Origin of the sequence: Roseovarius indicus (genome assembly GCF_008728195.1) — a bacterium.
GTDB classification, from domain to species: Bacteria; Pseudomonadota; Alphaproteobacteria; order Rhodobacterales; family Rhodobacteraceae; genus Roseovarius; species Roseovarius indicus.
On sequence record NZ_CP031598.1, the window covers coordinates 5144447 to 5256141 of the forward strand.

Sequence of the window (111695 nt, forward strand, 5' to 3'; positions counted from 1 at the left end):
GCACGAGGGTCTTTGCCGTCGCACTCATGCCGTGCGCGTCCCGAAAAGGCCCTGTGGGCGGAAGACCAGCACGAGACCCACCAGAAGCGTGGCGAGGATCTTGGCCAGCGTGGGCGAGAAGAAGACCGAGATGATGCCGTCGGACAGCCCGATGAAGATGGCGGCCACGACGGTGCCGGGCAGGCTGCCCAGCCCGCCGATGATGACGACGATGAAGCTAAGGAGCAGTGGGTCGGCCCCCATAAGGTAATGCGCCTGCTGGATCGGCACGATCAACACGGCGGCCAAGGCCGCCAGCGCCGCGCCGATGCCGAAGACCAGCGCATAGACCCGCTCGACCGGGATGCCGAAGGCCAGCGCCATGTCACGGTCGGCCTGCGTGGCCCGCATCAGCAGGCCGATCCGCGTGCGCGCCATCATCAGCCAGACGCCGACCAGCACCACCGCCGCGGCACCGATCACGGCCAGCTTGTAGGATGTCGTCGACAGGCCCCAAGGGAAGTAGAATTCGAACCCTTCCTCGCCCCATTCGAACCACGGCAGCGCGATGCGCTGGTTGAATGGCGCCTCGACGGGCCGCGCCTCGGGGCCATAGGTCATGAGGGTCAGTTGCTGGATGATATACAAGAGGCCGATCGTGGCGACGATGGTCCGCTCGGGGTCGTAGTCCAACCGCTTGAGGATGGTCATGTCGGCCGCCGCCGCGATGGCGCCCACGAAAAGCGGGGCGACAACCAAAGCCGCCACGAAGCCCAGCGCCGGATGCCCGCCCATGGAATGCGCCACGTACCAGGCGATCACCGCGCCCAGCATGAAGAATTCGCCATGCGCGATGTTGACGACCCGCATGACCCCGAAGACAAGGCTTAGCCCCACGGCCGTCAGCGCAAGCACCGCCGCCGTGACCGCGCCTTCGAGCGAGGCCAGAAGAATGTAGGGACCCAGTTCCATGTTGCGCCAAGGATTGCCCTCCCGTTCGGCCGAGGGCAAGCGAAATGGCAGGCGAATTACTGGCGCAGGGCGGGAAGGCCTATTCCGGTGGCTTCAAAGCCGCCATCGACGGCGATCACCTGCCCCGTGACATAGCTGGCGCCGGGCGAACAGAGGAAGGTGATGACGCTGGCGATCTCGTCTTCCGAGCCGTAGCGGTTCAGCGGGATCGCATCGTGATAGGCGTCGATGATCGCCTGGCTGTGCACCGCCATCGCCAGCTTGGTGCGCACCGGGCCGGGGCAGACGCAGTTGGCGCGAATGCCCTTTTCGCCCAATTCCACGGCCTGTTGCTGCGTCAGCGCCATGACGCCCGCCTTCGACGTGCCATAAGCCACCCTGAGGGTCGAAGCGCGCAAGCCCGAGATCGAGGCGATGTTGACGATGGCGCCCTTGGCAGCGGCAAGCGCGGGCGTCAGCGCCTGCGTCATCAGGAAGACACCGTCGAGATTGGTTTCCATCACCGTGCGCCAGCGGTCGAAGCCCGTCTCGGCGATGGGCCCGAAATCGGCGACGCCGGCATTGTTGATCAGGGCATCGACGCTTTCGCAGGTGTCCTCCACATGGCGCGCCATCGCCGCAACCTGATCGGGCTTCGAGACGTCGCACACCACCGGGTCGACATCTGTCAGTTTGCCGGCCTCCTCCATCAAGACCGGCGCGTCGCGATCGATCATGACGACGCGCCAGCCCTGCTCCAGAAACTGCTTGGTTGCGGCCAGCCCGATCCCCCGTGCCGCGCCCGTGACGATGGCGGTTTTCATCCCTGTCTCCTCCCGTACAGATGCCGGCACACGCTAGCGCCGGGGTGCTTGAGCGCAAGGTCATAATCCCGCAGGGTGGCCGGGAACAGGAGGCACGACATGGACGGATCGGTGAACGAGATGATCGGCTGGCGGCAGGACTTTCACCGCCATCCCGAACTGGAATTCGACCTGCCGCGCACCAGCGCCCGCGTGGCCGAGCTGCTGGAAAGCTTCGGGCTGGAGGTGCATCGCGGCATCGGGCAATGCGGCGTCGTGGGCGTGCTTCAACGCGGCAACGGGCCGAGGAGCATCGGCATCCGCGCTGATATGGACGCGCTGCCGATCGACGAGACGAACGGGGTCGCCCACCGCTCGGAGACGCCGGGCAAGATGCATGCCTGCGGCCATGACGGGCATATGGCGATGGCGCTTGGCGCGGCAAAGCAACTGGCGGAAAACGGGGCGTTCTCGGGCCGGGCGGTGTTCATCTTCCAGCCGAACGAGGAACACGGCCACGGCGCGCGGGCGATGATCGACGACGGGCTGTTCGACCGCTTCCCGGTCGACCGGGTCTACGGGCTGCACAACATGCCGGGGCTGCCGCTGGGCCACGTGGCGACGCGGGCCGGGCCGATCACGGCGAGCGAAGCGCTGTTCGAGATCGTCATCGCGGCGCGCGGCGGGCATGCGGCGCTGCCGCATATGGGCGTGGATGCGATCACCGTGGGGGCCGAGGTGGTGGGTGCCTTGCAGACCATCGTGTCGCGCAAGCTCGATCCGGCGATGAACGGCGTCGTCTCGGTCACCGGGTTCGAGACGGACGGGGCGCGCAACGTGCTGCCGGGCCGGGCATGGCTGACCGGCGATTGCCGGGCGCTGACGCCGGAGGTGAACGACCGGATCGAGACGTCGATGCGGCGGATCGTCGATGGCATCTGCGCCGCGCACGAGGTGGGGGCGACCGTGGGCTACGAGACGATCTTCCCCCCGACGATCAATGACGCGGACGCGGTCAAGGCCGCCGCGCGGGCGGCGGACGGCGTGGCGGACAAGGTCGATGCCGACTGCGCGCCAAAGCTGTTCTCGGAGGATTTCGCCCATATGGCGGGCGCCGTGCCGGGGGCGTTCCTGTTGCTGGGCAACGGCACCGAAGGCAGCCATGCGCGGCCACTGCACTCAGCGGATTACGACTTCAACGACGCGGCTTTGGAGACAGGCCGGGCGCTTTGGGTTGCGCTGGTGGAGCAGGAATTGCGGGCGGACTAGGGGCTCTGCCCCCAACGTTGTAACCCTTCAGGTTCCAACGCCTCCCCCGGGATACTTGCGGCCAGAAGAAGCATGGGGTCGGGCTTCATCTTGCCGGAAATACTCCCGCCGGAGGCGTCCCGAAGGTGCCGCCGGCGGGACGCTTTTTACATGGAGTCGATCATCTCGGCCTGGCGCACGATGCCCTCGGCCTGTTTGATCGAGGCAATGTCGACAAGGCGACCCTTGTAGGTGGTGGCGCCTTCGCCGCGGGCCTTGGCATCTTCCATCGCCTGAAGGATTTCCCGCGCCTCCTGAACCGCCTCGTCAGAGGGGGTGAAGATCTCGTTGGCAAGCGCGATCTGCTTGGGATGGATGGCCCATTTGCCGACCATTCCCAGCGTGGCGACGCGGCGGGCCTGGGCGCGGAAGCCCTCGTCGTCGGAAAAGTCGCCGAAGGGCCCGTCGACCGGCAGCACGCCGTGGGTGCGGCAGGCGGCGACGATGGCGGTGGTGGCCCAGTGCCACGGGTCGGCCCAGTAGTTCTGGCCCTCGTGCAACATATAGTAGTTGGCCTGCGTGCCGCCGATACCCGTCGTCGACATGCCCATCGAGGCCGCGAAATCGGCCGCGCCGAGGCTCATGGCAACCAGCCGGGGCGAGGCCGCGGCGATTTCCTCGACATGGGCGATGCCGGCGGCGGATTCGATAATCACCTCGAATTTAAGGGCTTTCTTGCGGTCCTTCGCCTTCTCGACGGCGGTCACCAAGGCGTCGACGGCATAGATATCGGCGGCGCAGCCCACCTTGGGGATCATGATCTGGTCGAGCCGCTCGCCGGCCTGTTCCAGAAGGTCGACCACGTCGCGGTACCACCAGCCCGTGTCGAGCCCGTTGATGCGCACCGAAAGGGTCTTGTTGCCCCAGTCGACCTCGTTGATGGCCTTGATGGTGTTGGCGCGGGCGGCGTCCTTGTCGGTGGGGGCGACGGAATCCTCGAGGTCGATATTGATCACGTCGGCGGCCGAAGAGGCCATCTTTTCAAAGAGTTTGACGTTCGAGCCCGGGCCGAAGAGCTGGCAGCGGTTGGGGCGGGAAACCGGGGCGGGTTGCAGGCGGAAGCTCATGGTGGCACCTCGTGAAGGGTTCGGAAATTGCGTCAGCTTTGGCGCAACCGGTATAAAATTGCCGGCGTGATCGCAACCATTTTGCGGGTGCAGAAAAGGCGGGGCGCGGGAAACCCGGGCCGAATCAGGGTTAAGCCCATGAAAACAAGGGAAACGGCGCATCGGTTTCACGTCGGTATAACGTCGGTATTACGTCGGTGTTCGGCACCGCGTGACCCCGGGTTCATGTGGCGGGCGGTGCATTAACGGGCAAGATGTGGATTTCGCCCTCCCTGCCCCGCCCACGTCGCCGGTCTTCGGCCGTGGTCATTGCGGATCGGCGGCAGACGCGCTACATGCGACTTGCGGCGCAAGATTCATGCGACCGGCCGGCGCGTCGCCGGCCACGGAGTTCACCAGATGTCGAAGCCTTCGAAACTGCCGACCCTCGGCGGCGATCCGACCCGCCTTGAATCGATCATGGACAAGACATCCCGGGCCGCCCGGGACATTGTCGACGAACAGAATGCCGAGCGCGACCGCAAGACCGAGCGCCTGCGCGAGGCGCGGCGCCAGAGGCAGGCGGACGCCACGTACGACCCCGAGATCCGGGCGCCGGAGACCGCGCTTGACGATGCCGAGGCGGACCCGGACGGGAAAGACTGAGCGAAGACCCTGCCCTGCCCCACGCGGCCGGGCCGGCCAATCACGTCATCCTCCAACGGAAAGGTATCCCCGTGAGACCTTCAGACTGGACCCGCACGCTCGCGCAGTACCGCGAGCCCTTCCCCCCGCGCAGCCTTTTCGAACTGGCTGTCACGCTTCTGCCCTTCCTCGGCCTCTGGGCGCTGGCCTGGTGGGCGCACACCATCAGCCCCTGGCTGTCGCTGCCGCTGGCGATCGTCAACGCCGCCTTTCTCGTGCGGCTGTTCATGATCCAGCACGATTGCGGCCACGGCGCCTTTTTCAAGGATCGCCGGCTGGGCGACTGGGTCGGGCGCGGCATCGGCGTACTGACGCTGACCCCCTATGACGTGTGGCGGCGGACCCATGCGATTCACCATGCCTCGACCGGAAACCTGGACCGGCGGGGCGTGGGCGACATGCCGACGCTGACGGTGCGCGAATACCGCGAGAAGGGCTGGCTGGGCCGGGCCGGCTATCGGCTGGTGCGCAACCCCGTCTTCCTGTTCGGGGTCGTGCCGTTCTACAGCTTCTTCCTTCAGAACCGGGTGCCCGCCGGGCTGATGCGCTCTGGCTGGCGGTACTGGTTCAGCGCGATGGGCACGAACCTGGCCATCGCCGGGATCGTCGCGCTGATCGCCTGGCTGGGCGGGGCCGACGTGCTGTTGCTGATCTACCTGCCGACGACGCTGCTGGCGGCGATGGCGGGGATGTGGCTGTTCTACATCCAGCACCAGTTCGAAGAGACGCTCTGGGACCGCGAGGAAGACTGGAACATCCAGGACGCGGCCCTGCATGGCAGCTCGTACTATGACCTGCCGGGCGTGCTGCGCTGGCTGACCGCGAATATCGGCGTGCATCACGTGCACCACATGGCGAGCCGCATTCCCTTCTACCGGCTGAGCGAGGTGCTGCGGGATCACGATATCCTGGCGCAGATGAAGCGGCTGACGATCCGCGACAGCATCCGCTGTGCCGGGCTGCACCTGTGGGACGAGAAGAGCCGGCGGCTGGTGTCGTTCTCGCGGGCGCGGGCGGTCTAGGGCGCCGGGTGCGGCCCGACCGCGGGTGGACAATCTGACCAGGGGTGGGTCGGCACCCACCCCACGTTTCAGGGCGGACACGCCTGGGCTTGCCTTGCTTTCGGGCCCGGGATCGGTGGTGCGTGCTGACCATGCAACTCAAAACGACGCGAAGTATGTCGGAAATGGTCGCGCGGGCCCTGTACGCCCCGTGACAGAGCGGGGGCATGAGACGCGCCCTGATCGACAACTGGGCCCTTTTCCTGGGCATGCTGTTCCTGATGGTGGGGAACGGGCTTCTGGTGACGTTGCTGACCGTGCGGGGCAACACGCTCGGGTTTTCCGAGCTGGAGATCGCCATCATGCAGGCTTGCTACCCGCTGGGCGCGCTGGCAGGTACCGTTCTGACGCCGAGGCTGATCGAGAAGGTCGGACATATCCGGGTGTTCTCGGCGCTGGCCTCGATGGTGTCGGTGGCGGCGATTGCGCACCTGCTGACCAGTGACCCGGTCAGCTGGGGGCTGATGCGGCTTCTGGCGGGGGCGTGTTTTCCCGGGCTCTACGTGATCACCGAAAGCTGGCTCAACGCCAAGACCGAGAACCGGATCCGGGCACAGGTGCTGTCGGTCTATTTCATCATCCAGTCGGCGGGCCCGGCGCTGGGTACCGCGATGGTCGCCCTGCCCGACCCCAAGGGCAACCTGCTGTTCGGGGTGAGCTCGATCCTGCTGTCGGTGGCGATCGTGCCGCTGCTTTTGTCGAACAACCGCGCGCCCGACTATACCGCCCCCGACCGGATGCCGGTCAGGCGGCTTTACAAGGTCTCGCCCATGGCGGTGCTGGGGATCGTCATCATGGGCGCGGGCGTGGTGGCGTGGTTCATCTCGCTGCCGCTCTACGCGCTGCAGAACGGGTTTTCCGAGGCGCAGGCCTCGTTCGCGCTGGTGGTGGCTATGGTGGCGGCGGCGGTGTCGCAATATCCGCTGGGCTGGATCTCGGACCAGACCGACCGGCGCTACGTGGTGATCGGCATGGCGGCGGTGTCGGTGGTGGCGGCGCTGTGGATGACGGTGGATGCGCGGCCGATGTCGATCCTGGTGGGCTTCGCGGTGATCGGGGCGGTGACGCTGCCGGTCTATTCCATCCTCGCCGCGCATGCCAACGACCAGCTCAGCCCCGGGCAGGTGGTGCCGGCAGCCGGAACGATGGCGTTCCTGTTGCAGTTCGGGCAGGTGTTCGGAATGCTGATCGGGCCCAACACGCTGCGGCTGTTCGATGGCCGCGGGCTGCCGCTGATGCTGGCGGTGGTGGGCACGGTCGTGGTGCTGATCGCGGTCACGCGGCGGGTGCGGTCGGACGCGCCGGAAGAGACCGGCGAGGTCCGGCCCACGGGCGTCATCGGCATCGCCCAGCCCGGCATGCTGCAGGCCGAGGTTTATGCCGAGGACGAGGCGGGGCCAGAGCCGAAAAGCGATGAATCTTCGCACAGTTAGGCATAAGTTCGAACAATCTTGCGCTGAATTCTGGATACATTGCCAATTCAAAGAGGACATCGCGGCGGTTTCGTTGGAAACTGCGCGAAATCTGATTCCCGTGGGGCCACGCCCCCGGACCGACAAGGAGACGCGCGATGATCGAGACCCCGTACCTGCTTTTCCTGGGCGATGCGCCCGACATGCTGGCCGCCAAGGTGGCCATCGGCATCCGTGACTGGCGCCCCGAACACGCGGTCGGCCAGTTCCGGCTGGAAGGCTGCGGCGCCGATCTCGGCCTGACCGACATGACGCTGGCCGAGGCCAAGGACGCCGGGGCCAAGACGCTGGTCATCGGCGTGGCGAACCGTGGCGGGGTGATCTCGAAGGAATGGAAGAAGGTGCTGGTGACGGCGCTGGAGGAAGGCTTCGACCTGGCGTCGGGGCTGCACAACCTGCTGCGCGACGAGCCCGACCTGGTGGCCGTGGCCGAGGCGACCGGCCGCACTCTGCACGACGTGCGGGTTCCGTCCGTCAAGTACCCCATCGCCGACGGCAAGAAGCGGAAGGGCAAGCGCTGCCTCGCCGTGGGCACCGACTGTTCGGTGGGCAAAATGTACACCGCCATGGCGATGGAGCGCGAGATGCAGGAGCGCGGCATGAAGGCCACGTTCCGCGCGACCGGCCAGACCGGCATCCTGATCACCGGCGACGGCGTGCCGCTCGACGCGGTGATCGCCGACTTCATGGCCGGTTCGGTCGAGTACCTGACACCGGACAATGACGACGACCACTGGGACCTGATCGAGGGTCAGGGCTCGCTCTTCCATGTCAGCTATTCCGGCGTGACCATGGCGCTGGTGCATGGCGGACAGCCCGACGCGCTGATCCTGTGCCACGAGCCCACCCGGGCGCATATGCGCGGCCTGCCCGAATACCAGCTGCCCAGCCTGCAGCAGCTGCGCGACACCGCCCTGCCGCTGGCCCGGGTCGCCAACGCCGCCTGCCAGGTGGTGGGCGTGTCGGTGAACACCCAGCACATGGGCGAGGACGAGGCGAAGGCCTATCTTGCGAAGGTCGAGGAAGAAATGGGCCTGCCCGCGACCGACCCGTACCGTTTCGGCTCGGGCAAGCTGGTGGACGCGCTGGCCGCGATCTGATCTGAACCGTCGCGCCGGTGGCGCCTTCGGGATGCCTCCGGCGGGAGTATTTTTGGCAAGATGAAGGGGCGCGATGTGCAGATTTCCGTGACGCGCGACGTATTCAAGCTGGCGCAGGTGTTCACCATCAGCCGCGGCTCGCGCACCGAGGCGCAGGTGCTGACGGTGCGGATCACCCAGGACGGCGTGACGGGCTGGGGCGAATGCGTGCCCTATGCCCGCTATGACGAGACGCTCGACAGCGTGACCGCCGAGATCGAGGGGCTGCCGGTCGAGATCGACCGCGAGGCGCTGTACGACCTGCTGCCGGCGGGCGCGGCCCGCAATGCCGTGGATTGCGCCCTTTGGGATCTCGAGGCGAAACAGGCCGGGGTGCGCGCATGGGAGCTGGCCGGGCTCACCGCCCCGGGGCCGGAGATCACCGCCTACACCCTGTCGCTGGACGAGCCCGAGAAGATGCAGGCGCAGGCCGCGAAGAACGCACACCGCCCGCTTCTGAAGATCAAGCTGGGCACGCCCGACGACATGCCGCGCCTCGAGGCCGTGCGCGCCGGCGCGCCGAAATCGAAGATCATCGTCGACGCCAACGAGGGCTGGAGCGCCGAGGTCTATGCCGACCTCGCCCCGCACCTGGTGCGGCTGGGCGTGGCGCTGGTGGAACAGCCGGTGCCCGCGGCCGAGGATGACGCCCTGCTCGGCATGGAACGCCCCGTGCCGGTCTGTGCCGACGAAAGCTGTCACGACCGGGCGAGCCTGCCCGGGCTGAAAGACAAGTACGACGTGATCAACATCAAGCTCGACAAGACCGGCGGGCTGACCGAGGCGCTGGCGCTGCGCCAGGCCGCGCGGGCCGAGGGCTATGACATCATGGTCGGCTGCATGATCGGGTCGAGCCTTGCCATGGCGCCCGCCGTTCTGGTGGCGCAGGGCGCGACGGTCACCGACCTTGACGGCCCGCTTCTGCTGGCGGAAGACCGCGACAAACCACTGACATTCGACGAAGCCGGGGTGCATCCGCCATCGGCCGCACTATGGGGATAAGAGCATGCGCACAGTCTACGTGAACGGAGAATACCTGCCCGAAAACGAAGCCAAGGTATCGGTCTTCGACCGGGCCTTCCTGATGGCCGACGGGGTGTACGAGGTGACCAGCGTGCTGGGCGGCAAGCTCATCGATTTCGACGGGCACCTCGCCCGGCTGGAACGCTCGCTCAACGAGCTCGACATGCAGAAGCCCGAGGCCTTCGACGACCTGCTCGAGATCCATCGCGAGCTGGTGCGCGTGAACGAGATCACCGACGGGCTTGTCTACCTTCAGGTCACCCGCGGCGGCGCCGCCGACCGCGACTTCGCCTTTCCCGACCCCGACGAGGTGAAGCCGACGCTGGTGCTGTTCACCCAGGCCAAGCCCGGCCTCGCCGACAGCCCGGCCGCCAAGAAGGGCATGAAGGTCATCAGCATCGAGGATATCCGCTGGGGCCGCCGCGACATCAAGACGACGCAGCTTCTCTACCCGTCGATGGGCAAGATGATGGCCAAGAAGGCCGGTTGCGACGACGCGTGGATGATCGAGGACGGCAAGGTGACCGAGGGCACCAGCAACAACGCCTATATCGTCAAGGGCAACAAGATCATCACCCGCGAGCTGTCGACCGACATCCTGCACGGGATCACCCGCGCCGCGGTGCTGCGGTTCGCCCGCGAGGCGCAGATGGAGGTCGAGGAGCGGTCGTTCACCATCGACGAGGCGAAAGAGGCCGACGAGGCATTCATCACCTCGGCCAGCACCTTCGTCATGCCGGTGGTCGAGATCGACGGTGCGACGCTGGGCGAGGGTGTGCCGGGCAAGGTGGCAACGCGGCTGCGCGAGATCTACCTCGACGAAAGCCTGAAAGCCGCGATCTGAGTTACGGCCGCATCGCCTGAAACGCGAGCGATGCGGTCACCCCCTGCAGCCCGTTGCGCAGATCGAGCTCGGTTTCGAGCTCCATGCTGACCACCTGGGCGATCTTCATGCCAAGCCCGGAATTGGGCGTCGCCAGGTCGACGGGCATGCCCACGCCGGTATCGGAGCAGGTGAGCGTGACGGTGCCGGCCTCGTCGGCGGCAAGATCGACCTTCACCTCGCCCGCCCGTCCATCGGGGAAGCCGTGCTTGAAGGAATTGGCGACGAATTCGTTGAGGAAGGTGCCCACCGCCACCGCCTGTTGCGGCGAGACCATGACCGGCGCGGTTTCGGCCCGAAGCGCGACACCGGGCGGGGCAAACCCCGAGAGCTGATCGCAGACCCGCTCGACAAAGGCACCGAGGTCGACGGCCTCGTGTTCGTCGGTATGGTAAAGCTGTTCGTGCAGCAGGGTCAGTGCGTCGATCCGGGTGGTGAGCATCGACAGCGCCAGTTTCGCGTCGCTCGAGGAAAACGCCCGGCTTTGCAGGTTGGCGAAGGAAGACAGCGATTGCAGCGAGTTCTTGACCCTGTGATCGACCTCGCGCCGCAGGATATCGGCCGAGCGCAGCGCCTTGCGCACCTCGAGCAGCGCCATCACCTGCCGGGCGAGCACGCGCAGCGTGTCGCGCTGAAGGGCGGTGAGACGGCGAGGCTCGTAATCGAGCACGCAAAGCGTGCCCAGCGGCAGGCCGTCCTCGGTGCGCAGCAGGGCCCCGGCATAGAAGCGCAGCCCAGGGTCGCCACAGCAAAGCGGGTTGTCCTGCATCCGCGTGTCTTCCAGCGTGTCGTGGATCTCGACGAAATCCTCCTCGAGAATGACATGGGCACAGATCGAGGTTTCGATCGGCGTCTCGCGCACGCCAAGCCCGGTTTCCGCCTTGAACCACTGCCGCTCGGCATCGATGAAATTGACCACCGAAATGGCCGTGCCGCAGGTGGCGGCGGCCAGCTTGACGATCTCGTCGAAATCGCGTTCCGGGTCGGTATCGAGCACCTCGAAGGAATGCAGGGCATCGAGCCGGGCATGCTGGTTCGGATGAGGTCGGGCTTCCATCGGTGTCTCCGGTACGTGACAGCGCTCTGCCACCTAGTCAGTCTTCCGGGCGGGTGCAAGCCGCGCCGGTGACGTGGACAGGTCTACAATGCGGCTTACAAAACCATGCAAGCCGGCTGTCACACAACGCTTTTGCGACCGGTCGCAGCGCATGAGCGGCCTCGTTCGCGTCGATTGGCGGAAGAGTGGGCGCGGCAGGCGGCCCTGGCGGCAAGCCGGCCTGTCTTCGCGCCCGGCCGGTGTGCCATCCGGCTCTCCGCCCGCCGTTCCCGACAAGACGGCCGCCAAGGCTTGCCACCCCCGCCCCCCTTTGCTTTAACCGGTCCGGCAACCCGCCCGGGAGGAAACCCATGGTCGATATCGCGACCCGTGTCTGGAACCACAAATGGAAGATCGACCCGATCGTGCGGTCGCTCATCGACACGGATTTCTACAAGCTGCTGATGTGCCAGTCGGTCTTCCGCAACAAGCCCGACACGCAGGTCACCTTCTCGCTGATCAACCGCTCGACCGACATCAAGCTGGCCGAGCTGGTGGACGAGGGCGAGCTGCGCGAACAGCTCGACCATATCCGCTCGCTCTCGCTCACCCGCGGCGAAAGCACATGGCTCCGCGGCAACACCTTCTATGGCAAGCGCCAGATGTTCACGCCGGCCTTCATGGAGTGGTTCGAGAACCTGAAGCTGCCCCCCTACCAGCTCGAGAAGCGTGACGGCCAGTACGAGCTCACCTTCGAAGGCTCATGGCCCGAGGTGATGCTCTGGGAAATTCCGGCGCTGGCGGTGCTGATGGAACTCCGCGGCCGGGCGGTGCTGCATGACATGCGCCGCTTCGAGCTTCAGGTGCTCTATGCCCGCGCCATGACCAAGCTGTGGGAGAAGGTCGAACGCCTCCGCGACGTGCCCGGCCTGCGCATCGCCGATTTCGGCACCCGCCGCCGCCACTCCTTCCTCTGGCAGGACTGGTGCGTGCGCGCCATGACCGAGGGGCTGGGCGAGAAATTCGTCGGCACCTCCAACTGCCTGATCGCCAAGAACCGCGACCTCGAGGCGATCGGCACCAACGCCCACGAGTTGCCGATGGTCTACGCCGCGCTGGCCGATTCAGACGAAGACCTCGCCCGCGCCCCCTATGACGTGCTCTCAGACTGGCACGAGGAACACGACGGCAACCTCCGCATCATCCTCCCCGACACCTACGGCACCAAGGGTTTCCTCGACCGCGCCCCCGACTGGCTCGCGGGCTGGACAGGCATCCGCGTCGACAGCGGCGACCCGGCCACCGCCGCCGAAACCGCCATCGACTGGTGGACATCCCGCGGCGAGGACCCGACGAAAAAGATGGTGATCTTCTCCGACGGGCTCGACACCGACAAGATTATCGACCTCCACACCCAGTTCGCCGGCCGCTGCCGCCCCTCCTTCGGCTGGGGCACTCTGCTGACGAACGACTTCCGCGGCCTGACCCCGGATGACCGCCTCGCCCCCTTCTCGCTGGTGTGCAAGGCCGTCTCGGCCAATGGCCGGCCCACGGTCAAGCTCTCCGACAACCCCAACAAGGCGATGGGGCCGGACAGCGAAATCGCCCGCTACAAGAAGGTCTTCGAGGTCGGCAAACAGGAGGCGCTGGAGGTCGTGGTGTGACAGGCTTTGTCTGCCTCACCTTCGACGACCTCTTCGCCGGAAGCTGGCACGCCGCCCGGCCGATCTTCGACGAGTTCGGCGCCCGCGCCACCTTCTGCGTCTGCAACCTGCACAACGCCAAGCCCCGGCAGGTGAAGAAACTTCGCGCCCTGCAGGAAGACGGCCACGAGATCGCCTTCCACTCCCGCACCCACCCGAAACTCGGGCCATACCTTCGAAAGCACGGCCTCGCCCACTGGCTCGAGCACGAAATCGACGCCGGGGTGGCCGAACACCGCGCCTTGGGCTTCCCCGCCCAAAGCTTCGCCAGCCCCTTCCACGCCTTCACCGAGGAAACCCTCGCCGAAACCGCCAAACGCTTCCGCATCACCCGCGCCGCGGGGCCGAAAAACCTCTCCGAACGCGATATCCCTTCGCGCATCTACCACCACCCCGGGCCGCATAACGCGGTCGACTGCCTGGGCTTATGCGACTTCCAACACCGCGCCTTCCCGGGATGGGAGTGGCAAGCCCGCCTCCTCGACCAGATCGCCTCGTCCGGAGGCACCGCCGTCTTCGCCGGCCACGACATAAGGGCGCCCGGCAAAGGCTCGCAGTTCTTCTCGACACCGGAGGATTTGCGACGGTTTCTGGGAGCGGTTGTTGAGAGGGGGGTGGGGTTTAGGACGTTGGGGGAGGTGGGAAACTTACATTGATCACGTTACTCGACTATTCCCACCAGCTTCCTTCGAATTCGACTTAGCGTTGCGTTTCTTTCTGCAGCTGCTTCGTGATTCCAGTGCTCTTTCACGAAGTTCGTGAGAACTCGATTGTAACCTAGGCCAACCTTCGACTTTGAACCACTTTCCGGTAGAAGCGCTTGTTTCACAGGTCTGTTGCGTGATCTTTGCGAAATCTGGAGAAGGTACTCCTTTGGATCGAGAACACTGTCTTCGGCGTTGCGGTTAATAAGCCTAGGATCGATCCTAAGATAAGATGCCAGCCCATCGACGTCAGCGAGCAACCAAGATTCGGCTTCACGCTTCGCAATTGAGAAAACAAAGCACTCGTTTATGGGCTCGGAAATTCTCGCACTGCTAAACATATCTTGGCGCAGTTCCACCTCACAATTGCATCGGTCAAGATCCACCAAAACAAAAACATACTCATATCTTGCAAGTTGGTGAAATTCTGACAGTCGCTTAGCAATGTGCCCGATTCCGCCCTGCCTCGCTCCAATCTCCAAGGGCTCATACTCACCCAAAATATCCGCTAGTAGCCTCTTTAGTATCGCCCTGCCGAGTTCGTCTTCGCTACAAAGGTACATTACAGATCAAGCGTAAGCTGCAACGCTTTGTTTGCTTTCCTAACGACCGGCAGCACGACCTCCCCAGGCGACAATCCCACTGACAGCGCATTATTCTCCTGCTCAGAAGTCTTTCGCAGTTGCGAACCTTCATCAGACGGGATCACAAGCAACAAACTGTCGCTATTAATGCCAGGGTTTGAGAGAAGAGCTTCACTGTGGGTAGTCAAAATGATCTGGCGCTTCGTTTTCTGTGATTTCACTATCCTCGAAAACAACTCAGGCAGTTGCCGAACGACATCTTCGTTCAGTGACAACTCTGGTTCTTCAAGAAGTAAGGGTCCCCCTCCGCTTTCCTGCATCAACCAAAGTAGAGCAATTATTCTAAGCGTTCCGTCTGAAAACTGATCTTCGCGCTGCTTAGCCCCCCTGGGCCGGTGGTGTTTGAAACGCATTTCTAAATGAGGTTGACCGGTTATCTCGTCTTTGACGAATTGAAGATCCTCCAGTTGGGGAACTACTGCCTGAAGGGCTTTTTCGACGCGTCTAAGGCGGGCGTCTCGGGTTCTGGCCTGAGTACGAGCAATCCGAAACAAAAATTCTTGGCCAAAAGGATCATCTTCGAGGACACGGCCACCAATTTGATCTCCAAATTTGAGCAACTGTGGCACTAAGTGCACATAGGAGACAGATCCAAGAAACGAGGCAAGATCTCGAAATTCAGCGTTGGCACTTGCTTGCTCCAGACTCGTCTCCCTGAGCAGAAATGAGTCTTGCTTATCCTTTTTGTCCGGGCGTTCGAGTAGGATGCTTTCTCCGCCACTACTGTTAGTTCTCTTTACAGTCTCTCGCACAACCTGCGGCTCGCGATGACCACTACCCGGCAAATTGAATGCTATCTCATAGGACCATTTAGCTGATAGTTCGTCGTCGGCTATTTGTAGCGCTACTACCACCTCAGTGTCTTTGCGCGCGTGCAGACACCGAATCTTCTTAATCCCACCGCGGCTCTCTATTGCCTGTTGAAGACCACCCCCTCTGGTCTTAGCCAAATCTCGCACAAACCGAATTGCTTCGAGTAAATTGGATTTGCCTGCTGCGTTTGCACCCAGGACATACACCACGTCGGCGAGCTCGCCGACGTCGGCTTCCCTGAAGTTCATCCAGTTCTTTAGGTATATTCTCGAAATCCGCATCGCCATAGCATGTTATTATTCTTAGATTTGCAGTGAAAGGTTCAATGGGTCCATTGGCATTTTACTCACAAGATTGATGCTTCTGCGTTGGAAAAGAAAAACGCATCATTCCCATCGCCCAATCAATCCTCCCCGTCCACGCGCCCCCGCAACGCCTTCACCTCCCCGCGCACCTTCTTCGCCTTCAGCCGCCGCTTCTTCGAGCCCAGCGACGGCTTCGTGGGGATGCGCCGTTTCGGCTTCTCGCAGGCCTTCTTCACCAGCTCCGCCAGCCGCTCGCGGGCGATCTCTCGGTTCCTCGCCTGGCTGCGCGTCTCCTCCACCTGGATCAGCACCGCGCCCTCCTTCGTCCAGCGCCGGCCGGCCAGCCGCTTGAGCCGCCGTTTCACCGGGTCGGGCAGGTTGGGCGAGCGCTCGGCCTCGAAGCGCAGTTCGACCGCCGTCGACACCTTGTTGACGTTCTGCCCGCCGGGGCCGCCCGAGCGGGTGAACTGCTCGGTCAGTTCCCAGTCCTCGATGGTGATCTGGTTGGTGATGCGCAGCATGGGAACCTCTTGGTGTCGGGCCCTGGCACCGACGCGATACCGACAAAATACCGACGTGATACCGACGTTGGACATGGCCAAATTCAAAAGGGCCGCCCCGGTAGGAAGCGGCCCTCTAGAGTTTAAGGAGGCGGTGCGGTTAGGCGCACCAATCCGGGGGCGTCGTCCGCCCAGGGGCTGCCCTAGACGAGACCCTCCCGAACTGTTCCGTCACCTCTCTCCAATACCTCTATAGACACTGGATCACCTCCTTTCAAACTGTTGCGGTTATCCACAGGTTGGCACAGATTTTCGCTTTGTCAAAACAAAATCATGTGGCCCGGTGCATGAGTGACCGCACGATGATGCGAAATGGCACTAAAGTAAGCAAAGCCAGCGCCAGCTTCACCATCCAGTCCGCCAGCGCCAGCGACATCCAGAGCGGCACGGCGGGCCCCACCCCCAGCAGCGGCAGGATCTCGTTGGCCCAGCTCACGTCGTTGCCGGGCTCCAGCACGGCGAGGCTGGCGGAAAAGGCGATGGTGAAGAACAGCGCGGTGTCCACCGTGCTGCCGATCAGCGACGACACCATCGGCGCCCGCCACCAGGCCCCCTCACGCAGCCGGTTGAAGACAGCGATATCAAGCAGTTGCGCCGTCAGGAACGCGACGGCCGAGCCCAGCGCGATGCGCAGCGTCACCAGCGGACCGAACTCGCCCGAAATCTGCGTGCCGATGAAGGAACAGGCCAGCCCGACGACGAACCCCGCGAACACCACCCGCCGCGCGGCGTCGCGCCCATAAACCCGGTTCATCACGTCGGTGACGAGGAAGGCCAGCGGATAGGTGAACGCCCCCCATGTCAGCCACTGGCCGAAGAGGAACTGCACCAGGATGTTCGAGGCCACGACGATCGCGGCCATGGCCAGGATGCCGGGAAGCAGATGATGTTTCATGGCGGCGGACGGTCCTTGAATGACGCCCCTGGCGGGGGACTGGCCGCGCTTACAGCCTGCCCCGCGCCATGGCAAGGCCCGCACCTACTCCGACGTCAGCACCGAAACGCACTGGTTCGGAAGGTCGGCCATGGTCAGCTCGCGCCGCGGCTTGGGCGGCGGGGCGTCCGGGTCGGGCGGCGGCGGGTTGAGGATGTTGTTCACCCATTGCTGCGCATCCGCACATCCATCGCCCGGCGGCGGCGGCGCCTGGTTCTGACAGTTCTTCGCCCCGCGCGGACAGCTCAGCCGCACATGGAAATGATAGTGATGCCCGTACCACGGCCGGATCTTCCGCAGGTAGGACCGGTCGCCGGTCTCTTCCTTGCACATCCGCACCTTGGCGCCGGGAAAGACGAAGATCCGCGCGGTGCGCGGGTCCTGGGCGGCGGCCTTGATCACCTCGTGATGCTGGCGGGTCCAGTTGTCGTTGGTATAGGCCCCGTTCGCCCGCCGGAGCGAGATCGACGACAGGCTTTCGCGCTCCGCCCTCGTGAGGTTCAGCCGCTTGGGCGGCAACATCCAGATATCGATGTCGAGCCCCATCTGGTGGCTCCGGTGCCCGGTCAGCATCGGCCCGCCGCGCGGCTGGCTGATATCGCCGACATACAGGCCCGCCCAGCCCGGCTGCTGCGCCGCCTTGGCCGACAGTTTCTTGATGAAATCAATCGCCTCCGGGTGGCCCCAGTTGCGGTTGCGCGACAGGCGCATCGCCTGCCAGGTGGGCCCGGTTTCGGGAAGCTGCACACCGCCCGCCACACAGCCCTTGGAATAGCTGCCGAAAGGCGTCGACGCCTGCTGCGAGCCCTGCGGCTTCGCCCCGAAAAGCTTCTTGGCCTCGACGCCCCGCATCGCCGCCGGGATGCTCTGGGTCGAGACGATCGGCTCTGACCCGGCATAGTCCTGCGGCGCCGAGCCGCCGCAGCCGGCAAGCCCGAGGATGAGCGCAATCAGTTTGACGTGACGGACCATGTATCCCTGTCCCCTTCTGCTTTCACCCAGCGTAGCAGGACGAGGCCGATCAGGAAAAGGAGAATTACCGGCGAGACGCCGATCCGCGCACTGCCGCTCAGCGTGGTGACAAGGCCGATGAGCGCGGGCGCCATGAAGGCCGTCGCACGGCCTGAGAGGCCATAAAGCCCGAAGCTTTCGGTGGGCGCGGCGGGGTCGGTGTGGCGCACCATCAACGACCGGCTCGACGCCTGCAACGTGCCGCCCAGGCCGCCGATCAGCACGCCGCAGCCGAAGAACACCATGTCGGGCAGGGCCGAGCCTTCGGCCAGCGGCATCCCGAAGAACTGCGTCCGATCCATGCCCACCACGGTGAAGCAGACCAGCATCAGCCCGAGGATCGCCACGATGATCACGGGCTTGGGCCCGAAGGCCCGGTCGAACCGGCCGCCGACCCAGCTGAACGCTGCCGCCGAAATGGCGCCGACGATGCCGAAGATGCCGACCGAGACGATGCTCCAGTTCAGCACCAAGATCGCGTAGGTGCCCCCGAACCCGTAAAGCCCGTTCAGCGCGTCGCGGTAGAACATCGACGAGCCGAGATAGACCGACAGGCTGACCCGTTTCTTCAGCCCCACAATGGATTTCTTCAGCAGCCGCAACGCATCGCCTACGCCGCGCCCCTTGCGGGCCGGGCCGGTATCGCGCACCCACAGGAAATAGGGGATCATGAAGACCGCGAACCAGACCGCCGTGAAGGGCCCGACGAAGCGCGTGCCCTCGCGCGCGTCCGGGTCAAGACCCAGCGCCGGGTCGAGGCCCAGAAGCGTCTTGCCACCATCGTCGAAGAACAGCGTCAGCATGATCGCCAGCGCCACGATCCCGCCCAGGTAGCCAAAGGCGAAACCGGAGCCCGAGATCGCCCCCGTCTCTTCCTGCGGGGCGAGCGAGGGAAGCTGCGAGTTCACGAAGATCAGCGCGTATTCCGCCCCGATGAAGCCAACGCCGAAACAGGACAGCGCCCAGAGCATGTTCGACCCGTCCGGCTGGGTCCACCAGATGCCGGCGGCGCCCACCACGTACATCGCCGAGAACGCCAGGATCCACGGAAGCCGCCGCCCGGCGGTATCGGCCAGCGCGCCGATGATCGGTGCGCCGAACCCGATGATCAGCCCCGTCACCGTCAGGCACATCGACCACAGGCTTTGCGCCCGGGCATCCGCCGCCTCTTCGACAAGGCCCGCGTTCATGAAGTATTCCGACGCCACCGAGGCGAAGAACGGCCCGAAGACGAAGGTCACCAGCAACGTGTGATACGGCTGGCTGGCCCAGTCGAAAAAGTACCAGCCCCAGATGCGTTTGCGACGCGACGGTTCCGCCATGAAATCCCCCCGACCCTTGCGCGCGATAAGACAGGCTCGGGCGGCGGCTTTCAAGTCAATCCTGCATCGGCGGCCACGGGCGCACGGTGTCGGCGTCGATCCAGGCCTTCACCCACTCGGGCGCGGGCGGCGACACCTCGTCGACGCCCAGCTCGCGGATCACCTGCGCGGGCGGCACGATCCCGTTCTTGCCGGTCACCGCCGAGCGATAGACGATATGGCTCGTGCACTCGCCCTTCCTGTTCCACATCGACTGCTCGATATAGAAGAACTTGTCGTCCCAATATGCCCCGCGCGAGTGCATCTCGACCGTCTGGAACGTTCTGACCCGGCGGCGATAGCGCACGCTGGCCCCCGCCATGGTCAGGCCCCAGCGCTTGCGCTTGAGCACATCGACAAGCCCCACGCGATAGGCCATCGGGATGCGGCCGAGATCATACAGCGTCAGCGTGCGGCCGTTGTTCAGCTCCATCCAGATGTCGATATCCCACGGCAGGCACATGTGATGCGACACATGCGTGTCGAATATCGTAAGGCGTGGCGCCTTGCGGTATTTCCAAATCTGCCAGAACATCCGGATGAACGGGTACATGGGCCTTGGCCTCCTGCGCTTTTGGCACCGACCTCTGCCCGCCGCACCCCTGCGTCAACCGGAACCTCGCGTCAGACTTGCGATTCAGGGGCGGCCCGCTTAGGTGTTGATCGATTGCATTCAAGGAAGGTGCCGATGACGTCGATTATTCAGATCCTGTTTCTGCTGCTGGATATCCTGTGGTTCTTCATCATCGCCCACGTGATCATGAGCTGGCTGATCAGTTTCCAGGTTCTGAACCTGCACCAACAGCTCGTCGCCCAGATCTGGGACATGCTCAATCGCATCCTCGAGCCGATCTACCGGCCGATCCGCAAGATCCTTCCGCCGATGTCGGGCATCGACCTCGCCCCGCTGGTGGCGCTGATCGGAGTGTATGCGATCCGGATCATCCTGGCGAACAACGCGGCGGCGTTTTACTGAGCCGGGACTTGTTTACCGAATCTTAGTGTGAAAAGGTTCTGCCTAAGAGCAGACCAATAAAATTCTACGGGCCTTTTCATGCACAGCGCTGCCACGCTTCTGCACGATGTCTTCGGATTCCAGACCTTCCGGCCGGGGCAGGAAGAGATCGTTCACACCGTCGCCGAGGGCCAGAACACGCTGGCCATCATGCCCACGGGGGGCGGTAAATCCCTGTGCTACCAACTGCCTGCGCTTTTGCGCGAGGGCGTCACCGTCGTCATCTCCCCCCTTATCGCGCTGATGCGTGACCAGGTGCGTGCATTGCGCGCCGCGGGGGTCGAGGCCGGGGCGCTCACCTCCGGCAATACCGAGGAGGAAACCCGCGCCGTGTGGGAGGCGCTGGAGGAAGGCCGCCTCAAGCTCCTCTACATCGCGCCCGAACGCCTCGCCGCCGGCTCCTCGATGGGGATGCTCCGCCGCATCGGCGTTTCCCTCATCGCGGTCGACGAGGCCCACTGCGTCTCGCAATGGGGCCACGATTTCCGCCCCGATTACCTCCGCATCGGTGAACTCCGCCGCGCCCTCGACGTGCCGCTGGCCGCCTTCACCGCCACTGCCGATGCCGAGACGCAGGACGAGATCGTTCAGAAGCTCTTCGACGGCCAGACGCCCCAGACCTTCCTGCGCGGCTTCGACCGGCCCAACATCCACCTCGCCTTCGCCGAGAAGGACCGACCGCGACAGCAGGTCACCGCCTTCGTCGCCGCCCGCAAGGGGCAGTCGGGCATCGTCTATTGCGGCACCCGCGCCAAGACCGAAACGCTGGCCAGGGCCCTGCGCGACGATGGACACAACGCCTGCCATTACCACGGCGGGATGGACGCGGAAGACCGCCGCCATGTCGAACACCGCTTCAGCACCGAGGACGGGCTCATCGTCGTCGCCACCGTCGCCTTCGGCATGGGAGTCGACAAACCCGATATCCGCTGGGTCGTCCATGCCGATCTGCCCAAATCCATCGAAGCCTATTACCAGGAAATCGGCCGCGCCGGCCGCGATGGCGCGCCGGCCGAAAACCTCACGCTGTTCGGCGCTGACGACATCCGTCTCCGCCGAAGCCAGATCGACGAAGGCCTCGCCCCGCCCGAACGCCGCCTCGCCGACCACGCCCGCCTCAACGCGCTGCTTGGTCTGGCAGAGGCGCTGGAATGCCGCCGCACCACCCTGCTTGGCTATTTCGGCGAAGAGGCACAAGGCTGCGGCAATTGCGACCTCTGCGACCGCCCGCCCGAAACCTTCGACGCCACCGAAGCCGTGCAAAAGGCTCTCTCCGCCGCGCTGCGCACCGGGGAATATTTCGGCGCCGGCCACCTGATCGACGTGCTGACGGGGAACGAAACCGAAAAGGTTCGCGCCCGCGGCCATGACGACCTGCCCACCTTCGGCGTCGGCCGCGATATCGACCGCCGCGGCTGGCAGGCGATCTTCCGGCAGATGATGGGCCACGACCTCGTGCGCCCCGACCCCGAACGCCACGGCGCGCTGCGCATCACCGAGGCCGCGCACCCCGTCCTGCGCGGCGAACAGGCCATCACCCTCCGCCGCGACACGATGCAGAAGACCCCCCGCCGCCCCGCCGCCAAGGCGCTGGTGTCCGAGGAGGATGCGCCGCTGCTGTCCGCCCTCAAGGCCAAGCGCCGCGCACTGGCCGAGGCGGCGAAAATGCCCGCCTATATCGTCTTCAACGACCGCACGCTCATCGAGATGGCCGAACGCCGCCCGCAGAGCATGGACGACATGGCCCGCATCAGCGGCGTCGGCGCCAAGAAGCTCGAACAATACGGCGCCGCCTTTCTCGAGGTGATCCGGGGCGAGGCCGAGGCCATGCACCCGACCCGCCGCAAACTCGCCGGGCGCGAGGCGGGCGAGCTTTACGACCGCCTTCTCGCCGTGCAGGCCGATCTGGCCCGTGGCGAAACCGGCACCGACAAGCCGCTCAGCTGCTCCTCCTCGCTTCTGGCACGCGTCGCCTCGGCCCGGCCCGGCACGTTGCAGGACATGGCCCGCCTGCTGGGCGAGAAACGATCCGACCGTTTCGGCGCGGCGTTTCTGGACGTTCTGCAAATGGCGGACTAAGTCACCGGCAACGGATATTCACCTGGGGGACAAACATGCTGGTGGTGCTCTCGCCCGCAAAGAAGCTCGACATGTCGGAGGTGGACACCACCGCCACCGACCCGCAATTCGCAGACGACGCCAAGGCGCTCGCCAAGACGGCCCGTGGCCTGACGCAGAAAGACCTGCAAAAGCTCATGGGCATCAGCGAAAACCTCGCCAAGCTCAACGCCGACCGGTTCAAGGCTTTCGGCACGATGGAGAGCAAGCCCGCTGCGCTGGCCTTTGCCGGTGACACCTATACCGGGCTCGAGGCCGCCTCGCTGGACCCAGAGGAAATGGACTATGCCCAGGATCACCTGCGCATCCTTTCCGGCCTTTACGGCCTCCTCCGCCCTCGCGACGCCATCGAGCCCTACCGCCTCGAAATGGGCAGCCGCCTGAAAACCCGGCGCGGCAAGTCGCTTTACGATTACTGGGGCGACCGCATCGCCAAGGCCCTCAACGAACAGGCCGAGACCCTCGGCACCGACACGCTGGTGAACTGCGCCAGCCAGGAGTATTTCGGCGCCGTCAAACCCGACGCACTGAACCTCCGCGTCATCACCCCGGTCTTCATGGAGGAAAAGCCCGACGGCCCCAAGGTCGTCAGCTTCTTCGCCAAGCAGGCGCGCGGCGCCATGGCCCGCTTCATCGTCCAGAACCGGCTGACCGATCCCGACAGCCTGACCGATTTCGACACCGGCGGCTACCGCCACCGCCCCGACCTGACGGAGCCGGACAAGCCCGCCTTCGTCCGCCCTCAGGACGCCGCCTGAACTCCGGCCGCCGGCGGGCGCACCCCCGCCGGGCAGGCCGCAACGATCTCCTTTGAAATGGCGTCCTTGCTCAGGGGCTTGGTCAGGTAGCGGTCAAGCCCGGCGGCGAGGATCTCGGCCTCGTCTCCGCCCATGGCATGGGCCGTCATCGCCACGATCGGCACGTGCCGGCCGGTGCCCACCTCGGCCTCGCGAATGCACCGCGTGGCGGCTTCCCGTCCATTTCCGGCATGGAAATGTCCATGAATATCAAATCCGGGGCGAAATTCCGGAAAATCGCCACCGCCTCTGCCCCGTTCTCGGCAAAGCGCAGGTCGATATCCAGCGCCGCCACCATCTTGGAAAAGACCAGCCGGTTGGTCTTGTTGTCCTCCGCGGCCAGCACGCGCATCGCCCGGCCCGCGCCACCGCCGGGCCGGAGCCCGGCCGCAAACCCGCGCATCGCCGCGAAGAAATCGCTCCGCCGCAAGGGTGTGGGCAGCACGCCCTGCACGTGCCGCCGCCCCGGGTCCTGCTCCGCCACGGCCGGGTCGGCACTCATCACCAGCACCGGAAGCTGCATGCCCGTCGCCCGCATCGCCTCGGCCAGTTCGAGCCCGTCCATCTCGGGCATCGTGTGCGCCGTCATCACCAGGTCCACGGCGCGGGGCAGAAGCGCCAGCGCCTCTGCCCCGCTTGCCGCGCTCACCACCGACAGCCCGAGCGCCGCCATCTGCCGCGACAGGACGGCCCGCCGCACATCCTGCGGATCGACGACCAGCACCGTGCGCAGCCCGTCCGGCAAGCGCACGTCGTCCGCCTCCAGCGTCTCGGCGGCGGGCAGGTTGATCTTGAATCCGAAGGTCGAGCCGACGCCTTCCCGGGAGTCGACCCAGATCCGCCCGCCCATCATCCCGATCAGCTGTTTCGAAATCGCCAGCCCCAGCCCCGAGCCCTCGAACTTGCGGTTCCGCGCCTCGTCGACCTGGTTGAACTCTCCGAAGATGTGCTTCGCCTTGTCCTCGGGGATGCCGATGCCGGTATCCTCGATACTGACATGCAGCTCGGTCACGCCGGCCCCCTGCACCCCCGTCGCCCGCACGATCACATAGCCCGCCTCGGTGAACTTCACCGCGTTGCCGATCAGGTTGGTCAGAACCTGCCTGATCCGCCCCGGGTCGCCCACGAAGCGACCGGGCAGGAACATGTCATACTCCACCAGCAGCTCGACTCCCTTGTCGCGACAGTTCACCTGCATCAGCGTGACCAGTTCGTAGATGCACCGCTCGAGATCGAACGGCTCTTCGTGCAGGTCAAGCTTGCCCGCCTCGATCTTGGAATAATCCAGCACGTCGTTGATGATCACCAGAAGCGCCTCGCCCGAGCTCTTGATCGTGTCCGCGAAGAGGCGCTGCTCGTCGTTCAGCGCGGTGTCGATCAACAGCTCCGACATGCCGACGATCCCGTTCATCGGCGTCCTGATCTCGTGGCTCATATTGGCCAGGAAGGACGACTTCGCCTTGCTCGCCGCCTCGGCCGCCCGCTGCGCCGCCTTCAGCTGCTCCTCGTAGCGCACCGTCTCGGTGATGTTGAGCGCAAGGCTCACCACGTCGCCGCCATGCCCGCGCTGGTCGATCAGCTTGATGGACTCGCCGTTCCATAGCCGTATGACCACTGGTTCAGGGTCCGGGCTCTGCCACCGGTCTAGCATCGCCTCGCGCCACTCCACCGGCCGCCGGTCGCCGATATCGACAATCCCCTCTTCCGTCGCGATCTGCAGGATCTCGACATAGGCAATGCCCGGCTGCACCTCCTCCAGCCCCTCGAACACCGACAGCCACGCCTTGTTCGCCGCGATCATACGGCCATCCACGTCGAAAAAGGCGAACCCGTCCTGGATCGTCTGGATCGAATGCCACAACCGCCGCTCGGCGATCTGGATCTTCTGGTTGGCGGCGCTCAGGTCGGATTTCACCCGCGCATTCTCGTCGCGCACGGTCTGAACTTCGGCGCGGGTCTCGAAAATCTCCTCGGTCAACGCCAGCGCGTGCCGCCCCAGCTTGCGGTTCGCGGCATGCAGCTCGGCCTGTTTCTGCTCCAGCAGCCGCTCGGCCGCCAGCCTTGCACGGCGTTCTTCGGCCAGTTTGTTGGCAAGGCTCATCGCCCGATCTCCGCAAGCCCACGTTCAGGTGTGGCCTTCACAATCCGTTACCCGCGTAAACAACGCGTTAACCCTTGGCCGCCGAAGCGTTGGAATCGTTGTGAAATGAGAATGCTCGTGGCACGATACGCCAACTTTGGTCGGGAGGGCCCCATGCTCCGTTTCATTTCATCAGTCATTCTCTTCGGTCTCATCGCCATTCAGGCCACAGCCCAGGGCACCGTTCCCGAACGGCGAGAGGTCATCACCCTCGACACCGATTTCTACGGCGCCGACCTGCAGCCGCTTTTCGACACCACGCGCACGGCCTGCCGCACCGCCTGTTTCGCCGATGCCGATTGCCGGGCCTACACGTTCAACTCCCGCTCCAACGCCTGTTTCCCGAAAAGCGCGGTGCAAGACACGCAAGCGTATGAAGGCGCGGTCTCGGCCCGCATCCTGAACACCGAGGCCGCCGTTCTGTCGCAGGAAGACGCCCGAACCGAAGACCTCGGCTTCCTCTCGCAGGGCGACTTCAACAACGCCCGCGACCAGGCCATCGGCCTCTCCTGGCGCCACCCGGGCGGCCAATACGAGACACCCGCCATGCTCTCGGCCGCGCAACAGCGGCTCTCCGACAACGATTTCCTCAATGCCATGCGCTGGACAGGCGCCATCGTCGCCGCCACCGACGCGCCCGACCAATGGGTCGAATACGCCCGCCTCTCGCTGCTGATCCAGACCGACAAGACTTCGGAACAGCGCCAGAACGCCACCCGCGCCTTCGAGGCCTCGGTCAACGCCTACCTGCGCGCACAGGCCGATCCGGTGCGTATCAACGCGCTTCTCACCATGGCCCCGGCGCTGGAAAAGATCGGCCGCGGGCGCGACATGGTTCATGCGCTGCGGCTTGCCGAAAGCATCCAGCCGCGTGACGATGTGCTGTCAGAGCTGGAAAGCGCCGTGGCCAAGTACGGCTTCCGCATCACCGAGCATCGCTCCGACAACGAAAGCGCCAGCCCGCGCATCTGCGCCGAATTCTCCGAAGACCTGATCCAGGCCGGCACCGATTACACGCCTTACGTCCGCCTGCCCGATGCCGGGCTTGTGGTGCAGGCCGAGGAGCGCCAGCTTTGCATCGACGGTGTTCAGCACGGCGAGCGCTACCGCGTCACCTTCCGCAAGGGCCTGCCCGCCGCCAGCGGCGAGGAGCTTCTGAAAGACGTCGAGATCACGCTCTATGTCCGCGACCGCTCGCCCAAGGTGGCCTTCCCGGGTCGCAACTACGTGCTGCCCAAGGCCGCCGACACCGCGCTGCCGCTGGAAACCGTCAACCTTGACGAGGTCGACCTGATCCTCCGCCGGGTCAGCGACCGCAATCTCCTGCGCGCCATCCAGGACGATTATTTCGCCCGACCGCTCAGCTATTACGCCGATCGCCGGTTCTCGGACGATATTGCCGAGGACATCTGGCAAGGCACTGGCGAGGTGCAGAACGAGCTGAACCAGACGATGACCACCCGCCTTCCCATGGGCGAGGTGCTCGCCGATCAGCCGCCGGGCATCTACACGTTGACCGCCCGCGTGCCGGGCGTTGACCTCTACGACGATGCCGGGGCGACCCAATGGTTCGTCCTGACCGATCTCGGGCTTACGACTTTGAAAGGCACCGACGGCCTGCACGTCTTCGTGCGCGGTCTCAGCGATGCGGCTGCCGAGGAAGGCGTCACCCTCACCCTCCTCTCCCGCAGCAACCGCGAGTTGGGCACGCTGCAAACCGATGCAAACGGCCACGCCCTCTTCGCCCCCGGCCTGACTCGCGGCACCGATGGCGCGGCCCCCGCGATGGTGCTGGCGAAACAGGGCGAGGATGACCTCGCCTTTCTCTCCCTGACCGACCCGGCCTTCGACCTCTCCGACCGTGGTGTCGAGGGGCGGCAGCCCGCCCCGCCGGTCGACGTGTTCCTCGCCACCGATCGCGGCGCCTATCGCGCGGGCGAGGTGATCCATGCCACCGCGCTCGCCCGCGACAGCGGCGCGGAAGCTGTGCAGGGCCTGCCCCTCACCGCCATCCTCAAGCGCCCCGACGGCGTGGAATATTCCCGCCACCTCTCGGCCGAGGATTCCGCCGGCGGCCATGTCTTCACCATGCCCGTTTCGCAATCCGCCCCGCGCGGCGCCTGGACCCTCGACATCAAGGCCGACCCCGACGCCGAAACGCTCGCCAGCCAGACCATCCTCGTCGAGGATTTCCTGCCCGAGCGTATCGACTTCACCCTCTCCCTGCCCGAGGGCGAGATCCGCCCCGGCGACAAGCCTTCCCTCACCATCGACGCCAAGTACCTCTTCGGCGCCCCCGGTGCGGGCCTCAAGTCGAACGGCACCGTCACCCTGCGGCCCAAACGGTCGCTCGAGGCGTTCCCCGGCTACGAATTCGGCCGCCATGACGAACAGGTCAACGCCCGCTCCGGCTATATCGACGGCGGCACCACCGGCCCCGACGGCATCCTCGTCACCCCCGTCGAGATGCCCGAAACCTCCGTCACCGACCGCCCGTTCGAGGCGTCCGTGCGCATCTCCGTCCGCGAAGGCTCGGGCCGCCCGGTCGAGCGCGAAACCAAGCGCATGCTCGCCCCCGCCGGCCCGATGATCGGCCTCAAGCCCGCCTTCGACGGCGTCGTCGCCGAAGGCACCGACGCCAGTTTCCAGGTCATCTCGCTGGGCGCCGACCTCTCGCCCACGCCGATGCAGGTGACATGGACGATGAACCGCGTCGAAACCCGCTACCAATGGTACCAGGACTACGGCTCGTGGAACTGGGAACCGGTCACCACCCGCAGCCGCGTCGCCACCGGCGAGGCCACGCTGGGCGGCGACCCGGTCACCGTCTCCGCCCCCGTCGAATGGGGCCAGTACGAGCTGGTCGTGGAACGGACAGACGGCACCTACGTCGCCGCCTCCTCCGACTTCTACGCCGGCTGGTACGCACCCGCCGACGCCTCCAGCACGCCCGACACGCTGGAACTGTCCCTCGACCAGCCCGGCTACCGCTCGGGTGACACGGCCCAACTCCGCATCGTGCCCCGCTATGCCGGCACGGCCCTCATCACCGTCATGTCGAACCACGTGATCGACATGCAGGCGGTCGAAGTCACCGAGGGCGAGAACACCATCCCCCTTCCCGTGACCGACGAATGGGGCGCCGGCGCCTATGTCACGGCCCAGGTCATCCGCCCGATGAACGTCGCCGCCGGCCACAACCCGGCCCGCTCCCTCGGCCTGTCCTATGCCAAGATCGAACCGGGCGACCGCCAGCTTGACGTCTCCATCGACGCGCCCGACATGTCCGACCCGCGCGGCCCGCTCGACGTCACCGTGAACGTCGACGGCATCGGCGACGGCGACACCGCCTACGTCACCCTCGCGGCGGTCGACCTCGGCATCCTCAACCTCACCGGCTTCGAAAGCCCCGACCCCTCCGGTCATTACTTCGGCCAGCGCCGCCTCGGCGTCGAGATCCGCGACCTCTATGGGCGCCTGATCGACGGCATGAACGGCGCCCAGGGGCAGGTCCGCTCCGGCGGCGACGCCTCGAACAGCCAGTTCGACTCGCCCCCGCCGCAGGACGAGCTTGTCGCCTATTTCTCCGGCCCCCTCACCATCGGCCCGGATGGCACGGCACAGGCCACGTTCGACATCCCCGATTTCAACGGCACCGTCCGCCTGATGGCGGTGGCATGGTCCCCCCGCGCCGTGGGGCAGGCCGAGCGTGACGTCATCGTCCGCGACCCGGTCGTCGTCACCGCCTCGCTGCCCCGATTCCTGGCCCCCGGCGACCAGAGCCGCCTTCTGCTGGAGATCGTCCATGCCGACGGGCCCGCGGGCCGCATGGGCCTCGACGTCACCGCCGATGGGCTGACGCTGGGCGATGCCATCCCCTCCGGCTTCGACCTCGCCGAAGGCGAAAAAGCCACCTTCCGCCTGCCGGTCACGGCCGGCGAGGTGGGCGATTACGACCTCCGCGTCGCCCTCACCACGCCCGACGGCCAGCAACTGACCAAGTCGCTGAAACTCGGCGTCCGCTCCAACGACCCCGAGATTGCCGAAACCCGCCGCCTCTCCCTCGCGCCCGGCAACAGCTTCACCCTCAATGAGGATGTCTTCGCCGAGCTCAAACCCGGCACAGGCAGCGCCATCCTCTCCGCCGGCCCATTGGCGAAGATGAACGCCCCGCAACTCCTGACTGCGCTCGACCGCTACCCCTATGGCTGCACCGAGCAGGTCACGTCACAGGCCATGCCGCTCCTCTATTTCAACGCGGTGGCCGAGGCGCTGGGGTTGGGCGAGCAGGACCGCATCGACACCCGCATCGAGCAATCCGTCACCCGCGTCCTTGCCCGCCAGTCCACCGGCGGCGGCTTCGGCCTCTGGTACCCGGACTCGGGCGATTTCTGGCTCGACGCCTATGTCACCGACTTCCTCTCCCGCGCCAAATCGAAAGGGCATGACGTGCCGCAACAGGCCTTCGCCATGGCGATGGACAACCTGCGCAACCGCGTCAACTACGCCCCCGATTTCGACGAGGGCGGCGAAGACGTGGCCTATGCACTCATGGTCCTCGCCCGCGAAGGCGCGGCGCGCATGGGCGATTTGCGCTACTACGCCGACGTGAAATCCGAGGCCTTCGCAACCCCGCTGGCCCTGGCCCAGCTCGGCTCGGCGCTGGCCTCCTACGGCGACCAGACCCGCGCCGACCGCATGTTCGCCCTCGCCGTGCGCCGCGTCGTGGGCCAGTCGGGCGACGAGGGCCATGTCTGGCGGGCCGATTACGGCACCCGCCTGCGCGACCGCGCGGGCCTGCTGGCGCTGGCCGTCGAGGCAGGCAGCAACGTGGTCGACGCCTCGGCCCTGGCCGACACCCTGTCCGACGTCGGCCCCAACATGTCGACCCAGGAACAGGCCTGGACCCTTCTGGCCACGCAGGCCCTGATCGACGATCCGTCGCTCGCCGGCCTCACCCTCAACGGCGAACCGGTCTCGGGCCCGCTGGTGCAGAAGGTGAGCGCCGAGATGTTCACCGATCAGACCATCGCCAACACCGGCGACCGCCCCGTCGACATCACGCTCACCACCATCGGCGTGCCCACCGTCGCGCCCGAGCCCGGCGGCTACGGCTATGCCATCGAGCGCCGCTATTACGACCTCGACGGCAACGCCGTCACCCTCGACAGCGTCGAAACCGGCACCCGCCTCGTCACCGTCATCAAGGTCACGCCCTTCGAGAAGGGCGAAGCCCGCCTGATGGTCGACGACCCGCTGCCCGCCGGCCTCGAGATCGACAACCCCAACCTGCTGCGCTCGGGCGATATCCGCGCGCTCGACTGGCTCAACCCCGCCAGCGCACGCTACACCGAGTTCCGCTCCGACCGGTTCCTCGCCGCGGTCGACTGGCGTTCGGACAAGCCGTTCGAGCTGGCCTATATCGTCCGCGCGGTCTCTCCGGGCCGCTACCACCACCCGGCGGTCTCGGTCGAGGACATGTACCGCCCGCAATACCGGGCGCATTCCGCCACCGGGCAGATGCGCGTGACCGAGTGACGGAACGCGTCGTCGCCACCGCCCACTGGCGCGCCCTCGACCGCGCCGGAGAGGACAAGTGCCGCCTCAGCCACGCCGCTCACGGCTGGCTGCTGGTGGGTCACGCCCGGTTCCGCGACGAGGGCGGCTTTGCGGCGCTCGACTACGTGGTGCGCTGCGACGAACAATGGCACACGCTCAGCGCCGATATCGCGGGGGTCCATGACGACCGCGAGGTGCGGCTGCATGCGCTGCGCGACAACGGCAGCTGGCTGCTGAACGAGGCCGAGCAGCCCGGCCTCGACGGCGTGGCCGATATCGACCTGTCCTTCACGCCGGCCACCAACCTCATGCCGCTGCGCCGCCTGCTCGAAGGGCGCGACACCTCGCTTCAAACCTCCGCGGCCTGGCTGCGCTACCCCGAGCCCGCCCTCACCCGGCTCGACCAGACCTACGCCCGCACCGGCCAGCCCGACGTTATGTCCTACTTCGCGGATCAGACCGACTTCGCCACCCAGCTAAGTTTCGATCAGACCGGCTTCGTCACCCTCTACCCCGAGCTTTGGGAAGGCGAGGTCACCCATGAGGGCTGACCGCCTCCTCCTTGCGCTCGCGCTCGTGCTTTTTACCGCAGGCTTGGGCCGTGACACGTTCGACCGCTGGGTCGATGCCACCCAACTGCCCGTGCTGGTCACCGAAACCTCGACCGAAATGCGCGACCGCAACGGCGACCTCCTTCGCCTCTACACCGTGGAAGACGGCCGCTGGCGCCTGTCGGTCGGCCCCGATGCCGTCGACCGCCGCTATATCGACATGCTCATCGGCTACGAGGACAAGCGTTTCTTCCAGCACGCCGGCGTCGACCCCCGCGCCATACTCCGCGCGGTGGGGCAGGCGCTCTGGCACGGCGAGGTTGTCTCCGGCGGCTCCACCCTTACCATGCAGGCCGCCCGCCTGCTCGAAGACAGCGGCACCGGCCAGCTTTCCGGCAAGCTCCGCCAGATCCGCGTGGCCCTCGCCCTCGAACGGCGGCTTTCCAAGGACCGCATCCTCCAGATCTACCTCACCCGCGCACCCTTCGGCGGCAACCTCGAAGGCGTGCGCGCGGCGACGCTGGCCTATTTCGGCAAGGAACCGAAACGCCTGACAGCAGCCGAGGCCGCCCTCCTCGTGGCCCTTCCCCAATCACCCGAGGCCCGCCGCCCCGACCGCAACCGCCAAGCCGCCGGCGACGCCCGCGACCGCGTTCTCGAACGGCTCGGTGGCGCCGACATCCTCTCCGAAAGCGAGATCACAGCCGCCTATTCCGAACCCGTCCCCTTCGCCCGCAAACCCTTCCCGGCCCTCGCCCCCCACCTCACCGACCTTGCGCTCGCGGAAAGCCCCGTCGCCCCGCGCCACACGCTCACCCTCGACCGCACCCTGCAACAAAGCGTGGAATCCCTCGCCAAGGACAGCCTGCGCACCCTGCCCGAAGGTGTCTCCGTCGCCCTCGTCATCGCCGACCACCGCTCGGGCGAGATCCTCGCCTCCGTCGGCTCCGCCAGCTACGCCTCGGGCGACGGGCGGCAAGGCTATGTCGACATGACCCGCGCCCTGCGCTCGCCCGGCTCGACCCTGAAGCCGCTGGTCTACGCCATGGGCTTCGACCGTGGCCTCGCCCACCCCCAGACGCTCATCAACGACCGCCCCGTCGCCTTCGGCAGCTACGCCCCGCAGAACTTCGACGGCGCCTTCCGGGGCGAGCTTTCCGTCACCGACGCCCTGCGCCAGTCGCTCAACATCCCCGTCATCCTGCTTTTGAACGAGATCGGGCCCGCGCACCTCATGGACGCCCTGCGCAAATCCGGGCTCGCCCCCGAACTCCCCGGCGATCAGCCCGGCCTCGCCGTCGCCCTGGGCGGTGTCGGCGTCACCCTCACCGACCTTGTCCAACTCTACGCCATGCTCGCCAACGAGGGCCGAACCCGCCCTCTCCACTGGCACGACAGCCCGCCGACAACGCCCATCCACAACGTCATCAGCCGCTCCGCCGCATGGCAGGTCGGCGACATCCTCGCAGGCCTCACGCCGCCCCCCGGCGCACCGCGCGGGCGCATCGCCTACAAGACCGGCACCTCCTATGGCCATCGCGACGCATGGGCGGTGGGCTTCGACGGCGCACATGTCGCCGGCGTCTGGATCGGCCGTGCCGATGGCACGCCGGTGCCCGGCGCCTTCGGCGGCGACCTCGCGGCGCCCATCCTTTTCGAAGCCTTCCAGCGCCTCAAGCCCGAGGCCGACCCCCTGCCGCCGCCCCCGCCCGAAACCCTCATCGTCTCGACGGCCGAACTCCCCCAGCCCCTCAAGCGCTTCACCGGGCGCGAGGCCGTCTTCCGCCCCGACGAGGACGCGCCCAAGCTGGTCTTCCCGCCCTCCGGTGCGCGCCTGCCGGTCGACGGCATCGGCCTTGCCGTTAAGCTCCGCGATGGCACGCCGCCCTTCACCTGGATGGCCAACGGCGCCGCCGTCCTCACCGGCATCCACCGACGCGATACCGTGCTGAACGGGCTGTCGCGGGGCTACTCCACCCTCTCGGTGATCGACGCCGAGGGCCGCGCCGACAGGGTCACTGTCTGGATAGACTAGGAAACGGGCTGGGCAATCAACGCTCCATACGATCACGTATGGCGCTTATCCCTCGCCACCCCACAAGGCCCACATCGCGAACATCGGCTTGTCCGCCGTCCGCATCGCGTGGGTAATCCCCGGCTCGTTGTAAAGCGACCCGCCGACCCCCGGCGTGAACCAGCCGCTGTCCCCATGCCGGAACTCGCCCTCGCTCATCACCAGATAGGTTTCCTCCGGCGGGTGGGTGTGATCGGGGTAGCGCACGTGCGGCGCCAGCAGCGACACGCCCAGCCACACGTCGGAGCGCCGCTCAATGCCACCGGGGCCGACGATCATCGCGTTGGCATGGCCCTCGTTGATGTTCTCGCTCGCCGTCGACATGTCGCCACCGCGGGTCCGCCATTCCAGACGCGGCTCCAGCTGTCCGAACGCCTCGGCCACCTGCCGCAGGTCGGGCGCCTCGAACCGCTCCGGCGCGGCCACTTCGGCAAGCAGGGCACAGACCGGCAGCCGGCCACCGTCTTTCTTCGCCATCTCACCGGGCTCGGCCAGCGCGGCCCTGATCCTGGCCAACGACGCCTGCGCCTCCGGGTCCACCGCGTGCGCCTCGAACGCGTCGAGGCTGGCATCGAGAAAGCTCTGCAAATCATCCGGGCGGGCGGTCATGGCTGTCTCCTGAAGCTGGTCGCAAACGCGCTCAACCTTGGATGAAACCGACCCGGGGTCAATGCCTAAACCCCGCGCACCCCGTTCAGCGTCAGGTCGGCCACGACCCTCGCGTAATCCTCGCGCGCCTCGGGGCCGGCGCCGCTGTTCCACATGTAATACCAGTTCAGCATCCCGAAGACCGACATCGTCACCGAGCGCAGCTTGGCGCTGTCATCGCCCAACGCCTCGGGCGCGACGCCCTTCAGCACGTCGCCCACATAGACGACCATCTCGCGCTGATAGCCCCGCAGCACCGTTTGCTCCTCCGGCGGCAGACGGCCCACGCCATTCACCTGAACCCGGTGCTCGTAATCCGAGCCCTGGTAGGCCAGCAGGATTTCCCGCACCAGGGCGCGGACCCGCTCCTCCGGCGCCATCCCCTCAAGCTCGATGCTGCAGATCCGGTCACGCAGCCGCCGCAGGTAGGTCTCCAGGATATCGTATAGGATCGCGTCCTTGCCGTCGTAGTAGTGGTAGATATTCGCCTTCGAGATCCCGCAATCGCGCGCCAGCTGGGTCATCGACGCGCGGTCGAACCCCTCGGTCGCGAATACCTTCGCGGCCGAGGCCAGGATCTGCGCCCGCTTTTCGTCGTGGTCCTTGGCGATCGTCCGGGCCAAGCCTTACTCCTTCGCCCTGTTGTCGATCACGCGCTGCGCCTTGCCCTGCGAGCGGGCGACCTCGCCCGGGTCGCCGACGATGACTTCGGCCGACACGCCCACCACATCCTTGATGTGCTTGGTCAGCATCCGGGCCGAGGCGGTCTTGCTCGCCTCGTCGGCCGCCTTCGGGTCGGCCTCGACAAACACCCGCATCGCATCCATCCGGCCCGCCTTGTAAAGCTCGATCTGGAAATGCGGCGCAAGCCCGCCGGTCGCCATCACCTGCTCCTCGATCTGCGTCGGGAAGACGTTGACGCCGCGCAGAATGATCATGTCATCCGACCGGCCGGTGATCTTCTCCATCCGCCGCATGCTGCGCGCGGTGCCGGGCAGCAGGCGGGTCAGGTCGCGCGTCCGGTAGCGGATCATCGGCAGCCCTTCCTTTGTCAGCGTGGTGAAGACCAGCTCGCCCATCTCGCCATCCTCGACCACCTCGCCCGTCTCGGGGTTGATGATCTCGGGGAAGAAATGATCCTCCCAGATATGCAGCCCGTCCTTGGTCTCGACGCACTCGTTCGCCACGCCGGGCCCCATGATCTCGGACAGCCCGTAGATATCCACGGCGTGCATGTCGAACGCCTCTTCCACCTCCGACCGCATCGCGTTGGTCCACGGCTCGGCACCGAAAATCCCCACCTCCAGCGAGCTTTCCCGCGGGTCGAGCCCCGCCTTGTGGAACTGCTCGAGAATGTTGAGCATGTAGGATGGCGTCACCATGATCGTCTTCGGCTTGAAATCGTCGATCAGCGTCACCTGCCGCTCGGTCATCCCGCCCGACACCGGCACCACCGTGCAGCCCAGCCGCTCGGCCCCGTAATGGGCGCCAAGCCCGCCGGTGAACAGGCCATAGCCATAGGCCACATGCACGATATCCCCGGGCCGCGTACCGCTCGCCCGCATCGACCGGGCCACCATGTCGGCCCACATGTCGATATCGTTCTGCGTATAGCCCACCACCGTGGGCTTGCCCGTCGTGCCGGAAGAGGCGTGCACCCGCACGATCTGATCGCGCGGTACGGCGAACAGGCCGAACGGGTAATGATCCCGCAGGTCGGTCTTGTAGGTGAACGGAAACTTGGCTAGGTCGCTCAGCGACTTGAGGTCATCCGGATGCACCCCGGCCGCGTCGAACCGCTCACGATACATCGGCACGTTCTCATAGGCATGCCGCAGCGACCATTTCAGCCGGTCAAGCTGCAGGCTCCGGATCTCGTCGATCGAGGCGATCTCGATCGGGTCGAGGCTCGATTTCTCCGGTGTCAGGTCCTTCATCGCGTCCTCCCTCGCGTCATTCGTCGAACAGGGTGCCGGCAATCGTCCGGGACAGGCCCCGGAACGAAGCGATCTTGCGGCCATCCTGGTTGGTCACGGTCACGTCGTAGATGCCGCTGCGGCCCGACAGGTCGGTCTCCTCCGCCACGGCCGTCAGCACGTCGCCCTCCTTGCCGGGGGCGAGGTAGCTGATGATGTTGTGCTGGGCGACGGTCGACTGGTTGCGGCTGTTGCAGGCAAAGGCAAAGGCGCTGTCGGCCAGCGAGAACGTCACCCCGCCGTGACAACTGCCATGCCCGTTGCAATGCTCGGGCGCCACGGTCATCCGCAGCACCGCGCGGCCCTCGTCCACCTCGACGATTTCCATCCCGAACCACTGGCTGGCCCGGTCATCCTTCCACATGGCCTCGGCCGATTTTTGGGCCCGTTCCTTCGGCGTCATGCTCATTTCCCCTTGAAGACCGGCGCGCGCTTGCCAAGGAAGGCCGCAACCCCCTCGGCATAATCCGCGCTCTCACCACAGCGTTTCATCGCGACCGCTTCCCGCTCCAGATGCTCGTCGAGCGAGTTGGTCGCCGCCTCCTGGATGCACGCCTTGGTTTCGGCAAAGCCCAGCGTCGGCCCTTCGGCGAACCGCGCGGCATAGCCTCGCGCCTCTTCCATCAACTGGTCATCGGGCAGCGCCTTCCAGATCAGCCCCCAATCCTCGGCCTTCTGCGCGGTGATCGGCTCAGCCGTCAGCGCCAGCCCCTTCGCCCGCGCCTCGCCAATCAGGTGCGGCAGGTTCCAGCTTCCGCCCGTATCGGGGATCAGCCCGACCTTGGCGAAAGACTGGATGAACTTCGCACTCTCGGCGGCCAGCACGAAATCACACGCCAGCGTCAAGTTGGCCCCGGCCCCCGCGGCCACGCCATTGACGGCACAGATCACCGGGCATTCCAGCGACCGGATCATCCGCACCAGCGGCGCCCACAGCTCGCGCACCGTCTTGCCCAGGTCCGGCGGCCCGTCCATCTTCGACGGGTCGCGATCGCCAAGATCCTGGCCCGCGCAGAAACCCCGGCCCGCACCGGTCAGAAGAACGGCCCGCTTGCCGTCATCCTTTGCCTTGGCCAGGGCGGCATAGAGCGCCTTGTGCATCTCCTCGGTGAAACTGTTCATCCGGTCCGGCCGGTTAAGGGTAATCTCGACCCAGCCTCCGTGATCCTCCACCAGAATCGTATCGCTCATGCCGCTGCCTCCCCGCGCGTGTTTCAAATCGCATCTTGCATAAACCGTCCGGTCGGTCAATAAATAAACGACCGTCGAATCCGACGCCTCGCACCTGGAAGGAAGGACCGCCCGGATGAGCCTCATGAACGTCAAAAGCTACGCCGCCGGACAGTGGATCGCGCCCGACGATACCGCGCGCGAGATCGAAAGCGCCATCACCGGCCACGTCATTGCCCGCGCCGGCACCAAGGGCATCGACGCGCAGGCCATGCTCGACCACGCCCGCACCATCGGCGGTCCCAACCTGCGCAAGCTCACCTTCCACGATCGCGCCCGCATGCTCAAGGCGCTGGCCCAGCACCTGACCGAGAACAAGCAGGCGCTCTACGATATCTCCTACAACACCGGCGCCACCAAGCGCGACCATGCCTTCGACATCGACGGCGGCATCGGCACCACCTTCGTCTTCGCCTCCAAGGGCCGCCGCGAAATGCCCGACGGGCACGTGCTCTCCGACGGCGACCTCGAACAACTCTCCCGCTCGGGCAGCTTCCTGGGCCAGCATATCTGCACGCCCCTGCTCGGCGCGGCCGTCCACATCAACGCCTTCAACTTCCCCGTCTGGGGGATGCTGGAAAAGCTGGCGCCGACGCTCCTCGCCGGCATGCCCGCCATCGTCAAACCCGCCACGGCCACCTGCTATGTCACCGAGGCCTGCGTGCGCCTGATGCTCGAGGCCGACATCCTGCCCGAGGGCGCGCTGCAGCTCGTCTCGGGTAGCATCGGCGACATGCTCGACCGGCTCGACTGCCAGGACGTGGTCAGCTTCACAGGCTCCGCCGCCACCGCCACCAAGCTGCGCAGCAATCCCAACCTCGTGCAGAACTCCACCCGCTTCATGGCCGAGCAGGACAGCCTCAACGCCTCCATCCTCGGCCCCGACGCCGAGCCGGGCACGCCCGAATTCGACCTTTTCATCAAGGAGGCGGCAACCGAGATCACCACCAAGGCGGGTCAGAAATGCACCGCCACCCGCCGCATCCTCGCCCCCGAAGACCATGTCGACGCGGTGATCGAGGCGCTCTCCGAGAGGCTTTCCAAAGCCACCGTCGGCGACCCGCGGCTCGAAGATACCCGCATGGGCGCCCTCGTCTCGGCCGATCAGAAACGTGACGTGCTCGAGAAGCTCGACATCCTCGGCACCGAGGCCAAGCGCGTCTTCGGCGCGCCCGACGACTTCCTCATCAACGGCGACGATGCCCAGACCGGGGCCTTCCTGCCGCCGATGCTCTACCACTGCACCGACCCCGACAACGCCCAACGCATCCACGATACCGAAGCCTTCGGCCCGGTCTCGACCATCATGGGCTACCGCGACATCGGCCATGCGGTCGAACTGGCAAATCGCGGCGGTGGCTCCCTCGTCACGTCGCTGATCACCCATGACCCGGCCACCGCGCGCGAGCTCACGCTCGGCACCGCCGCCTTCCACGGTCGCCTCTACATCAACGACCGCACGTCGATGAAGGAAAGCACCGGCCACGGCGCGCCCATGCCGCACATGGTGCATGGCGGCCCCGGTCGCGCCGGAGGCGGCGAGGAACTCGGCGGCATCCGCGGCGTGAAACACTACATGCAGCGCACCGCCATCCAGGGCTCGCCCGACATGCTGAGCGCCATCACCGGCAAATGGGTGCCCGGCGCCGAGACCCACGAACGCCCGGCCCACCCCTTCACCCGCAAGTTCACCGAGCTTGCCATCGGCGACACGCTCCACACCCAATCCCGCACCGTCACGCTGGAAGATATCGAGACCTTCGCCCATTTCACCGGTGACACCTTCTATGCCCACATGGATGACGAGGCGGCCAAGCGGAACCCCTTCTTCCCCGGCCGCGTGGCGCATGGCTACCTGCTCATCTCCTTCGCCGCCGGCCTCTTCGTCGAGCCGAACGAGGGGCCCGTGCTCGCCAATACCGGCCTCGACAACCTGCGCTTCATGAAACCCGTCTCGGCGGGCGATGCCATCAAGGTGCAGCTGATCGTCAAGGCCAAGACACCCAGAACCCCCGATTACGGCGAGGTGCGCTGGCATGTCACCCTGACCAACCAGGATGACGAGAAGGTCGCGGAATACGAACTGCTCACCATGAACGCCACTTGAGGCCGCATCGGCGCCTGCATATACTGGCTATATGCAAGCGTCTGAGACGGAACGAAAAATCCAACGGCTCGCCGACTGTGGCCCGCTCAAGGCCTGGTCGGTGATCGTGTCCGTGCTGGGCGACTTCTGTGTCGCCCGGCATGACAGCATTTCGGGCCGCGATCTCAACGCCCTGATCGAGCGCATCGGGCTCACCGCGCCCACCATGCGCGTGGCCCTCCACCGCCTGAAACGCGACGGCTGGATCCAGACCGAGAAGAAGGGCCGCGACGCCGCCTACCGCCTCTCGGCCATGGGCTGGCGCGAAACCCAGGCCGTGCGCGACCGGATCTATGCGGCCGGCCAACCCTCCACCGGCCCGGCGCAGATGATCCTCGCACCGCCCAGCGTGACCGCCGCCGATTTCACCGCCGTCCTGCCGAAAACCGCCGCCCACGTGGCCCCGCGCACCGCCATCCTCGCCGGCACCGCCAAGGGCCTGCCGTCAGATTACTGGGTCACGCCGCTCAACCCCGGCAAGGCGCCGGAATGGGTGGCCGACGCCATAGCCGCGCCGGAACTCCGGCAGGATTACGACCGCCTCAGCGAGGCGGTCGCCGCCATCCTCACCAGCACCCCGCCGCAGGATACGCTGTCGCTCAGCGCGATCCGCGTTCTGACGCTGCACCACTGGCGGCGCCTGCGCCTGCGCCACGACGACCTGCCCGACATCCTGCTCGGCGACGACTGGGAAGGCGCCCGCGCCCGCCACATCGTCATGACCGCGCTCGACCGCTTCCCCCGCCCGGCGCCGGGCGACCTCGCGGCCTAGGCCAAACTCGGCAGCCAAAGCACGATCCACGGGAACGCCACCAGAAGCGCGATCGTCATCGCATCCGCGATAAAGAACGGCGTCACCCCCTTGAACACGTCCTGCACGCTCAGGTCAGGCCGCACACCGGCGACAACGAAACAGTTCAGCCCGATCGGCGGCGTGATAAGACAGAACTCCGCCATCTTCACCACCAGTATCCCGAACCAGATCGCGCACATCGTGCCGTTCATGCCAAAGGCGCTGTCGGCCGCCGACACCATCTCGCCCCCGTTAAGCGCCATCACCGCCGGGTAGACCACCGGCAGCGTCAGCAACAGCATCCCGATCGCGTCCATGAACATCCCCAGCACCGCATAGGCCAGCAGGATGCAGATCAGGATCAGCATCGGCGACATCTCGAGCGAGGTGATCCAGTCGGCAAACGCCCCCGGTAGGTCGGCAAAGCCAAGGAACCGCACGTAGATCAGCACGCCCCAGATGATGGTGAAGATCATCACCGTCAGCTTCGCGGTCTCGATCAGCGCTGATTTCAGCTCCTTCCACCGCATCCCCCGGTAGAGCGCCATCAGGAAGACGATGAACGCCCCCACCGCGCCGCCCTCGGTCGGCGTACCCCAGGCATCGCCGAACGGGTTGTAGACGAAGAAGATGATGATCACGACCACCGCCACGATCGGCAGCGCCGGCGGCAGCGAGGCGAACCGCTCGCGCCACGTGTACCCGGTGACCGGCGGGCCGACCGACTTGAAGATGACGGCGATACCGACGATCAGAACCGCATAGATCACCGCCGAGAACGCCCCGGGAATGAACCCCGCCAGCAACAGCTTGCCCACGTCCTGCTCGACGATGATCGCGTAGATCACCAGGATCGCCGACGGCGGGATAAGGCTTGCCAGCGTGCCGCCCGCCGCAACCACACCCGCGGCAAAGGGCTTGTTGTACCCGATCTTCAGCATTTCGGGGATGGCGATCCTTGCAAACACCGCCGCCGTGGCAACCGAAGCGCCCGACACCGCGGCGAACCCCGCGGTCGCGAAGACCGTCGACACCGCCAGCCCGCCCGGCAGCCACGCGATCCACCGCTTCGCCGCCTCGAACATCGCCCGCGTCAACCCGGCGTAATAGGCCAGATAGCCGATCAGGATGAAGGTCGGGATCAGGCTCAGCGCATGGGCCGACACCTTCGAATGGGGCACCTGTCCGGCCGTCTTCACAGCCACCGTCAGCGCCCAGGTGAAATCCTCGCCGCCGAAATCCTTCTTCGACCAGAAGATCACGATCAGCCCGACGAACCCGGCCATGCCCGCGGCAAAGGCCACGCGCATCCCCAGCACCACCATCACCAGCATGCCGCCGGTAACCCAAAGCCCGATTTCAATGGAATCCATCAGTCGCGCCCCTCAAGCTGGTCGGCCTCGCTCGCCGCCTGTTCCGCGACCGACTGGATCAGCGGCACCGCCACCGGCCGCTCCAGCCCCAGCACGAAAGCCCGCCCATAGGCCCATATCTGGATCAGCAGGCGCAGGCAGAGCACCGAGAATGCCACCGGCACCAATATCTTCGAGGGCCACACCGGCAGCCCGATATCGATCGTGCTGTCCCGGCTCCACAGCGGGCGCGAGAAATCGAAACTTCGGTCGAAATGCGCCCAGCTTCCCCAGATCAGCCCCACGATCAGCAACAGGATCAGGATCACCGACAAAAGCTCCGCCGCCCAGAGCGCGCGGCCCTTCAGCTGCCCGATCACGATATCCATGCGGATATGCCCGCCATCGCGCTGCACATAGGCGATGCCCATGAAGGCAATCAAAGGCATCAGCATCTCGATCCAGTCGACATACCCCGCCATCGGCGAGCCGAAAAACTTCCGCCCGCCCACCGAATAGGCCGCCAGGAACATCAGCGAAAACACCGCCAGCCCGCTCAGAAGCGCGAAGACCCGTTCCAGTTTTACAAGCTGCTTGTCCAGCCGGCTGAGCAGGCTGCCATCTTCCAGTACCGTCGAAGCACCGGCCATGATTGTCTCCCCGTCCCGGTTGATCCGGAATCGTATGGGCCGCCCGGGTCTCGCCCGGGCGGCCTCTCAGTCGATCAGTTCGACGCCTTCGCTTCTTCCAGCGTCGAGCTCACGAGGTCATACAGCTCCTGCCCCGGCAGGCCCTGGCCTTCCATGTCCTCGATCCATTGCGCACGGATCGGGTCCGCGGCCTTCTCGCGGAACGCGGCCAGCTCCTCGTCGGAAATGGTCACCTTCTCGACGCCCTTCTCCTCGAGCACCTCGTCCCAGCGCTTCAGAAGCTCGCCATAGTTGGCCAGGTAATGGTCGATCGCCTCCGGCACCGAGCTGTCGAGCGCCTCGCGCTCGGCATCCGACAGCGATTCATACGCGTCGATGTTCACCACCACCGGGCAGTTCACCGTCCCGGGGTTGAGGTTCGCCGTCCACCAGTCGGCCTGGTTGATCGTGCCGAAGGAAAGATGCGCGTGCTGGGCAAAGGCCACGGTGTCAACGACACCCGATTCCATCGCCTGGTAGGCCTCCGTCGCGGTCACCGAGGTCGGCACGGCCCCCACGGCCTCGAACGCCTCGCCAAGCCCGCCGGTCGCCCGCACGCGCATGCCTTCGAAATCCTCAAGCGAATCGCGCGGCTCGCCGGTGCCCACGATGTTGTATTGCGGCATGGGCGAGGTCATCAGCAGCTTGGCATTCCACTGCGCCATCTCGTCCTGCACGGCGGGGTGGTCATACACCGCGTGGCTCACCGCCACTTCCTGGTCGAGGTTCTCGACGCCGAGGAACGGCAGCTCCAGCACCGTGATCAACCGGTTCTTGTCGGGGTGATAGCCGGCACAGAACTGCGCCATCTCGAAGGCGCCGATGGAAATCCCGTCAAGGTTCTCGCGGTTCTTCGACAGACCGCCATAGCTCACGTTCATGGTGAACTCGCCATCGGTCTTCTCGGCCACCAGCTCGGCCAGCTTCTCCACGTGCTCGGTAAAGGCGCGGCGCTTGCCCCAGACCGACACGTTCCATTCCGTCGCCATGGCTTCGCTGGCGAATACCAGCCCAAGCGCGGTCGTCAGACCAAGTCCGAAAATCTTCTGCATGGTGTCTCCTCCCAAAAGACGAATTTTGTTTTTGTGTTTGTCAGCATAAAGACCACACGCCACATGCCAACCTGAAATTCACCCCTTTCGGCCTCACCTCACATGCGCGGCAAAATCCCGGCGCAGCCGCGCCAGCTTGGGGTCGATATAGCGGGTGCAGAACGGCCCACCCGCCTGTTTTTCATGGTAATTCCGGAAGGGCTCGGCCGACGCCCGAAATGCCCCGAGCGACAGAACCCGTGTTACCAGCGGCCGCTCGAACCCGGCCTGCAACCGGCCCAGCGTGGCGCGCACGGCCTCGCCCTGCGCCTCGTCCACCACGTAGACGGCGCTGCGGTACTTCCCGCGCATGGAATGATTGCTCGTGCTGGCATGGGTCCGCAGATGCGCCTCGATCAGAACCTCGCGGTCAATCTCGTCCGGGTCGAAGCCCAGCCTCACCGCCTCCGACCAGCCATCGTCGGGCGGCTTCGACCGGATAAAGCCCTGCTCCACCCGGCCGACACCTTTCAGCGCGGCAAAGACGGCCTCGGTGCACCAGTGGCACCCGCCGCCAAAGCCGATCGTCTCGACCGCCAGGGCCTATTCCGCCGCGGCCCGCCGGGGCAGTACCCAGTCGGCGCGCGGGAAATGGCAGGTATAGCCATTCGGGATCCGCTCCAGGTAATCCTGGTGCTCGGGCTCGGCTTCCCAGAAATCGCCCACCGGCTCGACCTCGGTGACCACCTTGCCGGGCCAGATGCCGCTCGCCTCGACATCGGCGATGGTGTCCAGCGCCACCTGCTGCTGCATCGCGTCGACATAGTAGATCGCCGAGCGATACGACATGCCCACGTCATTCCCCTGCCGGTTCAGCGTGGTCGGGTCGTGGATCTGGAAGAAGAATTCCAGCAGCTCGCGATAGGTGATCTTTTCGGGGTCGTAGATGATCTCGATCCCCTCGGCATGGGTGCCATGGTTGCGATAGGTGGCATTGGGCACGTCACCCCCGGTATATCCCACGCGGGTGCTCTTCACTCCGGGAAGCTTGCGGATCAGATCCTGCATGCCCCAGAAACAGCCGCCTGCCAGAACGGCGCGTTGATCAGACATCTATACGTCCTCCACTTGGTTCAGGTAATCGCCATAGCCCTCGGCCTCCATGTCGTCGCGATGGATGAACCGCAGGGCGGCGGAGTTGATGCAGTAGCGCAGCCCGCCCCGGTCGCGCGGCCCGTCGTTGAAGACATGGCCCAGGTGGCTGTCGCCATGTTTCGACCGCACCTCGACGCGCACCATGCCAAGGCTCTCGTCCCGATGCTCGGTCACATAGGCGGGCACGATCGGCTTGGTGAAGCTCGGCCACCCGCAGCCCGACTCGAACTTGTCCGACGAGGCGAACAACGGCTCGCCCGACACGACGTCGACATAGATGCCCGGCTGCTTGTGGTCATTGTACTCGCCGGTGAACGGTCGCTCCGTCCCGGCCCGCTGGGTAATGCGGAATTGCTCGGGCGTCAGCTTGTCGATCGCGTCCTTCGACCTTTGGTACTCCATCCGGCGGCTTCCCTTCTTTCTGCGTTCCCTGGCGCATCACATGGCGCCTTCGCGTACAAATGCAAAGACACACTCACCAACTTGTCAAATCAAGTCTCGCGACAAACGGGCGTCCCGGCCCGGAAACCGCGCCAAAACCCGGCGCCACCGCGGGCCGCCTCACTTGAACCGGCCGCCCCGCTGCAGCACCTCGATCTCGTAGCCATCCGGGTCGGCGACGAAGAAGAACTTCGCCACAAGCTCGCCGTCGGGGGCAAACTCCACCATCTTGCGGGGGTTCAGCCCCTCGGCCTCGAACCGGGCATGCTCCGCCGCGAGGTCTTCCACCAGCACGGCCAGATGCCCATAGCCATCGCCCAGGTCATAGGGCTCCGTCCGGCCCTTGTTGACCGTCAGCTCCACCTCGAACGGGCTTTCACCGTTGCTGAGGTAAACAAGCGTGAAATTCTCGAAATCCAGCCGATCCGCGATCTCGAGCCCGAAGGCCCGCCGATAGAAGTCAATCGACCGCGCCTCGTCGAGCACACGGATCATGCTGTGAATGGCCTTGGCCATATGCGTCCTCCGAACCTGAATTGCTTCCGGCAGGCTATCAGCCGGCACGCAGACGGGCTAGGCACACCCTTCCCGATCAAACCCATCACTCCGGACGAGGCCGAAAATCCATCTGATGCTGTCCAGGGAAGTTTGGTGGAGCCTAGGGGGATCGAACCCCTGACCTCTTGCATGCCATGCAAGCGCTCTCCCAGCTGAGCTAAGGCCCCAAACCTGTCCGGCCCCTCGGGGCCGCCAATTGCCGCTATCTAGGCAAAGCGCCGGGCGGGATCAAGTGGAAAATCCCGCCCTCGCGCCATCAGTTATCGTTGTCTTCGTCCGACACGTCCGCGATGTCGTCGAGCGAGACGTTATCGTCGTCGTCGTCGTCATCCAGAACGTCATCGCCCAGATCGACATCGACGTCGTCATCATCATCCAGCACGTCCGAATCCGAGTCCTTGCTGCTGGATTGCATTTTCTTCGTTTCCGCGTCTTCCGCATCGGCGGTGATCGACCGGCTCTTGCCGGTTTCCATTTCCACCACTTCGCCGGTATACGGGCTGACGATCGGGTTCTTGTTCAGGTCGTAGAACCGCTTGCCGGTGGTCGGGCAGACGCGCTTTACGCCCCATTCTTCATTGGGCATGGGTGATCCCTCTTGAATCTCTCTGGTCTTGCAGACAATCCGCGCCACCTGCCATAAGTCCGGTGAGGTGTCAAAGGCTTTGCACCGGCCTGCGCGAAAAGCTGGTATCGAGGGCATATGGGCCATCACGTTCTTCCCGGCAACCCCCCGGTTGCCCTGATTCTGCGCCGCTCCGCCCGCGCCCGGCGGATTTCGCTGCGCGTGTCGGGCATTGACGGGCGGGTCACGTTGACCCTGCCCCGCGGCGTGGCCGAGCGGCAGGCCCTGCAATTCGCCGAGGAAAAGGCCGACTGGCTGCGCAAACAACTGAGCCAAAGGCCCGACGACGTGCTCGTTGGCCTCGGCGCCGAGCTGCCCGTGGGCGGTCACCCGATGCGAATCGTCTCCGGCTCCGGCCGCGCGGTGCGTGCCGAGGAGGGCACGCTGCACGTTCCCGGCACGCCCGAGGCCGTGCCCGCCCGCCTGCGCGCCTGGCTCAAGGCCCGCGCCCGCGACCGGCTGGCCGAGGCCTCCGACCGTTACGCCGACGCGCTCGGCCGCCGCTACACCCGCCTCACCCTGCGCGACACCCGCTCGCGCTGGGGGTCGTGCTCGCACAATGGCGGGCTGATGTATTCCTGGCGCCTGATCCTCGCCCCCGACGACGTGCTCGACTATGTCGCCGCGCACGAGGTCGCGCACCTGGCGGAAATGAACCACTCCCGCGCGTTCTGGGATATCGTCGATCGGCTCAAGCCCGGCTATGACGGCCCCCGCCGCTGGCTGCGCGACAATGGCTCGTCGCTCCACCGCTACCGCTTTGACGATTGACGACGGCCCGTTCGTGATCACAAATACCGACATGTTGATCACACCGCGCACCGAACCGGCCCCGAGCTCTGCCCATGACCGTGTCTATCGCGGCCTGCGCACCCGCATCATGCATGGCGAACTGCCGCCCGGCCACGCCCTCACCCTGCGGGGGCTCGCCGCCGAATACGATGTCTCGATGACCCCGGCGCGCGAAGCCATCCGCCGCCTCTCCGCCGAAGGCGCGCTCACCGTCTCCAGCTCCGGCCGCGTCACCACGCCCGAGCTTGGCAACGAACGCATCGAGGAGCTGGCCGCCCTGCGCGCCCTGATCGAGGTGGAGCTTGCCAGCCGCGCCCTGCCCCGCGCCCATATCGCCCTGATCGACCGGCTGCAGTCGATCAACGGCCACATCGCCGAGATGACCGCCCGGCACGATGCCGTTGGCTACATCCGCCGCAACCTCGAGTTTCACCGCACCCTCTACCTGCGCGCCCAGGCCCCGGCGATGCTGGCCATGGCCGAAACCGTCTGGCTGCAACTCGGCCCCACCATGCGCGCCCTCTACGGCAAGCTTCAGCGCAAGGATCCGCCCCATTACCACCGCCTCATCATCTCGGCCCTCAAGGCCGGCGACGAACCGGGCCTGCGCCTCGCCGTGCGCTCGGACGTCACCCAAGGGCTCAAGATGCTGCTGGCCTGATGGCGGACCTGTCGGAACTCCTCATCGCGCTCGGCCTGCTGTTCCTCGCCGGGCTCGCCGCCGACCAGATCGGCGGCCGCACGCGCCTGCCGCGGGTCACCTTGCTGCTGGCCTGCGGGCTGCTCGTCGGCGCGCCCGGCCTTGACCTCCTGCCGCCTTCGGCCACGGCGCTCTACGAAGGGCTGTCGATCACCGCGCTGACCATGGTCGCCTTCATCCTCGGCAACGCCCTGACGCTGGAAAACCTGCGCAAGCACGGCCGCGCCATCCTTTCCGTGTCGCTGATGATCGTGATCGTGACCATGGCGGTGGTCTCCTCCGGCCTCTGGCTTCTCGGCCTGCCCGCCCCGGCGGCCCTGCTGCTCGGCGCCATCGCCACGGCCACCGACCCGGCGGCCACGCAGGACGCCATCCGCCAGTCCGGCCACGACGGCCCCTTCTCCGACCAGATCCGCGGCATCGTCGCGATAGACGATGCCTGGGGCCTGCTGGCCTTCTCCCTTGCGGTGGTCGCGGCGCAGGGCATGAATGGCGGGCTCGAACTCGGCCACCTTCTCACCGCCGGGTGGGAAATCGGCGGCGCGCTGCTCCTCGGCGGGGCCATCGGCCTGCCCGCGGCCTATCTCACCGGCCGCCTCAAACCCGGCGAGCCGCTTCTGACCGAGGCGCTCGGCATCGTCTTCCTCACCGCCGGCCTCGCCATCTGGATGGAGGTCTCCTTCCTGCTGGCGGGCATGGCGGCCGGCGCCATCGTCGCCAACCTCGCCAGCCACCATGACCGCGCCTTCCACGAGGTCGAATACATCCAGTGGCCCTTCCTGCTGCTGTTCTTCATCCTCGCCGGCGCCTCTCTCGATACCGCGCAACTGGGGGCGGCGGGGCTGGTCGGGCTTGCCTTCGTGATCCTCCGCATCGCCTCGCGCGTGGCGGGCGGCTGGCTGGGCGGCGCGCTGGCCCATGCGCCCCGCGCCCACAGACCATGGTATGGCATCGCGCTGACACCGCAGGCGGGCGTCGCCGTGGGCATGGCCCTCATCGCGGCACAGGCCTTCCCCGAAGACGCAAGCCTCCTGCTCACCGTCACCATCGGCACCACCATCATCTTCGAACTGCTCGGCCCCGCCCTCACCCTCTTCGCCCTCAGCCGGGTGCGCCGTCACGACGGGTAACCCCCGCGCTCTCAACAAGTTACCCCGAACCCCGTTGATTTCCGCGGCGCGGCATCACAGGTGAAACAGCATGGAAACGCTCACCGCCTTCCTCGCCTCGCCCATCTCCCTCGTCATCTGGGCCGCCCTGGTCATTCCCAGCGAGACCGTCCTGCTGGCCGACCTGCGCCGCAACAACGCCCACCTGATGAGCCTGATGAAACTGGTCTGGGCGCTCACCGTGCTCTATTCCGGCCCGATCGGCCTGCTGATCTACTGGAGCTGCGGGCGCAAGGAAATCAGCACCGACAGCCTGCCCCGCCGCGCCTTCCGCTCGGTCGCGCATTGCTACTCCGGCTGCGGCCTGGGCGAGGTGACGGGGCTGATGATCGCCGTCGGCCTCCTGCAACTGTCCACGCCCTGGGTCGCCGGAATCACCTTCGCGCTGGCCTACGTCGCGGGCTTCGCCCTCACCGTCGGCCCGCTGATGCAGGACGGGGTCGGCTTCAATAAGGCCATGTGGGATGCGCTCCTGGCCGAAACGCCCTCCATCACGGTCATGGAAATCGTGGCCATCGGCACCGATCTCACCCTCTCGGGCAATGCCGGCATCGCCGATCCGCTCTTCTGGTCGTCGATGGTGGTCTCGCTCACCTGCGGGCTGGTCGCGGCCTGGCCGGTCAACCTTCTGCTGATCCGCTACGGCGTCAAGGAAGGCATGATGGACCCGCGCAACACCGGACACGCGCACGGCTGACCGGCGGCTTGGCTCAGGCCGCCAGCCCCTTGCTGCCCATCGAAAGAAACTTGTCCCGCCGCGCCTTCACCAGCGCCTTGCGGTCCTTCTTCGACAAATCGCCCAGCATCACCTCGATGGTCTCGCCCACCGACTTGATCGTCTTGTGAGGGTCGCGATGCGCCCCACCCAGCGGTTCGGGAATGATCCGGTCGGTCACGCCCAGCTTGTGCAGGTCCTGCGCCGTCAGCCGCAACGCCTCGGCCGCCTCCCGCATCTTCTCGGCATCCTTCCACAGGATCGAGGCGCAGCCCTCGGGGCTGATCACCGAGTAGACCGAATGTTCCAGCATCGCCACGCGGTTGGCGCTGGCAAAGGCCACCGCCCCGCCCGAGCCGCCTTCGCCGATGATCACGCTCACCAGCGGCACGCCGATCTGCAGGCAGGTCTCCGTCGCCCTTGCAATCGCCTCCGACTGGCCGCGCTCCTCGGCCCCCTTGCCGGGATAGGCGCCGGGCGTGTCCACCAGCGTGATGACCGGCAGGTCGAACTTGTCCGCCATCTCCATCAGCCGGATCGCCTTGCGATAGCCCTCGGGCCTTGCCATGCCGAAATTCCGCTGGATCCGGCTCTTGGTGTCGTTGCCCTTCTCATGGCCCAGCACCATGACCGGCCGGTCGTTGAACCTTGCCAGCCCGCCCATCACCGCCTGGTCATCGGCAAAGTTCCGGTCGCCCGCCAGCGGCGTGTATTCCTGGAACAGCGCCCGAATGTAATCGCGGCAATGCGGCCGCTCGGGGTGGCGCGCCACCTGGCACTTCCGCCACGGCGTCAGGCTCTTGTAGAGGTCCTGAAGCATCGTGGCCGCCTTCTTGTCCAGCGCGCTGGCCTCTTCCTCGACATCCATATCCTCGCTGGCCCGGGCCATCGCCCGAAGCTCTTCGGCCTTGCCTTCGATCTCGGCCAGCGGCTTTTCGAAGTCGAGGTAATTGGTCATCCACGTCGCTCCCGTAGTGTCGTGCCCGTATATGGCGGCTGGGCCGTGGATTTGCAATCAAATCGGCCACCGGGGCAAGAGCCCGGGCCGCTACCCCGCCCGTGCCAGCAGGACCGTGTGACCGTCACACGCCGGGTCCTCCAAGGCAAAGGCCGCAACCTCCGCCCCGCATGCCTCTATGATCCGCCGATACTCTTCCGGCGACAGGCTCGCATGGTAAACCACGTCGTCCGCCACATGCCCCGTCACCTCACCCTCAGCCGGGCCCACGGTCAGCATCAGCGGTCCGCCCGTCCGCACATGCCGCAACAGCCGCGGCAAGACCTCCCGCTGCTCATCGCCCGTCAGGTGAAAGAAACTGTCCCAGGCCAGCACGCCATCGAACCGCTCACCCATCTCGAGTGCGCGCATATCGCCAAGCTGCCAATCCCGCTCCGGCCGACGGTCCCGCGCAATCGCGATCATCGCCGCCGCCCCGTCGACGCCGGTCACCGGATGGCCCGACCCCGCAAGGTAGTCGCCAATCGGCGCCCCGGTCCCGCACCCCACGTCGAGGATACGCCCACCCGCCGGCACCATCGCCGCAAACCGGTCCAGCCAGCCCTTCTCGAACAATGACCGGCCGCGCTCCCGGTCATACCGCGCCGCGTTCCGCTCGTAGATTTCCAACGTCCGCCCGGCCAGCTTGCCCAGGTCGCTCACGCCTCCAGCCCGGCCCGAAGCGCCAGCTCCGGCGACGCCAGTACCGGCACGCTAAGATCGCCCAGCAACTCCGCCGCGCCGGCCATCGACACCTGCGCCAGCACCACGCAGCCAATCTCGCGCCCGCTCTCGATCACCTTCCGAACCTCACCGGCGATCACGGCGGCAAACGCCTCCGTCTCCCCCGCCTCGAACAGCGGCCAGAACCGCATCATCGGCATCGGGTGCACCACGGCCTCGCGCCCCTCCGCCGCCAAGGCCCGTTCCAGCAAAGCAAGACTCGGCCCCCACGTGCTCTCCAGCCCATAGGCCAGCAGCACCGGCCCGCCGATCTTCGCCGCCTCCCGCATCATCGGCCAGTCGACCCGGATCGCCCCGGCCTTTTCCGCCGCCGGCCCGATCGTGGTACAGGTACAGATCACCACCCCCTCGGCCGCGGCCACCGCCTCGGCGATCTCGGCGTCGAGCTCCGGCGTCACCCCCGCCTGTGCCCGTTCGAGCCAATCCTCCCGCACCTCCTGGCGCAGATCCTCCCCCGGCGCGATCCGGTCACGCAGGGCCTCGAACCGGGCGCGATGCCCCTCGGCGGTATGCAAAAGCGTCACTGTCATGACTGCGCCCATAGCACGCCATACCCCACCAGAGAAGCACCGCCTCGCCTCACCGTGCCCCATGCCGCCGACTGCCGCGACCCCTGCTTCTTCTTGGTCCAAATATCCAATTCCGAAGCCCGCTCCGCGCACCGCCGCCCGATCACGGCCACACCGACCCGCAAATGCTCAAAGAACCTGTCACATCCCTGTGCTACAGTTCTCCCGACACACCAACCCAACCCGAGGTCCGCCCATGTCCGGAGAGATCAAACACGTCCCGCACCTGCGCCTCGCCGCGCTCGATCATCAGGGCCCCTACCCCGAGATCGGCCGCGTCTTCGGCGAGCTCAGCACCATCTTCTCCGCCCGCAACCAGTGGCCCCATGCCAGCGGGCTGGCCGCCGTCTATTACGACAACCCCTCGCAAACCCCCGAGTCCGAATTGAAAAGCGCCGCCGGCATCATCGTCGACGCCACGTTCGACATGCCCCGCGACCTCCGCGAAATCACCCTCGGCGGCACGCGCTGCGCGGTCTGGACCCTGAAAGGCCCCTATTCCGGCCTGCCCGCCGCATGGAACGCCCTCTATTGCGACTACCTGCCCAGCACCGGCGAAACCCCGGCCGAGCTGCCGCCGTTCGAGGTCTACCTCAACACCCCCGGCGAGGTGCCCGACGAAGAGCTGATAACCGAAATCTGCGTGCCCCTAGGCTGACGCCGGCCACAGCACCGGGATCAGCGTCACCACCAGCAGCACCGCCATCGTCCAGTTGAACACGCGCAGCCTTGCCCGGTTCTTCAACAGCCGCCGCATCTGCTGGCCCAGCACCGTCCAGCTCGTCGTGCTGATCGCCGAAACGCCCACGTAAACGCCGGCCACCCACAGAACAGCCGTCATGTCCCGGCTCGTCGCGTAAAGCGTGATGGCCGAGAGCGCCATGCTCCACGCCTTCGGGTTCACCCACTGAAACGCCGCCGACTGGAAGAACGACAGGGGCTTGCCCTCCACCTCGGCACCGGCCTCCTTCGGCGGCGCGGCATGGGCCACCTTCCACGCCAGGTACAACAGGTACCCCACGCTCAGCACCTTCAGGATCACGTAGCTCGGCGCCCACAGGTCGAACACCTGCATCACGCCCACACCCACCAGCAGAACCATCGACGGAAACCCGATCCCGATGCCCATCATGTGCGGCACGGTCCGGCGAAACCCGAAATTCGCCCCCGACGCCATCAGCATCAGGTTGTTCGGCCCCGGCGTGATAACCGTGACAAAGGCAAAGGCGACAAGCGCGGTGAAGATCTCGAGTGTCATGGGCGCAAACCTATTCCGTCATCCGCGCATTTGAATTGCTTTCTTTTGCGCATGGCCACGAAATTTGCAATCATTCACCCCCATGGACCGTATCAACCAACAGATATTGCAGGAGCTGTCCCGCGACGGCCGGATCAGCAACCTCGACCTCGCCGAGCGAATCGGCCTCTCCCCCTCCGCCTGCCTCCGCCGCGTACAGGAGCTGGAACGCCGCGGCGTCATCGCCGGCTACCGCGCCGTGCTCGACCGCACGCAACTGGGCGTCGGCTTCGTCGCCTACGCCACCGTTGGCCTCAACACCCACACCAAGGCCAGCCAGGAGGCGTTCGAGCGCGCCATGTCCATCGCACCGGAGGTGGTCGAATGTCACAACATCACCGGCTCCGTCGAATACCTCCTGCGCATCGAAGTGGCCGACCTGCCCGCCTACAAGGCCTTCCACACCGACGTCATGGGCACCCTCCCGCAGGTCAACGCGATCACCACCTTCGTCGTCATGGGCTCGCCCAAGGACGCCCGCGCCTGACCCCGAAAGCCGCATGTCTTGTCAGCGTCACACTGCCGTCGTTACACTCGGCCAGACGATCAACGACAAAAAACCCAACAAAACCCCGGGGAGGGACCATGAAACTGACACTCACCGCCGCCACCATCGCCGCGCTATTCGCCGCCGGGCACGCCTCTGCACAGGCCTATACCAGTGACGGCACCGCCAAGGGCCAAAGCACCACCGAGGTCATCGAGGTCGGCGGCGACCACATGTTCATGAACATCCGCACCGATTACAAAAGCTTCGAAATGGAAGATTCCACCAACCCGATGAACCAGCTCAGCGGCCCCTGCTTCGGCGTGGTCGAAGTGCGCGGCGGCGCGGTCGAAGGCAACGGTGTCTGCGTGCTCGACGGGCTGGAGGGCGACCGCGTGACGCTCGGCTGGAACGCCCGCCGCCGCGACCCCCAGGGCAACATCCACGGCTACTGGCACATCAGCAGCGGCAGCGGCCGCTGGCTTCAGGCCTCGGGCGGCGGCACCTTCATGTCCAACGTGAACCCGGCCAACGGCACGGCCACCAACACCCTGCGCGGCGCCGTCACCCTGCGCTGACCGGCCCGGTCCCGGGCTCGGGCCCGGGATGCCGTCACCGCTCCTGCGTCAGTTCGCACTCATAGCTCGTCCCGTCCGGGTCGGGCTCGCGATACGTCGCCTGATCTCCCTTCAACCAGATCGACCGCCCGAAACTGCCCTCGTATTTGGCCCCAGAGGCGGCCATCACCTGCACCCCGGTATCAATCGAATCGCCCCGCTCGAACCGCAGCGAGGGCAGCTCGGTGTCGAAGAACATCGTCACCACCTCGTTCGCCGGGTTTCCGCCACAGGCCCAGAACGCCGTGTTGAACGGCTCTTCCAGCATCCACTGCGTCACCAGCTCCGCCTCCCGCCGAAGATATTCGCCCTCGACACAGGCCCGCTGGTCCGCGGCCTTCCGGCATTCGTCGCGCCCCTTGATCCAGCCCCGCTGATAGGCACGCAGCTCATCCGCCGCGTCGCCGCCCACGCCCTTGGCCACATCGACGGCGGCTGCATATCTTTGCGCCACCCGCCGATCGAGCGCGGCCAGACCGGCATCGGCGCAAATCAGCTCCTCCGCCGTACTCCCGGCATTCGCACAATCGAAAGACGGGCCCTCCTGCGCGCCGGCAGACGTCGCCAACACGACAAGCAACCCACTGAAAACACGGATCATGACAGCATCCTCCCAAATCGGGGCCATCCCCCGGCCCCCATCCATTTATAGCCCGGCCGGCCGCGCCGACAAATGTTCCGCTCTTCCGCCCCGGCCTCTCTGGCCTTACAACCTGCACACCTCTGGCCCTAACAGATTCGCCCGATCTGGGGCTGATATGATCAAATGATATCCCCCGGCACCCTCAGCCGGGCGCAACCTGATGGAGCATTTCGATGGACGGCAAACCGCTTGATAACGACCTCTCCGGCGTGGTCGAGGCCGACCGCGCCCATGTCTGGCACCACCTGATCCAGCACGCCGGCTGGACCGGCCCCGACGCCAAGGCCGACCCCCGCATCATCGTCGAGGGCAAGGGCATGCGCGTCTGGGACCAGCACGGCAAGGAACATCTCGACGCCGTCTCCGGCGGGGTCTGGACGGTGAACGTGGGCTACGGCCGCGAGCGCATCGCCAACGCCGTCCGCGACCAGCTGCTCAAGCTGAACTACTTCGCCGGCACCGCCGGCTCGATCCCCGGCGCGAAATTCTCCGAGAAGCTGATCTCGAAGATGCCCGGCATGAGCCGCGTCTACTTCACCAACTCCGGCACCGAGGCCAACGAGAAGGCCTTCAAGATGGTCCGCCAGATCGCGCACAAGCGCTACGGCGGCAAGAAATACAAGATCCTCTACCGCGACCGCGACTATCACGGCTCCTCCATCGCCGCCATTTCGGCCGGCGGCCAGGATCAGCGCGGCGAACAATACGGCCCCTTCGTGCCGGGCTTCGTCCGCGTGCCGCACTGCATGGAATACCGCGCCCAATGGGATCTGGAAGGTGAGGAATACGGCCTCGCCGCCGCCAACGCGATCGAGGAGGTCATCCTCGCCGAAGGCCCCGACACCGTCGGCGCCCTCTGCCTCGAGCCGGTGACGGCGGGCGGCGGCGTCATCACGCCCCCGCCGGGCTACTGGCCCCGCGTGCAGGAGATCTGCCGCAAGTACGACATCCTCCTGCATATCGACGAGGTCGTCTGCGGCGTCGGCCGCACCGGCACCGAATGGTTCGGCTACCAGCATTACGGCGTCGAACCCGATTTCGTGACCATGGCCAAGGGCGTGGCCTCGGGCTATGCCGCCATCGCCTGCTGCGTGACGAACGAGAAGGTGTTCGACATGTTCCAGGACGACACCTCCGACCCGCTCAACTACTTCCGCGACATCTCGACCTTCGGCGGCTGCACCGCCGGCCCGGCGGCGGCGCTGGAAAACCTCGCCATCATCGAGGAGGAAGGCCTGCTCGAGAACACCACGAAGATGGGCGACTACATGCTCGACCAACTCCGCGCGCTGAAGGACAAGCACAAGGTGATCGGCGACGTCCGCGGCAAGGGCCTCTTCCTCGGTGCCGAACTGGTGGCCGACCGCTCGACCAAGGAACCGGCGCAAGAGAAGATGGTCCAGGCCGTCGCAGGCGACTGCAACGCCCAGGGGGTGATCATCGGCGTGATGAACCGCTCGGTCCCGGGCTTCAACAACACGCTCTGCTACTCGCCCGCACTGATCGCCACGAAAGACGACATCGACCAGATCATCGAAGCCACCGACAAGGCCCTCACCAAGGTCTTCGGCTGACTGATATCACCCACCCTGCACAAGTAGGGTGGGTGATACCCACCTCTCCCGACATCCCGAATACAACCCGGCGCCCAACCACCTTGCGCGCCTCCCCCACGCCGTGCACAACTCACCGCGTGTAAGGCGCGACCCATCCCGGGGCGCCCGGCCAACCCACACCAAGGAGCCACAAGTGAAACGCACCCTCCCCATCCTCGCGCTGACCCTCGCCGCATCCCCGGCCTTCGCCCACCTGCCCCCGGGCGAATACGGCTCCTTCCTCGCAGGCGTCACCCACCCGATCTTCGGCCTCGACCACGTGCTCGCCATGATCGCCGTCGGCCTCTGGGCAGCCCAGATCGGCGGCCGTGCCGTCTGGCTCGTCCCCACCGCCTTCGTCCTCACGATGATCGCGGGCTTCCTGCTGGCGCTAACGGGCCTGCCCCTGCCCTTCGTCGAACCGGCCATCCTGGCCTCGATCGTCATCCTGGGTCTCGTCGTGGCCCTCGCCCTGCGCCCCGACCCGCGCGCCGCCATGGCCCTCGTCGGTGCCTTCGCCCTCTTCCACGGTCACGCCCATGGCGGCGAGTTGGGCGGCGCCAGCGCCCTGCAATTCGGCGCCGGCTTCGCACTGGCCACGGCGCTGCTGCACGCCGCAGGCCTCGGCACCGCGGTCGCCGCCTCACGCCTGCTGACAACCAACGCCCCGGCCCTGCGCCTCCTCGGCGGCCTCACCTCGGCCGCCGGCCTCTACATCGCCTTCGGCTAGGCCGGCCACACCACCGGAAACCAGTCCTCGCGCAACTTCTCCCCGGGCGCCATGCCGTGCCCGGGAAACGGCGGCGAGGTCGGCCCAGGCCGTTCCACGTACCGCGCATCATCCCCCACCAGCCTGAGCGAAAACGCCCGCCGCCGCCGCGTCGTCTCGTTCCCGCGCGCCCCGTGCAGGATGCCGTAATGAAACGCCACCGCATCCCCGGGCTTCATCGCCCATTCCACCACCCGCATCCCCTCGGCATCCGGGTCCGGCACCGGCATATACGCCGCCGGATCGGCATAGAAACTCTCCTCCGACAGCCACCTTGTCGGCAAAACCGGCTTCTCCCACAGGTGAGAACCCGCCACGCAACGCAAAGACGCCTTCTCCACCGGGTCCAGCGGCGACCAGAAACTCACAGTCTGCCGTCCGTCGACGAAATAATACGGCCCGTCCTGGTGCCACGGCGTCGGCTTCGACGTCCCCGGCTCCTTCACCAGCACATGATCATGAAACACCTGCGCCCTCTCCGAGCGCATCAGCTCCGCCGCCACCTGCGCCACCGGCGAGCCCTCGATGACCTCCCGAAACTCCGGAATCCGCTGCCAGTTGCAGTAATCGTCGAAGAACCGCCCGGCCTCCCCCTCCTTCAGGTTCTCCGCCGCATACGGCCCCGGCTCCGCCATGTTCCGCGCAACACCGTCCCGCAACGCGTCCACATGATCCGCAAACAACCCCTCGATCAGCACGACCCCGTCGCGCTGATACGCCTCCACATGCGCCTCGGAAATCAACGGATGCATCCCACGCCCTCCCCCGCCGGCTCAGATAGCCCCGGCTTCTTCTTGGCCAAAATATCCCCGCCGGAGGCTCCCGTCCTCGCGACACGGTCCACCGCCCGACACCGAAACGTCACGCCGCCCCACACCCCCGAGACGGCGCCCAAAGGGCGACGGCGAGACACCCAGCGCGCCCGCAAGGGCGCACATCAGCCTCTCAGACCTTGCCTTCGAAATCCTTGTGGATCAGCTTGGCGTCGCAATAGGGGCATTCGACCCAGCCGGTTTCCTTCGGGATCATCAGCCACACACGCGGGTGGCCCAGCGCGTCTCCACCGCCGTCGCAGGCAATCCGGTAGCTGTCGACGATCCGGGTTTCGGGGGCCTGTGTCACCATCTGGCAGTTTCCTTTTCCGCTCGGTTGGACTAGGTGCGAATATGAAAGATCAAAAAGCCGGGGGCAAGAGCATCCATGGGCGGAAATGCCGTTGAAATCCGGGGCCTGACCAAGACCTACCCTCCCCACAAGGGGGAACCCGAGAAACACGCGCTCAAGGGCGTCGACCTCGACATCCCCGCGGGCTGCGTCTTCGGCCTGCTCGGGCCCAACGGCGCGGGCAAGTCCACCCTGATCAACATCCTCGCCGGGTTGGTCATCAAGACCGCCGGCCAGGTCAATATCTGGGGCTTCGACCAGGACGTGAACCCGCGGCAAAGCCGCGCCTCGATCGGGGTCATGCCGCAGGAGCTGAACCTCGACCCGTTCTTCACGCCCCGCGGCGCGCTCGAGGTACAGGCCGGCCTCTACGGCGTCCCCAAATCCCAGCGCAAGAGCGACGAAATCCTCCGCCTCGTCGGGCTCGAGGACAAGGCCCATGCCTATGCCCGCACCCTCTCGGGCGGTATGCGCCGCCGCCTGCTGCTTGCCAAGGCCCTCGTGCATCACCCCCCCGTGCTGGTCCTCGACGAGCCCACGGCGGGCGTCGACATCGAACTCCGCCGCATGCTCTGGGACAATGTCCGCCGCCTCAACAAGGAGGGGATGACCATCATCCTCACCACCCACTACCTCGAAGAGGCCGAGGAGATGTGCGACGAGATCGCCATCATCAACCACGGCGAGGTGGTCGCCCGCGACACCACCGGCAACCTGCTGGAAACGCTCGACGCCAAGACCATGGTGATCCGCCCCGACAAGCCGGTCGACACCCTGCCCGAGGGCGAAGGGCTGGAGGTCGAGAAACGCCCCCACGGCGAGTTGGCCATCACCTACCAGTCGGGCCAGACAAGCGCCGAACAGGTGCTCGAGGCGGTCCGCAGCGCCGGCATCCGCATCTCCGACGTCCGCACCGAGCAGGCCGATCTCGAGGATGTCTTCCTCGACCTCACCCGCAGCACCTGACGCCTAGCGCTTCTCCAGAAGCTTCTCGATCCGGTCCAGCCGCGCGGTCACGTCGTCGCGGTAATTGCCGGTCTTCTCCGTTTCTTCCTCGTGATGCGCATCCTGCATCGAGTTCACGATCAGACCGACCACAAGGTTCACCACCGCGAAGGTCGTGACCAGGATGAACGGCACGAAGAACGCCCAGGCCTGCGGGTAAACCTCCATCACCGGCCGCACGATCCCCATCGACCAGCTTTCCAGCGTCATGATCTGGAACAGCGAATAGGCCGACCGCCCCAGCGTCCCGAACCATTCCGGGAAGCTGTCGCCGAACAGCTTCGTCGCCATGACCGAGCCGATGTAGAAGATGATCCCCATCAGCAGGAACACCGACGCCATCCCTGGCAGCGCACTCATCAGCCCTTCGACCACCCGGCGCAGCGACGGCGTCACCGACAGCACCCTGAGCAGACGCAGAATCCGCAACGCCCGCAGCACCGAAAGCCCCTGCGCCGCCGGAATGAGCGAAATCGCCACGATCACGAAGTCGAAGATGTTCCACCCGTCGTGAAAGAACCCCCCGCCGCGGGCAAACAGCTTGATCGCGATCTCGATCACGAAGATCGCCAGGCAGATACTGTCGAGCAGGGTAATCAGCCCCCCGGCCCGTGCCATCGCCATATCCGACGTTTCGAGCCCGAGGATGGCCGCGTTGAACAGGATCACGCCGAGAATGAAGTTTCGAACGAGAGGCCGGTCGATGAAAGCACCGGCGCGGTCGCGAAGGGTCATGAGCGTCTGATCCGTTTCCTGTTTGCTGTGCCTGCATATGGGCACTGACCGTCTCACGGCAAGACGGAAACCCGCCCCGACTACGAGACTATCGACGGATTGCGAAAACTGTGCTCTAATTTCAGTGTATTAGCATTTTGATGACTTATTATTGGGGGGTATGATGAAAAACCGGATTTGCGCGATCGTTCTGACCGCGGCGCTGGCGGCCATGGGCGGCACGGCCTCGGCCCAGTGCAACCCCGAGGTCAGGGATTGTCCCGGCCCGCAACCCGACACCACCACGAAACCCGTCGAGATCTCCCTCGCGCCCGAGGTCAGGTGGATCGAGTCCGGCAAGCTCTCCGACGCGCCGAAGCGCGCGGGCTACGGGCGCCTCTCCTTCCAGCTGGTGAACCCGAATACCGAACAGCCCCTGAACGTCGACCTCACCCCCGGCGACCGCGAATTCGCCGACCGAACCTTCCTCGGCTGGCTCGGCAACTTCTTCAGCGACACCGAACAGACCTACATGCTGTCGGTCGAGGTCGTCGACGTGGTGGATGGCGAGGTGAAGGTCATCCATCGCCGCCCGGTTTACGCCTATACCAGCCGCGAAAGCTTCTCCTCGATCTCCGACAACCAGATGATCGATTTCGGCGGCGATATCGGCTTCTTCTTCAAGAACGAGGACTCCCGCCGCGTCCGGCTGGTGCTGCACCGCGCGGCCACCACCGATGCCATCAGCGACGACGTCCGCGCCCTCTTCGCCCTCGGCAATGCCGGCGGCGAGCCGTTCGACAATGCCGAAACCGGCGAAAAGGTCAGCCTCGCCAGCCTCAACAGCCTCGTCTTCGGGTCGAATGCCGGCCGGGTCGGCGCCGCGATCGACATGATCGACAAGGTCCTGGGATCCTTCGAACAGGAGCAGACAATCACCGCCGGGCGCACCCTGCGCCGGGCCGCGAAGGGCAACACCTACCGCATCTACGCCGATTTCTACCCGCGCAACGCGCGCACCGTGCAAGAGCGCGCCAATCACCTTCAGCTTCAGGTGTCGCTCGACTACTACCCCAGCATCCTGCTGACCAGCGCCGAGCCCACCTTCAACGACATCCGCGACAGCGAGATCCACGTGAACGGCGACGTGGTGCAGCCGCTCGACTATTTCGTTCAGACCAACCCGGCCACCAAGGCGGCATGGGCCGACGTCGGCAGCGACCGGCACGACACCAAGCGCGTCTGCGACTCGATCGCCGACGCCCTTAACGGCCGCCTCGTCGGCGCCGACGTGCCCATTGCCATCAGCGCCATGCTCTATGCCAAACAGGCCGACTTCTCCGAAGGTTGGGACGAGGATATCTGCTTCGGCCCCGACAAGGCGGTGTTCGACGACCCGGCGTTCCGCAAATACCGCTTCGTCCCGCTGCAGGCCGAGATCGCGCTGACCGATGAAAGGATCCGCTCGGATGACATGCTGGTGCTGCCCGACGGCCTGAGCGGCGTGCTCAAGATCCCCGCCGTCCGCGAAACCGTTCACAACACCGGCAGCCCCTACCGGGCCGCCCTGCGCCGCGTCACCGACAACGGCGAACGGCGCGTCACGCTCTGCGACGAAACCGGCCTGTTCGACAGCGTGCCCTGCAACGGCGGCGCCAACGCCACGCCCTACACCGCCGACGCCCTGCTGCACCGCCTGGCCCGCGAGGTCGACCTGCTCGAGGTCGACGGCACCGCGGTCGGCATCGGCTGCTTCACCTACCCCGCCGACGAGGGCGGCGATGCCGCGGTGAACGACCTCGGGTCGATCGCCGTGATCGGCAACCGGACCGTCGAATTCCTCTGGCAATTCAAGAACCGCGACGGCCAGCCGATCCTCGACGGGCTGACCATCTCGCACCCCTCCGCGGAACGGTCCGCCATCTACGAGGCCAACCGCGGCGGCGGCTGTGGCGCCACGGCGGTCCAGAACCGCATCTGGGCCTTCAACGGCGAAACCGAGGGCGCGTGACGCCCCGCATGATCGGCTACCCGAAGGACATGGCGCCGGGCCCGCTCACACCATGGCCCTTCGACAGCCCCGAAAGCGATTACGTGATCCGCGAGGGCACGCCCAAGGCCTCCGGCCGGCTCGACGCCGGCGGGCCGGGGCATCCCACCCGACTGGGTATCTGGCACTGCACGAAAGGCATCTTCGACTGCACCGAGCAGGGCGACGAGATGATGACCATCCTCAGCGGCCGCTGCCGCCTGACCGATCACGCCACCGGCGAAACCGCCACGCTCGGCCCCGGCGACACGCATTTCACCCGTGACGGGATGCGCGTCACCTGGCAGATCGACGAGGACGTGACCAAGGTCTTCTTCGGCCACAAACCCGGCGGCTTCTGACCGGCCTCAGTCCTTCGAGAGCATCCGACCCATGGATCGCCCGCCAAGGATATGCAGGTGGAAATGCGGCACTTCCTGCACGCCATGCGCCCCGGCGTTGGAAATGGTGCGAAACCCCTCGCCCTCTTCCAGCGTCACGCCGGTCTCGCGGCACACCGCCGCCGTCGCGCGCATGAAATCCACCAGCTCGGCCTCCGAAGCCTCGCTCGCAAAATGGTCATGGCTCACATACGGCCCCTTCGGGATCACCAGCACATGCACCGGCGCCTGCGGCTCGATGTCGTTGAAAGCCAGCGTATACTCGGTCTCAAGCACCGTATCGTTCGGAATCTCGCCGCGAAGGATCTTGGCAAAGATGTTCTGGTCGTCATAGGCGAAGGGCATGGCGGGGAAATCCTAGTCAGCGAAAAGTTTCGGCGTTTCCGCAATCTCTAGCGCCTTCTCGGGCGGGATATCAAGGAAGCGCGCAATCTGCGGCGCGTTCTCGTCGGGTTCCGCGCCTTCGCGGATCACGCTGTGATGCTCGAAATCGGCATCCCTGATCCGGTCGCTCTCATAGGTCATGTCGCCCCGGATCGTCGGCAACAGCCGCTCCAGCGTCGCGGCCGAGGTCTGCTCGCCCGCCAGCCCCACCCGCTTGGCATGCCCGGTCAGGTAGGCGTCGGTGAACTCGCACTGGATTTCCAGCATCTTGGTCGTCGACCGGTCCCCGGCGAAGTCATGCAACAGCTCGAGGTTCGACGGGTCCATGCACACGATCAGCCGATCCGTGTCGAAATAGTCGAACAGCATCCGCATCAACGCCCGCCGGTGCCGCGTCCTCTTCCCAAGCGTCGCCTGGATCCCCCCGAGATCGGGCAGCGGCGTATCCTCCTCGTTGAAGAGGTAATCGATGGTCGGCACGTTCGCCACCTGCCGGATCCGCTGGATCACCCGCTTCGCCACGTGCCATTTCTTGCAGATCACGATCATCAGCTCGCGCTCCCGGCCAAGCGAGCTTTCCGTCTCCCAGAACCGGCTGGCAAACCGCCGCCCGACCCGGCCCCGCCCGGTCAGGAACTTGTAAAGGTTCCGGCCCTCGTCCGAGATCTGAAAGGTGGCCTCCTCGTTGGCATAAAGCGCCCCAAGCCGCGTCTTCAGCTCGGTCGCCTCGGGGCTGATCTTCCGCGCGAACAACGCATCCTGCGACAGCAGCAGGTCATAGTGATCGTTGTAGAAGGTCACCGGCATCCCGTAATCGGTGAACATCAGGAAGGTCAGCGTCCGCGTCCGGATCTCCTTCTCCGGCACCAGGTGCCGAACCAGCGTCTGGAAAAACGTCTCGTCCGGAATCCACGTCGTCGCGAAGAACCGCATCACGTCGCGCCGCTTCCGCGTGAAGTCGAGAATCCACTCGATCGTCCGCCGCCGCAGGCACCACCACTGGCTCCCGATCTGAATCTGCAGATCGGCCGGCACCGACCGCGTCAGCCCCAGCTTCTTCTGCAGGTGATAGGCGGCATAGAACCGCTTCTTCTGCACCCGCTCGTTGAAGTAATGCCGATAGATCAACCGGTCTTCCTTGATCCCGGTCTTGATCCAGTCGCTCTCGAAGAAATCGAAGCTCTCGATGTAATCGGCGTCGTCATTGTCGAGAAACTCATGCGCAAAGGCGGCCGATTTCACCGCCATGCAATCCCCCGACAGCATGTAGAAATGCGTGGCCCGCGGAAACGCCTCCAACGCCGCCTCGACGGCATGGATCGAGGCCTGCACCAGCGACCATTCCCCCCAGCCGCACCTGATCCGCTTGCGCGCAAAGGTCACGTTGGGGTTGTCGGCCAGCGCCGACCTGATCTTGCGGTAATGCTCCGTCTTCGCCCGCGCATCGAAATGGATCGACATGTAATCGCCCACCGCCGTCAGCATCTCGGCCTGACGGATGATGGCGTCGGGGTCTTTATGGCACAGAAGGATGAAGGCAATTCTTGCCATGACGTGAACGAGCTACCCGATATTATCTTTATTGCGTACAGTGATAGACATGAAGACGCCTTGAAGAAACGTCCTTTCGCGGCGATTTTCCTCAGGCTACAAAGCTGAAGCCGCAAAAAAAAGGCGGCGAGTGAAGGTGGAGGCAGAAATATGGGGTTTCCGGGCACATGGATGACCGAAAGCGAAAGCGTCGTCTATCGCGTGGTGCCGAAATGCGCCTGCTCGACGATCGGTCAGATCATGTACTATTCCGACCACGGCGAATTCTTCGACGGTGACATTCACGACGCGGTCGACGGGCTGCACAAATGGGCCCGCGAAGACAGCCAGCCGCTCATCCGCGCCAACGTGCAGGCGCATAAATCCTATGCCTTCACCTGCGTGCGCAACCCCTACACCCGCATCCTCTCCAGCTTCTTCGACAAGATCTGCGGCATCCAGCGCAACGGCAAACGCTACCGCGGCAAGCTTGTCCCGCTGCTGGTACAGAAATACGGCGTCGAGGTCGGCGGCGACGACGGCAAGGACGAGTTCGACCAGATCCAGAGCTTCCGGCGCTTCCTCCTCTTCGCCCGCGACACCATCCGCTGGAAACGCCCGATGGACCCCGACATTCACTGGTCGGCCATGTCCGGCCACGTCTCCACCTTCATCGTCAACGGCGGCCGCTACGACCGCATCTTCTGGACCGAAGCGTTCAACGAAGGCATGCAGCACGTGCTCGACTCCATCGAAACGCCCCACACGGTCGACCTCGCCTCCATCCCCCGCTTCAACGAAAGCGAAGGCCACGGGCCCAAGCGCGCCCACCCGGTCGAGGACTATTTCGACGACCTCTCGATGCACCTCGTCTACGAAATCTACAAACGCGATTTCGACCTCTTCAAATACGATGTCGACAACCCCGCCAACAAGATGCCCACGGGCGAGATCGACCTCGACGAAGTCCACGCCAAGCTCGGCGACTGACGCGCCCCGGCGAAAGGCCCCCCGATGATCGTGCTCGACCAGCCCTCGGCACTGCGCCTCTTCCTCGAGATGCAGGGCTCCATCGTGCCCCGCATCCTGCACAAGATCCTCGCCGTCGCGGCGCTCTCGGCGGCGATCCTCTCCATCGACAAGCTCGCCCTGCCCCTGCCCCACGTGTCGATCTCGGCCATCGGCGTCTTCGGCATCGCGCTCTCGCTGTTCCTCGGCTTCCGCAACAACGCCGCCTATGACCGCTGGTGGGAAGCCCGCGGCCTCTGGGGCCAGCTCATCGCCGAAATCCGCAACCTCGGCCGGCAGGTCACGCTGTTTTCCCCCGATGCCGCCCTGCACGCCCGCGTCCTGTCGAACGCGGTGGCCTTCGCCCATCTCCACCGTGGCGCCCTGCGCGGCGACGACACCCGCGCCGACATCGCCCCCTGGATCGGCGAAGCCGAGGCCGACGCGCTGCTCGCCCGGCCCAACCCCGCCGACGCCGCCCTGTCGCGCCTCAACGCGGCCCTCGCCGAGGCCGAGCTTGACGGCTACGCCCGCATGACCCTCTCGCGCACCCTCTCGGCCATGGGGCTGGCGCAAGCGGGCGGCGAACGCATCGCCACCACGCCCCTGCCCTTCGTCTATTCCCTGCTGGTGCGCCGCACGACCTACCTCTACTGCTTCCTGCTGCCATTTGCCCTGGCCGAACAGGCGGGCTGGTTCACGCCCCTGCTTGCCGCCATCGTCGCCTATGTCTTCTTCGGCCTGCAGGCGGTGACCCGCGAGCTCGAACAGCCCTTCCACAATGTCGAGAACGGCCTGCCGCTCCACGCCATGTGCCGGGTGATGGAAATCTCCGCCTCCGAGGCGCTCGGCCGGCCCGCCCCGCCGCCTCTGGCGCCGGTCAAGGGCGTGCTGACCTGAACACCGGCTAGGCAGATCGCCCGCGCGGCGCTATCATCGGCCATCCTGCCAAAGGCCGCAGCCCATGCCGAAACGCCTATTCATCATTGCCCTCGCCCTCTTCTGGCAGGCCGGTCTCGCAGCGGCGCAGACCGACAGGTTTGCCGGCTCGTGGTACTGCCGCTACGCGATGGAGCCCTTCAGCGGCCAGCCCCTCGACCTGCATTACTGGGAGTTTCGGCTTTACGCCCAGCCCGACACCAGCTTCACGGCCGACGGGTTCTACGACAACCCGGTGGTCGGCCGCATCCCGGTTCAGATGCAGGGGCAATACGGCTACCAGCCCGGCTTCGGCAGCGCCGAGGTGGTCTTCTCCGGCACCATGTACCGCGCCGGCAGCGGCCAGCAGCCGTTCCAGCTCCCGGTCATCATGTCCGACCCGCAAACCATGTATTTCCAGTTTCGCGGCAACACCCACATGACCAACATCAACTGCACGCGCTGACACCGCCCCGGGGGCGCGTTTCGTGAAGGTTTCATGAAGATTTCGATTCCTTGATCCAGGTCGGATCGGGCGTCACGGAGCGGTGGCATCCTTTGCCAAACCGCAAGGGAGACGCCCGATGAACCTGCACCCCCAAACCGCCCCCGCGCCCCTGCCCATGGGGCAGATCTCGAACCGCCCGCCACTGATGAGCCTGCGCAACGTCAACCTCTGGTACGGCGACAAGCAGGCCCTGATCGATGTCAGCTTCGATCTCTACCCGAACGAAATCCTCGCCTTCATCGGCCCCTCGGGCTGCGGCAAGTCGACGGCGCTCAAATGCCTCAACCGGATGCATGACGGCACCCGCGACATCCGCCTCACCGGCCGCATCGAGATGGACGGGCAGGACATCAACGACCCCTGCATCGACCCGCCGATGCACCGCCGCCGCTTCGGCTGGGTCGCGCAGAAACCCAACCCCTTCCCGGCGACCATCTGGCAGAACGTGGCCTACGGCGCCCGCCTCCACGGCCTGATGCGCTCCCGCGCCGAGCTCGAGGCCCATGTCGAAGACTGCCTCCGCCGCGCCCATCTCTGGGACGAGGTCAAGGATCACCTCCACGACATGGACGGCACCGAGCTGTCGGGCGGCCAGCAACAGCGCCTCTGCATCGCCCGCGCCCTCTCGACCCAACCGGACGTGCTGCTGATGGACGAACCCACCGGCTCCATCGACCCGATCGCCACGGCCAAGGTCGAACAGCTGATGCTGACCCTCAAGACCGACCACGCCATCGTCGTCGTCACCCACTCGATGATGGAAGCCAAACGCGTCGCCGACCGCGTCGCCTATTTCCACCTCGGCCGCCTGCTCGAGCTTGGGTCCACAGACCAGGTCTTCACCGCCCCCCGCACGAAAGAGGCGCGGCGTTTCGTGGAAGGCAAGCTCGGCTGAGGGGCGCTGCCCCTCTTGGCCCTGCGGGCCAATTCACCCCGGGATATTTTTCCCAAGAAGAAGCAAGGGTTTATTAACCATGAGGTGATTGACTCATAGGTGCGGTACAGGCTGGGAAGCCGATGACCGCCCAAGGAGAAGTCGCGCCCGGTTTTCCGGCACCGCCGCCGAGGGCCGGGCGCGCACCCCGAGCTTCTTCTTGGTCCAAATATCCAATTCCGACGGCAGCCAAGCCGCGTGCCGCCGGAAAGGGAAGTGCCGTCAGAGCAGCCCTTCCGCCTCGAACAGCGCCTTGACGTCCTTCTCGGGCCGCGCGCCGTAATGGCTGATGACCTCGGCCGCCGCGATGCAGCCCATCCGCCCCGACACCGCCAGCGGCTTGCCCGTGGCGACACCGTAAAGGAACCCCGCCGCGAACTGGTCCCCCGCGCCGGTGGCATCGACCGGCGTGATGCTGTCGACCGGCACCTTCACCGTCTCGTCGCCCTCGACCAGCACCACGTCATGCCCCGACCGGGTGCAGACGATCAGCCCGCTATCGGCCGCCGCCTGTTCCAGCGCCGCGCCAAGGTCCTCGGTCTCGTACAAGGCCAGCCACTCGTGCTCGTTCCCGATCACGTAATCCAGCTCCGTCACCAGCTTGCGGAAATCGTCCCGGTGCCGGTTCACGCAGAACGGGTCGCTCAACGCGATCCCCGCGCGCCCGCCCCCGGCCCGGCAGGCCCGTGCGGCGGCCAGGAACGCCTCTTTCCCCTTGTCCTTGTCGAAGAGATACCCCTCGAGGAACAACAGCCCCGCCTGCCCCGCCACGTCGTCATCGACGTCATCGGGCCCCAGCTCGGTGGAAATGCCCAGGTAGGTGTTCATCGACCGCTCGCCATCCGGCGTCACGAAGATCATCGAGCGCGAGGTCGGCAACTCGCCCCCCGACACAGGCGTGTTCACGAAATCCGTGCCCACATCCGCCATCTCGCTGGCATAGAACCGGCCCAGCTCATCGTCCTTCACCCGGCCGATGAAGCCGGTCTTCAGGCCCAGCGCCCCCAGCCCGGCGATGGTGTTGGCGACCGAGCCGCCCGACATCTGCGTGCGGTTCCGCATCTCGCCATAAAGCAGCTCGCCGCGGTCCTGTTCGATCAGCTGCATGATCCCCTTCTCGATTCCCATCGTCGAAAGGAAGTGGTCGTCGCATTGCGAAATGACATCGACAACGGCATTGCCGATGCCGACGGCTTGGTACTTGGTCATAGAGTTTTTTCCTCGAATTGGCAGAGATCTCGAATGAGACAGGTGGCGCACATCGGTTTGCGCGCCTTGCAGTGGTACCGGCCGTGCAGGATCAGCCAGTGATGCGCGTGAAGCTGGAAGTCGACCGGCACGTTGTCCTCGATGGCGCGCTCGACGGCGTTGACGTCCTTGCCCGGGCAGATACCCGTGCGGTTGCCGACACGGAAGATATGCGTATCCACCGCCTGTGCCGGGTACCGCCACCACATGTTGAGCACCACGTTCGCCGTCTTCCGCCCCACGCCGGGCAGCGATTGCAGCGCCGCCCGCGAATTGGGCACCTCGCCGCCATACTCTTCGGCCAGGATGCGCGACAGCTTCATGACGTTCTTCGCCTTGTTGCGGTAAAGCCCGATCGTCTTGATATGCGCGATCAGCCCCTCCTCGCCCAAAGCCAGCATCTTCTCGGGCGTGTCGGCGATTTTGAACAGCTCCGCGGTGGCCTTGTTCACCCCCGCATCCGTCGCCTGCGCCGACAGCGCCACCGCCACGACCAGCGTGAAGGCGTTCACATGATGCAGCTCGCCCTTCGGCTCCGGCTCCGCCTCGCGGAACCGGGTGAAGATCTCGCGCATCGTATGATAGTCAAGCTGTGCGGCCATGCCCCCTCTCATGCCCGCAATCGGGGCAATGCGCAACATTCGGGTCGCCCGTCGCCGGGCCAGCGGATAGATATACTGGCCAGAGCCCAAGGAAACGCCACGATGAACGCAGAGCCGCAACAAAGCTACCACTACCACGTCATGCGCCGCGCAATCGACCTGATCGACGGGGCCGAGGGCCCTCTGCCCCTGAACGACCTGGCGCGCGACATGAACATGAGCCCCGCCCATTTCCAGCGGCTTTTCACCCAATGGGTCGGCGTCTCGCCCAAGCGGTATCAGCAATACCTCGCACTGGGTCAGGCCAAGGCCCTGCTGGCCGAGCGCTTCACCACGCTGGAAACGGCGCATGAGCTGGGCCTCTCCGGCTCCGGCCGCCTGCACGATCTCTTTCTCCGCTGGGAAGCCATGAGCCCCGGCGAATTCGCCCGCCGCGGCGAGGGGCTCACCGTCTACTGGGGCTGGTTCGACAGCCCCTTCGGCCTCGCCCTCGTCATGGCCACCGAAAAGGGCATCTGCGGCGTCGGCTTCGCCAGCGAAACCGGCGAAGAGGCCGCGATGGAAGACATGATCTCGCGCTGGCCCAACGCACGTTTCGTCGAAGACCCGATGATGCTCCGCCCCTGGGCGCTCGCCGCCTTCGGCGCCAACGGACAGGAGCGCGAGATAGCTCCCCTCTACCTCATCGGCGCCCCCTTCCAGATCAAGGTTTGGGAGGCGCTTCTCCAGGTCCCCTCCGGCCAGGTCACCACCTATTCCGAGATCGCCCAGGCCATCGGCAAGCCCCGCGCCGTGCGCGCCGTCGGCACCGCCGTGGGCCGCAACCCGATCAGCTTCCTGATCCCCTGCCACCGCGCGCTCCGCAAATCCGGCGAGCTGGGCGGCTATCACTGGGGCCTGCCCGTCAAACGCGCCATTCTCGCCTGGGAATCCGCCCGCGCCGAGGCGGGTTAACCCAGGTACACCTGCCCCTCCGGATAGCGCACCCTTGGCGCCACTCGCGTTGCCAGGAAGTAGCCCAGCGTCAGCGGCCCGACCCGGCCGATGAACATGATCGCCCCGATCACCGCCCGCCCGAACTCCGAAAGCTCGCCGGTATAGCCCCGCGACAGGCCCACCGTGCCAAACGCGCTGGCCACCTCGAAGGCGATATCGAGGAAATGCCCGTCATGCGACGCGGTGACAAGGAAGACGCCCACGAACACGATCAGCACGCTGATCGCCGTCAGCGCCATCACCTTCAGCACCTGTTCGAGGCCGATGCTCCACCCGAAGGCATGAAGCTGCGTCTGCCGCCGGAAGAAGGCCAGCGTTGCCAGGATCATCACCACGAAGGTCGTCACCTTGATCCCGCCCGCGGTCGAGGTCGGCCCGCCCCCGATCAGCATCAGCGAAATCACCATCAGCGACGTGCTGTCATGCAACCCGCCGATATCGGTGGTGTTGAATCCCGCCGTCCGTGTCGTCACCCCCTGGAACCAGCTCACCGTCAGCCGGGCGATGGCGCTGTCATGCTGGCCCAGCGTGGCGGGGTTGCTCCATTCCAGCACCGCGAAACACCCCACCGACCACACGATCAGCACCGCCGTCCCGGTCAGCATGATCCGCGTATGCAGGCTCCAGCTCTGCCACCGCCGCTCGCGAAAGATGTCCTGCAAGACGACATAGCCGATCCCCCCGGTGATGAAGAGAAACGGAATGACGATATTCACCACCGGATCGGTCGCATAGGGCACGAGCCCCTCGGGAAAGGTCGAGAAGCCGGCGTTGTTGAAGGCCGAAACCGAGTGGAACACCGCCTCCCACAGCCCCCTCGCCAGCCCGTATTCCGGCACGAAGACCAGCGCCAGCAACGCCGCCCCGGCCCCCTCGCAGACAAGAACCACCTTCAGGATGATCCGCACCAGCTTTTTCAGCCGCCCGAACGAGGTCTGGTTCAGATCCTCCCGCAGATAGATATGCCCGGTGATCCCCACCGGCAGGCCCAGCGCCCCCAGCACCAGCACGGCAAAGGTCATCAGGCCCAGCCCGCCCAGCTGTATGAGCAGCAGCAGAACCCCCTGCCCGAAAAAGGTCAGGTCGCCCCCGGTATCGATCACCGCCAGCCCCGTCACCGTCACGGCCGAGGTGGCGGTAAAGATCGCATCCGACCAGCTCATCGGCACCACGTGCGACATCGGCATCTTCAGAACGGCCGCGCCCGCCAGAACCAGCACGCCATAGACCGCCGCCAGGATCAGCGGCGGCGGCATCCTTGAAAAACGCATCACCAGTCGCGGTGGAAAGCGCAGCATGACCGGGGCGCTCAGAGCCGCCGGCCGAACTGCCGCAGATCGGCGCGCCGGCCCAGCATGATCAGCTTGTCGCCCTGTTCCAGCAGCGTCTCCTCCCCGACCCCCTCGAGATACTCGGTCCCCCGCATGATCCCCAGCAGGCGGATGTCATGCTCCGACCCGATGGCCAGCGCCGACACGGCCTCGCCATCCAGCTTCTCGGGCACGATGATGTTCACCACGCTGAACCCGTTGCCGAGGCTCACGTAATCCTGCACCGCCGGGTTATGCAGCATCTGGGCGCTGTGCCGGCCCATCTCCTGCTCGGGCAATATCACCCGGTCGGCGCCCAGCTTCGACAAGATCCGGTGATGCGTCCTGTCCGACGCCTTCGACCAGATCGTGCCGACCCCCAGAAGCCGCAGGTTCATCGTCGCCAGGATGCTTGCCTTGATATCCCGGCCAATGGCCACCAGCGCCACGTCATACCGGTCGATCCCGGCCTCGCGCATCGCGGCCTCGTCGGTGGCGTCGAGGATGATCGCCGAATGCAGGTGCGGCACCATGCGCGACACCTTGCGCTCGTCGAGATCGGCACCGATCACCCGGTTGCCGAACCGCGCCAGCTCCAGCGCGACCGTACTGCCGAACCCGCCGAGACCGAGCACGGCAAAGCTTCGCGTTTCCTTGGGCATGTCAGGGTTCCCCAATTGCATCGCCGGGGGCGGCCGCCGTTCGTTGGCGCGACGGTCCGGGCCCGGCCGAGGTACGGCGGAACATGACACTCCCGATGCCGAGGTACAGCGGTATCCTCACCCCTTGGCGGAATTCCGCCATCGGCCTTCCCTTGACACGGCACGGGCCCGTGCCCCGCACCCCTGCGCGGAGTTCTGCCAATTTCTTTACCGACCGCCTCTTGGGTAACGGCGGCCTCTCGCCTATTATGCCTCCATACCCGGAGCAAAACCGGACAACGGAACGAGGCCACCACATGACCCGAGCACGCACCTCTCTCACCCTCCTGACCGCCACATCGCTTCTGGCGGTGACGGCCTGTACCGACCCCGGCGCGATGGGCCCGAACGACCCCAACCGGCAGACCAAGCAGGGCGCCCTGCTGGGCGGCATCCTCGGTGCCGGCGTCGGCGCGTTGACCTCCGACGACAAGGGCAAGGGCGCGGTCATCGGCGGCCTCGCCGGCGCGGCCACCGGCGCCATTGCCGGCAGCTTCCTCGACCAGCAGGAAGCCGACCTCCGCCGTCAGCTCGAAAACGACCGCATCGGCATCCGCAACACCGGCGACCGCCTGATCGTGACCATGCCGCAGGACATCCTGTTCGCCGTCGACAGCTCGACCGTGAACAGCGCGCTGCGCGGCGACCTGCTGACCGTGGCGAACAGTCTCAAGGAATACCCGCAATCGCGCGTGCAGGTGATCGGCCACACCGACAACACCGGCAGCGCCGCCTACAACCAGGGCCTGTCCGAGCGCCGGGCGAACGCGGTCTCCGACGTGCTGATGTCGGGCGGCGTCTCCTTCAACCGGATCGAATCCTTCGGCCGCGGCGAGGACCAGCCCGTCGCCTCCAACCTCACCGAGGAAGGCCGCGCCCAGAACCGCCGCGTCGAGATCGTGATCCTGCCGACGTCGTGAGGACGCCCTCGCCCCATGACAGCGGCCTCGGAAAATGGGATTTTCCGGGGCCGTTTTCTTTCAGAAAGAAAACGGGGCGCCCCTGGCGGTGGCAGCGACAGAGCCGAGAGGGTTATGAGCCCGGCGAGTTCGGGAGCCTCCGGCGGGAGTATTTTCGGCAAGATGAAGCTTGGCGTTCACCACTTCTTAACCGGGATGCGCTTGACTGAGGATGCGCCACAGGCTGGAGAGCCGATGGGCGTGCAAGGTGAAGCCCCGTTTCCCCGGTCGATGGCAGCATGTAATTCTGGCCCGGGAAACGGGGTGATCCGCCCCCTGCGTCGTTCTGGTCTGAAACACCCATGCGCCTGATCGGCCGCGCGGCGCTCCTCCTGCCGGCGCTCGTCGGCCTGTATCTGCTGGCCGCCGCCGTTGGCGCCGTGATCCCCGGCCGGGTGCAGGAGGCATCCGCCAAGGATGGCCCGCCCGTGACCATCCTGCTGGTCGCCGGGCCCATCCATTACGATGTCCTCCTGCCGCTCACCGCCGAGACCCGCGCCGCCTTTGCCCCGCTCGGGCCGCACGGCCTGCCGGTCGACGCGCCCGGGGCCGAGTGGCTGATCATCGGCTGGGGCGCGCGGGAGTTCTACACCACCACCGGCAGCTATGCCGACCTGAGCCTCGCCGCGGTCTGGCGCAGCTTCACCGGCGACGCCTCCGTGCTGCGGGTCGACGTGGCCGGGCCCCTGCGCGACGGGCTCGACCTGCCGGCCGTGACCCTCATAGCCGGGCAATACAGCCAGCTTCTTGCCGCCATCGCCGACAGCTTCCGCCGCGACCGCGCCGGCGCGCTCGTGCCGATCCCCGGCCCCGGCTTCGGCCCGACCGACCGGTTCTTCGCCGCCCATGGACGCTTCGACATCCTGCGCACCTGCAACACCTGGATCTCCGACATGCTCCGCGCTGCCGGCCTGCGCTTCGGCGCCTGGACCCCCACGCCCTATGCCGTCACCCTCTCGCTCGCCCGCTTCGCCCCCGGCCTCGACAGCCCGGGCGCGCCTGACTAACCTGCCCGCGGGGCGGGGCAGACACCGAAAGACGCACATGGACAAGAAATCCCTCAGCGGCCTGCCGCGCCTTGCCGCCGCGTGGCGCAATTCCATGGCCGGCTTCCGCGACGCCTGGCGCAGCGAGGAGGCGTTCCGAATCGAGGTCATCCTCGCCCTCCTCTCGATCCCCGCCGCCATCTGGATCGCCCGCGACGCCCTGCTGATCGCCTCGGTCCTGCTGGTCCTGATCGTCGAGGTGCTCAACACCGCCATCGAGGCCGCGGTCGACCGCATCGGCCCCGAGCGGCACGAGCTGTCGCGCATGGCCAAGGACATGGGCTCCCTCGCCGTGGCCCTTTCGGCGCTGGTGCCCGGCCTTCTCTGGCTGGCCGCGCTCTCCGAGAAAGTCCTCGCCTGACCGCGTGGCACGCGCGCCCGGCCTACCGCTGCCGAAACCGCCGTTCGATCATCGCCCGCAGACGGATCAGGTCGGACACGCAGGCGCCGATATCCATCATCACGTCCACATCCTCCTCCCGCCAGGACCGCCGCACCGTGTCGATCGCGCAGAGCGCCCCAACCGGCCGCGCCCCCGGGCCGTGGATCGGCACGCCAAGATAGGCCCGCAGCCCCGGTACCGGCCTCGCCGGGATGTCGCAGACCCGCGGATCGCCCGGCGCATGGTCGACCACCAGCGGGCGGTTGTCGCGCGTCACCAGCCGGCAGATGGAATGCGACAGCGGCGTCTCGCGCCGCGCCGCAGGATCTCCCCTCAGGCCCAGCGCGCTCTTGAAAAACTGCCGGTCATGCCCCTCGTCGATGATCGAGACCAGCGACACCGGCACCGCCATCACCCGCGCCACCAGCCGGGTGAACTTGTCGAACACCTCCTCCGGCGGGCTGTCGACAAGCTCCAGCGCGTGCAGCGTTTCCGCGAAATCCCGGAACGGCCTCTCGCCAATCCTCTCCCGCGTGGCGCGCTCCGCCATCCTGTTTCCGGCCATGGTCTCTCTCCCGTGCTGGCTTGGGGCTCGTGCCGCGATCATGGCGCGGCAAGGTGAACCAATGGTAAACGCCGCCCCACGCTGACACCCCCTGTCAGCACCCCGGAATGCCCACTGGCCCCCGGCCCGCACCCGTGGCATATCTGCGAAGCAAACAAATCCCCGACCACGGAGCGCGCGCATGACATTCGGCAAAGGCTGCCACCTGCACCTGATCGACGGCTCGGCCTTCATTTTCCGCGCCTACCACGCCCTGCCGCCGCTCACCCGCAAATCCGACGGGCTGCCCATCGGCGCGGTCTCGGGCTTCTGCAACATGCTCTTCCGCTACGTCTCCGACGATCACGGCGCCGATGCGCCCACCCATGTCGCGGTGATCTTCGACAAGGGCTCGCACACCTTCCGCAACGACATGTATGACCTCTACAAGGCCAACCGCGACGAGATGCCAGAGGATCTGCGCCCGCAGATTCCGCTCACCCGCGACGCCACCCGCGCCTTCAACATCGCCTGCGAGGAGATGGAAGGCTACGAGGCCGACGACATCATCGCCACCCTCGCCTGCCAGGCGCGCGACCTGGGCGGGCGGGTCACCATCGTCTCCTCCGACAAGGACCTGATGCAACTCGTGGGCGACGGGGTCGAGATGCTCGACGCCATGAAGAACCGCCGCATCGACGTGGAAGGGGTGGAGGAAAAGTTCGGCGTCAAGCCCGACCGCGTGGTCGACGTGCAGGCGCTGGCCGGCGACAGCGTCGACAACGTGCCGGGCGCCCCCGGCATCGGCATCAAGACCGCCGCTTTGCTCATCAACGAGTTCGGCTCGCTCGAAGAGCTGCTCGACCGCGCCGAGGAAATCAAGCAGCCCAAGCGCCGCGAGACCCTGATCGAGAAGCGCGAACAGATCGAGCTGTCGAAGAAGCTCGTCCAGCTCGACTGCAACACGCCTTTGGAATTCACCCTCGACGATCTCGAGATCAAGGAGCCCGACCCCGACACGCTCCTGTCTTTCCTCACCGAGATGGAGTTCCGCACCCTCACCAAGCGCATCGCCGATACGCTGCATGTCGAGGCCCCGGTCATCCCAGACACCAACCCCGCCGGCGCCAACCCGGCCGAGGAGGCCCCCGACTGGCCCGCCATCGACCCGTCAGCCTACGAGCACGTCCAGACGATGGAGGCGCTGCAGGTCTGGATCGACCGCATCACCGCCCGCGGCTATGTCGCCATCGACACCGAGACCACTTCGCTCAACGAAATGCAGGCGGCGCTCGTCGGCATCTCCCTCGCCGTCACCCCGGGCGAGGCCTGCTACATCCCCCTGCGCCATACCGAGGGCGGCTCGGACGACCTCTTCAGCTCCGAATCCCGCGCCGAGGGCCAGCTCGACCCCGAAACCGTCCTGACCGCCCTCAAGCCGATCCTCGAGGATGACGCCATCCTCAAGATCGGCCAGAACATGAAGTACGACGCCAAGATCTTCGCCCAGAACGGCGTGCGCATCGCCCCCATCGACGACACGATGCTGATGTCCTACGCGCTCAATTCCGGCATCCACAATCACGGGATGGACACGCTCTCCGAACGCTACCTCTCGCATCAGCCGATCCCCATCAAGGAACTGCTCGGCACCGGCAAATCCGCCATCACCTTCGACAAGGTCGCCATCGACAAGGCCGTGGGCTACGCCGCCGAGGATGCCGATATCACCCTGCGCCTCTGGCACATCTTCAAGCCGCAGCTGCACACCGCCCGCGTCACCACCGTCTACGAAACCCTCGAACGGCCCCTCGTGCCGGTGCTCGCCCAGATGGAACGCCACGGCATCCAGGTCGACCGCGACACGCTCTCGCGCATGTCCGGCAAGTTCGCCCAGAAGATGGCCCAGCTGGAAGACGAAATCCACACGCTGGCCGGCCGCAAGTTCAACGTCGGCTCCCCCAAGCAACTCGGCGAAATCCTCTTCGACGAAATGTCATTGGAAGGCGGCAAGAAGGGCAAGACCGGCGCCTATGCCACCGGCGCCGACGTGCTCGAAGACCTCGCGACAGAGCACGAACTGCCCGCCCGCATCCTCGACTGGCGCCAGCTCTCCAAGCTGAAATCCACCTATACCGACGCCCTGCAGGATCACATCGACCCCGACACAGGCCGCGTCCACACCTCCTACGTCCAGACCGGCGCCAGCACCGGCCGCCTCGCCTCGACCGACCCGAACCTGCAGAACATCCCCGTCCGCACCGAGGAAGGCCGCCGCATCCGCGAGGCCTTCGTCGCCCCCGAGGGCCAGACGCTCCTCTCCCTCGACTACTCCCAGATCGAGCTGCGCATCCTCGCCCATATCGCCGATATCAAACAGCTCAAACAGGCCTTCGCCGACGGGCTCGACATTCACGCCATGACCGCCTCGGAAATGTTCGACGTGCCCCTCGACGAAATGACCCCGGAAATCCGCCGCCGCGCCAAGGCAATCAATTTCGGCGTGATCTACGGCATTTCCGGCTTCGGCCTCGCCCGCCAGCTCCGCATCCCCCGCGGCGACGCGCAGGACTTCATCAACCGCTATTTCGAGCGCTTCCCGGGCATCAAGACCTACATGGACGACACGGTGGCGTTCGCGAAAGAGCACGGCTTCGTGCAAACCCTCTTCGGCCGCAAAATCCACACGCCGGAAATTTCCGCCAAGGGCCCCCGCGCCGGCTTCGCCCGCCGCGCCGCCATCAACGCGCCCATTCAGGGCACCGCCGCCGACATCATCCGCCGCGCCATGATCCGCATGCCCGCGGCGATCGAGGGGCTGCCCTGCAAGATGCTCCTGCAGGTCCACGACGAACTGCTCTTCGAGGTCGAATCCGGCGCCGCCGACAAGGTCATCACCGCCGCCCGAGACGTCATGGAAGGCGCCGCAAAACCCGCCGTCCACCTCGACGTGCCCCTCGTCGTCGACGCCGGCCAGGGCGCCAACTGGGCCGAGGCCCACTGAGCCACGTCCCGGGGGAGAAGCAGCACGAGAACGCAAGAAGTTGGGCTAGATGCAGGCCCAATCAACTGCATTCTATACTTCGTTCGTTTGGATGCTTATCATTAGAGCGCGTGGTTGAACTGTAGTTCAAAAGAATAAGTGATGTTTCGATACTCGCCCGATAGGCAAAGGTAGATGCTCAATGAAGATCATCATGGTTATCGCCGTTGTGATACTCCTGCTCGGTCTGGCAAGGTTTGTTCCGATCTAGGAAAAAATTGATGAACAGTAGATTTTATCGTGAAGCACCTAAGTGGGCGATAATCTCAATTATTCTGGTCTTCGGTATTATCTGGCTTTCACAGATGTCCACATCGAAGCGAACTCTTACTCTGCCCGAGATCTTGAGCAATGAGTCTGTTTCATTACTCGTTACGAATGAGATCACGACGCAAGTTGTTGTGGCCGACGAAGAGACGAGCACGCTACTCGGGATCGACGGTTACATTGGGATTGGTATCGTGACTGCGTTTGTTGGGATTGACACAACAAAGATAGAGTACGTCAGTTCCAATTCCATCCGGTTACCAGACGTCGAAATTTTTTCTCTGGAGATTAGGGATGACAGCATAAAATTCTACAGAAACGCCACGCTACTCCAGCGTTTATCAACCTTGAATGAAGACCAGGCAACGAAGGTCCGTAAAAGACTAAAGGATGACGCCGAGAGCTTCATTCGTCAGTCTGGCATGATGCCTACCAATGATCAGGTAAAGAGCAGAATACAAACGATTATCCGCGAATTTGGCGGCCCTCAGGAAATAGACTTCCAGTCATAACCCCCCCGATCACCCCAACCGCTTCCGCAACATCGCCTCCATGCGCACCTCTTCCGCCACTTTCATATGCGCGTACGTCCCCAGAAGCCGGTTGATCCGTCGCTGATACCCCTTCCCCATCGCCCGGTAGAACTTCGCCACCGAGGCATCGAGATACAGCGTCACCTTCTCCTTCGTCTCCGTCACGTCGAGGTCATGCTCCAGCGTGTGCCACGCCTCGGGCACCTCCTCGGCCACCTGCTTGGGCACCCATGTGTCCTGCATCAGGTAGATCATGTCATGCATCAGCCGCTCCTGGGCGATGCGCTGGGTCTTGGTTTTCCGGGCCATATCCACGCTCCTTGTCTTGCCGGAACACAGCCTGCCGCCAAATCCTAACCAAACCCTTTGCCCACCGCACCGACGCGATACCGACAAAATACCGACGTTATACCGACGTCGGATTCCCGGCCTGCCGAAGCCCCCCGCACACCGCTTTCGTCGCCCATCCGTCGCAGTGAAACCCCACAGAAAGGCGAAATCGTCTAGGGTCGTAGGTCAACACATTGATTCGTAAGGCCCCGCAATGCCCCGGAAGACCAAGCTCATCCTCTGCCCGCTCAACCTTCGCCACGCGAAGATCGAGTACAACGCCTATTCCGAGGCTGTCGACATGGCCCGCCGCCGTGGCGCCAAGCTCATCATCGCCACCGTCGCCCCCGAGATCGAGCGCAACCTGAACATATACAATTCAGATATTTACTGGGGCGAACAGCTTCAGGAATTCCTCAAGGCGCACCCCGCCGACGATGTCGAGGTCGAGACCGTCGTGCGCAAGGGCGCGGTGCACCGGCAGATCGTCAAGCTCGCCGACGACCGCAATGTCGACCTCATCGTGATGGAGGCCGCGAACCCCAAGGTGCAGGATTACCTGCTCGGCACGACCGCCTCGCACGTGGTCACCCATGCCGAATGTTCGGTCTACGTGGTGCGCAGCTAGCCTGCGTCCCCCGGCTTAACCTGCCGGTAACCCGGGTGGGGCAATCTGCATCCCGGCGCAGTACGGCCACCGCACCGCGTTCAGAAACGCTCCACCCAGGGGCGAAGCGTTAACTCGTTCGACCATGCCGACCTGTCCTGCCGGATCAGGTCCAGATAGGCGCGCGCAATCGCGTCGGGGTCCAGCATGCTGTCCGGCTTGTCCGCAGGCTCCGTCCGCCCCGGGTTCCTGATCGCCCCGTCGATATTGACCCAGGCCACGTGAATCCCTTGCGGATGCAGCTCCCGCGCCATGCTCTCGGCCAGCCCCCGCTGGGCAAACTTGCCCATCGCGAAGGTGGCCGATTGCGGAAACCCCTTCACCCCGGCCGACGCCCCGGTGAACAATATCGTGCCCCGCACGCCGCCTTCCGGCTCCACGGCCAGCATCCGCTTCGCCGCCGCCTGCCCCGTCAGGAATGCCCCGAACGCCGTCACCTCCACGGCCTTCCGCACCTCCTCCGGATCAAGCTCCGCCACAGGCCCCCGCACCCGTGCCGAGGGGTTGTAGATCACCACCTCCGGCGCCCGGTCCAGCGCCTCGAAAAACCCGGAAACAGCCTTGATATCAACGGCATCCAGCGCCAACGCCTGCGCCCCCGTCTCGACCGAAAGCTCCTGCAGTTTGCCGACATCCCTTGCCGCCAGAACCACATCATACCCCTCGCCCGACAACAGCCGCGCCAGCGACGCCGAGAGCCCCGGCCCGACGCCCACGATCACCGCCAGCGGCTTGCTCATCCGTCGTCCTCCACCGTCATCTCCTCGGCCGGGATCACCTTGAAAAACACGCCGTCCGACCAAAGCCCGAACCAGCCATCCCGCTCCTCGCCAATCTCCACCAGCCGGTAGAAACTCTTCCGGTCAATGAGCGCCTCCAGCCCGTCACGCACCATCACATAGGGCGACGGCTCCCCGGTCTCCCCGTCCCGCTCCACCCGAATCGGGTTGCCTTCTCCGGCGACCACCCGGTCGCCCACGTTGGTCTCGAACACCAGGCTCTGCCCCTCGCCCGCGCCTTCCGCCTCGAAATCCACGGCGACAAACGGCGCATCCTCCACCTCGATCCGCCATTTCTCGACCGGAGTGACCAAAAAATAGTCGTCCCCTTCCCGCTTCAGAATGGTCGAAAACAGCCGCACCAACCCCTCGCGATTGATCGGAGTCCCCTCGTGAAACCACGTGCCGTCACGGGCGATCCGCATGTCCAGATCCCCTGAAAAATCAGGGGTCCACTGGTGTATGGGCGGCAGCCCCTTGCCCTGCGCCTTCTTGGCCGCCTCGGCCAGGCTGTCCGCTGACGGGGAGTTGATCGTTTCTTTGCTCATTGCTTTTGCCATTTGCGTTCTGCGCGATACACTCATTCACAGGGATATAGTGTGCACAGGAGTTTTGCCATGTCAGACGATGCGGATCTGGTGCAGGGAATCGAAGCGCTCGAGGCCAAGCTGGCCGAGGCACGCGCCTCGATCACCCGCCGGTTCATCGGGCAGCAGCGGGTCGTCGACCTGTCGCTCTCGGCGCTCCTGTGCGGCGGCCACGGCCTCTTGATCGGCCTGCCCGGCCTCGGCAAGACACGGCTGGTCGAAACGCTCTCCACCGTCATGGGCCTCGACAGCAACCGCATCCAGTTCACGCCCGACCTGATGCCCTCCGACATCCTCGGCTCCGAGGTGCTGGAAACCGGCGCCGACGGCACCCGCGATTTCAAGTTCATCGCCGGCCCGATCTTCTGCCAACTCCTGATGGCCGACGAGATCAACCGCGCCAGCCCCAGAACGCAATCGGCCCTCCTGCAAGCGATGCAGGAACGGCAAGTCACGGTGGCCGGCGAAGACCGCCCGCTCACGCCACCCTTCCACGTTCTGGCCACCCAGAACCCCATCGAACAGGAAGGCACCTACCCCCTCCCCGAGGCCCAGCTCGACCGCTTCCTCGTGCAGATCGACGTCAAGTATCCCGACCGCGACACCGAGCGTGACATCCTTCTCGCCACCACCGGCGTGGCCGAGGAAGACGCCCACCAGGTCTTCACCGCCGAGGAACTGATCGCGGCCCAGACCCTCTTGCGTCGCATGCCCGTGGGTGAAAGCGTGATGGAGATGATCCTCGACCTCGTCCGCGCCTTCCGCCCCGATGACGCGTCGGCCTCCGACACTGTGCGGCGCTCGGTCGCCTGGGGCCCCGGCCCGCGGGCGGCACAGGCGCTGATGCTCACCGTGCGCGCCCGCGCCATGCTTCAGGGTCGCCTCGCGCCGGATGCCGATGACGTCGCCGCGATGGCCCAGCCGGTGCTCACCCACCGCATGGCCCTGACCTTCGCGGCCCGCGCCAGCGGCGAAAGCCTCGATGGCCTGATCGCCGATACCGTCGCCGACATCACCCGCATCGAGGCCGCCGCTTGACGAACGTCGCCCCCCTCCGCGCGCGGGCCGAACAGGAGGCGGCCCGCCTTCCCCCGCTTCTGGCGCGGGCGGAACACCTGGCCGGCACCGTCCTTCTGGGCGAGCACGGCCGCCGCCGCGCGGGGATGGGCGACGATTTCTGGCAATACCGGCCCGTTCAGGCCGGCGACGAACGCCGCTTCATCGACTGGCGCCGCTCGGCCCGGTCCGACTCGCAATTCATCCGCCAGCGAGAATGGCAGATCGCGCAAAGCGTGGTGATCTGGGTCGACAACGCCGCCTCCATGCGCTTCGCCTCGGATGAGAAATACGCCGAGAAATCTGACCGCGCCCGCCTTCTGGCGCTGGCCGTGGCGATCCTGCTGAACCGCGCCGGCGAGCGTGTCGGGCTGGCCGGCGCCGACCTGCCCCCGCGACGCGGCGAGGCCCAGATGATGCGGCTCGCCCAGGCCCTCACCAAGGATGGCGCCGACGATTACGGCCATCCGGAAAGCAAGGGCATGCTGCCCCATGGCCGCGCGCTCTTCGTCTCCGACTTCATGGGCGATATCGACGCCGCACGCACCGCTCTGACCGGCGCCGCCGACCGCGGTGTACAAGGCGTTCTGCTACAGGTGCTCGACCCCGCGGAAGAGGCGTTCCCCTATCGCGGCCGCACCATCTTCGAAAGCGTCGGCGGTACGCTGGCGCATGAAACCCTCAAGGCCTCCGAACTGCGCGACCGCTACCTCGCCCGCCTTGCCGAGAGGAAGGCCGAGCTGCAATCGCTCTGCGCCACGACCGGTTGGCAATACGGCCTGCACCACACCAGCGACAGCGCCCAATCGGCGCTGCTCTGGCTCTTCCGGGCATTTGACGGGGGGCCGTCAAGATGATGCTGGGCCCCATAGGCTTCACCGCCCCGTGGCTCCTTCTGGCCCTCGCGGCGCTGCCGATCCTTTGGATTCTGCTCCGCGCCGTGCCCCCCGCCCCGATCCGCCGCCGCTTCCCCGGCGTGGCGCTGCTACTGGGCCTGTCCGATGACGATACCGTCACCGACCGCACCCCGTGGTGGCTTCTGCTCCTGCGGATGCTGGCGGTCGCGGCGCTGATCGTCGGCCTCGCCGGCCCGGTCCTGAACCCCCGCGCCGATGGCGAAACCGTCGCCACCGGCCCGCTGCTGATCGTGCTCGACGGCTCCTGGGCCGCCGCCCGCGACTGGCCCGCCCAAGAGGCGCTGCTCGACTCGATGCTGGCCGAAGCGGGGCGCGAAACCCGGCCCGTCGCCATTCTCCGCCTGACGGAACCGGAGGCCCCCAATTTCCAGGCCGCCGAGACATGGCGCAGTCGCCTCTCCGGCCTCGCCCCCGCCCCGTGGCAGGCCACCCCCGGCGCCATGGCCGAAGCCGCCGCAATGCTAGGCGACGAGGATTTCGAAACGCGCTGGTTCTCCGACGGTCTGGCCCGCGACGGCCGCGAACGGCTCCTTTCGGAACTGCAATCGCGTGGCCCCGTCACCGTCTTCGAAAGCCCCGCCCCGGTGATCGCCCTCGCCCCCGCCACGATCAACGACGGCGCCGTGCAACTCACCGCCACCCGCGCCCGCAGCGGCACGCCCCGCGAGGTCACGATAGAGGCCCATGGCCGCGACCCATCCGGCACACCGCGCATGCTGGCCACCATGCCGCTCACCTTCGAGGCCGACGCCACCACCGCCACCGGCGACCTGTCGCTACCCGCCGAACTCCGCGCCCGTCTCACCCGGTTCGAGATCGCCGGCCAGCGCCACGCCGGCGCCGTCACCCTCACCGATGACAGCCTCCGCCGCCGCGAGGTCGCGCTCATCGCCGGACGGGAAGACCGCGAAGGCCTCGAACTGCTCTCGCCGCTGCATTACCTCGAACAGGCATTGATCCCCTCCGCCGATATCCTCGACGGCGCGTTGATCGACGTACTGCCCGCCAACCCCGACGTGATCGTTCTGGCCGATGTCGCGACGCTCTCGGGCGCCGAGCAATCGGAACTGCTGGAATGGGCCGAGAACGGTGGTCTGCTCCTCCGCTTCGCCGGCCCGCGCCTTGCCGCCAGTGACGTCTCCCGTGACGAGGAAGCGCCGCTCATGCCTGTCCGCCTGCGCGCGGGGGGCCGCACCGTCGGCGGCGCGATGAGCTGGGGTGAACCCAAGTCGCTGGCGCCCTTCCCCGAGGAAAGCCCCTTCTTCGGCCTCGAGCTCAGCGACGACGTCACCGTCTCTGCCCAGGTCATGGCCCAGCCCGACCCCACGCTCGCCTCCCGCGTGATCGCCCAGCTGACCGACGGCACACCGCTCGTCACTCGCAAGCGCATCGGCGCCGGGCAGGTGGTGCTGTTCCACGTCACGGCCAATGCCGAATGGTCCACACTGCCGCTGTCCGGCCTCTTCGTGCAGATGCTCGAACGGCTCGCCGTCTCCTCTGCCGTGGCCCTGCCGGACTTGTCGGAGATGCAGGGCACGACATGGCAACCGGTCGAGGTGCTGGATGGCTTCGGCACGCTGAACGACGCGGGCACCCTTCCGGGCGTGGATGGCGAGAAGCTTATCACCGACCAGATCGGGCCCAACCTGCGCCCCGGGCTCTACGAAGGGCCGGACCGCCGGCTTGCCCTGAACGTGATCAAGGAAGACACCACGCTGAGCCCGGCCGCATGGCCCGCGAACGTGCCCGTCAAGGGCCTTGCCCGACCGCCCGAGGCGCCGCTCGGCGGCTGGCTTCTGGCCGCAGCGCTCGTGCTGCTGGTGGCCGACATCATCGCCTCGCTCGCCCTCTCCGGCCGCCTCCTGCCCGCGCGCGCCGCGCTGATCCTCGCCGCGCTGATGGCCATGCCCCACCACGCCGATGCACAGGAAAGCGACAAGGCGCTCGCCGCTGCCTCCGAGGTGGTTCTGGCCCATGTCCTCACCGGCGACAGCCAGCTCGACAACGCCGCCCATGCGGGCCTGCGTGGCCTTGGCGAAACGCTCTACTTCAGAACCTCGGTCGAGCCCTCCGAGCCGATCGGCGTCAACCTCGAGGAAGACGACCTCGCCCTCTACCCGCTGCTCTACTGGCCCGTGACCCCCGATCAGCCGATCCCCACCGCCGAGGCTTACGTGAAGCTCAACGAATACCTGCGCACCGGTGGCATGATCCTGTTCGACACGCGCGACGCCAACGTCGCGGGCTTCGGCGCCTCTTCGCCCAACGGGCAGAAGCTGCAACGCCTCGCCCGACCGCTCGACATCCCGCCACTCGAACCCATCCCCGAGGATCACGTGCTCACCCGCACCTTCTACCTGCTGCAGGATTTCCCCGGCCGCTTCTCGGGCCGCGGCGTCTGGGTCGAGGCCGCGCCGGCCGATGCCGAAAAAGTCGAGGGCATGCCGTTTCGCAACCTCAACGACAATGTTACGCCCGTGGTGATCGGCGGCAACGATTGGGCAGCGGCCTGGGCGATGGATGAGATGGGCAACCCGATGTTCCCGGTGGGCCGCGGCTATGCCGGCGAGCGGCAGCGCGAACTGGCCTACCGCTTCGGCGTCAACCTCGTGATGCACGTCCTGACCGGCAACTACAAATCCGACCAGGTGCACGTGCCAGCACTGCTCGACAGGCTTGGCCAATGACCGGTTCGATCGTCTTCGACCCGCTGCTGCCATGGTGGCTGATCGCATGCCTTGGCGGCATGGCCATCGTCGGTATTGCCCTGGCACTGATCCGCGGCCTTTCCGGCTGGCCCCTGCGCGGGCTCGCCGCGCTGGTGGTGATCGCCGCACTCGCCGGGCCCGTCTACCAGCAGGAAGAGCGCGATCCACTCACCGACATCGTGCTGCTGCTCGAGGATCAGTCCGCCAGCCAGCGCCTTGCCGACCGGGCCACCACCACGACAGAGGCCGCCGACGCCCTGGCCGCCCGCCTCGAGGCGCGCGAGAACACCGAGGTGCGCCGCATCGCCGTGCCGGACGGCACCGACAACACCGGCACCCAGCTGATGACGGCCCTCTCGGAAGCCTTGGCCGAGGAACCGAGCGGCCGTGTCGCCGGCGCGATCCTGCTTTCCGATGGCCGCCTGCACGATCTCGACCGCGCCCCGGGCCTGCCTGCGCCGCTGCACCTGCTGCACACCGGCCGCGAGGAAGATTGGGATCGCAAGCTGACAGTCGACAACGCCCCCGCCTTCGGCATCCTCGGCGAAGAGATCACCATGACCCTGCGCATCGAAGACGACGGCGCCGCGCCCGAGGGCGTGGGAACCGTGCCGGTCGATGTTTCCATCGACGGCGAGGAGCCCCAGCGCTTTCAACTGCCCGTCGGACAGGACATCGATCTGCCCCTGACCCTGCCCCATGGGGGCCGCAACGTGCTGCAATTCTCCACCCCAGAGGCCGAAGGAGAACTGACCGACCGCAACAACACCGCGCTGGTTCAGATCAACGGCGTGCGCGACCGCCTCTCGGTGCTGCTGGTCTCGGGCGAGCCGCATGCCGGGGGGCGCACCTGGCGCAACCTGCTGAAATCCGACAGCTCGGTCGACCTCGTGCATTTCACCATCCTCCGCCCGCCCGAAAAGCAGGATGGCGTGCCGGTACGGGAACTTTCGCTCATCGCCTTCCCGACGCGCGAACTGTTCCTCGAGAAGATCGAGGATTTCGACCTCATCATCTTCGACCGCTACAAGCGGCGCGGCATCCTGCCCTCGATCTACCTCGACAACGTGCGCGACTATGTCGAAACCGGCGGCGCGGTGCTGATCGCCGCGGGGCCTGACTTTGCCAGCGCCGACAGCCTTTACCGCACCCCGCTCGAAGCCGTCGTGCCCGCCCGCCCGACCGCACGGGTCATCGAACGCCGCTTCCGGCCACAGGTCACCGACCTGGGCCAGCGCCACCCGGTCACCGCCGGCCTGGAACCCGAGGGCGAAGAGGGCTGGGGCCGCTGGATGCGCCAGATCGAACTGACCGAGCCCACCGGCGACGTGGTGATGACCGGCGCGGATGATAGCCCGCTCCTGGTGCTCGACCGCGTTGGCGAAGGCCGCGTGGCGCTGCTCGGCTCCGACCACGCGTGGCTCTGGAACCGGGGCTTCGAGGGTGGCGGGCCACAGCTCGAATTGCTCCGCCGCCTGGCGCACTGGATGATGAAAGAACCTGAGCTCGAGGAAGAAGCCCTCTGGGCCGAGGCAACGGGCCAGCAGATGCGCATCATCCGCCGCTCGCTCTCGGAAACGGTCGGGCCCGTCACCATCACCACGCCATCGGGCGAAGTGATGGAGATGGAACTGGAAGAGGTTTCGCCCGGCCGGTTCGAAACCCTGTTCGACGGGCCGGAGATCGGCCTCTACCGGCTCGAAAACGGAGAGCATACCGCCGTGATCGGCCTCGGCCCCGCCTCTCCGGTGGAGTTCGAGGAAACGATCGCCAGCGCCGAGCCGCTATCCGAGGTGATCGACGGCACGAACGGCGGCGCACTGGCGCTGGCCGATGGCCTGCCGCGCATCCGCGAGGTGCGTGAAGGCCGCCCCGCCGCCGGCCGCGGCTGGATCGGCATCACCCCGCGCGGCGCCTACGAAACCCGCGCCGTCACGCAGCTGCCGCTTCTGCCTGCATGGCTGGTGTTGGCGCTGGCGGCGGCGCTGATCGTGGCTGGATGGCTCAGGGAAGGGCGGCGCTGACGCTCAGGGCGACAGCTCCACCCGCATCAGCGTCTTCGACCAGCCATGCACCGAACAATGCGGCTTGATGAAAATCTCTCTTGTTCCGTCGGGAATGACGACACCGCTGATCGACCGGGTAAAGGGCTGTTCCTTCACATGCGGGTGCATCAGCTCGCGATAGGCCAGCTTCTTGCCGTGCTTGTCGAGCACCTCCCACCCGTCGGCAAAATGATCCCAGCCGGTATCGGGATGCTCCAGCGTGACATGAACGTTCCACAGCATGCCGACCTTCTCGACCGTCACACCCTTCACGACGGGGTCGCCCGCCAGTGCCGGTCCGGCCGCAAGCGCCGCGATCAGGGGAAGCCACCTCGTTTTCATCCGGCAACCTTAGGTGCGAATCGTGTGTCAGTCGGTCACGTCTTTGTGTGCAATCACCGCAACCTTGTGGCAGCATGACCCATCTTGCCGCAACGGCCAATTGGTTATATTACTTTACCAATTAAGGAGGCTCCCATGGAAATGCCTGCCCCCAACCCGGACATCCTGTCGAAAAAGGCCGATCTCGTCGCCCGCCTACAGGACATTCTGCCCGCCGAGGCGGTCATCTCCGACCCGGCCGAAACCCGCGCTTACGAGTGTGACGCCCTGACCGCCTACAAGTGCCCGCCACTCGCCGCGGTGCTACCCTCGTCGACGCAGGAAGTCTCGGACGTGCTGCGCATCTGCCACGAAATGGGCGTACCGGTGGTACCGCGCGGCTCGGGCACGTCGCTCGCCGGCGGGGCGCTTCCGACCGAAGACAGCGTGATCCTCGGTGTGGCCCGCCTTAACGAGGTGCTGGAAACCGACTACGAAAACCGCTTCATCCGGGTGCAATCGGGCCGCACCAACCTGTCCGTCACCGGCGCGGTCGAGGAAGACGGGTATTTCTACGCGCCCGACCCCTCGTCGCAACTTGCCTGCGCCATCGCGGGCAACATCGCGATGAACTCGGGCGGGGCGCATTGCCTGAAATACGGGGTGACCACTAACAACCTGCTCGGCGTGACCATGGTGCTGATGGACGGCACGGTCACCGAAATCGGCGGCGCACATCTCGACGCCGAAGGCTATGACCTGCTCGGCCTGATCTGCGGCTCGGAAGGACAGCTTGGTGTTGTCACCGAAGCCACCCTGCGCATCCTCCACAAGCCGGAAGGCGCGCGGCCCGTCCTGATCGGGTTCGACTCGAACGAGGTCGCCGGCGCCTGTGTCTCCGACATCATCAAGGCGGGCGTCCTGCCCGTGGCGATCGAGTTCATGGACCGCCCCTGCATCCGTGCCACCGAGGATTTCGCCAAGGCCGGCTACCCCGATTGCGAGGCGCTGCTGATCGTCGAGGTAGAGGGCAGCGAGGCCGAGATCGACGAACAGCTCGAAACCATCATGAGCATCGCCCGCACCCACGACCCGGTGGAACTGCGCCAGAGCGGTTCGGCCGAGGAAAGCGCCAAGATCTGGCTCGGCCGCAAATCGGCCTTCGGCGCCATGGGCAACATCAATGACTACATGTGCCTCGACGGCACGATCCCTGTCAGTCAATTGCCCTACGTTCTCAAACGCATCGGCGAGATGTCGAAGGAATTCGGCCTCGACGTGGCCAACGTGTTCCACGCGGGCGACGGCAACATGCACCCGCTGATCCTGTTCGACGCCAACAAGCCCGGTGACCTCGAGACCTGCGAGGCATTCGGCGCCGAGATCCTCAAGCTCTGCGTCGAGGTGGGTGGATGCCTGACCGGCGAGCACGGTGTCGGCATCGAGAAACGCGACCTGATGGCGCATCAGTATGGCGAGAAGGACCTCGGCCTGCAGATGGCCGTGAAGGATGTGTTCGACCCGAAATGGCTGCTGAACCCCGCCAAGGTCTTCCCGCTCGCCGCGTCCGACGCACACAGGATCGCCGCCGAGTAAGGGGCGCCGCCCCTCGGCCTGCGGCCTCACCCCGGAGTATTTTTCGAACAATGAAAGACCTTAGGCCCGAAACCGAGGCAGAACTGGCCGAAATTGTCCGCGACACGGGCGAGCCACTGAGGATCAGGGGCGGCGGCACGCGGCCGATCGGCGTACCGGTGAACGGAGCGCCGCTGACAACTGCCGAGCTGTCGGGCATCGACCTTTACGAGCCCGGCGCGCTGACAATGGTTGCCCGGGCCGGTACACCGCTGGCCGAGATCGAAGAGGCGCTCGCAGCCGAAGGCCAGCGGCTGGCCTTCGAACCGATGGACCATCGCAGGCTTCTGGGTACCGAAGGCGAGCCCACCATCGGCGGTGTCTTCGCCGCCAACGTCTCCGGCCCTCGGCGCATCCAGTGCGGCGCGGCGCGGGATTTCCTTTTGGGCGTGCGCTTTGTCGACGGGCGGGGCGAGGTGATCCGCAATGGCGGGCGGGTGATGAAGAACGTCACCGGCTATGACCTCGTCAAGCTGATGGCGGGCAGCTACGGCACGCTGGGCATCCTGACCGAGGTGGCGCTGAAGGTGTTGCCGAAGACGCAGGTGACCGGCTCCCTCAACTGTGTGGGCTTAAGCGACGAGCAGGCCATCGCCGCCCTTTGCCGTGCGTTGGGTTCGCCCTACGAGGTGACCGGCGCCGCGCATATGCAGGCCGGCCCCGACGGCACGCCGCGCACATTGCTCCGGATCGAAGGCACCGAGGCCTCTGTCGCCTACCGCGCGGCGGAACTTCGGAAATTGCTTGCGGCTTCCGGGGAGTTCAGCATCGACACCGACCCGGAAAGCACGAAAGAAACCTGGCGCGCCATCCGCGATGTGCAGCCCTTCCACGACGGAGAAGGCGATATCTGGCGCCTCTCGGTCAAACCCACCGACGCGCCCGGGCTGGTGGCAAGGATCGACGGCGCCGAGGCGCTCTACGACTGGGGCGGCGGGCTGATCTGGCTGCGCGTGCCCAAGGGCAAATCCGCCAGTGACATCCGCCACACCGTGAACGAAACCGGCGGCCACGCCACCCTGATCCGCGGCACGCGGGGCGGCGGCGTGTTCCAGCCGCTTTCGCCCCCGGTGGCAGCACTGCAGGATGGCCTGCGCAAGCGGTTCGACCCCAAGGGCCTGCTCAACCCCGGGCTCATGGCACAGGCAGCCGAGGCAACCGAATGAAGACCGAATTCACCGAGACCCAGCTGAAAGACCCCGCCATCGCGCGCTCGAACGAGATCCTGCGCGCCTGTGTGCATTGCGGGTTCTGCACCGCCACCTGCCCCACCTACCAGGTGCTGGGCGACGAGCTCGACAGCCCGCGCGGGCGCATCTACCTGATCAAGGACATGCTGGAAAACGACCGGCAGCCCGACGAGAAGACCGTCAAGCATATCGACCGGTGCCTGTCCTGCCTCGCCTGCATGACAACCTGCCCCTCGGGCGTGCATTACATGCACCTGGTCGACCACGCGCGGGAATACATCGAGGAACGCTACCAGCGGCCGCTCCACGAGCGGGCATTGCGCTGGACGTTGGCGCAAATCCTGCCTTATCCGACCCGCTTCCGCCTTGCCCTGCTGGGGGCGAAGCTCGGGCGGCCCTTCGCCTTCCTGATGCCCGACGCGCGGCTCAAGGCGATGCTGGAAATGGCGCCGAAGCGCATTCCGCCGGTCAGCCGCAACGACGACCCACAGACCTTTCCGGCGCAGGGCGAACGCCGCAAGCGCGTGGCGCTGATGACGGGCTGTGCGCAGAAAGCGCTGAACACCGATATCAACGACGCCACGATCCGCCTGCTCACTCGCCTCGGCTGTGAGGTGGTCGTGGCGGAAGGCGCCGGCTGTTGCGGGGCGCTGACCCACCACATGGGTAAGACGAAAGACAGCCACGCCACCGCCGCGAAGAACATCCGCGCCTGGGCGAAGGAAATGGATGGCGACGGGCTCGATGCCATCGTCATCAACACCTCTGGCTGCGGCACGACCGTGAAGGATTACGGCCACATGTTCCGTCAGGAGGCTTTGGCCGACGATGCCGCGCGCGTCTCGGACATCGCGATGGACGTCTCGGAACTCCTGATGACGCTCGACCTGCCCGAGGGGGACGACAAGGGCGTCAACGTCGCCTATCATGCCGCCTGCTCCCTGCAGCACGGGCAGAAGATCAAGACCTACCCCAAAGACTTGCTCAAACGCGCCGGGTTTGCCGTGTCGGAACCCGCCGACAGCCATCTCTGCTGCGGCAGTGCGGGCACCTACAACCTGATGCAGCCCGCCATCTCGAAACAACTGAAAGACCGCAAGGTCCGCACGCTGGAAGCGAAGAGCCCCGACATCATCGCCGCCGGCAATATCGGCTGCATGATGCAGATCGGCACCGGCACCAAGGTGCCGGTGGTGCACACGGTCGAGCTGCTCGACTGGGCCACGGGCGGGCCGACACCGCCCGCGCTGACCGAAAGCGGCACACCTGTTCCGAACCTGCGCGGCACGCCCTAATTTGGCCCAAATGGATTGCTAGCCACCTTCGAAACAAGATCCATCGGAGGGGCAATGTTCCGACCTGTCACGGCGCTTATCATTCTAATCCTGTCCGTGGGCACGGCACTGGCCGACACCCGGTTGAAACGGCTCGACACCGGCGATGACGGCCGCGGATGGGAGGCCGTCGGACGGCTCGACATCGACGGGCGCGGCTTTTGTACCGGGGCGCTCATCGCGCCGAATCTCGTGCTGACGGCGGCGCACTGCCTTTTTGACAAGCGCACCGGCAAGCGGGTCGACCACGCCCGGATCGAATTCCTCGCCGGGTGGCGCAACGGCCGCGCGTCGGCCTACCGCAAGATCCGCCGCGCTGTCTCGCATCCCGACTATGTCTACCAGGCCGCCGTTTCGGCCGACCGGGTGCGCAACGACGTGGCCCTGCTCGAGCTGTTCCACCCGATCCAGAACACCCAGGTCGTGCCCTTCCTGACCGATGAACGCCCCATGAAGGGGCAGGAGATCGGCATCGTCTCCTATGCGCGCGACCGGTCGGAAGCGCCTTCGCTGCAGGAAATCTGCGACGTGGTGGCCCGCCAGCAGGGCGTTCTGGTGATGTCCTGCGACGTCGATTTCGGCGCGTCCGGCGCCCCGATCTTCAGCTTCAGCTCGGGCCAGCCCCGCGTGGTCTCGGTGGTCTCCGCCATGGCACAGGTCGAGGGCCGCAAGGTCTCGCTCGGCACCCAGCTGACGCAACCGCTGCAGGATCTGAAAACCGCCCTCGACGCCGGAGAAGGCTTCTTCCAGTCCGACGCGCCGCAGATGTCGACCTTCGGCGAACGGCGCGATACGGGGGCCAAATTCGCCAAGCCCGGCGGCTCTTGAAATCCTCCCGAAGCTTTCCCAGATAACCGATATCCGGCGCCGCCTGACGGGCCGGAGATATCGTTGCCTGTCCCCGTGGGAAGGCATCCACATAAGGGATCGCTCAAAGGAGGATGACCCATGCGTAACTTCGATCTTGCACCGCTTTACCGTGCAACCGTTGGTTTCGATCAGATCGCAGACATGATGGACCGTGTTCTGTCTGCCGACATGAACCAGCCGACCTACCCCCCCTATAACATCGAGAAGACCGCCGATGACGCCTATCGCATCTCGATCGCCGTCGCCGGTTTCGCCGCCGACGACCTGATGGTCGAGGTCAAGGACGGCGCTCTCGTCGTATCGGCCCGCAAGGCCGAGGATGACGCGCAGCGCAGCTTCCTGCATCGCGGCATCGCGACTCGCGCGTTCGAGCGCAAGTTCCAGCTTGCCGATCACGTGCGTGTCACCGGCGCATCCCATGCCGATGGCATGCTGCATATCGACCTTGTCCGCGAAGTGCCCGAGGCGCTGAAGCCCCGCCGCATCGCCATCGCCAGCGGCGACTCGGTCGAAAAGGATGTGCTCGACGCGGAAACCGTCAACTAAGGCATCGGGCCGGGCTTTCGCCCGGCCACCGAGTGTCTGCCATACGCCCGGCCGGTCATCCCGGCCGGGTTTTTCATGCCAGCCGCCGCGCGGTCAGAAGCGTCTCGCCCGCCGGCCCGATCAGCAGAAGCGCACCGGTCTCGTCGATGTCGAACCGCACCACGTGCTGCAAGGCGTCCAGCATCCGTTGCTCTTGGGTCATCATCGCCTCAGGGCATCCCATCATCGTCACACCCATCTGGCCAAAGGCAAGGCCTTCGCCGTCCAGCATGTAGACACCGGTGAACCGGTTGCATCCCGTCCGGCCCGACGCCCCGCCATCCGGATCGAAGGTGATGCTGATGTTCGACCCGTCGATGATGCCAAGCTCGCCGATATCCTCGATCTGCCAGGCACCTGCCGTCAAAAGGCTCACCGGGTCACCACCGCAACCGCGCAACTCCTGCCCGTCCAGCGCCAGCGCCGCGTGATGCGGATAGGGCATGCCCGTGGCGTCGTCGTGACAGATCCGCTCTTCCAGCCGCAGCCGGGCGTTGATGTCGGGCATGTTGAGGATGTAGGCACCTGCCTCGGTCTCCACTTCGGGCCGCGGCGTGTTGAGACGCAGGTCACCGTAATCCGCCACCACTTCGGCCTCGCCTTCGCTGATGGTCACGTACCAGCCCGGTTCGTTGCCCACGGCGGTATAGGGCTCCGGCGTCTCCTCGACCTTGGCACAGGCCGGCTCCGGCTCGGATCCTAGCGTCAGCTCCGCCTCGGTCCCCTTCGACCAGAAGGTGACGGCCTCATCCGATTGCGCCACGAAGCGCGAACCGTCATCGGCAGGCATCTCCTTCATCGCATAATCCTGACCACCGACCCGGAGGGTGGGCGTGTCGTCGATCATCCCGAACTCGACCGTGGTTTCCCCGCAGTCAAAGCGCGACCGAAAGGCCAGCGGCGTGAACTGGCTCAGCCGCACCTCGCCAATGTCGACATCCTCCGACCCGGCATCGACGCGGATATCCCGCGCAATCCACATCGCCTTGCCGTCGACCCGGATCGCCGCGTTCAGCTGGCCGCTCAACCCCTCGGGCACTGCCATCTCGAAGCCCAGCGGCACCTGCGCGCCGTCGGTCGTGAACCGTTGCTCAGCCAGTATCGAGTCAAGCGCACCTCTCATCTCGACAATCACCTCCGCCCCCTCGGGCAGTGCGATTTTCTGCAAGTAGACCAGCGAGCCGGTGATCTTCCGGGCACCCTCCTGGGCCATGGCCGGCGCGCTCAGCGCCAGCGCAAGTAATAGGGACAGGGCAAATCGCACCATGTGACATCTCCAACAGGGATTATTTCGATAACTACCACCTAGGCCTTGAACCCCTGAAGACGAAGGCCGTTCCATTGTTTATTTGCAAGAAACCGCGCGCGCCGGGACAGTGGCGCGCGCGGCGGCGGCAAGACGGCGGAGCTACACCGCCTCGCCACGAGGGCCAAATTGCTGCTCGATAAGGCCCTTGTCTCAGTTCCGGTCGAGGCTCTGCGCCAGCCGCATCAGGCGCACCGCCTCGGCACGGTAGCCATAGGCGTCCTCCCCTTTCGCGGAATTCGCCAGCGCGATGGCGTCGTCATAGGTCCAGCCGTTCAGGTAGGGGCTGTCCTGCAAGATCTGCCCGAACCCGGCAATCGCGGCGGCAAAGCGCATGTCGTCGCTCGTTTCGCCCCCCGCCACGATCGGTGTCTCGATCAGCTGGCTCGTTTCCTCACCCGGCGCCTTGTAGCGCAGCTTGAGGTATCCCAGCTCGTCGCTCGTGTTCTGTGGTTCGGCCTCGCCATAGCGCAGCGGCTCGGTCAGACGGGCCTCTGAATCGACCAGCGTCACCTCGTAGATCGCCGTCACCGTATGCCCCGCGCCGATATCCCCCGCATCGACCGCGTCGTTCCTGAAATCATCCCGGTTCAGCGCCCGCGTCTCGTACCCGATCAGCCGGTACTCGGCCACCACGCCGGGGTTGAACTCCACCTGGATCTTCACGTCATCGGCAATCGGGTAAAGCGCCCCGGTGAACTGATCCACCAGCACCTTCTGCGCCTCCGACAGCGTATCGATATAGGCCGCCTGCCCGTTCCCGTTCTGCGCCAGCGACTGCATCACCGCGTCGTCGAGGTTGCCCCGCCCGAAACCCAGAACCGACAGGTAGGTGCCACTCTCCCGCTTGCCGGCGATAAAGCGCTCCAGCTCGTCCGGGTCGCTGATGCCGACGTTGAAGTCGCCATCGGTGGCCAGGATCACGCGGCTCACTTCGCCCTCCTCTGTCATCCCCTCGGCCACGGAATAGGCCTGCTGCAAACCGTCCTGCCCGGCGGTGTTGCCACCGGCGCTCAGGTTGTCGAGCGCGCCCAGAATGGTATCCCGCTCTGCCGCCGAAGTGGGTTCGAGCACCTGCCCCGCACTGCCGGCATAGGTCACGATCGACACCTGGTCCTGCGCCGACAGCTTCGACAACATCAGCGCCAGCGACTGCTTGAGAAGGGGCAGCTTGTCGGGATGCTCCATCGACCCCGACGTATCGATCAGGAAAACGAGGTTCAGCGGCGGCCGGTCCTCGACCGCGGGCAGCTCGCCCTGGATCCCGATATGCACGAGTTGCGTGTCGGGGTTCCACGGCGTATCGGTCACACTCACCGTCGAACGGAACGGCGCGTCCCCCTCGGCGGGCGCGGCATAATCATAGGGGAAGTAATTGATCATCTCCTCGATCCGCACCGCCTCGTGCGGCGGCATCACCCCCCCGATCAGCGAAGAGCGCACGACCGCATAAGAGGCCGTATCCACGTCGACCGAAAAGGTCGAAACCGGGTCGTCCGCCGTCACCTTCAACGTGTTGGGATCGGCGTGAGCATACGCTTCCGTATTGTTCTCCGGCCGGATCAGCACATCCCGTTGCCCGCTCGGCGCCATGTTGTTCAGCGTCTCGACCGCCAGCCCCCGCAGGCTTTCCGCCCGCGTGGCCTGCAATCGCGGCGCGGGGCTGGGCGGCGCGGCGCTCGCCATATCGTCGGCTGCCAGCGACTCGGCGCCTTCCATCTCGAACAGACCGCCCACTGCGTCCGCTGGCGGCCGGGACAGGTCTTCCTCGGTCGCCACGGTCTTCTGCACCATGGGCCCCGGCCGGAACATGTCGCGCCCGGCCTGCCAGTCGGGCACCACCACGACGAGACCCAGCGCCACCAGGGCCGTGGTCGCCGACATCATCCCGCGCGACGAAAGTTGAGTCGTTATCATTCTTGCTACTCCTCTGAACCAGCCCCTCCCAGGGCGATCAGAGGTAAGACGCACACCCGGCCGACTTTCTTGGAGCCGATCGAAATTTTCCTGCGCGATAGTGAAATTCGCAGCCTTCCGGCCCGCGTCGGGCGCGGGGGTGGCGGCCTGCATTGCCTGTTTCAGATCTTCGAGGTCGTCGCTCATGCCTGATCCTCTTTCTCGCGCTGTGCGCGCAACCGCTTCTTTGCCTCAGAGATGCGCCAGCTGACCGTGCCCGGGGCAACGCCCAGAACCTCGGCCGCCTCTTCGTGGCTGAGATCGTCCAGCACCAGCGCCAGCGTGTCGCGCAGCTCTTCCGGCAACGCCCGCATCGCCTGTGTCAGCCAGTCGACGGCCTCCGCCGCCTCGCTCTGGGCGGCGCGCCGGTTCACTTCCCAGTCGCCCCAACCTTGCGAATGGCGGGCCCGTGTCGCCGCCTTGCGCCGCCGGTCATGGGCGGCATTGACCACCACCCGCCATAGCCAGGTCGCAAACCTCGCCTCACCGCGAAATCCCTGCAGCCGCGCCGGCAGCGTCGCGCAGACATCCTGGGTCAGGTCCTCTGCCTCGGCCGCCGCGCCTGTCAGGCGGAACGCCAGCCGGAAAACCCTGTCATAGTGCCGTTCCAACAGAAGGGAGAACGCGTGAGAGTCTCCCTCCGCCGCGGCCCTTGCAAGGCTTTCATCACTCGTTTCCATGCGCATCACGTTTGTTGGACGCGCGTGAATGGTCAATCCTTGGCGGACCCTAAAGATTTTTTCAGAAAGATTTCGAACAGCAGCCCTAAAGCGCCCCAACCGCCTCAAGCGCCGCGCGCACCTCGGCCCGGCCCTCGTCCGACAAGGGCGCCTGCGGCGGCAGCGGCACGCCCACCTCGTAACCCTGCATCTCGAGCCCGCCCTTGATACAGGCCGCCAGGTTATGCCGCGCAAAGGCCTGGTTCAGCCCCCACAGCTTGCGCTGCAACTCCATCGCCTTGTCCCACTGCCCCGCGCGGCAGAGCTCGTACAGCTCCACGCTCTGCTCGGGAACCAGACAGGCCGGCCCGGCCATCCAACCCACCCCGCCGATCATCATCACGCAGGTCGGGATATGCGCCGAGGCCGAGAACACCTCGATTTTCCCGCCCACCCGGTTCATGATCGACAGAAGCCGCCCGGTATTGCTCGACGCGTCCTTGAGATAGCGAATATTCTCGATCTCAGAAAGCCGCTCGAGCACCGGAAGGCTCAGGTCGCTCCGCTGGAAATTCGGATTGGTGTAAAGCACCACGGGCAACGATGTCGCCTCGGCGATCGCCTTGAAGTAGGCATAGGTTCCCTCGTCGCCGACAGGGAAATACGCCTCCATCACCGCCAGTATCCCGTCGGCGCCCAGCGTCTCGAACGCCTCGGTCTGCCGCTGTGCCTCGGCAATCGTCGTCGCCGCCACCCCGGCCACGACCGGCACGCGCCGGCCTGTAGCCCTGACCACCGTCGCCACGATCTCGCGCTTCTGGGCCCAATCGAGATAGGCGAACTCCCCGGTCGAGCCCAGCGGCGTCAGCCCGTGCACCCCCTTGCCAATCAGATCGTCGCATAGCCGGTCGAGCACGTGGTCCATCACCCGGCCTCGATCGTCGATCGGGGATACGAGATAGGGAAACACACCGTGGAAATCATTCTGCGTCATGGCGGCAGATTACAGGGTTTTGCGGCGTCTCCAAGCACCCACCGCGCAAAAAGAAACGCGGCCCGACAGGGGCCGCGTTCCAACTTTTCTGGCACCGGTGATCAGACCGAGGTGCAGATATATTTCATCTCGAGATAGTCATCGATCCCGTGATGGCTGCCCTCGCGGCCGAGGCCCGATTGCTTGACCCCGCCGAATGGCGCCACTTCGGTCGAGATGATGCCGGTGTTCACACCGACGATCCCGTATTCCAGGGCCTCGGCCACCTTGGTGACGCGGCTCAGATCCTTGGCGTAGAAATAGCTCGCCAGGCCGAAGATCGTGTCATTCGCCATCTCGATCACGTCATCGACCGTGTCGAACTTGAAAAGCGGCGCCAGCGGGCCGAACGTCTCGTCCTTGCTGACGACCATGTCCTGCGTCACGCCCGTAAGGATCGTCGGCGGCAGGAAATACCCTGCGCCCTGCATCGGGTCACCGCCGCCCATCAGCACATTCGCGCCTTTCGACTTGGCATCGGCCACGTGCTCCTGAACTTTCTCGATGGCATCGCCGTTGATAAGCGGGCCAAGCGTCGTGCCCTCTTCCAGCCCGTCGCCGATCTTCAGCTTCTCGACAGCCGCCTTCAGCTTCTCGGCAAAGGCATCGTACACACCGGCCTGCACATAGATCCGGTTGGCACAGACGCAGGTCTGCCCGTTGTTGCGGAACTTGCACATGATGGCGCCTTCCACGGCGGCATCCAGATCGGCATCGTCGAACACGATGAAAGGCGCGTTGCCGCCAAGCTCCATCGAGCATTTCATCACCTGGTCGGCCGCCTGCCGCAGCAGGATCCGGCCCACCTCGGTCGAGCCGGTGAAGGTCAACTTGCGCACGACAGGGTTCTCGCAGAACTCCTTACCGACCTCAGAGGAGCTCGACGAGGTCACGATGCTGAACACCCCTTTCGGAATTCCCGCCCGCTCGGCCAGAACACCCATCGCTGTCGCCGACAGCGGCGTCTCGGCCGCCGGACGCCCGACAAAGGCACAGCCCGCGGCCAGCGCCGGCCCGGCTTTACGAGTGATCATCGCATTGGGGAAGTTCCACGGCGTGATCGACGCAGCCACGCCGATGGGCTGCTTGATCACGGTGATCCGCTTGTCGCGCTGGTGGCCCGGAATGGTCTCGCCATAGATCCGCTTGGCTTCTTCGGCGAAGAACTCGATGAACGAGGCCCCATAGGCGATCTCGCCCTTGGCCTCGGCCAGCGGCTTGCCCTGCTCGGCGGTCAGGATGGTGCCCAGATCGTCCTGGTTCTCCATCATCAGGTCGAACCACTTGCGCAGCACGGCGGCGCGTTCCTTGCCGGTCCACTGCGCCCATTCCTTTTGCGCCTTGCCCGCGGCCTCGATGGCCTTGGCCACTTGCGCCCGGCTCATGTCGGCCACGTTGGCAATCACGTCGCCACGCGCCGGGTTTGTCACCTCGAACGTGCCGTCGTCTCCGTCGACCCACTCGCCGCCGGCATAGGCCTGCTCGGCCAGAAGGCTGGGATCCTTCAGAAGGGATTTCAGGTTTGTCGTCGTATCAAGCATGGATCGGTCCTCCTGCAACTTGGTTGGCCAAAGGCAAACCACTAAGCGGCGGGAATGTCCAGATGGCGGGCCCTCGGGTTCAGTCGGGCGCCAGCATATACCCTTCGCCCCGCACCGTCTGCAGATAGCGCGGCTGTTTCGGGTCCGACTCGATTTTCCGCCGAAGCCGGGTGATCTGCACGTCGACCGCCCGTTCCTGCGCCTGCCCCTTGTCGCGGCCAAGGTCCTCGACCAGCTTCGCCCGGCTCACCGGCTCCCGCAGGTGCTCCGAGAAGATCCGCATCAACTGCACTTCGGTCGCCGTCAGGCGTACCGGCTCGTCGCCCCGCAACAATTCCGCCCGTTCGATGTCGAACCGCACCGTTCCCATCTGCAACACTTTCGGCGCCATCGTCTCGGGCAGCGCCGCGGGCATCCGCCGCAGGATCGCATTGATCCGAAGCAGCAGCTCCTTCGGCTCGAACGGCTTCGCAAGGTAATCGTCCGCCCCGGCCTCCAGCCCCTTGATCCGGTCTTCCGTCTCGTTCTTTGCGGTCAAAAGCAGGATCGGCGTCACGATCGTCTCCCGTAGCGCCTGGGTCAGCGCCACGCCATCCTCCCCCGGCATCATCACGTCAAGCACGATCAGGTCGAACTCCAGCCCCGACAGGATGCGCCGCGCATGGGCCGCATCCCTTGCCGCCGACACGAGAAACCCGTGCCGCGCAAGAAACTTGCGCAGCAACCCGCGAATGCGCTCGTCGTCATCCACGATCAAAAGGTGCGGGGCCGGGTCGCTCATGCACCGTTCTCCCGGATGGCATGGTACTTCCGCCGCAACTCGGGCTCCATCATGGCCTCCAGAACCTGTCGGAAACCTGCCACGGCCTCGGGCCCGGCCGCGCGATAGGCAGCGCGCATCCGCGCCCGCTGCGCATCGGAAATCTTCCGCTCCAGCGCGATTCCATCTTCCGTCAGAAACAGGTTCCGTTCCCGTTTATCGGTCGAACCGACCCGGCTTTCCACCAACCCGTTCTCGATCAACGTCCGCAGCACCCGGTTCAGCGATTGCTTGGTCACACCAAGGATTCCCAGCAGGTTGTTGACGGTCGTGCCCGGACTGCGGGCAATGAAATGCAGCGCCCGGTGGTGCGCCCGCCCATAGTCCATCGTCGCCAGTATCCGGTCCGGATCGGCGGTGAACCCGCGATAGGCGAAAAACATCGCCTCGATCCCCTGTCGAAGCTGCTCGTCGGTCAGAAACAGCAGGTTTTCACCGCCCTGAACGTCCGGCATGGCTCCTCCAAATCACAACTACCATATTCCACCCATAACATTATGTCAGCTTTGTTGACATTCCAAGATCAAACTGGTAGCGAATCGCAGTTTTCGCGCAACTTTATGTCCGGTTCGGACGTAACGCGCGCAACAAATGAAAAAACGGCCTGTTGAAGGAGTACGAATATGGCTGGCTATGATGACCGCGACGGCAAGATCTGGATGGATGGCACACTCGCCGACTGGCGCGATGCGAATGTACATATCCTGACCCACGCGCTGCACTATGCCAGCTCGGTATTCGAGGGCGAGCGCGCCTATAATGGCAAGATCTTCAAAAGCCGCCAGCATTCCGAGCGTCTGCACTATTCCGCCGGCCAGCTCGATTTCGAGATCCCCTTCACCGTCGACGAGATCGAGGCCGCCAAGGCCGACGTGCTCAAGGCCAACGGCCTGACCGACGCCTACGTGCGCGCCGTCGCGTGGCGGGGCGCCGGCCCCGACATGGGTGTCGCGTCTGCTGGCAACCCGGTGCGCCTCGCCATCGCCGCCTGGGAATGGGGCGCCTATTACGGTGACGCCAAGATGAAGGGCGCCAAGCTCGACATCTCCAAGTGGAAACGCCCGAGCCCGGAAACCATCCCCTGTCACGCCAAGGCCGCCGGCCTCTACATGATCTGCACCCTGTCGAAACACGCGGCCGAGGCGAAAGGCTGCTCCGACGCGATGATGTTCGATTACCGCGGCTACGTGGCCGAAGCGACCGGCGCCAACATCTTCTTCGTCAAGGATGGCGAAGTGCACACGCCCAAGCCCGACTGTTTCCTCAACGGCCTGACCCGGCAGACGGTGATCGGCATGCTCGAGGAACGCCAGGTCAAGGTGCACGAGCGCCACATCATGCCCGAGGAGCTGGAAAGCTTCCAGCAATGCTGGCTCACCGGCACCGCGGCCGAGGTTACCCCGGTCGGCAAGATCGGCGACTACAACTTCGAGGTCGGCGAACTGACCCGCGGCATCGCCCAGGATTACGAGCAACTGGTTCGCGTCTGATCCTTGCGCAACATCCGTGAGGCTCTCGACAAGGCAGAGGTGAAGGACGGCGCCACGCTGTCCTTCCACCACCATCTCCGCAACGGCGACGACGTCATGCGGCAGGTGCTCGCCGCCTGCTCGGCCGCGGGCCTGCGCGACCTTCATATCGCGCCCTCCTCGCTCTTCCCCTGCCATGCCTCCCTGATCCCGTTTCTTGAAAACGGCACCGTCACCCGCATCACCACCTCCTACATGACCGGCCCGCTGGCCGATGCCGTGCGCGCCGGCCTCCTACCCCATCCCGTGATTCTGCAATCCCATGGCGGTCGCGCGGCGGCCATCGCCTCGGGCCGCCTGCCAATCGACGCCGCCTTCATCGCTGCCCCGGCGGTTGACGGTGCGGGCAACCTCACCGGCGCCACCGGCCCCGCCGCCTGCGGGCCGCTGGGTTACCCGATGGTCGATGCCGCCCATGCCCGCCACGTTATCGCCGTGACCAACCACCGGACGACCGACCTACCCCGCGTCTGCATCCCTGCCGAGCAGGTTCACGCCATCATCGAAACCGACCACATCGGCGACGCCAGCCAGATCGCCTCCGGCACCACCGGCCGCGCACCCTCTCCCAAGGGCCAGGCCATCGCCGACCTGACCGCCCAACTCATCGCCTGTTCCGGCCTCCTGCAAGACGGTTTCCGATTCCAGACCGGCGCCGGCGCCACCTCCCTCGCCGTGGCCCGAGACCTCGCCCCGATCATGGCGAAACGGAACCTCAAAGGCGCCTTCGCCGCCGGCGGCATCACCGGCGCGCTGGTCGAGATGTTCCGCGCGGGCCTCTTCGCCACCCTCCGCGACGTGCAGGCCTTCGACCTCCCCGCCGTCCGCTCCTATGCCGAAGACACCTCCCATTTGCCGATGTCCGCCGAAACCTACGCCAGCCCCGACCACCCCGACAGCATCGCCAAGCAGCTCGACGTCATGATCCTCGGCGCGGCCGAGGTCGACATGAATTTCAACGTCAACGTCACCTGTGCCAGCGATGGCCGGATCATCGGCGGCTCGGGCGGCCATGCCGACACCGCAGCGGGCGCCACGCTGCCCATCGTCACCACCCAGCTTGCCGCCGGCGGCTTCCCCAAGCTGGTGCAATCGCTCACCTGCCTCACCACCCCCGGCGCGACCATCGGCGCTGTCGTCACCGAGGCCGGCATCGCCATCCACCCCTCGCGCCCCGAACTGGCCGAACGCGCTCGCCGCTCGGGCTTGCCCGTCACCACGCTCGACGACCTTCGCCAAAAGGCCGAAACAGGCACCAATCCGGCCAAAGACGGCCAAGGCACAGGCAAACTTGTCGCCCTCTGCGAAGCGCCAGACGGCCAGGTCATCGACGAAATCCGCGCCCCCTGAGCCCGACGGGCGAAAACCCGCGCGTTACAAAAGGTTATCCAACTCTTCAAACATCCGTCGACCACCGGTCACGAAACCAAGGTCTCTTCCGCGCCACAAACACCTTTCAGGAAACCGCGAAGGAGACCCACATGACCAAGCTGATCCGCCCCACCCGCCGTGCCGTTCTGGCCTCCGGCACCGCGTTCGCTGCCTCGCTCGCCATGCCCGCCCTCAGCCGCGCAGCCTCGCGGCCCGCCTTTACCCACGGCGTACAATCCGGCGATGTCGACAAGTCCTCCGGCATGATCTGGACCCGCACCGACCGCCCCGCCAAGGTGATGATGGAGGTCTCGACCACCGAAAGCTTCGACAACGCCATGAAGCTGCCCCCGCTCGACGCCCTGCCCGAAACCGACCTTGCCGTGAAGCGCCTCGTCGAAGGGCTCCCCGCCGATCAGGACATCTTCTACCGCTTCACCGCCCATGACCTCTCCGACATCAACGGCACCAGCGACCCCGTGACCGGCCGCTTCCGCACCGCTCCCGCCGGCCGCCGCGACATCCGCTTCGCATGGTCGGGCGACACCGCCGGCCAGGGCTGGGGCATCGACGACGAAGGCATGGCCACCTACGCCACCATGGCCAGGCACACTCCCGATTTCTTCCTGCACTCGGGCGACACCATCTATGCCGACGGGCCGATGACTGACGAGGTCGAGAAAGACGGCGAAATCATCTGGAAGAACACCGTTCTGACGGATGACAAACGCAAGGTCGCTGAAACGCTCGAGGAATACCGCGGCCAGTGGAAATACAACATGATGGACGAGCACGTTCTCGCCCTCAACGCCACCGTACCGACCTTCTTCCAGTGGGACGACCACGAGGTCGTCAACAACTGGTCCTCCTCGCGCTCCCTGATGGAGGATGACCGCTACACCGAAAAATCCATCCACGTGCTTGCCGCCCGGGCCGCCCGCGCCTTCCACGAGATGACGCCGATCCGCTATACCCCGGCCGAGCCGGGCCGCGTCTACCGCAAGATCTCCTATGGCCCCATGCTCGAGGTCTTCTTCCTCGACCTGCGTTCCTATCGCGGCCCCAACTCCGAGAACATGCAGGACGAGCTGACCGACGAATCCCGCATCCTCGGCGCCGAGCAAATGGCGTGGCTCAAGCGCGAGCTGACGCAATCCTCGGCCACGTGGAAGGTCATTGCTTCCGACATGCCCATCGGCCTCGTCGTGGGCGGCGGCCAGGAAGCCGTGGCCAACGGTGACAACGGCGCCGCAAAGGGCCGCGAACTCGAAATCGCCCAGCTGCTGCGCTTCATCAAGACGGCCAACATCACCAACACCGTCTGGTTCACCGCCGATGTCCACTACACGGCGGCGCACTACTACAACCCCGACAAGGCCCAGTTCCAGGATTTCGCTCCCTTCTGGGAATTCGTCTCCGGACCGCTCCACGCCGGCACCTTCGGCCCGAACGACCTCGACATGACCTTCGGCCCGGAAGTGAAATACGTGAAGGCCCCGACCGAGGAACAGGGCGCCAACCTGCCCCCCTCAGCCGGCCTGCAATTCTTCGGGCTGGTCGATATCGACGGCGCCACCCAGCAGATGACCGTCCGCCTGATGGACCGCGCCGATACCGAGCTGTGGAAAATCACGCTCGACCCCGAAGGCATGGCGCTCTGATCTCTCACGCGTAGAGCTTCAGGAAATCCCTCACGGCGCGGTCCACCCGCGCCGTGATCTCCGCCTCGGAAAGCGGCTCTGTTACACCGAAAAGCCTCTCCAGCTGCACCTCTCCCTTGACCAGCACGACGAACTTTTCCGCGGCCTCCATCGAGTCACCCAGTTCCATGTGCCGCGCCAGCCATCCGGCGAATTTCGGCAACGACTTTGCCTTCCCCTCCGCCACCAGGATCCGCCCCAGCACCGGGTCGCCCCCCGCTTCGGCGATCGCCGCCCGGTTCAGCGCCACCGACGCCTCCCCCGTCATCAACCGCAGCAACTCGGCCCCGAACGCCCGAAGCCCGTCCTCCAGCGGCATCGCGCCGAAATCCTCCGGCAAGGCCCTGTCCAGCGCGCTGGCATTGTCCCGAATCATCGCCCCAAAGAACCCGGCTTTGTCGCCGAACCAGTTGTAGAGGGTCTCCTTGCTCGCACTGGCTTCCCGCGCCACGGCAATCATCGACGTGCCGCGCCAACCTTTCTCGATCAGCACCTTGAGACCACAGGCCAGAATCTCGGCCCGCCGCGTGTCGTTTCCCGTCTGCTCCGTCGGCATTCCGGCCTCCATTCAATAGCGGATTGACATTAGCGTACCATTGGGTACGGTACAAGGCGTACCGTCTGGTACGGATATCGAAAGGACGATCTCAATGCCACACCCCGACACCCGCGCCGACCTTATCGCCGCCGCCTGCCTCCTCCTTGCCGTGATACAGGCCATGATGCTCGCCTCGCTCTTTGCTGGCGTCGCACCTCACCCGCCCCGCGCCATCCCGCTCTTTGCCATGCCGCCCTTCCTGTCGGTCAGCATCGGCACGGCGCTGGCGGCCTGTCTGCTGGCACAGCGCCCCACCGGTCAACGCCTCGCCATTCCCGCGGCCCTCTTCGCCCTCCTCAGCTTCGGCCCGCAAAAATACCTCGACCCGGCCTTCCCGGAAATCTGGATCGCCGTCATCGCCAGCCAGGCCGCGGTGCTGACCATCGCCTACGCCCTCATCGCACAGCCCACCGCCAGCCGCGCCCGCCATGCGAACTGACCTGGAAATGAAAAAGGCCGGGCACCGGCCCGGCCTTTTCGAAACCCTGGTGCGCTGGCTTACCCCGGCGAAAGGCCCCGCATCCGCTCCGACCGGCGCCGCAACAGCTCGACCGTCGTCAACAGCACGATCGAGATCGACACAAGGATCGTGGCAACCGCCAGAATGGTGGGTGAAATCTGCTCACGAAGACCGGTGAACATCTGCCACGGCAGCGTCTTCTGCCCCGCCGAGCCGACGAACAGCACCACCACCACCTCGTCGAACGACGTGATGAAGGCGAAAAGCCCGCCCGAAATCACCCCCGGCAGGATCAGCGGCATCTGCACCCGGAAGAAAGTCGTCACCGGGTCGGCTCCCATATTCGCCGCGGCCCGCGTCAGCGACCGGTCAAAACCCACCAGCGTCGCCGTCACCGTGATGATGACGAAGGGAATACCAAGCGCCGCGTGCGCCAGGACAACGCCCCAATAGGTGCCCTGAAGCCCCAGCCGCGAATAGAAGAAATACATCCCCGCCGCCGAGATGATCAGCGGCACGATCATCGGCGAGATCAGGATCGCCATGATCGCCCGGCGGAACGGCACGTGCTCCGAACTCAGACCGATCGCCGCCAGCGTCCCGAAGCTCACCGACAGAAGCGTCGCCACCGGCGCGATCGCCACCGAATTCCACAGCGCCTGCTGCCAGTTGTCGGAGGTGAAGAAGTCACGGTAGTGCTTCAGCGAGTAGCCCGCCGGGTCGAAAGACAGCATCTCCGGTGTGAAGGTAAAGAAATCCTCGGCGTTGAAGCTCAGCGGCATCACCACAACGATCGGCGTGATCAGGAAGAAGAAGATCAGGCCACAGATCACGCGGAAGGCGTAATGCCCCAGAACCTGCCCCGGTGTCAGATATGGCAGCAGGTTGGCGCGATACCGGCCCTGCCCGATCCAGTAGATGAACCAGCCATAGAACAGCCCGAGAAGCGCGCCCACCACGGCCCCCGGCACACCTCCGAACAGAAACCCGCCGACCGCGAAGAGCGCCAGAAGCCCCCAGCGGAACGGCTTCTCCATGGCCTCGCCCAGAACGCCCTGCGCAAGGAAGGTCACAATCGCCAGAAGCACCGCACCGGCCAGAATGCCCTGCCAGATCGAGCCCTGTGCCGCGCCCACGAACAGGCCCGCAAAGGCCCCCGCCGCGGCCAGAACCGGAATGGTAAAGCCCAGCGGCTTCTTCTCGACATACTTGAGTGTGTACGTGGCCATGTCCGCCTACCCCAGCTTCACGTTGTCGATGCCCACGATCTTGTCATAGGCCCAGTAAAGGATCAGCACCGCCGCCAGCAGGATCGTCCCCAGCGCGGCCGCAAGGCCCCAGTTGAGCGACGACGAGATGTGATAGGCGATCCGGTTCGAAATGAACGTCCCCGTCGTACCACCCACGATCTCGGGCGTGATGTAGTACCCGATGGCAAGGATGAAGACGAGGATCGACCCCGCGCCGATCCCCGGCACAGACTGCGGGAAATAGACCCGCCAGAACGCCGTCCACTGCGTCGCGCCAAGCGACCGGGCCGCCCTCACGTAAGACGGCGGTATCGTCGACATCACCGAATACATCGGCAAGATCATGAACGGCAGAAGGATGTGCGTCATCGCGACGATCGTGCCGAACTGGTTATTGATCATCACTAGCCGGCCGAAATCATCCACCAGCCCCAGCCAGACAAGCACGTCGTTGATCACCCCCTGCTGTTGCAGCATGACCTTCCACGCGCTCGTCCGCACCAGAAGCGAGGTCCAGAACGGCAGCAGCACAAGGATCATCAGCATGTTCGCCGTGCGCATCGGCAGGTTCGACAGCAGGTAGGCCACCGGATATCCCAGAAGAATGCACGACCCGCAGATCACCAGCGACATGAACAGTGTACGCTGGAACAGCATGATGTAGATCTGCTGGTTCTCCGGCCGCGCCTCGGCCCCATCGACACCCTTCTGCATGTCGATCGCGTTGAGGAAATACCCGCTCGTGAATTCCGGGCTGTAGGTCTGGATCGTCCGCCACGTGGCGTTGTTGCCCCAGTCCTCGTCCATTTCCAGGAAGGCATCCTTGAACACGATTTCCGGCTGATCGGCCAGCATCTCCTGTGCCGCGCGCAGCTCCTCGGCGCCGGGGCCGTCATAACCCGACAGGTCAGCGCCCGCCTGAAGCTCCTGGATCATCGCGATCTTGACGGCTTCCCACGGCTCCTCCTCGGCGACGACATCCTCGTCGGCGATCACGGTGAAAAGCGCGAAGGCAGCATATTGGTTGACCGTCCGGGGCAGGATCTGTGCAATACCGGACCCCGGCACGTATCCCACGTCCCCGGAAAAATCGTCACTGGTCAGCTGCTGCAACATCGCGCGCTGAATTTCCAGCGGTTCGGTGATCGTCTCGGCCCCCTCGCCGCCGGTCATCAGCTCGTACCAGAACGCCTCTTCTTCCCAGGCCTCGTTGAGATCCTCGAGCGCGTCGATCTGGTCTTCGCCCACGTCGTCGACACTCCGGCCACTGCCGCGGAAAAGCGAGGAAAGCCCCGTCTGCTCATAGTTCAGCCGCGTCCCGAGGCGCGTGTGCTCCTTGGCTTCGGCGGCGATGAACATGTCATAGTAAAGCGCTTCGTAGACCGGCTCGTCGGGCGATTCGGCCTCGTTCGCGTCCCAGTCGGCCAGAAGCTGAACGGTGCGCGGAAGGGTATTCGAAACGATCTGGTTCTCGACCGACCGGAACAGCATGTCGACGATCGGTGCGATAAAGGTGACAAGCACAAAGATCAGAAGCGGCGCGATCAGCATCAGCGCCCGCATCTTCTGAACCCTGAGCGCCTTGGCGAGACTGCGTTTCAGCGGCGTGCCGTCGGCGGAGAGCATGCGCCCGTCCTTGTCGACATTGTCCATGGCCTTGGCCTGGTCGCGCGGGTCGTCCGCCTTCGGTGCATCGACCGTATTCGGATCGGAAGTGCCGTCGCTCATGCTGGTCCCCGTCACCCTGTTGGGTTGTCTCTTTCTTTGCAGGGAGGGCCCGGGCGCACCGGGCCCTCCCCGTTTGGTTCAGCTAGACGGGCCTATCAGCCGGCCAGCCAGGCTTGGAATTTCGCGTCGATGTCGTCGCGATAGTCAGCCCAGAACTCGTAGTTGTAGAGGAACGTGTTCTTCGAGTTCTCCGGGTCGGTCGGCATGTGCGGCGCCATCTCGATGCCGAGATCTGCGTGCTTGCCAACCAACGGAGCCGACGACTCACGTGCCGGGCCGTACGAGATGTACTTGGCCTGGTCCGCCAGACGCTGCGTGTCGGTGGCGAAGTAGATGAAGTCGAGCGCACGGGCCAGACGATCTTCCGGCAGGTTCGCCGGGATGATCCAGCCGTCAAGGTCGAACACCTGCGCGTCCCACATCATGGCGACGGGCTGGTCCTGCTCTTCGATCACGCTGAACAGGCGGCCGTTATAGGTCGAGCCCATGAAGATCTCGCCATCCGCCAGAAGCTGCGGCGTGTCAGCGCCGGCCGACCACCAGATCACGTCGTCCTTGATGGTTTCCAGCTTGTCGAGCGCCTGCTGCTGACCTTCCGGGGTTGCCAGAACGTCATAGACGTCTTCCTTGGCGACACCGTCGCACAGAAGGGCCCACTCCATGTTGTTGATCGGACGCTTCTCAAGCGCGCGCTTGCCCGGATAGGTTTCCAGGTCGAACACGTCGCAGATGTCGTTCGGCGCCTCGGCACCTTCCGGCACCATGTCGGTGCGATAGCCGAAGGTCGTCGAGTAGACGATCTGCGGGATGAAGCAGTCGCCGACCAGCAGGTCGCCGAAGTCGTCTTCAGCCGAGGTGCCATCGGGCGCTTCCGCCAGAACTTCCTCGGGGTCGATTTCCATCGCCAGGCCTTCGTCGCACAGGCGCAGCGCGTCGGCCGCAACCACGTCGACCACGTCCCAGGTCACGTTGCCGGCTTCGTCCATGGCGCGCAGTTTGGCCACGGCTTCGGCCGAGCTTTCGTCCCAGACGATCTCGAGGTCGGGGTTCATTTCCTTGTA

At 65.6% G+C, this 111695-nt stretch carries 107 protein-coding genes, 1 tRNA gene and 1 pseudogene (2 of these 109 running past the window's edge); 53 read left to right on the forward strand and 56 right to left on the reverse strand.

The genetic code is table 11. The features are described from left to right. The 3 genes in view from RIdsm_RS24825 to RIdsm_RS24835 are tightly spaced (at most 56 nt apart) and all read right to left on the reverse strand, a layout consistent with a single transcriptional unit that may run on beyond the window. A protein-coding gene (locus RIdsm_RS24825; RefSeq protein WP_057812478.1) for a branched-chain amino acid ABC transporter permease crosses the window boundary here: on the reverse strand, positions 1-28 show its 5' portion. It extends 917 nt beyond the left edge of the window; only the first 28 of its 945 coding nucleotides appear in the window; the start codon lies at positions 26-28; its stop codon lies off the left edge, out of view. Next, positions 25-951, reverse strand: a complete 927-nt coding sequence (locus tag RIdsm_RS24830) for a branched-chain amino acid ABC transporter permease (RefSeq protein WP_057812475.1) — start codon at positions 949-951, stop codon at positions 25-27. The genes RIdsm_RS24825 and RIdsm_RS24830 overlap by 4 nt, the downstream gene beginning before the upstream one ends. A gap of 56 nt (positions 952-1007) precedes the next feature. Further along, positions 1008-1754, reverse strand: coding sequence for an SDR family NAD(P)-dependent oxidoreductase (locus RIdsm_RS24835; protein WP_057812473.1), 747 nt, complete (start codon positions 1752-1754; stop codon positions 1008-1010). A 99-nt stretch (positions 1755-1853) separates the two neighbouring features. On the opposite strand from RIdsm_RS24835, the gene RIdsm_RS24840 reads away from it, so the two are divergent. After that, positions 1854-3002 carry a M20 aminoacylase family protein gene (locus RIdsm_RS24840; protein ID WP_057812471.1) on the forward strand — a complete coding sequence of 383 codons (1149 nt, stop codon included), beginning with the start codon at positions 1854-1856 and terminating at the stop codon, positions 3000-3002. Positions 3003-3148: 146 nt separating this feature from the next. Here RIdsm_RS24840 and RIdsm_RS24845 read toward each other — a convergent pair whose 3' ends face one another. Continuing rightward, complete coding sequence (locus RIdsm_RS24845; RefSeq protein WP_057812469.1) at positions 3149-4108, reverse strand: L-malyl-CoA/beta-methylmalyl-CoA lyase; 960 nt, start codon at positions 4106-4108, stop codon at positions 3149-3151. 399 nt (positions 4109-4507) lie between these two features. On the opposite strand from RIdsm_RS24845, the gene RIdsm_RS24850 reads away from it, so the two are divergent. The 6 genes from RIdsm_RS24850 to RIdsm_RS24875 all read left to right on the forward strand — a co-directional run bounded on the left by RIdsm_RS24850 (position 4508) and on the right by RIdsm_RS24875 (position 10331). Then, the gene (locus tag RIdsm_RS24850) at positions 4508-4753 is read left to right on the forward strand and encodes a hypothetical protein (protein WP_064258487.1); all 246 of its coding nucleotides are present in this window, start codon (positions 4508-4510) and stop codon (positions 4751-4753) included. A 71-nt stretch (positions 4754-4824) separates the two neighbouring features. Then, positions 4825-5814, forward strand: a complete 990-nt coding sequence (locus tag RIdsm_RS24855) for a fatty acid desaturase (protein WP_082647234.1) — start codon at positions 4825-4827, stop codon at positions 5812-5814. 206 nt (positions 5815-6020) lie between these two features. Beyond that, positions 6021-7286: an MFS transporter gene (locus tag RIdsm_RS24860; RefSeq protein ID WP_057812463.1), complete on the forward strand. Its 1266-nt coding sequence runs from the start codon at positions 6021-6023 to the stop codon at positions 7284-7286. Between the two features lie 137 nt (positions 7287-7423). Continuing rightward, a complete protein-coding gene (dgcN, locus tag RIdsm_RS24865; protein ID WP_057812461.1) occupies positions 7424-8425 on the forward strand; it encodes an N-acetyltransferase DgcN in 1002 nt (333 codons plus the stop codon). A gap of 75 nt (positions 8426-8500) precedes the next feature. Continuing rightward, positions 8501-9466: an N-acetyl-D-Glu racemase DgcA gene (gene dgcA / locus RIdsm_RS24870; protein ID WP_057813278.1), complete on the forward strand. Its 966-nt coding sequence runs from the start codon at positions 8501-8503 to the stop codon at positions 9464-9466. A gap of 4 nt (positions 9467-9470) precedes the next feature. Then, entirely contained in the window at positions 9471-10331 is an 861-nt protein-coding gene (locus tag RIdsm_RS24875) for a D-amino-acid transaminase (RefSeq protein ID WP_057812459.1), read from the forward strand. Between the two features lies 1 nt (position 10332). Here RIdsm_RS24875 and RIdsm_RS24880 read toward each other — a convergent pair whose 3' ends face one another. Continuing rightward, entirely contained in the window at positions 10333-11427 is a 1095-nt protein-coding gene (locus RIdsm_RS24880) for a histidine kinase dimerization/phosphoacceptor domain -containing protein (protein WP_057812457.1), read from the reverse strand. Between the two features lie 350 nt (positions 11428-11777). On the opposite strand from RIdsm_RS24880, the gene pncB reads away from it, so the two are divergent. Both pncB and RIdsm_RS24890 read left to right on the forward strand, forming a co-directional pair. Continuing rightward, positions 11778-13070 carry a nicotinate phosphoribosyltransferase gene (pncB, locus tag RIdsm_RS24885; protein ID WP_057812454.1) on the forward strand — a complete coding sequence of 431 codons (1293 nt, stop codon included), beginning with the start codon at positions 11778-11780 and terminating at the stop codon, positions 13068-13070. Continuing rightward, a complete protein-coding gene (locus tag RIdsm_RS24890) occupies positions 13067-13765 on the forward strand; it encodes a polysaccharide deacetylase family protein (protein WP_057812452.1) in 699 nt (232 codons plus the stop codon). Before pncB ends, RIdsm_RS24890 begins: the two co-directional genes overlap by 4 nt. A gap of 610 nt (positions 13766-14375) precedes the next feature. Here the strand turns inward: RIdsm_RS24890 and RIdsm_RS24900 are convergent. The 6 genes from RIdsm_RS24900 to RIdsm_RS24925 all read right to left on the reverse strand — a co-directional run bounded on the left by RIdsm_RS24900 (position 14376) and on the right by RIdsm_RS24925 (position 19994). After that, entirely contained in the window at positions 14376-15557 is a 1182-nt protein-coding gene (locus tag RIdsm_RS24900; RefSeq protein ID WP_217625279.1) for an AAA family ATPase, read from the reverse strand. Between the two features lie 116 nt (positions 15558-15673). Continuing rightward, a complete protein-coding gene (gene arfB / locus RIdsm_RS24905; RefSeq protein WP_057812448.1) occupies positions 15674-16096 on the reverse strand; it encodes an alternative ribosome rescue aminoacyl-tRNA hydrolase ArfB in 423 nt (140 codons plus the stop codon). Positions 16097-16406: 310 nt separating this feature from the next. Next, positions 16407-17030, reverse strand: coding sequence for a queuosine precursor transporter (locus RIdsm_RS24910; RefSeq protein WP_057812447.1), 624 nt, complete (start codon positions 17028-17030; stop codon positions 16407-16409). Between the two features lie 84 nt (positions 17031-17114). Continuing rightward, positions 17115-18041: a penicillin-insensitive murein endopeptidase gene (gene mepA / locus RIdsm_RS24915; RefSeq protein WP_057812445.1), complete on the reverse strand. Its 927-nt coding sequence runs from the start codon at positions 18039-18041 to the stop codon at positions 17115-17117. Then, on the reverse strand, positions 18020-19402 hold the full coding sequence (locus tag RIdsm_RS24920; RefSeq protein WP_057812443.1) for an MFS transporter: 1383 nt from the start codon (positions 19400-19402) through the stop codon (positions 18020-18022). The genes mepA and RIdsm_RS24920 overlap by 22 nt, the downstream gene beginning before the upstream one ends. Before the next feature lie 55 nt (positions 19403-19457). After that, on the reverse strand, positions 19458-19994 hold the full coding sequence (locus RIdsm_RS24925) for an acyl-CoA thioesterase (protein WP_057812441.1): 537 nt from the start codon (positions 19992-19994) through the stop codon (positions 19458-19460). A gap of 135 nt (positions 19995-20129) precedes the next feature. Here RIdsm_RS24925 and RIdsm_RS24930 point away from each other — a divergent pair, with 135 nt between their 5' ends. The 3 genes from RIdsm_RS24930 (at position 20130) to yaaA (ending at position 23332) form a co-directional block, all read left to right on the forward strand. Beyond that, positions 20130-20417: a YggT family protein gene (locus RIdsm_RS24930; protein WP_057812439.1), complete on the forward strand. Its 288-nt coding sequence runs from the start codon at positions 20130-20132 to the stop codon at positions 20415-20417. Between the two features lie 78 nt (positions 20418-20495). Further along, positions 20496-22535 carry a DNA helicase RecQ gene (gene recQ, locus RIdsm_RS24935; protein WP_057812436.1) on the forward strand — a complete coding sequence of 680 codons (2040 nt, stop codon included), beginning with the start codon at positions 20496-20498 and terminating at the stop codon, positions 22533-22535. A 35-nt stretch (positions 22536-22570) separates the two neighbouring features. Next, the gene (gene yaaA / locus RIdsm_RS24940; protein WP_057812434.1) at positions 22571-23332 is read left to right on the forward strand and encodes a peroxide stress protein YaaA; all 762 of its coding nucleotides are present in this window, start codon (positions 22571-22573) and stop codon (positions 23330-23332) included. Here the strand turns inward: yaaA and RIdsm_RS24945 are convergent. Continuing rightward, a pseudogene (locus tag RIdsm_RS24945) lies at positions 23317-25472 on the reverse strand (response regulator). The gene yaaA and the pseudogene RIdsm_RS24945 overlap by 16 nt on opposite strands. Before the next feature lie 153 nt (positions 25473-25625). Here RIdsm_RS24945 and RIdsm_RS24950 point away from each other — a divergent pair. Genes RIdsm_RS24950 through pbpC form a run of 3 tightly spaced genes read left to right on the forward strand, consistent with a single transcriptional unit; the run spans position 25626 to position 33656 of the window. Next, positions 25626-31049, forward strand: a complete 5424-nt coding sequence (locus RIdsm_RS24950) for an alpha-2-macroglobulin family protein (protein WP_057812432.1) — start codon at positions 25626-25628, stop codon at positions 31047-31049. Continuing rightward, positions 31046-31621 (forward strand): putative glycolipid-binding domain-containing protein, encoded by a 576-nt coding sequence (locus RIdsm_RS24955; RefSeq protein WP_057812430.1) that lies wholly within the window; start codon positions 31046-31048, stop codon positions 31619-31621. Before RIdsm_RS24950 ends, RIdsm_RS24955 begins: the two co-directional genes overlap by 4 nt. Next, positions 31611-33656: a penicillin-binding protein 1C gene (pbpC, locus tag RIdsm_RS24960; RefSeq protein WP_057812428.1), complete on the forward strand. Its 2046-nt coding sequence runs from the start codon at positions 31611-31613 to the stop codon at positions 33654-33656. The genes RIdsm_RS24955 and pbpC overlap by 11 nt, the downstream gene beginning before the upstream one ends. A gap of 45 nt (positions 33657-33701) precedes the next feature. Here pbpC and RIdsm_RS24965 read toward each other — a convergent pair whose 3' ends face one another. The 5 genes from RIdsm_RS24965 to paaG all read right to left on the reverse strand — a co-directional run bounded on the left by RIdsm_RS24965 (position 33702) and on the right by paaG (position 37510). Continuing rightward, a complete protein-coding gene (locus RIdsm_RS24965; protein WP_057812427.1) occupies positions 33702-34304 on the reverse strand; it encodes a dimethylsulfonioproprionate lyase family protein in 603 nt (200 codons plus the stop codon). 65 nt (positions 34305-34369) lie between these two features. Continuing rightward, positions 34370-34966 (reverse strand): TetR/AcrR family transcriptional regulator, encoded by a 597-nt coding sequence (locus RIdsm_RS24970; RefSeq protein ID WP_057812425.1) that lies wholly within the window; start codon positions 34964-34966, stop codon positions 34370-34372. A 3-nt stretch (positions 34967-34969) separates the two neighbouring features. Next, positions 34970-36280: a phenylacetate--CoA ligase PaaK gene (gene paaK / locus RIdsm_RS24975; protein WP_057812423.1), complete on the reverse strand. Its 1311-nt coding sequence runs from the start codon at positions 36278-36280 to the stop codon at positions 34970-34972. Between the two features lie 16 nt (positions 36281-36296). Beyond that, positions 36297-36722: a hydroxyphenylacetyl-CoA thioesterase PaaI gene (paaI, locus tag RIdsm_RS24980; RefSeq protein WP_057812421.1), complete on the reverse strand. Its 426-nt coding sequence runs from the start codon at positions 36720-36722 to the stop codon at positions 36297-36299. Positions 36723-36724: 2 nt separating this feature from the next. Then, positions 36725-37510: a 2-(1,2-epoxy-1,2-dihydrophenyl)acetyl-CoA isomerase PaaG gene (paaG, locus tag RIdsm_RS24985; RefSeq protein WP_057812419.1), complete on the reverse strand. Its 786-nt coding sequence runs from the start codon at positions 37508-37510 to the stop codon at positions 36725-36727. Positions 37511-37625: 115 nt separating this feature from the next. On the opposite strand from paaG, the gene paaZ reads away from it, so the two are divergent. Next, positions 37626-39656 carry a phenylacetic acid degradation bifunctional protein PaaZ gene (paaZ, locus tag RIdsm_RS24990; protein WP_057812417.1) on the forward strand — a complete coding sequence of 677 codons (2031 nt, stop codon included), beginning with the start codon at positions 37626-37628 and terminating at the stop codon, positions 39654-39656. A gap of 31 nt (positions 39657-39687) precedes the next feature. After that, complete coding sequence (locus tag RIdsm_RS24995; protein ID WP_057812415.1) at positions 39688-40467, forward strand: PaaX family transcriptional regulator C-terminal domain-containing protein; 780 nt, start codon at positions 39688-39690, stop codon at positions 40465-40467. On the opposite strand, the gene RIdsm_RS25000 is transcribed toward RIdsm_RS24995, so the two are convergent. The 9 genes from RIdsm_RS25000 to RIdsm_RS25040 form a co-directional block, all read right to left on the reverse strand. Then, positions 40464-41861 carry a TRAP transporter large permease gene (locus tag RIdsm_RS25000; RefSeq protein WP_057812413.1) on the reverse strand — a complete coding sequence of 466 codons (1398 nt, stop codon included), beginning with the start codon at positions 41859-41861 and terminating at the stop codon, positions 40464-40466. The two genes, RIdsm_RS24995 and RIdsm_RS25000, sit on opposite strands and share 4 nt — an antisense overlap. Next, entirely contained in the window at positions 41861-42490 is a 630-nt protein-coding gene (locus RIdsm_RS25005; RefSeq protein WP_057812411.1) for a TRAP transporter small permease subunit, read from the reverse strand. The genes RIdsm_RS25000 and RIdsm_RS25005 overlap by 1 nt, the downstream gene beginning before the upstream one ends. A gap of 74 nt (positions 42491-42564) precedes the next feature. Then, positions 42565-43581: a C4-dicarboxylate TRAP transporter substrate-binding protein gene (locus RIdsm_RS25010; RefSeq protein WP_057812409.1), complete on the reverse strand. Its 1017-nt coding sequence runs from the start codon at positions 43579-43581 to the stop codon at positions 42565-42567. A 93-nt stretch (positions 43582-43674) separates the two neighbouring features. Continuing rightward, positions 43675-44160, reverse strand: coding sequence for a peptide-methionine (S)-S-oxide reductase (locus RIdsm_RS25015; RefSeq protein ID WP_057812407.1), 486 nt, complete (start codon positions 44158-44160; stop codon positions 43675-43677). Positions 44161-44163: 3 nt separating this feature from the next. Further along, entirely contained in the window at positions 44164-44673 is a 510-nt protein-coding gene (gene msrA, locus RIdsm_RS25020) for a peptide-methionine (S)-S-oxide reductase MsrA (protein ID WP_057812406.1), read from the reverse strand. Then, positions 44674-45117 carry a peptide-methionine (R)-S-oxide reductase MsrB gene (gene msrB / locus RIdsm_RS25025; RefSeq protein ID WP_057812404.1) on the reverse strand — a complete coding sequence of 148 codons (444 nt, stop codon included), beginning with the start codon at positions 45115-45117 and terminating at the stop codon, positions 44674-44676. It abuts the gene before it with no gap. Between the two features lie 159 nt (positions 45118-45276). Beyond that, on the reverse strand, positions 45277-45672 hold the full coding sequence (locus RIdsm_RS25030; RefSeq protein WP_057812402.1) for a VOC family protein: 396 nt from the start codon (positions 45670-45672) through the stop codon (positions 45277-45279). 133 nt (positions 45673-45805) lie between these two features. Further along, positions 45806-45881: transfer RNA gene (locus RIdsm_RS25035), tRNA-Ala, on the reverse strand. Between the two features lie 89 nt (positions 45882-45970). After that, the gene (locus RIdsm_RS25040; RefSeq protein WP_057812400.1) at positions 45971-46300 is read right to left on the reverse strand and encodes a TIGR02300 family protein; all 330 of its coding nucleotides are present in this window, start codon (positions 46298-46300) and stop codon (positions 45971-45973) included. 117 nt (positions 46301-46417) lie between these two features. Here RIdsm_RS25040 and RIdsm_RS25045 point away from each other — a divergent pair, with 117 nt between their 5' ends. From RIdsm_RS25045 to RIdsm_RS25060, 4 genes are all read left to right on the forward strand, one after another. Then, positions 46418-47110 carry a M48 family metallopeptidase gene (locus RIdsm_RS25045; RefSeq protein ID WP_057812398.1) on the forward strand — a complete coding sequence of 231 codons (693 nt, stop codon included), beginning with the start codon at positions 46418-46420 and terminating at the stop codon, positions 47108-47110. Positions 47111-47141: 31 nt separating this feature from the next. Further along, the gene (locus RIdsm_RS25050) at positions 47142-47792 is read left to right on the forward strand and encodes a GntR family transcriptional regulator (protein ID WP_057813273.1); all 651 of its coding nucleotides are present in this window, start codon (positions 47142-47144) and stop codon (positions 47790-47792) included. Beyond that, on the forward strand, positions 47792-48961 hold the full coding sequence (locus tag RIdsm_RS25055; protein WP_057812397.1) for a cation:proton antiporter: 1170 nt from the start codon (positions 47792-47794) through the stop codon (positions 48959-48961). The genes RIdsm_RS25050 and RIdsm_RS25055 overlap by 1 nt, the downstream gene beginning before the upstream one ends. A 70-nt stretch (positions 48962-49031) precedes the next feature. Continuing rightward, positions 49032-49697 carry a DUF4396 domain-containing protein gene (locus tag RIdsm_RS25060; protein ID WP_057812395.1) on the forward strand — a complete coding sequence of 222 codons (666 nt, stop codon included), beginning with the start codon at positions 49032-49034 and terminating at the stop codon, positions 49695-49697. 13 nt (positions 49698-49710) lie between these two features. Here the strand turns inward: RIdsm_RS25060 and RIdsm_RS25065 are convergent, their stop codons facing one another. The 3 genes from RIdsm_RS25065 to RIdsm_RS25075 form a co-directional block, all read right to left on the reverse strand. Then, a complete protein-coding gene (locus RIdsm_RS25065) occupies positions 49711-50673 on the reverse strand; it encodes an acetyl-CoA carboxylase carboxyltransferase subunit alpha (RefSeq protein ID WP_057812393.1) in 963 nt (320 codons plus the stop codon). Between the two features lie 90 nt (positions 50674-50763). Continuing rightward, complete coding sequence (locus RIdsm_RS25070) at positions 50764-51375, reverse strand: class I SAM-dependent DNA methyltransferase (protein WP_057812390.1); 612 nt, start codon at positions 51373-51375, stop codon at positions 50764-50766. Continuing rightward, the gene (locus RIdsm_RS25075) at positions 51372-51986 is read right to left on the reverse strand and encodes a hypothetical protein (RefSeq protein ID WP_082647233.1); all 615 of its coding nucleotides are present in this window, start codon (positions 51984-51986) and stop codon (positions 51372-51374) included. The genes RIdsm_RS25070 and RIdsm_RS25075 overlap by 4 nt, the downstream gene beginning before the upstream one ends. 235 nt (positions 51987-52221) lie before the next feature. On the opposite strand from RIdsm_RS25075, the gene RIdsm_RS25080 reads away from it, so the two are divergent. Then, positions 52222-52683: an AraC family transcriptional regulator gene (locus tag RIdsm_RS25080; protein WP_057812387.1), complete on the forward strand. Its 462-nt coding sequence runs from the start codon at positions 52222-52224 to the stop codon at positions 52681-52683. Here RIdsm_RS25080 and RIdsm_RS25085 read toward each other — a convergent pair. After that, on the reverse strand, positions 52675-53283 hold the full coding sequence (locus tag RIdsm_RS25085; RefSeq protein ID WP_057812385.1) for a LysE family translocator: 609 nt from the start codon (positions 53281-53283) through the stop codon (positions 52675-52677). The two genes, RIdsm_RS25080 and RIdsm_RS25085, sit on opposite strands and share 9 nt — an antisense overlap. An 82-nt stretch (positions 53284-53365) precedes the next feature. Here RIdsm_RS25085 and RIdsm_RS25090 point away from each other — a divergent pair, with 82 nt between their 5' ends. Both RIdsm_RS25090 and RIdsm_RS25095 read left to right on the forward strand, forming a co-directional pair. Beyond that, on the forward strand, positions 53366-53809 hold the full coding sequence (locus RIdsm_RS25090) for an Lrp/AsnC family transcriptional regulator (protein WP_057812383.1): 444 nt from the start codon (positions 53366-53368) through the stop codon (positions 53807-53809). A gap of 98 nt (positions 53810-53907) precedes the next feature. Continuing rightward, a complete protein-coding gene (locus tag RIdsm_RS25095) occupies positions 53908-54387 on the forward strand; it encodes a hypothetical protein (RefSeq protein WP_057812381.1) in 480 nt (159 codons plus the stop codon). Between the two features lie 34 nt (positions 54388-54421). Here RIdsm_RS25095 and RIdsm_RS25100 read toward each other — a convergent pair whose 3' ends face one another. Beyond that, a complete protein-coding gene (locus RIdsm_RS25100) occupies positions 54422-55027 on the reverse strand; it encodes a lysozyme inhibitor LprI family protein (protein WP_082647231.1) in 606 nt (201 codons plus the stop codon). A 215-nt stretch (positions 55028-55242) separates the two neighbouring features. On the opposite strand from RIdsm_RS25100, the gene RIdsm_RS25105 reads away from it, so the two are divergent. Both RIdsm_RS25105 and RIdsm_RS25110 read left to right on the forward strand, forming a co-directional pair. Beyond that, complete coding sequence (locus tag RIdsm_RS25105; RefSeq protein ID WP_057812379.1) at positions 55243-56643, forward strand: aminotransferase family protein; 1401 nt, start codon at positions 55243-55245, stop codon at positions 56641-56643. A 175-nt stretch (positions 56644-56818) separates the two neighbouring features. After that, entirely contained in the window at positions 56819-57394 is a 576-nt protein-coding gene (locus tag RIdsm_RS25110) for a HupE/UreJ family protein (RefSeq protein ID WP_057812377.1), read from the forward strand. On the opposite strand, the gene RIdsm_RS25115 is transcribed toward RIdsm_RS25110, so the two are convergent. Both RIdsm_RS25115 and RIdsm_RS25120 read right to left on the reverse strand, forming a co-directional pair. Continuing rightward, positions 57391-58185, reverse strand: coding sequence for a phytanoyl-CoA dioxygenase family protein (locus RIdsm_RS25115; RefSeq protein WP_057812375.1), 795 nt, complete (start codon positions 58183-58185; stop codon positions 57391-57393). The genes RIdsm_RS25110 and RIdsm_RS25115 overlap by 4 nt on opposite strands. A gap of 193 nt (positions 58186-58378) precedes the next feature. Beyond that, positions 58379-58558: a zinc-finger domain-containing protein gene (locus RIdsm_RS25120; protein WP_057812373.1), complete on the reverse strand. Its 180-nt coding sequence runs from the start codon at positions 58556-58558 to the stop codon at positions 58379-58381. A 75-nt stretch (positions 58559-58633) separates the two neighbouring features. Here RIdsm_RS25120 and RIdsm_RS25125 point away from each other — a divergent pair, with 75 nt between their 5' ends. Then, positions 58634-59563: an ABC transporter ATP-binding protein gene (locus RIdsm_RS25125; RefSeq protein WP_057812371.1), complete on the forward strand. Its 930-nt coding sequence runs from the start codon at positions 58634-58636 to the stop codon at positions 59561-59563. A gap of 3 nt (positions 59564-59566) precedes the next feature. On the opposite strand, the gene RIdsm_RS25130 is transcribed toward RIdsm_RS25125, so the two are convergent. Next, positions 59567-60337 (reverse strand): ion transporter, encoded by a 771-nt coding sequence (locus RIdsm_RS25130; protein ID WP_057812369.1) that lies wholly within the window; start codon positions 60335-60337, stop codon positions 59567-59569. Positions 60338-60500: 163 nt separating this feature from the next. Between RIdsm_RS25130 and RIdsm_RS25135 the strand changes: the two genes are divergently transcribed. Together RIdsm_RS25135 and RIdsm_RS25140 are read left to right on the forward strand one after the other, a co-directional pair. Beyond that, positions 60501-62327 carry a hypothetical protein gene (locus RIdsm_RS25135; protein WP_143100378.1) on the forward strand — a complete coding sequence of 609 codons (1827 nt, stop codon included), beginning with the start codon at positions 60501-60503 and terminating at the stop codon, positions 62325-62327. A gap of 8 nt (positions 62328-62335) precedes the next feature. Then, positions 62336-62707 (forward strand): cupin domain-containing protein, encoded by a 372-nt coding sequence (locus tag RIdsm_RS25140; protein ID WP_057812365.1) that lies wholly within the window; start codon positions 62336-62338, stop codon positions 62705-62707. A 6-nt stretch (positions 62708-62713) separates the two neighbouring features. Here the strand turns inward: RIdsm_RS25140 and RIdsm_RS25145 are convergent, their stop codons facing one another. Together RIdsm_RS25145 and RIdsm_RS25150 are read right to left on the reverse strand one after the other, a co-directional pair. Then, complete coding sequence (locus RIdsm_RS25145; protein ID WP_057812363.1) at positions 62714-63091, reverse strand: histidine triad nucleotide-binding protein; 378 nt, start codon at positions 63089-63091, stop codon at positions 62714-62716. A gap of 12 nt (positions 63092-63103) precedes the next feature. Next, positions 63104-64681: a DUF5928 domain-containing protein gene (locus RIdsm_RS25150; RefSeq protein ID WP_057812361.1), complete on the reverse strand. Its 1578-nt coding sequence runs from the start codon at positions 64679-64681 to the stop codon at positions 63104-63106. 150 nt (positions 64682-64831) lie between these two features. Here RIdsm_RS25150 and RIdsm_RS25155 point away from each other — a divergent pair, with 150 nt between their 5' ends. The 4 genes from RIdsm_RS25155 (at position 64832) to RIdsm_RS25170 (ending at position 67989) form a co-directional block, all read left to right on the forward strand. Next, positions 64832-65650, forward strand: coding sequence for a sulfotransferase family protein (locus RIdsm_RS25155; protein ID WP_057812360.1), 819 nt, complete (start codon positions 64832-64834; stop codon positions 65648-65650). Between the two features lie 24 nt (positions 65651-65674). Beyond that, entirely contained in the window at positions 65675-66568 is an 894-nt protein-coding gene (locus tag RIdsm_RS25160) for a bestrophin family protein (protein ID WP_057812358.1), read from the forward strand. A 64-nt stretch (positions 66569-66632) separates the two neighbouring features. Beyond that, on the forward strand, positions 66633-67052 hold the full coding sequence (locus tag RIdsm_RS25165) for a hypothetical protein (RefSeq protein WP_057812354.1): 420 nt from the start codon (positions 66633-66635) through the stop codon (positions 67050-67052). Positions 67053-67170: 118 nt separating this feature from the next. After that, on the forward strand, positions 67171-67989 hold the full coding sequence (locus RIdsm_RS25170; protein ID WP_420854105.1) for a phosphate ABC transporter ATP-binding protein: 819 nt from the start codon (positions 67171-67173) through the stop codon (positions 67987-67989). A 261-nt stretch (positions 67990-68250) separates the two neighbouring features. Here RIdsm_RS25170 and RIdsm_RS25175 read toward each other — a convergent pair whose 3' ends face one another. Both RIdsm_RS25175 and nth read right to left on the reverse strand, forming a co-directional pair. Next, the gene (locus RIdsm_RS25175) at positions 68251-69237 is read right to left on the reverse strand and encodes an adenosine kinase (RefSeq protein WP_057812352.1); all 987 of its coding nucleotides are present in this window, start codon (positions 69235-69237) and stop codon (positions 68251-68253) included. Then, complete coding sequence (gene nth, locus RIdsm_RS25180; protein ID WP_057812350.1) at positions 69234-69878, reverse strand: endonuclease III; 645 nt, start codon at positions 69876-69878, stop codon at positions 69234-69236. The genes RIdsm_RS25175 and nth overlap by 4 nt, the downstream gene beginning before the upstream one ends. 102 nt (positions 69879-69980) lie before the next feature. Between nth and RIdsm_RS25185 the strand changes: the two genes are divergently transcribed. Beyond that, complete coding sequence (locus tag RIdsm_RS25185; protein ID WP_057812348.1) at positions 69981-70832, forward strand: methylated-DNA--[protein]-cysteine S-methyltransferase; 852 nt, start codon at positions 69981-69983, stop codon at positions 70830-70832. Here the strand turns inward: RIdsm_RS25185 and RIdsm_RS25190 are convergent. After that, positions 70829-72145 (reverse strand): TrkH family potassium uptake protein, encoded by a 1317-nt coding sequence (locus tag RIdsm_RS25190; protein WP_236553163.1) that lies wholly within the window; start codon positions 72143-72145, stop codon positions 70829-70831. The genes RIdsm_RS25185 and RIdsm_RS25190 overlap by 4 nt on opposite strands. A gap of 38 nt (positions 72146-72183) precedes the next feature. Continuing rightward, entirely contained in the window at positions 72184-72846 is a 663-nt protein-coding gene (locus tag RIdsm_RS25195) for a potassium channel family protein (RefSeq protein WP_057812343.1), read from the reverse strand. A 296-nt stretch (positions 72847-73142) separates the two neighbouring features. Between RIdsm_RS25195 and RIdsm_RS25200 the strand changes: the two genes are divergently transcribed. The 3 genes from RIdsm_RS25200 (at position 73143) to RIdsm_RS25210 (ending at position 75251) form a co-directional block, all read left to right on the forward strand. Then, positions 73143-73805 carry a YiaD family glycine zipper/OmpA-like lipoprotein gene (locus tag RIdsm_RS25200; RefSeq protein WP_057812341.1) on the forward strand — a complete coding sequence of 221 codons (663 nt, stop codon included), beginning with the start codon at positions 73143-73145 and terminating at the stop codon, positions 73803-73805. Positions 73806-74146: 341 nt separating this feature from the next. Next, positions 74147-74851 carry a TIGR02117 family protein gene (locus tag RIdsm_RS25205; RefSeq protein WP_057812339.1) on the forward strand — a complete coding sequence of 235 codons (705 nt, stop codon included), beginning with the start codon at positions 74147-74149 and terminating at the stop codon, positions 74849-74851. 37 nt (positions 74852-74888) lie between these two features. Then, positions 74889-75251 carry a diacylglycerol kinase gene (locus RIdsm_RS25210; protein WP_057812337.1) on the forward strand — a complete coding sequence of 121 codons (363 nt, stop codon included), beginning with the start codon at positions 74889-74891 and terminating at the stop codon, positions 75249-75251. A gap of 22 nt (positions 75252-75273) precedes the next feature. On the opposite strand, the gene RIdsm_RS25215 is transcribed toward RIdsm_RS25210, so the two are convergent. Further along, positions 75274-75837, reverse strand: coding sequence for a GAF domain-containing protein (locus RIdsm_RS25215; protein WP_057812335.1), 564 nt, complete (start codon positions 75835-75837; stop codon positions 75274-75276). Positions 75838-76018: 181 nt separating this feature from the next. On the opposite strand from RIdsm_RS25215, the gene polA reads away from it, so the two are divergent. After that, positions 76019-78820, forward strand: coding sequence for a DNA polymerase I (polA, locus tag RIdsm_RS25220; protein WP_057812333.1), 2802 nt, complete (start codon positions 76019-76021; stop codon positions 78818-78820). 260 nt (positions 78821-79080) lie between these two features. After that, the gene (locus RIdsm_RS25225) at positions 79081-79638 is read left to right on the forward strand and encodes a DUF4230 domain-containing protein (protein WP_057812331.1); all 558 of its coding nucleotides are present in this window, start codon (positions 79081-79083) and stop codon (positions 79636-79638) included. 9 nt (positions 79639-79647) lie between these two features. Here RIdsm_RS25225 and RIdsm_RS25230 read toward each other — a convergent pair whose 3' ends face one another. Further along, complete coding sequence (locus tag RIdsm_RS25230; protein WP_057812329.1) at positions 79648-79968, reverse strand: BrnA antitoxin family protein; 321 nt, start codon at positions 79966-79968, stop codon at positions 79648-79650. 235 nt (positions 79969-80203) lie between these two features. Between RIdsm_RS25230 and RIdsm_RS25235 the strand changes: the two genes are divergently transcribed. After that, positions 80204-80617: a universal stress protein gene (locus tag RIdsm_RS25235; protein ID WP_057812327.1), complete on the forward strand. Its 414-nt coding sequence runs from the start codon at positions 80204-80206 to the stop codon at positions 80615-80617. Positions 80618-80697: 80 nt separating this feature from the next. Here RIdsm_RS25235 and RIdsm_RS25240 read toward each other — a convergent pair whose 3' ends face one another. After that, positions 80698-81396 carry an SDR family NAD(P)-dependent oxidoreductase gene (locus tag RIdsm_RS25240; protein ID WP_057812324.1) on the reverse strand — a complete coding sequence of 233 codons (699 nt, stop codon included), beginning with the start codon at positions 81394-81396 and terminating at the stop codon, positions 80698-80700. Next, positions 81393-81983 carry a DUF1285 domain-containing protein gene (locus tag RIdsm_RS25245; protein ID WP_057812322.1) on the reverse strand — a complete coding sequence of 197 codons (591 nt, stop codon included), beginning with the start codon at positions 81981-81983 and terminating at the stop codon, positions 81393-81395. The genes RIdsm_RS25240 and RIdsm_RS25245 overlap by 4 nt, the downstream gene beginning before the upstream one ends. A 69-nt stretch (positions 81984-82052) precedes the next feature. Between RIdsm_RS25245 and RIdsm_RS25250 the strand changes: the two genes are divergently transcribed. The 4 genes from RIdsm_RS25250 to RIdsm_RS25265 are packed head-to-tail and all read left to right on the forward strand — an operon-like array spanning position 82053 to position 88727. Beyond that, a complete protein-coding gene (locus RIdsm_RS25250) occupies positions 82053-83060 on the forward strand; it encodes an AAA family ATPase (protein WP_057812321.1) in 1008 nt (335 codons plus the stop codon). Further along, on the forward strand, positions 83057-83935 hold the full coding sequence (locus RIdsm_RS25255) for a DUF58 domain-containing protein (RefSeq protein WP_057812320.1): 879 nt from the start codon (positions 83057-83059) through the stop codon (positions 83933-83935). The genes RIdsm_RS25250 and RIdsm_RS25255 overlap by 4 nt, the downstream gene beginning before the upstream one ends. Beyond that, positions 83932-86682, forward strand: a complete 2751-nt coding sequence (locus RIdsm_RS25260; protein WP_057812318.1) for a DUF4159 domain-containing protein — start codon at positions 83932-83934, stop codon at positions 86680-86682. The genes RIdsm_RS25255 and RIdsm_RS25260 overlap by 4 nt, the downstream gene beginning before the upstream one ends. Beyond that, positions 86679-88727, forward strand: a complete 2049-nt coding sequence (locus RIdsm_RS25265) for a hypothetical protein (RefSeq protein ID WP_057812317.1) — start codon at positions 86679-86681, stop codon at positions 88725-88727. The genes RIdsm_RS25260 and RIdsm_RS25265 overlap by 4 nt, the downstream gene beginning before the upstream one ends. A gap of 3 nt (positions 88728-88730) precedes the next feature. On the opposite strand, the gene RIdsm_RS25270 is transcribed toward RIdsm_RS25265, so the two are convergent. Further along, a complete protein-coding gene (locus RIdsm_RS25270; protein WP_057812315.1) occupies positions 88731-89090 on the reverse strand; it encodes a hypothetical protein in 360 nt (119 codons plus the stop codon). A 135-nt stretch (positions 89091-89225) separates the two neighbouring features. Here RIdsm_RS25270 and RIdsm_RS25275 point away from each other — a divergent pair, with 135 nt between their 5' ends. The 5 genes from RIdsm_RS25275 (at position 89226) to RIdsm_RS25295 (ending at position 94644) form a co-directional block, all read left to right on the forward strand. Further along, the gene (locus RIdsm_RS25275; protein WP_057812314.1) at positions 89226-90665 is read left to right on the forward strand and encodes an FAD-linked oxidase C-terminal domain-containing protein; all 1440 of its coding nucleotides are present in this window, start codon (positions 89226-89228) and stop codon (positions 90663-90665) included. Between the two features lie 50 nt (positions 90666-90715). Further along, positions 90716-91870 (forward strand): glycolate oxidase subunit GlcE, encoded by a 1155-nt coding sequence (gene glcE / locus RIdsm_RS25280; protein ID WP_057812312.1) that lies wholly within the window; start codon positions 90716-90718, stop codon positions 91868-91870. Next, on the forward strand, positions 91867-93189 hold the full coding sequence (glcF, locus tag RIdsm_RS25285; protein ID WP_057812310.1) for a glycolate oxidase subunit GlcF: 1323 nt from the start codon (positions 91867-91869) through the stop codon (positions 93187-93189). The genes glcE and glcF overlap by 4 nt, the downstream gene beginning before the upstream one ends. A gap of 54 nt (positions 93190-93243) precedes the next feature. Further along, a complete protein-coding gene (locus tag RIdsm_RS25290; RefSeq protein WP_057812308.1) occupies positions 93244-94056 on the forward strand; it encodes a trypsin-like serine peptidase in 813 nt (270 codons plus the stop codon). A gap of 120 nt (positions 94057-94176) precedes the next feature. Further along, positions 94177-94644 (forward strand): Hsp20 family protein, encoded by a 468-nt coding sequence (locus RIdsm_RS25295; RefSeq protein WP_057812306.1) that lies wholly within the window; start codon positions 94177-94179, stop codon positions 94642-94644. Between the two features lie 73 nt (positions 94645-94717). Here the strand turns inward: RIdsm_RS25295 and RIdsm_RS25300 are convergent, their stop codons facing one another. The 7 genes from RIdsm_RS25300 to RIdsm_RS25330 form a co-directional block, all read right to left on the reverse strand. Further along, positions 94718-95950 (reverse strand): META domain-containing protein, encoded by a 1233-nt coding sequence (locus RIdsm_RS25300; protein ID WP_057812304.1) that lies wholly within the window; start codon positions 95948-95950, stop codon positions 94718-94720. A 192-nt stretch (positions 95951-96142) separates the two neighbouring features. Next, entirely contained in the window at positions 96143-98092 is a 1950-nt protein-coding gene (locus RIdsm_RS25305; protein ID WP_057812302.1) for a vWA domain-containing protein, read from the reverse strand. Then, a complete protein-coding gene (locus RIdsm_RS25310) occupies positions 98089-98625 on the reverse strand; it encodes an RNA polymerase sigma factor (RefSeq protein ID WP_057813267.1) in 537 nt (178 codons plus the stop codon). The genes RIdsm_RS25305 and RIdsm_RS25310 overlap by 4 nt, the downstream gene beginning before the upstream one ends. Positions 98626-98710: 85 nt before the next feature. Then, on the reverse strand, positions 98711-99598 hold the full coding sequence (locus tag RIdsm_RS25315; protein WP_057812300.1) for a dihydrodipicolinate synthase family protein: 888 nt from the start codon (positions 99596-99598) through the stop codon (positions 98711-98713). Positions 99599-99699: 101 nt separating this feature from the next. Then, positions 99700-101178, reverse strand: coding sequence for an NAD-dependent succinate-semialdehyde dehydrogenase (locus RIdsm_RS25320; RefSeq protein ID WP_057812298.1), 1479 nt, complete (start codon positions 101176-101178; stop codon positions 99700-99702). Between the two features lie 79 nt (positions 101179-101257). After that, positions 101258-101959, reverse strand: a complete 702-nt coding sequence (locus tag RIdsm_RS25325; RefSeq protein ID WP_057812296.1) for a response regulator — start codon at positions 101957-101959, stop codon at positions 101258-101260. Continuing rightward, on the reverse strand, positions 101956-102453 hold the full coding sequence (locus RIdsm_RS25330; protein WP_057812294.1) for a MarR family winged helix-turn-helix transcriptional regulator: 498 nt from the start codon (positions 102451-102453) through the stop codon (positions 101956-101958). The genes RIdsm_RS25325 and RIdsm_RS25330 overlap by 4 nt, the downstream gene beginning before the upstream one ends. A 168-nt stretch (positions 102454-102621) precedes the next feature. Between RIdsm_RS25330 and RIdsm_RS25335 the strand changes: the two genes are divergently transcribed. The 3 genes from RIdsm_RS25335 to RIdsm_RS25345 all read left to right on the forward strand — a co-directional run bounded on the left by RIdsm_RS25335 (position 102622) and on the right by RIdsm_RS25345 (position 106559). After that, positions 102622-103488, forward strand: a complete 867-nt coding sequence (locus tag RIdsm_RS25335; protein ID WP_057812292.1) for a branched-chain amino acid aminotransferase — start codon at positions 102622-102624, stop codon at positions 103486-103488. Between the two features lie 3 nt (positions 103489-103491). Further along, positions 103492-104877: a citrate lyase subunit alpha gene (locus RIdsm_RS25340; RefSeq protein ID WP_057812289.1), complete on the forward strand. Its 1386-nt coding sequence runs from the start codon at positions 103492-103494 to the stop codon at positions 104875-104877. A gap of 131 nt (positions 104878-105008) precedes the next feature. Beyond that, positions 105009-106559 (forward strand): alkaline phosphatase D family protein, encoded by a 1551-nt coding sequence (locus RIdsm_RS25345; protein WP_057812287.1) that lies wholly within the window; start codon positions 105009-105011, stop codon positions 106557-106559. A 4-nt stretch (positions 106560-106563) separates the two neighbouring features. Here the strand turns inward: RIdsm_RS25345 and RIdsm_RS25350 are convergent, their stop codons facing one another. Continuing rightward, the gene (locus RIdsm_RS25350; protein ID WP_057812285.1) at positions 106564-107154 is read right to left on the reverse strand and encodes a TetR/AcrR family transcriptional regulator; all 591 of its coding nucleotides are present in this window, start codon (positions 107152-107154) and stop codon (positions 106564-106566) included. Between the two features lie 94 nt (positions 107155-107248). Between RIdsm_RS25350 and RIdsm_RS25355 the strand changes: the two genes are divergently transcribed. Further along, positions 107249-107635 (forward strand): hypothetical protein, encoded by a 387-nt coding sequence (locus RIdsm_RS25355; RefSeq protein ID WP_057812283.1) that lies wholly within the window; start codon positions 107249-107251, stop codon positions 107633-107635. Between the two features lie 59 nt (positions 107636-107694). Here RIdsm_RS25355 and RIdsm_RS25360 read toward each other — a convergent pair whose 3' ends face one another. The 3 genes from RIdsm_RS25360 to RIdsm_RS25370 form a co-directional block, all read right to left on the reverse strand. Continuing rightward, a complete protein-coding gene (locus RIdsm_RS25360) occupies positions 107695-108885 on the reverse strand; it encodes an ABC transporter permease (protein WP_057812281.1) in 1191 nt (396 codons plus the stop codon). A 6-nt stretch (positions 108886-108891) separates the two neighbouring features. Continuing rightward, positions 108892-110634 carry an ABC transporter permease gene (locus RIdsm_RS25365; protein ID WP_177228385.1) on the reverse strand — a complete coding sequence of 581 codons (1743 nt, stop codon included), beginning with the start codon at positions 110632-110634 and terminating at the stop codon, positions 108892-108894. A 95-nt stretch (positions 110635-110729) separates the two neighbouring features. Next, a protein-coding gene (locus RIdsm_RS25370) for an extracellular solute-binding protein (RefSeq protein WP_057812279.1) crosses the window boundary here: on the reverse strand, positions 110730-111695 show its 3' portion. 150 nt of this gene lie beyond the right edge of the window; the window shows 966 of its 1116 coding nt (coding positions 151-1116); its start codon lies beyond the right edge, outside the window; it ends in the stop codon at positions 110730-110732.

Bases quoted from the DNA above. Each gene is read 5' to 3' on its own strand.
- RIdsm_RS25075 (WP_082647233.1), bottom strand. From the start codon at position 51,986: ATGACAGTGACGCTTTTGCATACCGCCGAGGGGCATCGCGCCCGGTTC.
- RIdsm_RS25115 (WP_057812375.1), bottom strand. From the start codon at position 58,185: ATGCATCCGTTGATTTCCGAGGCGCATGTGGAGGCGTATCAGCGCGAC.
- msrA (WP_057812406.1), bottom strand. From the start codon at position 44,673: ATGTCTGATCAACGCGCCGTTCTGGCAGGCGGCTGTTTCTGGGGCATG.
- RIdsm_RS25080 (WP_057812387.1), top strand. From the start codon at position 52,222: ATGTCCGGAGAGATCAAACACGTCCCGCACCTGCGCCTCGCCGCGCTC.
- RIdsm_RS25350 (WP_057812285.1), bottom strand. From the start codon at position 107,154: ATGCCGACGGAGCAGACGGGAAACGACACGCGGCGGGCCGAGATTCTG.
- RIdsm_RS25330 (WP_057812294.1), bottom strand. From the start codon at position 102,453: ATGCCGGACGTTCAGGGCGGTGAAAACCTGCTGTTTCTGACCGACGAG.
- RIdsm_RS25315 (WP_057812300.1), bottom strand. From the start codon at position 99,598: ATGACGCAGAATGATTTCCACGGTGTGTTTCCCTATCTCGTATCCCCG.
- RIdsm_RS24930 (WP_057812439.1), top strand. From the start codon at position 20,130: ATGACGTCGATTATTCAGATCCTGTTTCTGCTGCTGGATATCCTGTGG.
- glcE (WP_057812312.1), top strand. From the start codon at position 90,716: ATGAAAGACCTTAGGCCCGAAACCGAGGCAGAACTGGCCGAAATTGTC.
- RIdsm_RS25185 (WP_057812348.1), top strand. From the start codon at position 69,981: ATGAACGCAGAGCCGCAACAAAGCTACCACTACCACGTCATGCGCCGC.
- RIdsm_RS25230 (WP_057812329.1), bottom strand. From the start codon at position 79,968: ATGGCCCGGAAAACCAAGACCCAGCGCATCGCCCAGGAGCGGCTGATG.
- RIdsm_RS25345 (WP_057812287.1), top strand. From the start codon at position 105,009: ATGACCAAGCTGATCCGCCCCACCCGCCGTGCCGTTCTGGCCTCCGGC.
- paaK (WP_057812423.1), bottom strand. From the start codon at position 36,280: ATGAAGGACCTGACACCGGAGAAATCGAGCCTCGACCCGATCGAGATC.
- RIdsm_RS24965 (WP_057812427.1), bottom strand. From the start codon at position 34,304: ATGACCGCCCGCCCGGATGATTTGCAGAGCTTTCTCGATGCCAGCCTC.
- RIdsm_RS25165 (WP_057812354.1), top strand. From the start codon at position 66,633: ATGCCGAAACGCCTATTCATCATTGCCCTCGCCCTCTTCTGGCAGGCC.
- RIdsm_RS25135 (WP_143100378.1), top strand. From the start codon at position 60,501: ATGAAAAACCGGATTTGCGCGATCGTTCTGACCGCGGCGCTGGCGGCC.
- msrB (WP_057812404.1), bottom strand. From the start codon at position 45,117: ATGGAGTACCAAAGGTCGAAGGACGCGATCGACAAGCTGACGCCCGAG.
- RIdsm_RS25240 (WP_057812324.1), bottom strand. From the start codon at position 81,396: ATGAGCAAGCCGCTGGCGGTGATCGTGGGCGTCGGGCCGGGGCTCTCG.
- RIdsm_RS25320 (WP_057812298.1), bottom strand. From the start codon at position 101,178: ATGCTTGATACGACGACAAACCTGAAATCCCTTCTGAAGGATCCCAGC.
- nth (WP_057812350.1), bottom strand. From the start codon at position 69,878: ATGGCCGCACAGCTTGACTATCATACGATGCGCGAGATCTTCACCCGG.
- RIdsm_RS25065 (WP_057812393.1), bottom strand. From the start codon at position 50,673: ATGACCAATTACCTCGACTTCGAAAAGCCGCTGGCCGAGATCGAAGGC.
- RIdsm_RS25160 (WP_057812358.1), top strand. From the start codon at position 65,675: ATGATCGTGCTCGACCAGCCCTCGGCACTGCGCCTCTTCCTCGAGATG.
- RIdsm_RS25305 (WP_057812302.1), bottom strand. From the start codon at position 98,092: ATGAGCGACGACCTCGAAGATCTGAAACAGGCAATGCAGGCCGCCACC.
- RIdsm_RS25105 (WP_057812379.1), top strand. From the start codon at position 55,243: ATGGACGGCAAACCGCTTGATAACGACCTCTCCGGCGTGGTCGAGGCC.
- paaZ (WP_057812417.1), top strand. From the start codon at position 37,626: ATGAGCCTCATGAACGTCAAAAGCTACGCCGCCGGACAGTGGATCGCG.
- RIdsm_RS25095 (WP_057812381.1), top strand. From the start codon at position 53,908: ATGAAACTGACACTCACCGCCGCCACCATCGCCGCGCTATTCGCCGCC.
- pbpC (WP_057812428.1), top strand. From the start codon at position 31,611: ATGAGGGCTGACCGCCTCCTCCTTGCGCTCGCGCTCGTGCTTTTTACC.
- yaaA (WP_057812434.1), top strand. From the start codon at position 22,571: ATGCTGGTGGTGCTCTCGCCCGCAAAGAAGCTCGACATGTCGGAGGTG.
- RIdsm_RS25125 (WP_057812371.1), top strand. From the start codon at position 58,634: ATGGGCGGAAATGCCGTTGAAATCCGGGGCCTGACCAAGACCTACCCT.
- paaI (WP_057812421.1), bottom strand. From the start codon at position 36,722: ATGACGCCGAAGGAACGGGCCCAAAAATCGGCCGAGGCCATGTGGAAG.
- recQ (WP_057812436.1), top strand. From the start codon at position 20,496: ATGCACAGCGCTGCCACGCTTCTGCACGATGTCTTCGGATTCCAGACC.
- arfB (WP_057812448.1), bottom strand. From the start codon at position 16,096: ATGCTGCGCATCACCAACCAGATCACCATCGAGGACTGGGAACTGACC.
- RIdsm_RS25275 (WP_057812314.1), top strand. From the start codon at position 89,226: ATGGAAATGCCTGCCCCCAACCCGGACATCCTGTCGAAAAAGGCCGAT.
- RIdsm_RS25050 (WP_057813273.1), top strand. From the start codon at position 47,142: ATGTTGATCACACCGCGCACCGAACCGGCCCCGAGCTCTGCCCATGAC.
- RIdsm_RS25085 (WP_057812385.1), bottom strand. From the start codon at position 53,283: ATGACACTCGAGATCTTCACCGCGCTTGTCGCCTTTGCCTTTGTCACG.
- RIdsm_RS25190 (WP_236553163.1), bottom strand. From the start codon at position 72,145: ATGCGTTTTTCAAGGATGCCGCCGCCGCTGATCCTGGCGGCGGTCTAT.
- RIdsm_RS25150 (WP_057812361.1), bottom strand. From the start codon at position 64,681: ATGGCAAGAATTGCCTTCATCCTTCTGTGCCATAAAGACCCCGACGCC.
- glcF (WP_057812310.1), top strand. From the start codon at position 91,867: ATGAAGACCGAATTCACCGAGACCCAGCTGAAAGACCCCGCCATCGCG.
- RIdsm_RS24995 (WP_057812415.1), top strand. From the start codon at position 39,688: ATGCAAGCGTCTGAGACGGAACGAAAAATCCAACGGCTCGCCGACTGT.
- RIdsm_RS25335 (WP_057812292.1), top strand. From the start codon at position 102,622: ATGGCTGGCTATGATGACCGCGACGGCAAGATCTGGATGGATGGCACA.
- RIdsm_RS25005 (WP_057812411.1), bottom strand. From the start codon at position 42,490: ATGGCCGGTGCTTCGACGGTACTGGAAGATGGCAGCCTGCTCAGCCGG.
- RIdsm_RS25270 (WP_057812315.1), bottom strand. From the start codon at position 89,090: ATGAAAACGAGGTGGCTTCCCCTGATCGCGGCGCTTGCGGCCGGACCG.
- RIdsm_RS24925 (WP_057812441.1), bottom strand. From the start codon at position 19,994: ATGTACCCGTTCATCCGGATGTTCTGGCAGATTTGGAAATACCGCAAG.
- RIdsm_RS25260 (WP_057812318.1), top strand. From the start codon at position 83,932: ATGATGCTGGGCCCCATAGGCTTCACCGCCCCGTGGCTCCTTCTGGCC.
- RIdsm_RS25100 (WP_082647231.1), bottom strand. From the start codon at position 55,027: ATGATCCGTGTTTTCAGTGGGTTGCTTGTCGTGTTGGCGACGTCTGCC.
- RIdsm_RS25295 (WP_057812306.1), top strand. From the start codon at position 94,177: ATGCGTAACTTCGATCTTGCACCGCTTTACCGTGCAACCGTTGGTTTC.
- RIdsm_RS24875 (WP_057812459.1), top strand. From the start codon at position 9,471: ATGCGCACAGTCTACGTGAACGGAGAATACCTGCCCGAAAACGAAGCC.
- RIdsm_RS24850 (WP_064258487.1), top strand. From the start codon at position 4,508: ATGTCGAAGCCTTCGAAACTGCCGACCCTCGGCGGCGATCCGACCCGC.
- RIdsm_RS25120 (WP_057812373.1), bottom strand. From the start codon at position 58,558: ATGGTGACACAGGCCCCCGAAACCCGGATCGTCGACAGCTACCGGATT.
- RIdsm_RS24910 (WP_057812447.1), bottom strand. From the start codon at position 17,030: ATGAAACATCATCTGCTTCCCGGCATCCTGGCCATGGCCGCGATCGTC.
- RIdsm_RS25170 (WP_420854105.1), top strand. From the start codon at position 67,171: ATGAACCTGCACCCCCAAACCGCCCCCGCGCCCCTGCCCATGGGGCAG.
- RIdsm_RS25210 (WP_057812337.1), top strand. From the start codon at position 74,889: ATGGACAAGAAATCCCTCAGCGGCCTGCCGCGCCTTGCCGCCGCGTGG.
- RIdsm_RS25030 (WP_057812402.1), bottom strand. From the start codon at position 45,672: ATGGCCAAGGCCATTCACAGCATGATCCGTGTGCTCGACGAGGCGCGG.
- RIdsm_RS24920 (WP_057812443.1), bottom strand. From the start codon at position 19,402: ATGGCGGAACCGTCGCGTCGCAAACGCATCTGGGGCTGGTACTTTTTC.
- RIdsm_RS25355 (WP_057812283.1), top strand. From the start codon at position 107,249: ATGCCACACCCCGACACCCGCGCCGACCTTATCGCCGCCGCCTGCCTC.
- RIdsm_RS25040 (WP_057812400.1), bottom strand. From the start codon at position 46,300: ATGCCCAATGAAGAATGGGGCGTAAAGCGCGTCTGCCCGACCACCGGC.
- RIdsm_RS25325 (WP_057812296.1), bottom strand. From the start codon at position 101,959: ATGAGCGACCCGGCCCCGCACCTTTTGATCGTGGATGACGACGAGCGC.
- RIdsm_RS24900 (WP_217625279.1), bottom strand. From the start codon at position 15,557: ATGGCGATGCGGATTTCGAGAATATACCTAAAGAACTGGATGAACTTC.
- RIdsm_RS25130 (WP_057812369.1), bottom strand. From the start codon at position 60,337: ATGACCCTTCGCGACCGCGCCGGTGCTTTCATCGACCGGCCTCTCGTT.
- RIdsm_RS25010 (WP_057812409.1), bottom strand. From the start codon at position 43,581: ATGCAGAAGATTTTCGGACTTGGTCTGACGACCGCGCTTGGGCTGGTA.
- RIdsm_RS24845 (WP_057812469.1), bottom strand. From the start codon at position 4,108: ATGAGCTTCCGCCTGCAACCCGCCCCGGTTTCCCGCCCCAACCGCTGC.
- RIdsm_RS25265 (WP_057812317.1), top strand. From the start codon at position 86,679: ATGACCGGTTCGATCGTCTTCGACCCGCTGCTGCCATGGTGGCTGATC.
- dgcN (WP_057812461.1), top strand. From the start codon at position 7,424: ATGATCGAGACCCCGTACCTGCTTTTCCTGGGCGATGCGCCCGACATG.
- RIdsm_RS25140 (WP_057812365.1), top strand. From the start codon at position 62,336: ATGATCGGCTACCCGAAGGACATGGCGCCGGGCCCGCTCACACCATGG.
- RIdsm_RS24950 (WP_057812432.1), top strand. From the start codon at position 25,626: ATGCTCCGTTTCATTTCATCAGTCATTCTCTTCGGTCTCATCGCCATT.
- RIdsm_RS24880 (WP_057812457.1), bottom strand. From the start codon at position 11,427: ATGGAAGCCCGACCTCATCCGAACCAGCATGCCCGGCTCGATGCCCTG.
- RIdsm_RS25060 (WP_057812395.1), top strand. From the start codon at position 49,032: ATGGAAACGCTCACCGCCTTCCTCGCCTCGCCCATCTCCCTCGTCATC.
- pncB (WP_057812454.1), top strand. From the start codon at position 11,778: ATGGTCGATATCGCGACCCGTGTCTGGAACCACAAATGGAAGATCGAC.
- RIdsm_RS25215 (WP_057812335.1), bottom strand. From the start codon at position 75,837: ATGGCCGGAAACAGGATGGCGGAGCGCGCCACGCGGGAGAGGATTGGC.
- RIdsm_RS25090 (WP_057812383.1), top strand. From the start codon at position 53,366: ATGGACCGTATCAACCAACAGATATTGCAGGAGCTGTCCCGCGACGGC.
- RIdsm_RS25290 (WP_057812308.1), top strand. From the start codon at position 93,244: ATGTTCCGACCTGTCACGGCGCTTATCATTCTAATCCTGTCCGTGGGC.
- RIdsm_RS25045 (WP_057812398.1), top strand. From the start codon at position 46,418: ATGGGCCATCACGTTCTTCCCGGCAACCCCCCGGTTGCCCTGATTCTG.
- RIdsm_RS24840 (WP_057812471.1), top strand. From the start codon at position 1,854: ATGGACGGATCGGTGAACGAGATGATCGGCTGGCGGCAGGACTTTCAC.
- mepA (WP_057812445.1), bottom strand. From the start codon at position 18,041: ATGGTCCGTCACGTCAAACTGATTGCGCTCATCCTCGGGCTTGCCGGC.
- RIdsm_RS25225 (WP_057812331.1), top strand. From the start codon at position 79,081: ATGAACAGTAGATTTTATCGTGAAGCACCTAAGTGGGCGATAATCTCA.
- RIdsm_RS24835 (WP_057812473.1), bottom strand. From the start codon at position 1,754: ATGAAAACCGCCATCGTCACGGGCGCGGCACGGGGGATCGGGCTGGCC.
- RIdsm_RS25245 (WP_057812322.1), bottom strand. From the start codon at position 81,983: ATGAGCAAAGAAACGATCAACTCCCCGTCAGCGGACAGCCTGGCCGAG.
- RIdsm_RS25205 (WP_057812339.1), top strand. From the start codon at position 74,147: ATGCGCCTGATCGGCCGCGCGGCGCTCCTCCTGCCGGCGCTCGTCGGC.
- RIdsm_RS25000 (WP_057812413.1), bottom strand. From the start codon at position 41,861: ATGGATTCCATTGAAATCGGGCTTTGGGTTACCGGCGGCATGCTGGTG.
- RIdsm_RS25300 (WP_057812304.1), bottom strand. From the start codon at position 95,950: ATGGTGCGATTTGCCCTGTCCCTATTACTTGCGCTGGCGCTGAGCGCG.
- RIdsm_RS25175 (WP_057812352.1), bottom strand. From the start codon at position 69,237: ATGACCAAGTACCAAGCCGTCGGCATCGGCAATGCCGTTGTCGATGTC.
- RIdsm_RS25310 (WP_057813267.1), bottom strand. From the start codon at position 98,625: ATGGAAACGAGTGATGAAAGCCTTGCAAGGGCCGCGGCGGAGGGAGAC.
- RIdsm_RS25250 (WP_057812321.1), top strand. From the start codon at position 82,053: ATGTCAGACGATGCGGATCTGGTGCAGGGAATCGAAGCGCTCGAGGCC.
- RIdsm_RS24830 (WP_057812475.1), bottom strand. From the start codon at position 951: ATGGAACTGGGTCCCTACATTCTTCTGGCCTCGCTCGAAGGCGCGGTC.
- RIdsm_RS24860 (WP_057812463.1), top strand. From the start codon at position 6,021: ATGAGACGCGCCCTGATCGACAACTGGGCCCTTTTCCTGGGCATGCTG.
- RIdsm_RS25155 (WP_057812360.1), top strand. From the start codon at position 64,832: ATGGGGTTTCCGGGCACATGGATGACCGAAAGCGAAAGCGTCGTCTAT.
- RIdsm_RS25195 (WP_057812343.1), bottom strand. From the start codon at position 72,846: ATGCCCAAGGAAACGCGAAGCTTTGCCGTGCTCGGTCTCGGCGGGTTC.
- RIdsm_RS25145 (WP_057812363.1), bottom strand. From the start codon at position 63,091: ATGCCCTTCGCCTATGACGACCAGAACATCTTTGCCAAGATCCTTCGC.
- RIdsm_RS25365 (WP_177228385.1), bottom strand. From the start codon at position 110,634: ATGAGCGACGGCACTTCCGATCCGAATACGGTCGATGCACCGAAGGCG.
- RIdsm_RS25055 (WP_057812397.1), top strand. From the start codon at position 47,792: ATGGCGGACCTGTCGGAACTCCTCATCGCGCTCGGCCTGCTGTTCCTC.
- RIdsm_RS25235 (WP_057812327.1), top strand. From the start codon at position 80,204: ATGCCCCGGAAGACCAAGCTCATCCTCTGCCCGCTCAACCTTCGCCAC.
- polA (WP_057812333.1), top strand. From the start codon at position 76,019: ATGACATTCGGCAAAGGCTGCCACCTGCACCTGATCGACGGCTCGGCC.
- RIdsm_RS25360 (WP_057812281.1), bottom strand. From the start codon at position 108,885: ATGGCCACGTACACACTCAAGTATGTCGAGAAGAAGCCGCTGGGCTTT.
- paaG (WP_057812419.1), bottom strand. From the start codon at position 37,510: ATGAGCGATACGATTCTGGTGGAGGATCACGGAGGCTGGGTCGAGATT.
- RIdsm_RS25200 (WP_057812341.1), top strand. From the start codon at position 73,143: ATGACCCGAGCACGCACCTCTCTCACCCTCCTGACCGCCACATCGCTT.